The sequence below is a fragment of the Verminephrobacter eiseniae EF01-2 genome, assembly GCF_000015565.1.
In the GTDB taxonomy this organism is placed as follows: Bacteria; Pseudomonadota; Gammaproteobacteria; order Burkholderiales; family Burkholderiaceae_C; genus Acidovorax; species Acidovorax eiseniae.
In genome coordinates this window covers 1190193-1301523 of record NC_008786.1, presented here as the reverse complement: position 1 = coordinate 1301523, position 111331 = coordinate 1190193, and the positions used below count along the sequence as shown (strand labels likewise).

109 protein-coding genes and 5 pseudogenes (2 of these 114 only partly in view) are annotated in these 111331 nt (G+C 65.7%); 56 read left to right on the top strand and 58 right to left on the bottom strand.

Features of this window, described 5'->3' with window-relative positions; translation table 11 throughout:
• From drmD to VEIS_RS05755, 5 genes are all read right to left on the bottom strand, one after another.
• On the bottom strand, window positions 1-2707 hold the 5' portion of the coding sequence (gene drmD / locus VEIS_RS05775; RefSeq protein WP_011808960.1) for a DISARM system SNF2-like helicase DrmD. It extends 389 nt beyond the left edge of the window; the window shows 2707 of its 3096 coding nt (coding positions 1-2707); it begins with the start codon at window positions 2705-2707; the stop codon falls past the left edge of the window.
• A 19-nt stretch (window positions 2708-2726) separates the two neighbouring features.
• On the bottom strand, window positions 2727-3185 hold the full coding sequence (locus tag VEIS_RS05770; protein WP_011808959.1) for a very short patch repair endonuclease: 459 nt from the start codon (window positions 3183-3185) through the stop codon (window positions 2727-2729).
• A 21-nt stretch (window positions 3186-3206) separates the two neighbouring features.
• Window positions 3207-4256, bottom strand: a complete 1050-nt coding sequence (locus VEIS_RS05765) for a DNA cytosine methyltransferase (protein WP_011808958.1) — start codon at window positions 4254-4256, stop codon at window positions 3207-3209.
• Window positions 4257-4322: 66 nt separating this feature from the next.
• Window positions 4323-4520 carry a methylation-associated defense system helix-turn-helix domain-containing protein MAD1 gene (gene mads1 / locus VEIS_RS05760; protein WP_011808957.1) on the bottom strand — a complete coding sequence of 66 codons (198 nt, stop codon included), beginning with the start codon at window positions 4518-4520 and terminating at the stop codon, window positions 4323-4325.
• Between the two features lie 507 nt (window positions 4521-5027).
• Window positions 5028-5471, bottom strand: a complete 444-nt coding sequence (locus VEIS_RS05755; protein ID WP_011808956.1) for a universal stress protein — start codon at window positions 5469-5471, stop codon at window positions 5028-5030.
• A gap of 106 nt (window positions 5472-5577) precedes the next feature.
• Here VEIS_RS05755 and VEIS_RS05750 point away from each other — a divergent pair, with 106 nt between their 5' ends.
• The 9 genes from VEIS_RS05750 (at window position 5578) to VEIS_RS05710 (ending at window position 13660) form a co-directional block, all read left to right on the top strand.
• A complete protein-coding gene (locus tag VEIS_RS05750; protein ID WP_011808955.1) occupies window positions 5578-8031 on the top strand; it encodes a heavy metal translocating P-type ATPase in 2454 nt (817 codons plus the stop codon).
• A 20-nt stretch (window positions 8032-8051) separates the two neighbouring features.
• Window positions 8052-8189 (top strand): cbb3-type cytochrome oxidase assembly protein CcoS, encoded by a 138-nt coding sequence (gene ccoS, locus VEIS_RS05745; protein WP_011808954.1) that lies wholly within the window; start codon window positions 8052-8054, stop codon window positions 8187-8189.
• Window positions 8190-8253: 64 nt separating this feature from the next.
• Window positions 8254-9714: a cytochrome-c oxidase, cbb3-type subunit I gene (gene ccoN / locus VEIS_RS05740; RefSeq protein ID WP_011808953.1), complete on the top strand. Its 1461-nt coding sequence runs from the start codon at window positions 8254-8256 to the stop codon at window positions 9712-9714.
• Between the two features lie 22 nt (window positions 9715-9736).
• On the top strand, window positions 9737-10369 hold the full coding sequence (gene ccoO / locus VEIS_RS05735; protein ID WP_011808952.1) for a cytochrome-c oxidase, cbb3-type subunit II: 633 nt from the start codon (window positions 9737-9739) through the stop codon (window positions 10367-10369).
• 12 nt (window positions 10370-10381) lie between these two features.
• Window positions 10382-10519, top strand: coding sequence for a cbb3-type cytochrome oxidase subunit 3 (locus VEIS_RS05730; protein WP_011808951.1), 138 nt, complete (start codon window positions 10382-10384; stop codon window positions 10517-10519).
• 24 nt (window positions 10520-10543) lie between these two features.
• Complete coding sequence (ccoP, locus tag VEIS_RS05725; RefSeq protein ID WP_011808950.1) at window positions 10544-11458, top strand: cytochrome-c oxidase, cbb3-type subunit III; 915 nt, start codon at window positions 10544-10546, stop codon at window positions 11456-11458.
• A 53-nt stretch (window positions 11459-11511) separates the two neighbouring features.
• Window positions 11512-13002 (top strand): cytochrome c oxidase accessory protein CcoG, encoded by a 1491-nt coding sequence (gene ccoG, locus VEIS_RS05720; protein ID WP_011808949.1) that lies wholly within the window; start codon window positions 11512-11514, stop codon window positions 13000-13002.
• Window positions 13003-13040: 38 nt separating this feature from the next.
• Window positions 13041-13319, top strand: coding sequence for a FixH family protein (locus VEIS_RS05715; protein ID WP_011808948.1), 279 nt, complete (start codon window positions 13041-13043; stop codon window positions 13317-13319).
• A 50-nt stretch (window positions 13320-13369) separates the two neighbouring features.
• On the top strand, window positions 13370-13660 hold the full coding sequence (locus VEIS_RS05710; protein WP_011808947.1) for a hypothetical protein: 291 nt from the start codon (window positions 13370-13372) through the stop codon (window positions 13658-13660).
• 48 nt (window positions 13661-13708) lie between these two features.
• On the opposite strand, the gene fnr is transcribed toward VEIS_RS05710, so the two are convergent.
• A complete protein-coding gene (gene fnr / locus VEIS_RS05705) occupies window positions 13709-14431 on the bottom strand; it encodes a fumarate/nitrate reduction transcriptional regulator Fnr (protein ID WP_041950573.1) in 723 nt (240 codons plus the stop codon).
• A gap of 184 nt (window positions 14432-14615) precedes the next feature.
• Between fnr and hemN the strand changes: the two genes are divergently transcribed.
• Entirely contained in the window at window positions 14616-15998 is a 1383-nt protein-coding gene (gene hemN / locus VEIS_RS05700; RefSeq protein WP_011808945.1) for an oxygen-independent coproporphyrinogen III oxidase, read from the top strand.
• 66 nt (window positions 15999-16064) lie between these two features.
• Here the strand turns inward: hemN and VEIS_RS28315 are convergent, their stop codons facing one another.
• Window positions 16065-16217 (bottom strand): hypothetical protein, encoded by a 153-nt coding sequence (locus tag VEIS_RS28315; protein WP_157048412.1) that lies wholly within the window; start codon window positions 16215-16217, stop codon window positions 16065-16067.
• 7 nt (window positions 16218-16224) lie between these two features.
• On the opposite strand from VEIS_RS28315, the gene VEIS_RS05695 reads away from it, so the two are divergent.
• Window positions 16225-16983 (top strand): sulfite exporter TauE/SafE family protein, encoded by a 759-nt coding sequence (locus VEIS_RS05695; protein ID WP_041949833.1) that lies wholly within the window; start codon window positions 16225-16227, stop codon window positions 16981-16983.
• Between the two features lie 74 nt (window positions 16984-17057).
• On the opposite strand, the gene VEIS_RS05690 is transcribed toward VEIS_RS05695, so the two are convergent.
• Complete coding sequence (locus VEIS_RS05690; protein ID WP_041949832.1) at window positions 17058-17672, bottom strand: glutathione S-transferase N-terminal domain-containing protein; 615 nt, start codon at window positions 17670-17672, stop codon at window positions 17058-17060.
• Window positions 17673-17788: 116 nt separating this feature from the next.
• On the opposite strand from VEIS_RS05690, the gene purB reads away from it, so the two are divergent.
• Both purB and VEIS_RS05680 read left to right on the top strand, forming a co-directional pair.
• On the top strand, window positions 17789-19168 hold the full coding sequence (gene purB / locus VEIS_RS05685; protein WP_011808941.1) for an adenylosuccinate lyase: 1380 nt from the start codon (window positions 17789-17791) through the stop codon (window positions 19166-19168).
• A 146-nt stretch (window positions 19169-19314) separates the two neighbouring features.
• Window positions 19315-19875 (top strand): YaeQ family protein, encoded by a 561-nt coding sequence (locus tag VEIS_RS05680; protein WP_011808940.1) that lies wholly within the window; start codon window positions 19315-19317, stop codon window positions 19873-19875.
• 223 nt (window positions 19876-20098) lie between these two features.
• Here VEIS_RS05680 and dbpA read toward each other — a convergent pair whose 3' ends face one another.
• The gene (gene dbpA, locus VEIS_RS05675; protein ID WP_011808939.1) at window positions 20099-21502 is read right to left on the bottom strand and encodes an ATP-dependent RNA helicase DbpA; all 1404 of its coding nucleotides are present in this window, start codon (window positions 21500-21502) and stop codon (window positions 20099-20101) included.
• A gap of 58 nt (window positions 21503-21560) precedes the next feature.
• Here dbpA and VEIS_RS05670 point away from each other — a divergent pair, with 58 nt between their 5' ends.
• From VEIS_RS05670 to VEIS_RS31480, 14 genes are all read left to right on the top strand, one after another.
• The gene (locus VEIS_RS05670) at window positions 21561-23042 is read left to right on the top strand and encodes an AMP nucleosidase (RefSeq protein WP_011808938.1); all 1482 of its coding nucleotides are present in this window, start codon (window positions 21561-21563) and stop codon (window positions 23040-23042) included.
• A gap of 32 nt (window positions 23043-23074) precedes the next feature.
• Window positions 23075-23350, top strand: coding sequence for a hypothetical protein (locus VEIS_RS05665; RefSeq protein WP_011808937.1), 276 nt, complete (start codon window positions 23075-23077; stop codon window positions 23348-23350).
• Window positions 23351-23477: 127 nt separating this feature from the next.
• A complete protein-coding gene (locus VEIS_RS05660) occupies window positions 23478-24401 on the top strand; it encodes an alpha/beta fold hydrolase (RefSeq protein ID WP_011808936.1) in 924 nt (307 codons plus the stop codon).
• Between the two features lie 125 nt (window positions 24402-24526).
• Window positions 24527-25564, top strand: coding sequence for an alpha/beta fold hydrolase (locus VEIS_RS05655; protein WP_011808935.1), 1038 nt, complete (start codon window positions 24527-24529; stop codon window positions 25562-25564).
• Between the two features lie 191 nt (window positions 25565-25755).
• Window positions 25756-26860, top strand: a protein-coding gene (gene prfB, locus VEIS_RS05650; protein WP_157048411.1) for a peptide chain release factor 2 whose coding sequence is annotated in 2 segments (ribosomal slippage) — window positions 25756-25836 and window positions 25838-26860 — 1104 coding nt in all. Because the reading frame shifts where the segments join, the coding sequence is not laid out codon by codon here.
• 42 nt (window positions 26861-26902) lie between these two features.
• Complete coding sequence (gene pepN / locus VEIS_RS05645) at window positions 26903-29683, top strand: aminopeptidase N (RefSeq protein WP_011808933.1); 2781 nt, start codon at window positions 26903-26905, stop codon at window positions 29681-29683.
• A 75-nt stretch (window positions 29684-29758) separates the two neighbouring features.
• Window positions 29759-30766: a class 1 fructose-bisphosphatase gene (locus tag VEIS_RS05640; RefSeq protein ID WP_011808932.1), complete on the top strand. Its 1008-nt coding sequence runs from the start codon at window positions 29759-29761 to the stop codon at window positions 30764-30766.
• 168 nt (window positions 30767-30934) lie between these two features.
• On the top strand, window positions 30935-32098 hold the full coding sequence (gene carA / locus VEIS_RS05635; protein ID WP_011808931.1) for a glutamine-hydrolyzing carbamoyl-phosphate synthase small subunit: 1164 nt from the start codon (window positions 30935-30937) through the stop codon (window positions 32096-32098).
• Window positions 32098-35364, top strand: a complete 3267-nt coding sequence (carB, locus tag VEIS_RS05630) for a carbamoyl-phosphate synthase large subunit (protein WP_041950571.1) — start codon at window positions 32098-32100, stop codon at window positions 35362-35364. The genes carA and carB overlap by 1 nt, the downstream gene beginning before the upstream one ends.
• 117 nt (window positions 35365-35481) lie before the next feature.
• The gene (gene greA, locus VEIS_RS05625) at window positions 35482-35958 is read left to right on the top strand and encodes a transcription elongation factor GreA (protein WP_011808929.1); all 477 of its coding nucleotides are present in this window, start codon (window positions 35482-35484) and stop codon (window positions 35956-35958) included.
• Between the two features lie 28 nt (window positions 35959-35986).
• Window positions 35987-36421 carry a DUF4149 domain-containing protein gene (locus VEIS_RS05620; RefSeq protein WP_011808928.1) on the top strand — a complete coding sequence of 145 codons (435 nt, stop codon included), beginning with the start codon at window positions 35987-35989 and terminating at the stop codon, window positions 36419-36421.
• A gap of 178 nt (window positions 36422-36599) precedes the next feature.
• Entirely contained in the window at window positions 36600-37538 is a 939-nt protein-coding gene (locus VEIS_RS05615; RefSeq protein ID WP_011808927.1) for an ATP-binding cassette domain-containing protein, read from the top strand.
• Window positions 37539-37572: 34 nt separating this feature from the next.
• Window positions 37573-38415 (top strand): ABC transporter permease, encoded by an 843-nt coding sequence (locus VEIS_RS05610; protein WP_011808926.1) that lies wholly within the window; start codon window positions 37573-37575, stop codon window positions 38413-38415.
• 52 nt (window positions 38416-38467) lie between these two features.
• Window positions 38468-38686, top strand: coding sequence for a transposase (locus VEIS_RS31480; RefSeq protein WP_198137959.1), 219 nt, complete (start codon window positions 38468-38470; stop codon window positions 38684-38686).
• A gap of 26 nt (window positions 38687-38712) precedes the next feature.
• Here VEIS_RS31480 and VEIS_RS05600 read toward each other — a convergent pair whose 3' ends face one another.
• Together VEIS_RS05600 and VEIS_RS05595 are read right to left on the bottom strand one after the other, a co-directional pair.
• Complete coding sequence (locus VEIS_RS05600; RefSeq protein WP_157048699.1) at window positions 38713-39663, bottom strand: Bug family tripartite tricarboxylate transporter substrate binding protein; 951 nt, start codon at window positions 39661-39663, stop codon at window positions 38713-38715.
• Window positions 39664-39677: 14 nt separating this feature from the next.
• Window positions 39678-40490, bottom strand: coding sequence for an enoyl-CoA hydratase/isomerase family protein (locus VEIS_RS05595; protein ID WP_011808923.1), 813 nt, complete (start codon window positions 40488-40490; stop codon window positions 39678-39680).
• A gap of 448 nt (window positions 40491-40938) precedes the next feature.
• On the opposite strand from VEIS_RS05595, the gene garD reads away from it, so the two are divergent.
• The 4 genes and pseudogenes from garD (at window position 40939) to VEIS_RS30280 (ending at window position 43444) form a co-directional block, all read left to right on the top strand.
• Window positions 40939-42510 (top strand): galactarate dehydratase, encoded by a 1572-nt coding sequence (garD, locus tag VEIS_RS05590; RefSeq protein WP_011808921.1) that lies wholly within the window; start codon window positions 40939-40941, stop codon window positions 42508-42510.
• Window positions 42431-42706, top strand: a pseudogene (locus VEIS_RS31305) (hypothetical protein); the annotation flags it as partial. The gene garD and the pseudogene VEIS_RS31305, both read left to right, overlap by 80 nt.
• 10 nt (window positions 42707-42716) lie before the next feature.
• Window positions 42717-43010, top strand: coding sequence for a hypothetical protein (locus VEIS_RS30285; RefSeq protein WP_232287994.1), 294 nt, complete (start codon window positions 42717-42719; stop codon window positions 43008-43010).
• Window positions 43007-43444: a hypothetical protein gene (locus VEIS_RS30280; RefSeq protein ID WP_232287993.1), complete on the top strand. Its 438-nt coding sequence runs from the start codon at window positions 43007-43009 to the stop codon at window positions 43442-43444. Before VEIS_RS30285 ends, VEIS_RS30280 begins: the two co-directional genes overlap by 4 nt.
• Here VEIS_RS30280 and VEIS_RS05580 read toward each other — a convergent pair.
• The 8 genes and pseudogenes from VEIS_RS05580 to VEIS_RS28310 form a co-directional block, all read right to left on the bottom strand.
• A complete protein-coding gene (locus VEIS_RS05580; RefSeq protein ID WP_011808919.1) occupies window positions 43422-44420 on the bottom strand; it encodes a Bug family tripartite tricarboxylate transporter substrate binding protein in 999 nt (332 codons plus the stop codon). The two genes, VEIS_RS30280 and VEIS_RS05580, sit on opposite strands and share 23 nt — an antisense overlap.
• A gap of 29 nt (window positions 44421-44449) precedes the next feature.
• Window positions 44450-45688 carry a CaiB/BaiF CoA transferase family protein gene (locus tag VEIS_RS05575; RefSeq protein WP_408644598.1) on the bottom strand — a complete coding sequence of 413 codons (1239 nt, stop codon included), beginning with the start codon at window positions 45686-45688 and terminating at the stop codon, window positions 44450-44452.
• Window positions 45689-45779: 91 nt separating this feature from the next.
• Window positions 45780-46994, bottom strand: a complete 1215-nt coding sequence (locus VEIS_RS05570) for an acyl-CoA dehydrogenase family protein (protein WP_011808917.1) — start codon at window positions 46992-46994, stop codon at window positions 45780-45782.
• A 1-nt stretch (window position 46995) separates the two neighbouring features.
• Window positions 46996-48114, bottom strand: coding sequence for an acyl-CoA dehydrogenase family protein (locus VEIS_RS05565; RefSeq protein WP_011808916.1), 1119 nt, complete (start codon window positions 48112-48114; stop codon window positions 46996-46998).
• A 17-nt stretch (window positions 48115-48131) separates the two neighbouring features.
• Complete coding sequence (locus tag VEIS_RS05560; protein ID WP_011808915.1) at window positions 48132-48941, bottom strand: enoyl-CoA hydratase/isomerase family protein; 810 nt, start codon at window positions 48939-48941, stop codon at window positions 48132-48134.
• A gap of 176 nt (window positions 48942-49117) precedes the next feature.
• Window positions 49118-49243, bottom strand: a pseudogene (locus tag VEIS_RS30275) (helix-turn-helix domain-containing transcriptional regulator); the annotation flags it as partial.
• Between the two features lie 289 nt (window positions 49244-49532).
• Window positions 49533-51839, bottom strand: a complete 2307-nt coding sequence (locus VEIS_RS05555) for an Ig-like domain-containing protein (protein ID WP_011808913.1) — start codon at window positions 51837-51839, stop codon at window positions 49533-49535.
• Window positions 51840-51866: 27 nt separating this feature from the next.
• The gene (locus tag VEIS_RS28310) at window positions 51867-52154 is read right to left on the bottom strand and encodes an FAD-dependent oxidoreductase (protein ID WP_157048410.1); all 288 of its coding nucleotides are present in this window, start codon (window positions 52152-52154) and stop codon (window positions 51867-51869) included.
• A gap of 446 nt (window positions 52155-52600) precedes the next feature.
• Between VEIS_RS28310 and VEIS_RS05545 the strand changes: the two genes are divergently transcribed.
• The 3 genes from VEIS_RS05545 (at window position 52601) to VEIS_RS05535 (ending at window position 54464) form a co-directional block, all read left to right on the top strand.
• Entirely contained in the window at window positions 52601-53584 is a 984-nt protein-coding gene (locus VEIS_RS05545) for a Bug family tripartite tricarboxylate transporter substrate binding protein (protein WP_011808912.1), read from the top strand.
• A gap of 242 nt (window positions 53585-53826) precedes the next feature.
• Window positions 53827-54063: an antitoxin gene (locus VEIS_RS05540; RefSeq protein ID WP_041950565.1), complete on the top strand. Its 237-nt coding sequence runs from the start codon at window positions 53827-53829 to the stop codon at window positions 54061-54063.
• A complete protein-coding gene (locus VEIS_RS05535; RefSeq protein ID WP_011808910.1) occupies window positions 54063-54464 on the top strand; it encodes a type II toxin-antitoxin system VapC family toxin in 402 nt (133 codons plus the stop codon). Before VEIS_RS05540 ends, VEIS_RS05535 begins: the two co-directional genes overlap by 1 nt.
• A 212-nt stretch (window positions 54465-54676) precedes the next feature.
• On the opposite strand, the gene fliR is transcribed toward VEIS_RS05535, so the two are convergent.
• The 14 genes from fliR to fliF all read right to left on the bottom strand — a co-directional run bounded on the left by fliR (window position 54677) and on the right by fliF (window position 66189).
• A complete protein-coding gene (gene fliR / locus VEIS_RS05530; RefSeq protein ID WP_011808909.1) occupies window positions 54677-55447 on the bottom strand; it encodes a flagellar biosynthetic protein FliR in 771 nt (256 codons plus the stop codon).
• Window positions 55448-55521: 74 nt separating this feature from the next.
• Window positions 55522-55791, bottom strand: a complete 270-nt coding sequence (gene fliQ / locus VEIS_RS05525) for a flagellar biosynthesis protein FliQ (protein WP_011808908.1) — start codon at window positions 55789-55791, stop codon at window positions 55522-55524.
• Window positions 55792-55802: 11 nt separating this feature from the next.
• Window positions 55803-56504: a flagellar type III secretion system pore protein FliP gene (gene fliP / locus VEIS_RS05520; RefSeq protein WP_049773825.1), complete on the bottom strand. Its 702-nt coding sequence runs from the start codon at window positions 56502-56504 to the stop codon at window positions 55803-55805.
• A gap of 361 nt (window positions 56505-56865) precedes the next feature.
• Window positions 56866-57162 carry a FliO/MopB family protein gene (locus VEIS_RS05515; protein ID WP_011808907.1) on the bottom strand — a complete coding sequence of 99 codons (297 nt, stop codon included), beginning with the start codon at window positions 57160-57162 and terminating at the stop codon, window positions 56866-56868.
• The gene (locus tag VEIS_RS25555) at window positions 57159-57335 is read right to left on the bottom strand and encodes a hypothetical protein (RefSeq protein WP_232287855.1); all 177 of its coding nucleotides are present in this window, start codon (window positions 57333-57335) and stop codon (window positions 57159-57161) included. Before VEIS_RS25555 ends, VEIS_RS05515 begins: the two co-directional genes overlap by 4 nt.
• Entirely contained in the window at window positions 57335-57826 is a 492-nt protein-coding gene (gene fliN, locus VEIS_RS05510; RefSeq protein ID WP_011808906.1) for a flagellar motor switch protein FliN, read from the bottom strand. The genes VEIS_RS25555 and fliN overlap by 1 nt, the downstream gene beginning before the upstream one ends.
• Window positions 57816-58820 carry a flagellar motor switch protein FliM gene (gene fliM, locus VEIS_RS05505; RefSeq protein ID WP_011808905.1) on the bottom strand — a complete coding sequence of 335 codons (1005 nt, stop codon included), beginning with the start codon at window positions 58818-58820 and terminating at the stop codon, window positions 57816-57818. Before fliM ends, fliN begins: the two co-directional genes overlap by 11 nt.
• A gap of 21 nt (window positions 58821-58841) precedes the next feature.
• Window positions 58842-59417, bottom strand: a complete 576-nt coding sequence (locus VEIS_RS05500) for a flagellar basal body-associated FliL family protein (protein WP_041949828.1) — start codon at window positions 59415-59417, stop codon at window positions 58842-58844.
• Window positions 59418-59535: 118 nt separating this feature from the next.
• Window positions 59536-60903, bottom strand: coding sequence for a flagellar hook-length control protein FliK (gene fliK, locus VEIS_RS30270; RefSeq protein ID WP_011808903.1), 1368 nt, complete (start codon window positions 60901-60903; stop codon window positions 59536-59538).
• 2 nt (window positions 60904-60905) lie between these two features.
• On the bottom strand, window positions 60906-61364 hold the full coding sequence (gene fliJ / locus VEIS_RS05490; RefSeq protein WP_011808902.1) for a flagellar export protein FliJ: 459 nt from the start codon (window positions 61362-61364) through the stop codon (window positions 60906-60908).
• A complete protein-coding gene (gene fliI, locus VEIS_RS05485; RefSeq protein ID WP_011808901.1) occupies window positions 61357-62769 on the bottom strand; it encodes a flagellar protein export ATPase FliI in 1413 nt (470 codons plus the stop codon). Before fliI ends, fliJ begins: the two co-directional genes overlap by 8 nt.
• Window positions 62759-63496, bottom strand: a complete 738-nt coding sequence (locus VEIS_RS05480; protein ID WP_041949827.1) for a FliH/SctL family protein — start codon at window positions 63494-63496, stop codon at window positions 62759-62761. The genes fliI and VEIS_RS05480 overlap by 11 nt, the downstream gene beginning before the upstream one ends.
• On the bottom strand, window positions 63480-64475 hold the full coding sequence (fliG, locus tag VEIS_RS05475) for a flagellar motor switch protein FliG (RefSeq protein ID WP_011808899.1): 996 nt from the start codon (window positions 64473-64475) through the stop codon (window positions 63480-63482). The genes VEIS_RS05480 and fliG overlap by 17 nt, the downstream gene beginning before the upstream one ends.
• A 37-nt stretch (window positions 64476-64512) precedes the next feature.
• Complete coding sequence (fliF, locus tag VEIS_RS05470; RefSeq protein WP_041950561.1) at window positions 64513-66189, bottom strand: flagellar basal-body MS-ring/collar protein FliF; 1677 nt, start codon at window positions 66187-66189, stop codon at window positions 64513-64515.
• A 189-nt stretch (window positions 66190-66378) separates the two neighbouring features.
• On the opposite strand from fliF, the gene fliE reads away from it, so the two are divergent.
• Entirely contained in the window at window positions 66379-66702 is a 324-nt protein-coding gene (gene fliE / locus VEIS_RS05465; protein ID WP_011808897.1) for a flagellar hook-basal body complex protein FliE, read from the top strand.
• Between the two features lie 57 nt (window positions 66703-66759).
• Here the strand turns inward: fliE and VEIS_RS05460 are convergent, their stop codons facing one another.
• Both VEIS_RS05460 and fliS read right to left on the bottom strand, forming a co-directional pair.
• Window positions 66760-67056, bottom strand: coding sequence for a flagellar protein FliT (locus tag VEIS_RS05460; protein WP_011808896.1), 297 nt, complete (start codon window positions 67054-67056; stop codon window positions 66760-66762).
• A gap of 3 nt (window positions 67057-67059) precedes the next feature.
• Window positions 67060-67500 carry a flagellar export chaperone FliS gene (fliS, locus tag VEIS_RS05455; protein WP_011808895.1) on the bottom strand — a complete coding sequence of 147 codons (441 nt, stop codon included), beginning with the start codon at window positions 67498-67500 and terminating at the stop codon, window positions 67060-67062.
• Between the two features lie 341 nt (window positions 67501-67841).
• Here fliS and VEIS_RS05450 point away from each other — a divergent pair, with 341 nt between their 5' ends.
• The 4 genes from VEIS_RS05450 to VEIS_RS05435 are packed head-to-tail and all read left to right on the top strand — an operon-like array spanning window position 67842 to window position 71729.
• Entirely contained in the window at window positions 67842-68858 is a 1017-nt protein-coding gene (locus VEIS_RS05450; protein WP_011808894.1) for an ABC transporter substrate-binding protein, read from the top strand.
• On the top strand, window positions 68855-69622 hold the full coding sequence (locus VEIS_RS05445) for an ABC transporter permease (RefSeq protein ID WP_011808893.1): 768 nt from the start codon (window positions 68855-68857) through the stop codon (window positions 69620-69622). The genes VEIS_RS05450 and VEIS_RS05445 overlap by 4 nt, the downstream gene beginning before the upstream one ends.
• Before the next feature lie 5 nt (window positions 69623-69627).
• Window positions 69628-70395, top strand: a complete 768-nt coding sequence (locus tag VEIS_RS05440; RefSeq protein WP_011808892.1) for an ABC transporter ATP-binding protein — start codon at window positions 69628-69630, stop codon at window positions 70393-70395.
• 14 nt (window positions 70396-70409) lie between these two features.
• Window positions 70410-71729 (top strand): NAD(P)/FAD-dependent oxidoreductase, encoded by a 1320-nt coding sequence (locus VEIS_RS05435; RefSeq protein WP_011808891.1) that lies wholly within the window; start codon window positions 70410-70412, stop codon window positions 71727-71729.
• A gap of 118 nt (window positions 71730-71847) precedes the next feature.
• Here VEIS_RS05435 and VEIS_RS31475 read toward each other — a convergent pair whose 3' ends face one another.
• The 3 genes and pseudogenes from VEIS_RS31475 to VEIS_RS31300 all read right to left on the bottom strand — a co-directional run bounded on the left by VEIS_RS31475 (window position 71848) and on the right by VEIS_RS31300 (window position 72886).
• Window positions 71848-72066, bottom strand: a complete 219-nt coding sequence (locus VEIS_RS31475; RefSeq protein WP_049773823.1) for a LysE family transporter — start codon at window positions 72064-72066, stop codon at window positions 71848-71850.
• A gap of 301 nt (window positions 72067-72367) precedes the next feature.
• Window positions 72368-72436, bottom strand: a pseudogene (locus tag VEIS_RS31470) (DUF6685 family protein); the annotation flags it as partial.
• 192 nt (window positions 72437-72628) lie between these two features.
• Window positions 72629-72886, bottom strand: coding sequence for a hypothetical protein (locus VEIS_RS31300; RefSeq protein ID WP_321161078.1), 258 nt, complete (start codon window positions 72884-72886; stop codon window positions 72629-72631).
• A gap of 509 nt (window positions 72887-73395) precedes the next feature.
• Here VEIS_RS31300 and VEIS_RS05420 point away from each other — a divergent pair.
• Together VEIS_RS05420 and VEIS_RS05415 are read left to right on the top strand one after the other, a co-directional pair.
• On the top strand, window positions 73396-75030 hold the full coding sequence (locus VEIS_RS05420) for an OPT/YSL family transporter (RefSeq protein ID WP_232287854.1): 1635 nt from the start codon (window positions 73396-73398) through the stop codon (window positions 75028-75030).
• A gap of 43 nt (window positions 75031-75073) precedes the next feature.
• Window positions 75074-76015 carry a DUF1177 domain-containing protein gene (locus VEIS_RS05415; RefSeq protein WP_011808888.1) on the top strand — a complete coding sequence of 314 codons (942 nt, stop codon included), beginning with the start codon at window positions 75074-75076 and terminating at the stop codon, window positions 76013-76015.
• 206 nt (window positions 76016-76221) lie between these two features.
• Here the strand turns inward: VEIS_RS05415 and VEIS_RS05410 are convergent, their stop codons facing one another.
• Window positions 76222-76488: a hypothetical protein gene (locus VEIS_RS05410; protein WP_041949826.1), complete on the bottom strand. Its 267-nt coding sequence runs from the start codon at window positions 76486-76488 to the stop codon at window positions 76222-76224.
• Window positions 76489-76554: 66 nt separating this feature from the next.
• On the opposite strand from VEIS_RS05410, the pseudogene VEIS_RS31795 reads away from it, so the two are divergent.
• A pseudogene (locus VEIS_RS31795) lies at window positions 76555-76851 on the top strand (hypothetical protein); the annotation flags it as partial.
• Between the two features lie 60 nt (window positions 76852-76911).
• On the opposite strand, the gene VEIS_RS05405 reads toward VEIS_RS31795, so the two are convergent.
• From VEIS_RS05405 to phnA, 4 genes are read right to left on the bottom strand one after another with little or no spacing between them, the layout of a single operon-like run.
• Window positions 76912-77757: a DMT family transporter gene (locus VEIS_RS05405; RefSeq protein ID WP_011808886.1), complete on the bottom strand. Its 846-nt coding sequence runs from the start codon at window positions 77755-77757 to the stop codon at window positions 76912-76914.
• A gap of 19 nt (window positions 77758-77776) precedes the next feature.
• Window positions 77777-78325 (bottom strand): phosphonate degradation HD-domain oxygenase, encoded by a 549-nt coding sequence (locus VEIS_RS05400; protein ID WP_011808885.1) that lies wholly within the window; start codon window positions 78323-78325, stop codon window positions 77777-77779.
• 22 nt (window positions 78326-78347) lie between these two features.
• On the bottom strand, window positions 78348-79820 hold the full coding sequence (gene phnY / locus VEIS_RS05395) for a phosphonoacetaldehyde dehydrogenase (protein ID WP_011808884.1): 1473 nt from the start codon (window positions 79818-79820) through the stop codon (window positions 78348-78350).
• Window positions 79817-81064 (bottom strand): phosphonoacetate hydrolase, encoded by a 1248-nt coding sequence (gene phnA / locus VEIS_RS05390; protein WP_011808883.1) that lies wholly within the window; start codon window positions 81062-81064, stop codon window positions 79817-79819. The genes phnY and phnA overlap by 4 nt, the downstream gene beginning before the upstream one ends.
• 70 nt (window positions 81065-81134) lie before the next feature.
• Between phnA and VEIS_RS25545 the strand changes: the two genes are divergently transcribed.
• A complete protein-coding gene (locus VEIS_RS25545) occupies window positions 81135-81407 on the top strand; it encodes a hypothetical protein (protein WP_083758573.1) in 273 nt (90 codons plus the stop codon).
• Here VEIS_RS25545 and VEIS_RS05385 read toward each other — a convergent pair.
• From VEIS_RS05385 to VEIS_RS28300, 3 genes and pseudogenes are all read right to left on the bottom strand, one after another.
• On the bottom strand, window positions 81305-81973 hold the full coding sequence (locus VEIS_RS05385) for a phosphonate utilization associated transcriptional regulator (RefSeq protein ID WP_041950559.1): 669 nt from the start codon (window positions 81971-81973) through the stop codon (window positions 81305-81307). The two genes, VEIS_RS25545 and VEIS_RS05385, sit on opposite strands and share 103 nt — an antisense overlap.
• 93 nt (window positions 81974-82066) lie before the next feature.
• Window positions 82067-82343, bottom strand: a pseudogene (locus tag VEIS_RS28305) (integrase core domain-containing protein); the annotation flags it as partial.
• Window positions 82344-82354: 11 nt separating this feature from the next.
• Complete coding sequence (locus tag VEIS_RS28300) at window positions 82355-82630, bottom strand: hypothetical protein (protein ID WP_157048409.1); 276 nt, start codon at window positions 82628-82630, stop codon at window positions 82355-82357.
• 414 nt (window positions 82631-83044) lie between these two features.
• Here VEIS_RS28300 and ahpC point away from each other — a divergent pair, with 414 nt between their 5' ends.
• Both ahpC and ahpF read left to right on the top strand, forming a co-directional pair.
• Window positions 83045-83620: an alkyl hydroperoxide reductase subunit C gene (ahpC, locus tag VEIS_RS05375; RefSeq protein WP_011808879.1), complete on the top strand. Its 576-nt coding sequence runs from the start codon at window positions 83045-83047 to the stop codon at window positions 83618-83620.
• 98 nt (window positions 83621-83718) lie between these two features.
• The gene (ahpF, locus tag VEIS_RS05370; RefSeq protein WP_011808878.1) at window positions 83719-85326 is read left to right on the top strand and encodes an alkyl hydroperoxide reductase subunit F; all 1608 of its coding nucleotides are present in this window, start codon (window positions 83719-83721) and stop codon (window positions 85324-85326) included.
• Between the two features lie 132 nt (window positions 85327-85458).
• Here the strand turns inward: ahpF and VEIS_RS05365 are convergent, their stop codons facing one another.
• Window positions 85459-86220 carry an IclR family transcriptional regulator gene (locus VEIS_RS05365; protein WP_011808877.1) on the bottom strand — a complete coding sequence of 254 codons (762 nt, stop codon included), beginning with the start codon at window positions 86218-86220 and terminating at the stop codon, window positions 85459-85461.
• Window positions 86221-86401: 181 nt separating this feature from the next.
• Here VEIS_RS05365 and VEIS_RS05360 point away from each other — a divergent pair, with 181 nt between their 5' ends.
• The 9 genes from VEIS_RS05360 to VEIS_RS28295 all read left to right on the top strand — a co-directional run bounded on the left by VEIS_RS05360 (window position 86402) and on the right by VEIS_RS28295 (window position 94677).
• The gene (locus VEIS_RS05360) at window positions 86402-87154 is read left to right on the top strand and encodes an SDR family oxidoreductase (protein WP_011808876.1); all 753 of its coding nucleotides are present in this window, start codon (window positions 86402-86404) and stop codon (window positions 87152-87154) included.
• A gap of 14 nt (window positions 87155-87168) precedes the next feature.
• Window positions 87169-88692 (top strand): sugar ABC transporter ATP-binding protein, encoded by a 1524-nt coding sequence (locus VEIS_RS05355; RefSeq protein ID WP_011808875.1) that lies wholly within the window; start codon window positions 87169-87171, stop codon window positions 88690-88692.
• A 17-nt stretch (window positions 88693-88709) separates the two neighbouring features.
• Entirely contained in the window at window positions 88710-89729 is a 1020-nt protein-coding gene (locus VEIS_RS05350; RefSeq protein ID WP_011808874.1) for an ABC transporter permease, read from the top strand.
• 33 nt (window positions 89730-89762) lie between these two features.
• Entirely contained in the window at window positions 89763-90704 is a 942-nt protein-coding gene (locus VEIS_RS05345; RefSeq protein WP_011808873.1) for an ABC transporter substrate-binding protein, read from the top strand.
• A 43-nt stretch (window positions 90705-90747) separates the two neighbouring features.
• Window positions 90748-91605 (top strand): ureidoglycolate lyase, encoded by an 858-nt coding sequence (locus VEIS_RS05340; protein WP_011808872.1) that lies wholly within the window; start codon window positions 90748-90750, stop codon window positions 91603-91605.
• Window positions 91606-91644: 39 nt separating this feature from the next.
• Window positions 91645-92925: an L-fuconate dehydratase gene (locus tag VEIS_RS05335; protein ID WP_011808871.1), complete on the top strand. Its 1281-nt coding sequence runs from the start codon at window positions 91645-91647 to the stop codon at window positions 92923-92925.
• A 343-nt stretch (window positions 92926-93268) separates the two neighbouring features.
• Window positions 93269-94321 (top strand): adenosine deaminase, encoded by a 1053-nt coding sequence (locus tag VEIS_RS05330; RefSeq protein WP_011808870.1) that lies wholly within the window; start codon window positions 93269-93271, stop codon window positions 94319-94321.
• A gap of 64 nt (window positions 94322-94385) precedes the next feature.
• Window positions 94386-94538, top strand: a complete 153-nt coding sequence (locus VEIS_RS25530) for a hypothetical protein (protein WP_198137958.1) — start codon at window positions 94386-94388, stop codon at window positions 94536-94538.
• The gene (locus tag VEIS_RS28295; protein WP_157048408.1) at window positions 94504-94677 is read left to right on the top strand and encodes an RraA family protein; all 174 of its coding nucleotides are present in this window, start codon (window positions 94504-94506) and stop codon (window positions 94675-94677) included. The genes VEIS_RS25530 and VEIS_RS28295 overlap by 35 nt, the downstream gene beginning before the upstream one ends.
• A gap of 71 nt (window positions 94678-94748) precedes the next feature.
• On the opposite strand, the gene queE is transcribed toward VEIS_RS28295, so the two are convergent.
• From queE to VEIS_RS05310, 4 genes are all read right to left on the bottom strand, one after another.
• Window positions 94749-95387: a 7-carboxy-7-deazaguanine synthase gene (queE, locus tag VEIS_RS05325; RefSeq protein WP_041950557.1), complete on the bottom strand. Its 639-nt coding sequence runs from the start codon at window positions 95385-95387 to the stop codon at window positions 94749-94751.
• Between the two features lie 129 nt (window positions 95388-95516).
• The gene (gene nadB, locus VEIS_RS05320; protein WP_011808867.1) at window positions 95517-97103 is read right to left on the bottom strand and encodes an L-aspartate oxidase; all 1587 of its coding nucleotides are present in this window, start codon (window positions 97101-97103) and stop codon (window positions 95517-95519) included.
• A gap of 82 nt (window positions 97104-97185) precedes the next feature.
• On the bottom strand, window positions 97186-98016 hold the full coding sequence (locus VEIS_RS05315) for a segregation and condensation protein A (RefSeq protein ID WP_011808866.1): 831 nt from the start codon (window positions 98014-98016) through the stop codon (window positions 97186-97188).
• Window positions 98017-98084: 68 nt separating this feature from the next.
• Window positions 98085-98291, bottom strand: a complete 207-nt coding sequence (locus VEIS_RS05310) for a DUF3460 family protein (protein ID WP_011808865.1) — start codon at window positions 98289-98291, stop codon at window positions 98085-98087.
• Window positions 98292-98341: 50 nt separating this feature from the next.
• On the opposite strand from VEIS_RS05310, the gene VEIS_RS30260 reads away from it, so the two are divergent.
• Window positions 98342-98857, top strand: coding sequence for a hypothetical protein (locus VEIS_RS30260; protein WP_232287853.1), 516 nt, complete (start codon window positions 98342-98344; stop codon window positions 98855-98857).
• On the opposite strand, the gene VEIS_RS05305 is transcribed toward VEIS_RS30260, so the two are convergent.
• The 3 genes from VEIS_RS05305 to pyrF form a co-directional block, all read right to left on the bottom strand.
• Entirely contained in the window at window positions 98767-99759 is a 993-nt protein-coding gene (locus tag VEIS_RS05305) for a M14 family metallopeptidase (protein ID WP_011808864.1), read from the bottom strand. The genes VEIS_RS30260 and VEIS_RS05305 overlap by 91 nt on opposite strands.
• Window positions 99756-100748 (bottom strand): Bug family tripartite tricarboxylate transporter substrate binding protein, encoded by a 993-nt coding sequence (locus VEIS_RS05300; RefSeq protein WP_157048407.1) that lies wholly within the window; start codon window positions 100746-100748, stop codon window positions 99756-99758. The genes VEIS_RS05305 and VEIS_RS05300 overlap by 4 nt, the downstream gene beginning before the upstream one ends.
• A gap of 116 nt (window positions 100749-100864) precedes the next feature.
• Window positions 100865-101689 (bottom strand): orotidine-5'-phosphate decarboxylase, encoded by an 825-nt coding sequence (gene pyrF / locus VEIS_RS05295; protein ID WP_011808862.1) that lies wholly within the window; start codon window positions 101687-101689, stop codon window positions 100865-100867.
• A 780-nt stretch (window positions 101690-102469) separates the two neighbouring features.
• Here pyrF and VEIS_RS05290 point away from each other — a divergent pair.
• Entirely contained in the window at window positions 102470-106465 is a 3996-nt protein-coding gene (locus tag VEIS_RS05290) for a pilus assembly protein (protein ID WP_232287852.1), read from the top strand.
• A gap of 255 nt (window positions 106466-106720) precedes the next feature.
• On the opposite strand, the gene VEIS_RS05285 is transcribed toward VEIS_RS05290, so the two are convergent.
• From VEIS_RS05285 to bamE, 4 genes are all read right to left on the bottom strand, one after another.
• The gene (locus VEIS_RS05285; RefSeq protein ID WP_011808859.1) at window positions 106721-107224 is read right to left on the bottom strand and encodes an LPS-assembly lipoprotein LptE; all 504 of its coding nucleotides are present in this window, start codon (window positions 107222-107224) and stop codon (window positions 106721-106723) included.
• A gap of 3 nt (window positions 107225-107227) precedes the next feature.
• The gene (leuS, locus tag VEIS_RS05280) at window positions 107228-109951 is read right to left on the bottom strand and encodes a leucine--tRNA ligase (protein ID WP_011808858.1); all 2724 of its coding nucleotides are present in this window, start codon (window positions 109949-109951) and stop codon (window positions 107228-107230) included.
• 68 nt (window positions 109952-110019) lie between these two features.
• Window positions 110020-110862 (bottom strand): 4-hydroxy-tetrahydrodipicolinate reductase, encoded by an 843-nt coding sequence (dapB, locus tag VEIS_RS05275; protein ID WP_407830754.1) that lies wholly within the window; start codon window positions 110860-110862, stop codon window positions 110020-110022.
• A gap of 50 nt (window positions 110863-110912) precedes the next feature.
• Window positions 110913-111331 carry the 3' portion of an outer membrane protein assembly factor BamE gene (gene bamE / locus VEIS_RS05270; protein WP_011808856.1) on the bottom strand. It continues 181 nt past the right edge of the window, so the window shows 419 of its 600 coding nt (coding positions 182-600); the start codon falls outside the window, past its right edge — the gene reads right to left on this strand; the stop codon is at window positions 110913-110915.

Here is a 111331-nt window from a genome sequence, read left to right as displayed (position 1 = left end):
CATCGAACAGGGATGGGGCTGCCGTGATCGGCTTCGCTTCGTCCAACCACTGCTGGACGCGGGTGACGCCTTCTTCGCGGCGGAAGGACTGGTCGCGCAGGTAGCCGCCCGATACCGTCAGTTCCTCGTGCAGCCGATGGTGGTTGCCGCCGGTGACGAGCAGCCGTGAGACGGCGACCACGGCGGGGCCATCGACGAGTGCATCCGGCACGGTGCGGACGGTGACGCGGTGCAGTTTCTTCACGTCGTCCTGCGCCCAGATTTCGGCGCGCAGCAGGCGCAGGCACATCTGCACCAGGCGATGGTTCAGGTGGACGAGCACGACGTCGTCGCGGCCACTGGCAACGGCATGGTCGAAGGTGATGGGGCGCATCTTCTGCGTGTGCGGGTGGCGCAGCCCTTCCAGACAGCGCGCCCACGAGCCAGACAGCGCAGGCATCCGGAAGACGCTGCCCGAAGGCGCGCCCGCCAGTTCGACGGGTTCCAGCGGCGGACGGCCCGCCAGCGCGAGGCCGGTTTTCACGGCCATCAGGACGTGGTCGGGCGTGAGGTGGAAATCCTGCTTGGTGGCGAGCAGTCGCTCGTGCAGCTTGGCGACGCGCTCCTTCAACTCGCGCTCGGCGCGAACGTAGTTCTTGGCCCGCGCGATCCGCGCCTCGGCCATGCGGGTGTCCAAGTCCTTCAGCGAGCCTTCGATGAGGCCGGGCATTTGTGGCGCGATGACCGGGTTGACGCTGCCCATGTCGGCGCGCATCGAATCCAGTTTCCGCAGGGCGCGCAGGATGTCCTCGCCGTGGCCGCCATCGACCGGATGCCAGATCAGCACTTCCTTCTCGCGCTGGCCGTGGCGGTCGATGCGCCCGTTGCGCTGCTCCATCACGTTGGGGTTGTAGGGAATCTCCAGGTGGATGAGCAGATTGCAGTGGTTCTGCAAGTCGATGCCTTCGGAGGCTGCATCGGTGGCGAGCAGGATGCGGACGGGCGAATCCTGCGGAGAGGCTTGGAATGCCGCCTTGATCGGTTCGCGCTCTTCTTGGGGAAGCCCGCCGTGGAGCAGGCCGAGACGCTCGCTGCCGAAGCCGTGGCTGGCGAGGATTTGCTGCATCCACTGGTGCGTGGTGCGGTACTCGGTGAACAGGATCACCCGGCGGTCGTTCCACTCGCCGTTGGTTTTGAGATTGACCGTGAGCCAGTCGAGGATGGCTTGGGCCTTGGAGTCGGCCTGATTGCGGGCGCGCCAAGCCCACGCCCGAAGTTCAGACAGCATCGCCCGCTGCTCCGCCGTCAACGGCATCGAGCGGCGCGTGGCTTCCTCGATGGCTTCGGCTTGCGCGTTCTCGACTTCCCGATCGTCGGCGTAGTCCTCGTCGGCCTTCAGGATGGCCTTGTGCAGGATGCGCTCGGCCATCGCATCCGGCTTCGCGGGCCGTGCTTCGGACAGCGATGCGACGTGCTTTTCGAGTGTGGACGCGAATGCCGCCGGTGACGAGAGCAGACGCTTCTTGAGGAGGCGATTGACGAAGACCGTGCCGAAGCCGTTGCCCGCTTTCTCGGCGTCCTTTTCGCGGCTGGCGCAATAGTCATCCAGCTTGCGGTGTATTTCGCGTTCTTCCGCCGTGTAGGGGACTTCGAGCGCCTGCAAGGTGCGCCGGGCGTACAGGGGATTGCCGTCCGCATCGACCAGATCGCTCTTCAGGCGACGGATCATCACCTGACTCAGGCGCTTTTCGTCGGGAAGGATGTTGCGCGCAAAGCGCTGATCGTCCAGCAGTTCCAGCAGCGCAGTGAACGACTCGGTGTAGCCGTTGTGTGGCGTCGCGGTCAGGAACAGACGATGCTGGAAGTGCGGGCCGATGGCACGGACGAAGCGCGTGCGCTGGCTCTCCAGCGCGTAGTGCGCGCCTGCGGCGGGCGCGACGTTGTGCGCTTCGTCCACGACCAGCAGATCGAACTTGCGCGGATGGCCGACATGCGCAGGAATGACATCGCGCATGGCGCGCAAGCCTTCGCCGCCCTTGGCCCAATCCATCGACGTGATGAGGCGCGGATGCGAGGTCCAAGGATTGGCGTGGATGCCGCGTTCGCGCCGTAGCCGTTTGATGTAGTCGGTGTCGACCACGCGGAAGTCGAGGCCGAATTTCTCCAGCATCTCGACACGCCACTTCTCCTGAAGCGACGCGGGGCAGACGACCAGGACGGTGCGTGCGCGATGCCGCAGCAGCAGTTCCTGAACGACCAGACCGGCCTCGATGGTCTTGCCGAGGCCAACATCGTCAGCGATGAGCAGGTTGACGCGAGCCATGTCGATGGCGCGCACCAGCGGGTCGAGCTGGAAGTCTTCGATGCTGACGCCGCTGCGGAACGGCGCTTGGAGAAATCCCCGGTCGGCGTTGGTGGCTGCACCCCAGCGCACGGCATCGAGGAAGGCGTCGAGCATGTCCGAATCGTCCTGCCCCGTGACGGATGGCAAGCCCGCGCGCTCGATGACCTGAGCGCCCGGCTCGATCTCCCAGACGACTTCCAGTTCTTCGCCGAGGCCGTCCTCGTCGATCGACGAGAGCGTCACGCAGTGTTGGCGAGCGCCGGTTTCCAGTCCTGCGGCATCGACGTCGGCCACCACCCATTGACGACGGCGCACCTCGACGAGCTGCCCCGGCTCGGGGCGAGCGCGATATGTCTGAGGTTGCCGTTCGTTCTGGGTGCCCATGTGGTGGTCATCTTCCCTGTCAGTTCTGCTCTTGCGCGTCGGATGACGGGGCGCGGTGCTTCATGTCCGCCTTGGCAACCACGCGGGCGACCGTCTTGGCAGCTTCGATCGGCGACTCGTGCGACCAGAATCGCAGCACCGTCCAGCCGTTGGCTTGGAGCCGTGCGTTCGTATCCGCGTCACGCTGACGATTGGCCTCGATCTTCTGCCGCCAGAAGTCCGCGTTCCGCTTCGGCCACGTGGCGTGTTCCGGACAGCCATGCCAGAAGCAGCCATCGACGAAGACGGCGATCTTGCGGCCGGGGAAAGCGACATCGGCGACGCGGCGCGGCTTTCTCAGAACCTCGTAGCCGATCCTGTAGCGCAGACCGATGCGGTACATCTCCCGACGTAGCGCCAGCTCGGCGTCCGTGCCCGTCTGCCTCACCTTCACCATGCGGCGACTGGCATTGGATGATGAGGACACGAGTCCGGGCATCCAGTAGTCCTCGTCAGCCCATCACTTGGCCGGAACCGACGCGAGGTGCTGGTCGATGCTGCGGGCGATGGCGCGACCGAGATCGACGGGCACCGCATTGCCGATCAACCGACCGAGCACTTTGAAGCTGACCTCACCACGCTTTGGGATGAATTTGTAGTTGCGTGGAAAGCTCTGCAAGATCGCGGCTTCACGAAGAGAGATGGCCCGATCCTGCTCGGGGTGGCCGAAGCGGCCATTGCCGAACCCGTAGCATTGGGTCGTCATCGTCGGCGCAGGCTTGTCCCACTCCATCCGTCCGTACACGCCCGGATAGGTGCGACCGCTTTCGGCGCGGTGGCATTCGGCGACGAGGTTCTTCGGCCAATCGCGCCAAGTGCCGCCGGGCTTGGAGACCTTGATTCGCTCGAGGTTCGTGTCGGACAGCGTCGAGGTGACGTGCAGTTTGTCCTTGGGCGCGGATTCACCGGCGCTGAGAGGACGCAAGCGTCCGATGGCTTGCTTTACCGTCTTGGGTTTCTTGCGCGTCGGCTCGATCATCTCGATCTTGCCGTGCTTGGAGGCCAGCAACACCATCCGACGTCGCATCTGCGGGACGCCATAGAGAGAACTATCGACGACGTCGTGCCAAACCTCGTAGCCGAGTCGTTTCAGCGTATCGACGAAGTCGTGAAATACCTCGTGCTTGGCGACGGTCGGCACGTTCTCCATCGTGATGACGTCGGGCATCGTGCCTTCGGCGAGGCGCGCAAACTGGTAGAGCAGGCCCCACTTGCCATCCTTGCCATCGAGTTCGTAACGTTGGGCATAGGTCGAGAACGGCTGGCAAGGCGCGCAACCCGCCAAGATCGTCACATCGGCGGCACCGAACAGCGCCTTGAGCTCGGTGGTCGTGACTTTGCCGATGTCGCGCTCGACGAACTTGGCCTGAGCATTGTTCTTTTCGTAAGGAAAGCGGCAGGCGGGATCGAGATCGATGCCCGCAACGACGGGAAGGCCCTCCAGAATAAAGCCATGCGTCAATCCGCCAGCGCCGCAGAATAAATCGACACAAGCAATTTTTTTCTTCATGTCAATTCTCCTGTTTTCGTTTCGACCATTGCATGAGGCGATCGAAACCAGCAGAAGCCAAGTCCTTCATTCCTTTTCCCGCTCTTCGTTTTCTGCCGCGCCACCCGAGAGCACCCACGCGTCGACTTCTTCGGATTTGAATTTCCAGAGTCGACCGATGCGGTGGGCCGGCATGTTGCGTTTGTTGATCCACGCATACACGGTGTCCTTGCTCACGCCGAGGTATTCGGCGATTTCTTCGACCGACAACCAGCGATCAGTCATGACTTGGCTTTCATCAAAAGGACGAATTTGGACGAATTTCTGGCGGCATTTGCATCATCGCATGAAACGGCCTTCTGAAGCCTGATCTGGCGTGGTTCGATCTGCTTTGATCTGGTTCCACCTGATCCGGCCCTGGCTGGCGGCCCCACGCGACTGACGTTGAGGCCACACTTGCCAGTGGAGAAATCGACATCCTCCTGATCTCCCCCGAATGTCTGGCGAAACTGGCTGCCTGTCCGTCCTGCAAGGAGCCTGCGCCAAATCGCATCGCCGCATGAATGAAATCTGCGGCGGACGCGAAAGCGCCCGGCGCACGGCGAGCGTGGTCATCCAGAGCCGGGCGAGTTGGCGTGCCGTGCAGCGGGTGGCCAAGCCCGCATCTGCAACTGCGCCCGGAGGGACCGGGTTGTCCGTCGGTGGCCTTGCGTGCGATGCGCTGAATTCCAGGCCATCGGCCCGATCGTTCAAACGGGTTCGTCACCCTGCGCGCACTGCGCTGCGCTCGCCTCAGCGCAGCACCAGCACCGGGATATGCGAGTGCGTGAGCACATGCTGGGTTTCGCTGCCCAGCAGCAGGCGCTTGAGGCCCTTGCGGCCGTGCGATGCCATCACGATCAGGTCGCACTTGTGCTTCTTGGCGGCAGCAATCACGGCCTCGGCCACCAGGTCGGACTTGGCGATGACCGCTTTGACCGTCACCCCTTGGGCGTCGCCCCGGGCCTTCACGCCATCGACCATGGCTTGGGCTGCGTCGCCCCATTGGGCTTCGATGTGCTTGACGGCGTTCATGTCGGCCGGCACGCCGCCTTCAAAGTAGCTGCGGGGGTAGCGGGGCACGACTTTCAGGGCCACCACGGTGGCGCCGGTGAGTGCGGCCAATGCCAGGCCATGTTCGACGGCTTTGTCCGACAGGGCCGAGCCGTCGGTGGCTATCAGGATGCGCTTGTACATGAGAGGAGTTTCCTCGAAGTGAGGGCAACGAGCTTAGGGTGATTCATGTACCGGGGCTTGATGCAGGTCAATCTGTTTGCCGGGCCCCGGCGCTAGGCTTTGTCCCATGTCAATGTCACGATCGGCCGCGCAACTGCTGTTGCTCGACGACCCGCAGGAGTGGTCGGCGTTTGGTCGCCTCCACAGTCCGGCAGCCCCGGCGGGTCCGGCAGATCCGGCAACGGTCTGGGATTCCCAGGTGGTGCTCGAAGGCATGCACTGCGCCGCCTGCGCCCTCACGATCGAAGACGCGCTGCGCGCCGTGCCGGGGGTGCTGCAGGCCGATGTCAGCGCCGCCACGCGCCGCGCCCGCGTGCTGTGGCAGCCCGGGCTGGTGCGCCCGTCGCAGTGGTTGCAGGCCGTGCACCAAGCCGGTTACCGCGCCATGCCTGCGGTCGATGCCTTGGCGCGCGAGCAGCGCCTGCGCGCAAGCCGCCAGGCGCTCTGGCGTTGGCTGGTGGCGGGCTTTTGCATGATGCAGGTGATGATGTATGCGTGGCCGGCCTATGTCGCCGAGCCGGGTGATTTGACCGGCGAGATGGAGCAGTTGCTGCGCTGGGCGTGCTGGGTCATCAGCCTGGCCGTGGTGGTTTTCTGTTGCGGCCCGTTCTTTGCCGGCGCGCTGCGCGATATACGCCTGCGCCGGGTCAGCATGGACCTACCGGTGGCGCTGGGCATGGCGATCACCTTTGGGGTCAGTACTGCGGGCACGTTCGACCCGAGCGGGATTTTCGGCCGGGAGGTGTTCTACGACTCCTTGACCATGTTCGTTTTCTTCCTGCTGACCGGGCGTTGGCTGGAGTCGCGCCTGCGTGACCGCACGGCGGGCGCGCTGGAGGCGGTGCTCAACCGCCTGCCGGACAGCGTGGAGCGGCGCTGTGCCGATGGCAGTTTCAGCCGCGTGGCCACGCGCCGTCTGGCCGTGGGCGACACCATCCGCGTGCTGCCGGGTGAGGCGTTTGCGGCGGACGGGCGCATCACGCTGGGCAGCACTTGCGCCGATGAGGCCTTGCTGACCGGCGAGTCCACCCCGGTGGCCCGCCCTGTGGGCAGCAAGGTGCTGGCCGGCAGCTACAACCTGCAATCGCCCGTGGAGATGTTGGTCGAGGGCACGGACGGGCAGACCCGCTGGGCGCAGATCGTGGCCCTGATGGACAGCGCTGCGCTGCAAAAGCCTCGGCTTGCGCAGTTGGCAGACCGCATTGCGCGGCCGTTCCTGGTGCTGGTGCTGGCGGCTGCGGCGTTGGCTGCGCTGCATGGCTGGTCTGCCGATCCGGGGCATGCGCTGATGGTGGCGGTGGCGGTGCTGATCGTCACCTGCCCCTGCGCCTTGTCGCTGGCCACCCCGGTCGCCATGCTCACCGCTGCGGGCACGCTGGCGCGCCATGGCGTGCTGGTGCGCAATCTGCAAGGGCTGGAGGCGCTGGCCCGGGTCGATACCGTGGTCTTTGACAAAACCGGTACGCTGACCCGCGACGGCATGGCGCTGCGGGCCGTGCACACGGCGGCTGGCCGGGGGGCTGACGAGGCTTTGGCGCTGGCGGCAGCGCTGGCGCGCCACTCGATGCACCCCGCAGCGCGTGCCGTGGTGGCGGCGGCTGCGGCGGTGACGGTGGCAGACGGGCGGTGGCGGCTTGCCGATTGGCAGGAAGAGGCCGGCCTGGGTCTGCGGGCCACGGTGCAGGACGGCGCCGGCGCGGTGCGCATCGTTCGGCTGGGCTCGGCCCGGCATGCCGGTCTGGCCGCGCAGCAGGACAGCGGTGCGCCGCAAGTGCTGCTGTCCGAACAAGGGCCCGATGGCGCGGTGCTCGAACTGGCCCGTTTCGATCTGGTGGAAGACCTGCGCTGCGAAGCTGCTGCCGTGGTGCAGGCGTTGGAGCGGCAGGGCCTGTCGGTGCAATTGCTCTCGGGTGACCGCATCGGCGCGGTGCAGCGCGTGGCTGCGCTGGCCGGTATTGCCACGGACCGGGCGCAGGGCGATTGCACGCCCCAGGGCAAGTTGGCTGCATTGCAGGCGCTGCAAGCGGGCGGGCGCCATGTGGCGATGGTCGGCGATGGCCTGAACGATGGCCCGGTGCTGGCCGGCGCCGATGTCTCCTTTGCCTTTGGCCGCGCCGTGCCGCTGGCCCGCTCGCGGGCCGACTTCGTGGTGCTCGGCGACGATCTGGCGCTGGTCGTGCAGACGCTGCTGCTGGCGCGTCGCACGCTGCGGGTGGTGCGCCAGAACCTGTGCTGGGCTGCGCTGTACAACGCGCTGTGTGTGCCGCTGGCGCTGCTCGGTTGGATGCCGGCCTGGCTGGCCGGGCTGGGCATGGCGCTGAGTTCGCTGCTGGTGGTGCTCAATGCGGCGCGGCTCAGCAAGCCCCTGCGATTTGCCGACGGCCCGGCAAAGCCGGTTTCGCGGCGTCCGCTGGCTTGGGGCGCCGCTGCTGCGCCTGCCGCAGGTGACGCGGGCGACGCGCAGCGCGATGAAAGGCCCCAACCGCCGCCCCCGATGAGGGCCGTGCAGCGCACCTCTTGAATTTTCCGGGAACCCGTCTGATGGACATTCTTTACCTGCTGATTCCGCTGTCCGTGGTGCTGGTGCTGTTGATTCTGGGCGGGCTGTGGTGGGCTGTCTACCACGGCCAGTTCGAGAGTCTGGACCAAGAGGCGGAGCGAATTCTCCGGGACGGTTGACTTGCGTCAACGCACTATCGTCCCGGCTGCAACAGACTCGCATGGCAATACAAAGAGGTGCCCGATGGATTCATCAAGAACAAATGCTGTCGTCCGCAACGCCAGCGTTGCGCACTACAACGACACCGTGGTGCGGCAGTTTTCTGTCATGGCCGTGGTTTGGGGGGTGGTTGGCATGCTGGTGGGCGTCGTCATCGCCGCCCAGTTGGCCTGGCCTGACCTGAACTTCGGCATCCCCTGGCTCAGCTATGGGCGCCTGCGCCCCCTGCACACCAACGCGGTGATTTTTGCGTTTGGCGGCTGTGTGCTGTTTGCCAGCAGCTACTACGTGGTGCAGCGCACCAGTCAGGTCCGGCTGTTTGCCGCTCCGCTGGCCGCGTTCACCTTCTGGGGCTGGCAGTTGGTGATTCTGGCGGCGGCCATCAGCCTGCCGCTGGGCTACACCTCCGGCAAGGAATACGCGGAGCTCGAATGGCCCATCGACATCCTGATCACGCTGATCTGGGTGTCCTACGCCATCGTGTTCTTTGGCACCGTCGGCACGCGCAAGGTTCGGCATATCTATGTCGCCAACTGGTTCTTTGGCGCGTTCATCCTGGCGGTGGCCTTGCTGCATGTGGTCAACAGCGCGGCGATTCCGGCCGGCCTGATGAAGAGCTACTCGGCTTACGCCGGGGTGCAGGATGCGATGGTGCAGTGGTGGTACGGCCACAATGCGGTGGGCTTTTTCCTCACGGCAGGCTTTCTGGGCATGATGTATTACTTCGTCCCCAAGCAGGCGGGCCGTCCGGTGTACAGCTACCGCCTGTCCATCGTCCACTTCTGGGCGCTGATCTTTACCTACATGTGGGCCGGCCCGCACCACCTGCACTACACCGCGCTGCCGGACTGGACGCAATCGCTGGGCATGGTGTTTTCGCTGATCCTGCTGGCGCCGAGCTGGGGCGGGATGATCAACGGCGTGATGACCCTGTCGGGTGCCTGGCACAAGCTGCGCGACGATCCCGTTTTGCGCTTCCTGATCGTGTCGCTGTCGTTCTACGGCATGTCCACTTTCGAGGGGCCGATGATGTCGATCAAGACCGTCAACGCGCTGAGCCACTACACCGACTGGACCGTCGGCCATGTGCACTCGGGCGCCCTGGGCTGGGTCGGGCTGATTTCGATGGGTACGCTGTACTACCTGGTGCCGCGCCTGTTCGGCAAGGACAAGATGCACTCCATCAAGGCCATCGAGCTGCATTTCTGGCTGGCCACCATCGGCATCGTGCTGTATATCGCCGCGATGTGGATTGCCGGTGTGATGCAGGGCCTGATGTGGCGCGCCGTCAACCCGGACGGCACGCTCAGCTACACCTTTGTCGAAAGCGTCAAAGCCAGCTACCCGTTCTACGTGGTCCGCTTGGCCGGTGGCCTGCTGTATCTGGCCGGCATGCTGGTGATGGCCTGGAACGTCTGGCTGACCGCAAGCTCCGGCCGTCCGGTCCGGGTAGCCATTCCTGCCGTGAACGCGGCGCATGCCTGAGCGCGCCAAGGAGAGTCGAGCCATGTCCGATAACAAGCCCTCTGCTGCGAGCGGTTTCTCCCACGAGAAGGTGGAGACCAGCAACTTCCTGATGGTCGTGCTGATCCTGCTGGTGATCGCCATTGGCGGCCTGGTGGAGATCTTGCCGCTGTTTTTCCAGAAGTCCACGACCGAGGCGGTCAAGGGCGTGCTGCCCTACGACGCGATGCAGTTGGCCGGCCGCGACATCTATATCCGCGAGGGTTGCTACAACTGCCACTCGCAGATGATCCGGCCGTTGCGCGCAGAAACCCTGCGCTATGGCCACTACTCGGTGGCCGGCGAGTTTGTCTACGACCACCCGTTCCAGTGGGGCAGCAAGCGCACCGGGCCGGACCTGCACCGCGTGGGCGGGCGGTACAGCGATGAATGGCATCGCATCCACCTGAACAATCCGCGCGATGTGGTGCCCGAGTCGAACATGCCGGCCTATCCCTGGCTGGAGAAAACCCCGGTCGATCCGAGCGTGATGGCACCGCGCATGAGGGCCTTGCGCACCGTGGGCGTGCCGTACACCGACGCGCAGATCGATGCGGCAGCGGCCGAGGTCAAGGGCAAGTCCGAGCAGGAGGCGCTGATTGCCTACCTGCAAGTCTTGGGCCTGGCGCTCAAATGAAGGGGCCCGGCCATGGACATCACGACCATGCGCATCGGCGCCACATTGGCATCGATGGCCTGCTTCATCGGCATCTGGGTCTGGGCCTACAGGGGCCGCAACAAGGCCCGGTTCGATGAGGCGGCCCGGCTGCCCTTCGAGCAAGATTGACCTTCACTGCAACGAGAACACCCCATGAGTGACTTCACCAGCAATTTCTGGTCGGTCTTTGTGACCACGCTGACCCTGGTCGCCATCGTCGCCTGCGCGCTGCTGCTTTGGATGGCAGGCCGCAGAAAGGTGGTGGCCCATGCCGACAACACCACCGGCCATCTCTGGGATGTGGACCTGGCGGAAATGAACAACCCCCTGCCGCGGTGGTGGGTGTGGCTGTTCCTCATGACCCTGCTCTTCGGTCTGGCCTACCTGGCGGCATTCCCCGGTCTTGGCAGCTTTGCCGGCCGGCTCGGCTGGAGCATGCAGGGCGAGTACGAGGCTGAAATGGCCAAGGCCCGGGCCAATCTGGAACCGCTGTATGCGCGCTTTGCGTCGATGACGCCGGAACAAGTGGCCGCAGACCCGCAAGCCCATGCGATGGGTGAGCGCTTGTTCATGAACAACTGTGCGCAATGCCATGGCTCGGACGCGCGCGGCAGCAAGGGTTTTCCGGACCTGACCGATGCGGACTGGCTGCATGGCGGCACGCCCGAGAAAATCCGCGAAACGCTGACGCAGGGGCGCATCGGCAACATGGCGCCGCTGGCGGCTGCGGTCGGCACCCCGGAGGATGTGCGCAACCTGTCGCACTATGTGCTGAGCCTTTCGGGCAGTCCACACGACTCGCTGCGGGCCTCGCTGGGCAAGCCGAAGTTCGTCACCTGTGCCGCTTGCCACGGCATGGACGGCAAGGGCAACCAGGCTCTGGGCGCGCCCAACCTGACAGACGACATCTGGCTGCATGGCTGGGGTGAGGCGACCATTGCCGAGATGATCAACAACGGCAAGGTCAACCAGATGCCGGCGCAGGAGCACAAGCTGACCGAGGCGCAGATCGGCGTGCTGTCGGCCTATGTCTGGGGCCTGTCGAACAAGCCCGGTGCGGCACGCTGAAGGCCAGCCCGCCGCACCGGCCCGCGTTGGCGCACAGCCCCCGAAGCAGCACCATGCAGCCCTGCGGCGAGCCGCCTGACCGCAAGCCGGGCATACCGATCACGCCGGTCGCGTCCGATGCGTCTGGTGCATCTGGTGCGTCCGATACCTCGGCGCAGGGCGAGATCGTCGCGCTGTACGAGGCGCAAAAGAAAATCCACCCGCGCTCCATCAGCGGCCGGTTTGCCCACTGGCGCCAGGGCATGGTGTGGCTCACGCAACTGGTCTTTTACGGGCTGCCCTGGCTGGACTGGGGGCAGCGCCAGATGGTGCTGTTCGACCTGGGCGCGCGGCGTTTTTACATCTTCGGGTGGGTGCTGTATCCGCAGGACTTCATCTATCTCACCGGCTTGCTGATCATCGCGGCGCTGGCACTGTTCCTGTTCACGGCGGTGGCCGGGCGGCTCTGGTGCGGCTTTGCCTGCCCGCAAACGGTCTACACCGAGATGTTCATCTGGATCGAACACCGGATCGAGGGCGACCGCAGTGCGCGGCTGCGGCTGGACAGCGCGCCCTGGACGTTCGGAAAGCTGTGCAAAAAGCTCTGCAAACATCTGCTCTGGCTGGCCGTGGCCTTGTGGACCGGCTTGAGCTTCGTCGGCTACTTTGTGCCGATTCGCACGCTGGGCGGTGAACTGCTGGCATGGCAGGGCGGCTGGCAAATCTTCTGGGTTCTTTTCTACGGCTTTGCCACCTATGGCAACGCCGGCTTCATGCGCGAGCAGGTGTGCAAGTACATGTGCCCCTACGCACGCTTTCAGAGCGCCATGTTCGACAAGGACACGCTGATCGTCGGCTACGACATCGGGCGTGGCGAACCCCGTGGCCCGCGCAGCAAGCGCCTGGATCACCAGGCCCGGGGCCTGGGCGACTGCATCGACTGCACGCTGTGCGTGCAGGTCTGCCCCGTGGGCATCGATATCCGCAAGGGCTTGCAGTACGAATGCATTGGCTGCGGCCTGTGTGTGGACGCATGCAATACCGTGATGGACAAGATGCATTACCCCCCGGGGCTGATCCGCTACTCCACACACAATGCGGTGACCCGGCACTGGAGCCGGCCGCAGATTCTGCGCCGGGTGCTGCGGCCCCGGGTCTTGATCTACGGCGCGGTGCTGCTGGCGCTGTGTGCGGCCATGCTGGCCAGCCTGGCGCTGCGCATGCCGCTGAAGGTGGACGTGCTGCACGACCGCGCAGCGCTGGCGCGCATCGTGGCCGGCGGCCGGCTGGAAAACGTCTACCGGCTGCAAATCATGAACGCGACCGAAGCAGCGCAGCGCTACCGCATCAGCGCCAGCAGTCCGGATGGTTTGCCGGGGCTGGAACTGGCCTCGGAACCCGAGGTCGACATCGCTGCCGCCCAGGCGCGCTGGGTGGCCGTGCGCTTGCAGATAGCGTATGGCTCGGCGACACCGGGCGCGCATGCGGTGGAGTTTGCCGTGCAGGCCCTGGGCGGGGAGGCCGTCCGGGTGACGGAAAAATCGGTGTTCCTGGTGCCGCGCTGAGCGGCATCTTCGAGAAATTGTTCAGGAGTTCAAGCGCCATGTCGTCAAACCCCGTCGTTGCCAGCCCCGTTGCTGCGCCCTGGTGGAAATTCGGCCATGTCTGGCTGGTGCTTGCCGGGCCTGCGATCGTGGTCGTTGCCGGCTTTGTCACGCTGTGGCTGGCGCTTTCGCGGCCCGACCCGGTGGTGGAGCCGGACTATTACCGCCTGGGCATGGAGATCAACAAGACCTTGGCCCATCCGGACAAAAGCCTGGCGCCGGCGCTCAAGGCCCGCAACCACGCGGCCACGCCGGAGCAGTCATTGCCGCCGCGCTGAAGTCCAACCCCCGGTCTGCGGCAGGCCGAACCCAAAGACAGGATTCCCCTATGTGGACGCACCGCCTGATGTGGATTGCATGGCCCGCCTTTTTGATGGCCGGGCTGCTGGAAATGCTGGTTTTCGCGCTGGTCGATCCGCAGGATCTGCACTGGTTCGGCCAACCCCTGGCGCTATCGCGGCAAGGCGTCTATACGCTGGCATTCTTTGCGTTCTGGGCGATCACGATGGCCAGCAGCGCGTTGACCACCTTGCTGGCGCTGTCGCCTTTCGAGCTCGATCGCTGCCCGGTGCCGGCCGCCGGGCGCCCGGACGGTTGCCGCAAGCCCGGCTGTTCCTGAGACGGGCGGGCGCTCTGGCGCTCGGGGTCTGCTGCCTGGGTCTGCGGCTCAGTGACAGGCCTGCTGGCTGCTGATGATGCGCCTGAGCGCATCGGCGTCGAGGATGCGCACATGGCGCTGTTTGACCTGCACGATGCCTTCTTCGACAAACTTGGAGAAAGTCCGGCTCACGGTTTCGAGCTTGAGGCCGAGGTAGCTGCCGATTTCCTCGCGCGTCATGCGCAGCACCAGCTCGAATGACGAGAACCCGCGGGCATGCAGGCGCTGCACCATGTTCAACAGGAAGACCGCGAGCCGCTCTTCCGCGCGCATGCTGCCCAGCAGCAGCATCACGCCATGCTCGCGCACGATTTCGCGGCTCATGATCTTGTGCACATGGTGCTGCAAGGGCAGGATCGCGCGCGACAGCTCTTCGATGCGATCGAACGGCATCACGCAGACCTCGGCGTCTTCCAGCGCCACCGCGTCGCAACTGTGGCGCTCGTTGACGATGCCGTCCAGGCCAATGATCTCGCCGGCCATCTGAAAGCCGGTGACCTGGTCGCGGCCATCCTCGGTGGCCACACAGGTCTTGAAAAAACCGGTGCGGATGGCGTACAGCGAGGTGAAGGATTCGCCGTTGCGAAACAGCGCCCCGCCGCGTTTGACCTTGCGGCGCACGGCCACCATTTCATCGATGCGCTGCAACTGATGCTCGCTGAGCCCGACGGGCATGCACAACTCGCGCAGATTGCAGTTGGAGCAGGCGACTTTGATGGTGAGCGGGTTCATGAGCACATGGGCCGGAATGGGAATGCCGAGCATACCGCGCCCGCCACCGGCAAGCGACCAAAAGAACCGAAAGCGCCACGCCAGCGATTGTCGGCCTTGAACCGCAGCCTCGCTTGATGCAAGTCAAGGAGCAGTCCGACGGGCTGGGGCACAGTGCAGTCCGATCGTAAGGACAACTCCCCCCATGCCCGCTGTTTCGCCTGATCTTCTGCGCCGCTTCGACGTGCCAGGGCCCCGCTACACCTCCTATCCGACGGCCGACCGTTTTGTCGAAGCCTTCGGCCAGGAGGACTATGTGCTGGCGCTCGAGCAACGCCGCTCGTGCGCGATGGCCAAGGCGCAGCCGTTGTCCTTGTATGTGCACATCCCGTTTTGCGAGTCGCTGTGCTACTACTGTGCCTGCAACAAGATCATCACCCGGCACCCGGAGCGCGCCACCGTCTATCTGCGCTACCTGGCGCGCGAGATCGCATTGCAGACCACGCACTGCGGCGTCGGTCAGGTGGTCAGTCAATTGCATCTGGGCGGCGGCACGCCCACCTTCCTGGCCGATGCCGGCCTGCGCGAACTCATGGCCATGCTCCAGCGCAGCTTTGCCTTGGCGCCGGGCGGCGAGTATTCGATCGAAGTCGATCCCCGCACCGTCGACGCCGACCGGCTGGCATGCCTGGCCGAGTTGGGCTTCAACCGGCTGAGTCTGGGTGTGCAGGATTTCGACGCCGGGGTGCAAAAGGCGGTGCACCGCGCGCAACCTGCCGAGCAGGTTTTTGCGCTGCTCCAGGCTGCGCGCGCGCAGGGCTTCGACTCGGTGAATATCGATCTGATCTATGGCCTGCCGCGCCAGACGCCCGAGTCCTTCGAGCGCACATTGGCGCAGACGGTGCAGTTGCGGCCTGAGCGCATCGCGCTGTATGCCTATGCGCACCTGCCCGAGCGCTTCAAGCCCCAGCGCCGCATCGTGTCGGCCGAGTTGCCGGCAGCAGCGGCCAAGCTGGAGATGCTCGCGCGCGCGCTCGACGCATTCATCGCCGCAGGCTATGTCTATGTCGGCATGGACCACTTCGCGCTGCCTTCAGACGCGCTGGCCGTGGCCAAGCGGCAGGGGCGGCTGCATCGCAATTTCCAGGGCTACAGCACGCAGCCGGACTGCGACCTGATCGGCCTGGGGGTTTCGGCCATTGGCCGCGTGGGCGCCAGCTACAGCCAGAACGCCAAGACGCTGGACGAGTATTACGACTTTCTGGACCAAGGGCGTCTGCCGGTGGTGCGGGGCCTGGCGCTGACGCGCGACGACCTGGTGCGGCGTGCGGCGATCATGGCCATCATGTGCCAGGGCGAGTTGCTGTTCGAGCCGATGGAGCAGGCTTGGCTGATCGATTTTCGGCAGTATTTTGCGGTCGAACTCGCGCAGCTCGAAAACCTGGCCGAGCAGGGCCTGGTGCGGATCGGGCCGGAGAGTGTGACCGTGAGCGCCACGGGCTGGTTCTTCGTGCGCGGCATTGCGATGGTTTTCGACCGCTACCTGCAAGCCGATCGCAACCGCGCCCGGTTTTCGCGCATCATCTAAGCCCTTGGCCCCGTAAATCACGGTTTCATGTGTCGTCATTTTCCATACGGAACACTAAGTGTCGTGTCACCGATCAGATGTCGTAGGCTGCGCGCAGCCATCGGAGCGCAGCGCAAGGCGCATAGCGCGGCCCATACCGAGCTGTATTGGCAAGCGATGCAACGCCGCGATGCGCTTCGATGGCCAGCGCAGACCGACAGATGATCGGTGACACGACACTCGCCCCATGCTTGCAACACTGGCCTCGACCGCCTTGCTGATGGGACTGGCTGGCGGCTCCCATTGCCTGGTCATGTGCTCGGCGCCCTGCGCGGCGTTGGTGGGCGCAAAAGGCGCAAAGGGCGCGCAGGGCACAGACAGCGCCGCGCCAGCCAGCCAAGGAGCGCAGCCTGTGCGCTGGGCCCGGTGCAGCGGGGGCGGCGGGGCCATCCGGCGCTCTGCGGCATTTCATGCCGGCCGGTTGGCCGGCTATGCCGGCGCAGGTGCGCTGGCGGCGCTGGCGCTCGACAGCCTGGCGTGGCTGACCACGCAGACCACGGCGCTGCGCCCGGTGTGGACCTTGCTGCATGTCGCGGTCATGGCCTGGGGCTTGATGATGCTGTTGCAGTCGCGCCAGCCCGCATGGGTGGAGCAGGCCGGGCGGGCGGTATGGGGCCGCGTGCGGCCGTTGGTGGCGGCGCCTGGCGGCGTCGCGCTGGCAGGTGTGCTGTGGGCCTTGATGCCTTGTGGCCTGCTGTATTCGGCCCTGCTGGTGGCGGCCTTGAGTGGCGGCGCGCTGCAAGGGGCGCTGACCATGGCCATGTTCGGTCTGGGCAGCGGCGTCTGGCTGCTGGCCGGCCCCTGGGCTTGGGGCCGGCTGAGAAACCGCCTCGACCTGATGCGGGCGCAATGGGGCACCCGGGTGGCGGGGGGCCTGCTCTGCGCGGTGGCGGCCTGGGCACTCTGGATGGGCCTGACCAGCCAGCCAGCGCTCTGGTGCCGCTGAACCTGATCGAACCGATCGGGCCTGATGGTGAACCTGTAAACCTGTGAACCGGCGATCAGGGGCCGCCGGCCGATTCAGTCCGGCCGGGTGGCGGCAAAGCTCGGGCGCAGCATCAGTTTGTCGAGCAAGCGGCCCAGGTTGGGGTATTCACCGCGCCAGGCGATCTGTGGAAAACGAAACTCCAGCCAGCCCAGCGCACAGCCGACGGCAATGTCGGACAGGCTCAGCGCGTTGCCACTGCAAAACGGCTTGTCGCCCAGACCCTGGCCCATGGATTGAAGGCCGGCGTCGATCTTGCCCAATTGGCGCTCGATCCAGGCCTGGCTGCGTTCGCTGTCCTTGCGCTGCGCCCAGACGGCTTCCAGACGGGCCAGCACGGCGGCGTCCACCACCCCGTCGGCCAGCGCTTCCCAGGTCTTGACCGCAGCGCGTGCCCGCCCCTGGGCCGGAATCAGCTGGCCCACGGGCGACAGGGTATCGAGGTATTCCACGATCACGCGCGAGTCGAACACGGCCTCGCCGCCTTCCATCACCAGGCAAGGAACCTTGCCCAGCGGGTTCGAGTCCGCGACCCGGTTGTCGTCTGCCCAGACATTCTCCGGCACGAACTGGTAGTCGAGCTTTTTCTCGGCCAACACGACACGCACCTTGCGCACGTAGGGGCTGGCAGTGGCGCCGATCAATTTCATGGGCATGGCGGTCTTTCCTGAGGCGAAGGCTGGCTGAACGATGGGAGCGATTCGGCGCCGATTCTATCGACAGCGGCCCCGCGCAGCGCCCGGGCCTGCACCTACAATCGCCCGCCATGAGCCCGTCCACCATCACCGCCCTGTCGCCACTCGACGGCCGCTACGCCAACAAACTCGTCGCACTGCGCAACATCATGAGCGAGCATGGCTACATGCACCGCCGCGTGCAGGTCGAAGTGGTCTGGTTCATCGCGCTGTCCGACGCCGGTCTTGCCGAATTCAAACCCCTGACCACCGGCGCCAGGGCTTATTTGCTGGGCTTGGTCAAGAACTTCTCCGAGGCCGATGCCGTGGCCATCAAGGAGATCGAAAAGACCACCAACCACGACGTGAAGGCCGTCGAATACTGGATCAAGAGCAAGTTCGAGGCCCGTCCCGAACTGCAAAAGGCCGCAGAGTTCCTGCACTTTGCCTGCACCAGCGAAGACATCAACAACACCAGCCACGCGCTGCAATTGCGCAGCGGGCGCGACCAGGTGGTGCTGCCCGGCCTGGACCGCATCATGCTCAAGCTGCGCGAGATGGCCCATGCCTTTGCCGACCTGCCGATGCTCAGCCGCACCCATGGCCAGACGGCCAGCCCGACCACGGTGGGCAAGGAAATGGCCAATGTGCTGGTGCGCCTGCAAACCGCCTGCGAGCGCATTGCCGCCGTCCGGATCATGGGCAAGATGAACGGTGCCGTGGGCAACTACAACGCCCACCTGTCGGCCTGGCCCGAGTTCGACTGGGAGGCTTTCAGCAAGAAGATCGTCGAAACCCCCGAACCTCTGGGCCTGGGCCTGACGTTCCAGCCCTACAGCACACAAATCGAGCCGCACGACTACATGGCCGAACTGTTCGACGCCGTGGCGCGCGCCAACACCATCCTCATCGACCTGGCGCGCGACATCTGGGGCTATGTCAGCCTGGGCTACTTCAGGCAGCGCCTGAAGGCCGGCGAGGTCGGCTCATCGACCATGCCGCACAAGGTCAACCCCATCGACTTCGAGAACGCCGAAGGCAACCTGGGCCTGGCCAATGCGCTGCTCAGGCATCTGTCGGAAAAGCTGCCCATCAGCCGCTGGCAGCGGGACCTGAGCGATAGCACCGTGCTGCGCAACATGGGCGTCGCCCTGGGCCATGCCGCGCTGGCCCAGGGCGCGCTGCTCGCCGGCCTGAACAAGCTCGAAATCGACACGCAAGCCCTGGCCGCCGACCTGGACGCCTCCTGGGAAGTGCTGGCCGAGCCGATACAGACGGCGATGCGCCGCTTTGGCGTGCCGCACGCATACGAAAAGCTCAAGGCCATCACCCGCGGCCAGAGCGTGACGGCCCAGACCCTGCACGGCCTGATCGCGGCACTGGACATCCCCCAGGCCGAAAAAGACCGCCTGCTGGCGCTGACCCCGGCCAGCTATCTGGGCAAGGCCGCCGAACTGGCGCGCCGGGTCTGACAGCGCGTGCCCATGCCATGGCCACAAATAGCCTTCACAAATAACCCCCCCCCCCCCACACACACACACACACACAATGGCCCCGGGCCTGTAGCGCATCGCCCTGCTGCGCCGTCCGCCCCCCATTTCGTATGCAGTGAATCGGCATGGCCATCAAATCCACCATCTTCAAAGCCAGCCTGCAAATCGCCGACATAGACCACGGCTACTATGCCGACCACCCGTTCACGCTGGCGCGCCACCCGAGCGAGACCGACGAGCGGATGATGGTGCGGCTGGCGGCGCTGGCGCTACAGGCGCACCAACTCCAGCGGCTGTGCCACGGCGACGCCACCCTGGCCTTTGGCGCCGGCCTGTCTGACCCGGATGATCCGGACGTGTCACTGACCGACTTCACCGGGCGCAAGCGGCTGTGGATCGAGGTCGGCCAGCCCGAGGACAAACCCCTGACCCGGGCCTGCGGCAAGGCCGATGCCGTGCTGGTCTACTGCTACCACCACGCCGCCGACATCTGGTGGCAAGGCATCGCACCCCGGCTGTCCCGGCTCGACAAGTTGCAGGTGTGGCGCATCCCCAGCGCAGCCTCCCAGGCGCTGGCACGGCTGGCCGAGCGCAGCATGCAGTTGCAAGCCACGGTGCAGGAGGGCGCCATCACGCTGAGCAGCAGCCAGGGCAGCGTGGCTGTGGAACCCGTGCGTTGGAAGTAAGGGGCCGGTGTGCCGAGGGGACGGTGCGGCCCTAGTGTCGCGTCACGGATCAGATGTCGTAGGCTGCGCGCAGCCATCGGAGCGCAGCGCAAGGCGCATCGCGCAGCCAATACCGAGCGTATTGGCAAGCGATGCAACGCCGCGATGCACTTCGATGGCCAGCGCAGACCGACAGATGATCGGTGACGCGACACTAGCGCCCGCCGACTCGCCGCCCCCCCGCTCAACCCGCCACCAGCCGCGCCTTCACCGCCCGGCCCTTGACCCGGCCCTGGTTCAGGCGCTGCGCGGCCTGGGCGCCAATGGCGCGCTCGACGGCCACATAGGTCGAAAAATCGTTCACGTCGATCTTGCCGATCTGCTCGCGGCGAAAGCCGAGCTCGCCGGTCAGCGCACCGAGCAGGTCGCCGGCGCGAATCTTCTGCTTGCGCCCGCCGAGGATTTGTATCGTGACCATTGGCGGCAGCAGCGGGCCAGCGCCCGTGGGGGTCAGCCCGGTCAGCGGAAACCAGCGCGATGCGCAGCCCTGCAACTGCTCAATCTTGCCCACCGCGCCCATTTCGTCCAGGCTTGCCAGGTTCAGCGCCAAGCCTGTGGCATCGCCCCGGCCGGTGCGGCCGATACGGTGGACATGCACCTGCGGGTCCGGGCTGACGGCCACATTGATCACCGCCGCCAGGTGGGCAATGTCCAGCCCGCGCGCGGCCACGTCGGTGGCCACCAGCACCGAGCAACTGCGGCTGGCAAACTGCACCAGCACCTGGTCGCGCTCGCGCTGCTCGAGCTCGCCATACAGGGCCAGAGCGCCAAAGCCCTGCGCCTGCAGCACGGCCAGCAGGTCGCGGCATTGCTGCCTGGTGTTGCAAAACGCGATCGCCGACTCGGGGCGGAAATGCCCGAGCAACTGCGCCACCGCAGGCAGGCGCTGGCTCTGGCCGAGCTCATACCAGCGCTGCTCGATCTTGCCTTCGGCATGGCGCGCCTGCGCCGTGATCTGCACCGGCGCACGCATGAACTGCGCGCCTATCTTGGCAACGCCTTCGGGGTAGGTGGCCGAAAACAGCAGCGTTTGGCGCGCGCCAGGGCACTGGCGCGCCAGCGTGGCGATGGCGTCGAAAAACCCCATGTCGAGCATGCGGTCCGCCTCGTCGAGCACCAGCGTGTTCAGCGCCGCCAGGCTCAGTTGCTGGCGCTGCAAGTGGTCGAGCACGCGGCCGGGCGTGCCGACCACGATATGCGCGCCATGCGCGAGGCTGAGCATCTGGCCGCGCAGCGGCACGCCGCCGCACAGGGTCACGAGCCTGGTGTTTTCTTCGGCCCGGGCCAGGCGGCGGATTTCACTGCCCACCTGCTCGGCCAACTCGCGCGTGGGGCACAGCACCAGGGCCTGCAGCGCCAAACGCCGTGGGTCGAGCTTGGCCAGCAGGGCCAACGCAAAGGCCGCCGTCTTGCCGCTGCCGGTGCGCGCCTGGGCGATCAGGTCCTGGCCCGCCAAGGCCGCCGGCAGGCAGGCCGCCTGTATCGGCGTCATCTGCCGGTAGCCCAGCCGCTGCAGGTTCGACAGCATTGCCGGGCTGAGCGCCAGCGCGCTGAAATCGGTGCCGGCAGGGTTTTCTTGGGAACTCATGGCCCGATTATCGGGCCGCGCGCCACAGCCTCCCCCGCAGCTTGTGGACAATGGCGGCATGCCCCTCATTCCGGACTTCATCGCCCCCACGCGCCACACCGACCCGGCCGACGCGCTGGCCCAGGTGCAGCGCATCTACCAGCAACAGATCGACCACCTGCGTGCCGCCATGCAGCGTTTCGTCGCCGGCGCAACGCCCACCGGCGCGGTGCGCGCCTTCTACCCGTTCGTGCGCATGCACACCACCACCGTGGCCCGTGCCGACAGCAAGCTGGCCTATGGCTTCGTCGAAGGCCCGGGGCGCTATGAAACCACGCTGACCCGGCCCGACCTGTTCGCCCGCTACTACGCGGAACAGTTTCGCCTGCTGCGCGCCAACCACGGCGTGGAACTGGAGGTGGGCACCGGCAACCATCCGATTCCGATCCATTTCTCGTTTGCCGAGCACGACCACATCGACGGCACGCTGACGCCCGAGCGCCGGATGCTGATGCGTGACATCTTCGACCTGCCGGACCTGGCCGCGATGGACGACGGCATTGCCAACGGCACCTGGCAGGCCGCCCCCGGCGAGGCGCAGCCGCTGGCGCTGTTCACCGCGCCGCGCGTGGACTATTCGCTGCACCGCCTGCGCCACTACACCGGCACGGCCCCCGAATGGTTCCAGAACTTCGTGCTGTTCACCAACTACCAGTTCTACATCGACGAATTCATACGCCTGGGCCATGCCGAAATGGCGCGCGCCGACAGCCAATACCTGGCCTTCATCGAACCGGGCAACCTGGTCACGCGCCGCGCCGGCCTGCCCGCCGAAGCCGGCGCCGCACCGGGCATCGCGCCGCCGCGCCTGCCGCAAATGCCGGCCTACCACCTGGTGCGCGAAGATGCCAGCGGCATCACCATGGTCAACATCGGCGTAGGCCCGGCCAATGCCAAGACCATCACCGACCATATCGCCGTGCTGCGGCCACATGCCTGGATGATGCTCGGCCACTGCGCCGGCCTGCGCAACAGCCAGCAACTGGGCGACTATGTGCTCGCCCACGCCTATGTGCGTGAAGACCATGTGCTCGACGAAGAACTGCCGCTGTGGGTGCCCATTCCCGCCCTGGCCGAGATCCAACTGGCCCTGCAACAAGCCGTGGCCGACATCACGCAAATCGGTGGCGCCGACCTCAAGCGCGTGATGCGCACCGGCACCGTGGCCAGCACCGACAACCGCAACTGGGAACTGCTGCCCGACAACACCCCGCAGCGCCGCTTCAGCCAAAGCCGCGCCGTGGCGCTGGACATGGAAAGCGCCACCATCGCCGCCAACGGCTTTCGCTTTCGCGTGCCCTACGGCACCTTGCTGTGCGTGAGCGACAAGCCGCTGCACGGCGAAATCAAGCTGCCCGGCATGGCCAACCACTTCTACCGCGAGCGCGTGGACCAGCACCTGCGCATCGGCATGCGCGCCATCGACATCCTGCGCAGCGGCGGCGTAGACCGCCTGCACAGCCGCAAACTGCGCAGCTTCGCCGAGGTGGCGTTCCAGTAAACCGTCCGCCATCTTCTTGACGCGACACCAGCGTGCGCGGCTTTCTGCGCGAAATCTGGCGCGCCGCCCAAGGCCGCGAGGCCGCGTTGGCGCATGTGCACTTCGTCGGCAGCGGCAGCCTGCCGTCCGTGTTGGCCGTCACCGATCTGGCGGTGGCCTCGGTCGGCGCTGCCGGCCTGGCGCCAACGATGGAAACCACCTTCCGGGGCAAGGCGCAGCGCCTGCAAGGCCCGGTGACGGTCGGCCACGCGACGATGGCGTGGGGCAGACCGGCCGCGCCGCCGGGGTCGGCGCAACCGGTGTGGTGAAACCGGCGTGCTGAACCTTGGGGACTGTGTCTTGGGGTCCGTGACGGGTCGCCCGATCACCGGCGGCCGATCGGCAACCACCGCCTGCCGACATACCATTGGCGCAGTACCGAACACCGCCCCATCCATGTACCAAGCCCTCAAACCCTCGCGCAGCAGCACGCTGGTGCTGCGCCGCCTGAACTACCATGTCCGCCACTGGGGCCCCGAGGAAAGCGCCCTGCCCCCGCTGGTGCTGCTGCACGGCTGGATGGACGTGAGCGCCTCCTACCAGTTCACGGTCGACGCCCTGCAGCAGGAGCGGCGCATCATCGCGCCCGACTGGCGCGGCTTCGGGCTGAGCGGCTGTGCGCAGGCCGATCACTACTTCTTTGCCGATTACCTGGCCGACCTGGACCTGCTGCTCGACCACCATGCCCCAGGCCAGGCCGTCGACCTGGTGGGACACAGCATGGGCGGCAACGTGGCGATGATGTACGCCGGGGTGCGGCCCGAGCGCGTGCGCCGGCTGGTCAACCTGGAAGGCTTCGGCCTGCCGGCCACGCAGCCTGCGCAAGCCCCGGCGCGCTACGCCCAATGGATCGCCGAGATCAAGCAATTGCACCAGGGCGACAAGACACTCAAGCGCTACGCCAGCGCCGCCGACGTGGCGCGACGCCTGATGAAAACCAACCCCCGGCTGGCGCAGGACAAGGCGCAATGGCTGGCGCAGCACTGGGCGCGCCCGAATGCGCAGGGGCAGTGGGAGATTTTGGGCGACCCGGCCCACAAGGTGGCCAGCGCCCAGCTTTTCCGGGTGGATGAGGCCCTGGCCCTGTACGCGCAGATCACCGCCCCGGTGCTGGCCATCGAGGCCGGCTCCGACAGCCTGGGCCAGTGGTGGAACGGCCGGTACCGGCTCGACGAATACCACCAGCGCCTGACCCATGTGCGCGACTGCCGTACCGCCGTGGTGCAGGACGCCGGCCATATGCTGCACCACGACCAGCCCGCGCAAGTGGCGCAGTGCATCGAGCGGTTCCTGAACGAAGCGCACGCCGCCCGGCCATAGCCCGGCAGGTTCCGGTTTTCAAAACCGGAGCGCCCGGCCCCTGCGGCCCGTCTGCGCTCCATTTTTGCAATATACTGGCCGGCCGATTTATTTCCGTGCCGGTCTTTGACGATACATGGGGCACCATGAAGAATCACTTATTTACGACATGTTTTGTCGCGGCGGGTCTCGTTTCATTACTGACCGGCTGCGCCCAGGCACCATTGGCGTTGCAGGAGATGGGGTCGTTTCATATTGGCGGGCGTGAAGTCAGCATCAGTGGCAAACCGGTCGGCGAGATTGTTTTTACGGCAGGCGGAGTGCCGGCCAAGGTCGACCCGAATGGCATCCATCAGGTGGAACAAATGTATGTGCAGTATTTCGTTCCGGCACGGCGACGCGGACGATTGCCATTGCTGATGTGGCATGGCGGCGGTTTGACGGGGGTGACTTATGAAACCACGCCCGATGGCCGTGAAGGTTGGCTCAATTACTTCATCCGCCAGGGCTGGACGGTTTACAACTCCGATGCGGTGGAGCGGGGCCGGTCCGGCTGGGCCATGTATCCCGATATTTTTGCGGGCGAGCCCGTTTTTCCGACGAAGCCGGGGCCTTTCGAGCGTTTTCGCATTGGCGCCGGCGCCGGTTCCTATGACGAGGATGCAGGCAAAATGCGGCTGCTGCCCGGCAACCAGTTTCCGGTGGCGGCTTATGACAATTTCATCAAACAGAATGTGCCGCGCTGGACGAGCACCGATGGCGCCATCCTGCGCGCCTATGCCCAATTGGTCGACAAGCTGTGCCCGTGCATCGTGCTGGCCCATTCACAAGGCGGCCCCTTTGCGTTCAAGGCAGCGCAGGCGCAGCCTGAAAAAATCAAGGCCCTGGTTTTGATCGAACCCGCCGGCGGCGGGACGATGGCCGATGCCGCCAAACTCAGGGACACGGCCATTTTGACACTCTACGGTGATTACATCGGGCAAGATGCCCGCTGGCCAAAAATCAGGGCCAATGGCATCGGGTTTCTCGACCAGGTACGCGCTGCGGGCGGCAAGCCGGAAGTCATCGATTTACCCGACATCGGCATCAAAGGCAACTCACACATGATGATGATGGATAAAAACAACCTTCAGGTGGCGGATGTCATTCAGCAGTGGCTGGCAAATCAGGGCTTTTATCGCTGACCGGCTGATCATTGGCAAAACAGCGCACGGGCGCAGGTACTTCATGCCCTGGTTGCCGTCATTTTTGCTCTGCGGCAATGCCGGCCCGGGCCCGGGCCCGGGTTGCGGCCAGGCCGCACTGTGCGCCAGGGGGCGGGATCGGGCCATGCGATGATCACGGGTTATTTCACCGAACAGACAGGACAGGAATCATGGACGCAGAACATATCAACCTCATCGGCAACAGCCTCGCCGACCTGGCCGTGCGGACGCAAGAATTACGGAGGTATCTTTGACTACGATGCCAAATTCGAGCGTCTGAGAACCGTCGACGCAGCGCTGCAAGACCCGGCGGTCTGGAACGACCCGAAAAAGGCCCAGGCCCTGGGCAAGGAAAAAAAATCCCTCGACGACGTGGTGTCGATGCTCGACAAGCTCGGCCGCGAACTGGCCGACAACACCGAGTTGTTCGAGATGAGCAAGCAGGAAGGCGATGACGCCGGCCTGTTGGCGCTACAGGCCGAGGCCGCCCGGCTCAGGCCCGGGATCGAGCAGTTGGAATTTCGCCGCATGTTCAGCAAGGAGGCTGATGCGCTCAACTGCTTTGTCGACATCCAGGCCGGCGCTGGCGGCACCGAAGCCTGCGACTGGGCCGGCATGCTGCTGCGCCAGTACCTGCGGTACGCCGAGCGCAAGGGCTTCAAGGCCACGGTCGAAGAAGAAACACCGGGCGATGTGGCCGGCCTCAAGAGCGCCACGATCAAGGTCGAGGGCGAATACGCCTATGGCTTGCTGCGCACCGAAACCGGTGTGCACCGCCTGGTGCGCAAAAGCCCGTTCGACTCCTCGGGCGGGCGCCACACCAGCTTTGCCAGCCTGTTCGTCTACCCCGAGATCGACGACTCGATACAGATCGACATCAACCCGGCCGACGTGCGCACCGACACCTTCCGCTCCAGCGGCGCCGGCGGCCAGCACATCAACAAGACCGACTCGGCCGTGCGCCTGACGCATCTGCCCACGGGCATCGTGGTGCAGTGCCAGGACGGGCGCAGCCAGCATGGCAACCGCGACATCGCCTGGCAGCGCCTGCGCTCGCGCCTGTACGACCACGAGCGGCGCTTGCGCCAGCAAGAGCAGCAAAAGCTCGAAGACAGCAAGACCGATGTCGGCTGGGGCCACCAGATTCGCAGCTATGTGCTGGACAACAGCCGCATCAAGGACCTGCGCACCCATGTCGAAATATCGGCCACGCAGAAGGTGCTCGACGGCGACCTCGACGCCTTCATCGAAGCCGCGCTCAAGCAGGGCCTGTGATGCGCACCGAACCCATGAACACTGATTTTCCGGAGATCATCCATGTTGCAACGGCATAAGGCAGACGCCAACGGAGATGGCGCAGGCCCGGCCATCACCATCCGCCGCGAGGACTACAGCGCCCCGGCCTTCTGGATCGACAGCGTCGATCTGACCTTCGACCTGGACCCGAACAAGACCCGCGTGCTCAACCGCATGACGCTGCGCCGCAACCCCGGCGTGGCCGCGCAGCCGCTCAAGCTCGACGGCCAGGATCTGAACCTGGCGCGCGTGCTGCTCGACGGCCAGTGCACCTCGTTCAAGATGGAAGGCCAGCGCCTGGTGCTCAACCACCTGCCGAGCGTCGAAGAACATGGCACGGCGCCCTTCGCGCTGGAGATTTTCACCACCTGCTGCCCGGCCAGGAACACGCAGCTGATGGGCCTGTATCTGAGCCAGGGCAGTTTCTTTACCCAATGCGAGGCCGAGGGCTTCAGGCGCATCACCTACTTTCTCGATCGCCCCGACGTGATGGCCAGCTACAGCGTCACGCTGCGCGCCGACAAGGCGCTGTACCCGGTGCTGCTGTCCAACGGCAACCTGGTGGCCAGCGGCGCGCTGGAAGACGGCCGCCACTTCGCCAAGTGGGTCGATCCGCACAAAAAACCCTGCTATCTGTTCGCGCTGGTTGCCGGCAACCTGGTGGCGCGCGAGCAAAAAATCCGCAGTCGTTCGGGCCGCGAGCATCTGCTGCAGGTCTATGTGCGCCCGGGCGACCTGGACAAGACCGAGCACGCACTGCAGGCGCTGGTGCACAGCGTGGCCTGGGACGAGGCGCGCTTCGGCCTGCCGCTGGATCTGGAACGCTTCATGATCGTTGCCACCAGCGACTTCAACATGGGCGCGATGGAGAACAAGGGCCTGAACATCTTCAACACCAAATATGTTCTGGCCAGCGAGGCCACGGCCACCGACAGCGACTTTGCCAACATCGAGAGCGTGGTCGGCCACGAGTACTTCCACAACTGGACCGGCAACCGCGTCACCTGCCGCGACTGGTTCCAGTTGAGCCTGAAAGAGGGCCTGACGGTGTTTCGCGACCAGGAGTTCAGCCAAGACCTGGCGGACAGCCCCTCGGCCCGCGCCGTCAAACGCATCGAGGACGTGCGCGTGCTGCGCACCACGCAGTTCCCCGAAGACGCCGGCCCCATGGCCCACCCGGTGCGGCCCGACAGCTACATCGAGATCAACAACTTCTACACCGTCACCATTTACGAAAAAGGCGCCGAACTGGTGCGCATGATGCACACGCTGGTCGGGCGCGCAGGCTTTGCGCGCGGCATGAAGCTGTACTTCGAGCGCCACGACGGCCAGGCCGTGACCTGCGACGATTTCGCCCAGGCGATTGCCGACGCCAACCCGGCCAGCGACCTGGCACGGCTGCTGCCGCAGTTCAAGCGCTGGTACAGCCAGGCCGGCACGCCCTGCGTGCACGCCAGCGGCAGCTACGACGCGGCCAGCGGCAGCTACACGCTCACGCTCAGGCAAAGCTGCGCGCCCACGCCCGATCAGGCCGACAAGCAGCCTTTCGTGATCCCCGTGGAACTGGGCCTGCTCAGCGCCAGCGGCGCCGCCCTGCCCTTGCACCTGGCCGGCGCAGACAGCACAGACAGCGCACCGGCGAGCGCGCCGACCTCGCGCCTGGTGGTGCTCACCGAAGCCGAGCAGACGCTGACCTTCACCGGCCTGGGCAGCGCGCCCGTGCCATCGCTGCTGCGCAACTTCAGCGCGCCCGTGGTGCTGGACATCGAGACCACCGATGACCAGTTGCTGACGCTGCTGGAGCACGATACGGACGCCTTCAACCGCTGGGAGGCCGGCCAGCGCCTGATGCTCCGCTGCGCGATCGATGCGATAGCCGACGGCGCAAATGAGGCCGGCGCCAGCAGCCATATCGGCCATATCGGCCATAAAGTCTTGAGCGCGGATTTGATCCAGGCCATGCGCAGCGTGCTGCGCCACCCGACGCTGGCCCCGGCCTTCAAGGAGTTGGTGCTGACCCTGCCCTCGGAGAGCTACATCGCCGAGCAACTCGATGTGGTCGACCCGCAGCGCATCCACGCCGTGCGCCAAGCCATGCACGAACAGTTGGCGCTGTCGCTGCATTCGGACTGGGCCTGGGCCTGGGAGCAGCACCAGGACAGCGACCGCTACCGCCCGGACGCGCCATCTGCGGGCCGCCGCGCGCTGAGCGGCCTGGCGCTGCACATGCTGTGCTGCGCCGCCCGGCACCAGGGCGCTCCACTCTGGCCCGGCAAGGCTTACCAGCGCCTGAAGTCGGCCGCCAACATGACCGAGCGCCTGAACGCGCTGTCTGCGCTGGTGGCCAACGGCAGCGAACTGGCAGCGCCGGCCTTGGCACGCTTTCATGCGCTGTTCAAAGACGAGCCGCTGGTCATCGACAAGTGGTTTGCGCTACAGGCCGGCACGCCCGATCGCGCCGGCAACCGGCTGTCCGCCGTGCGCCAGCTGATGCAGCACCCGGACTTCAGCCTGAAGAACCCGAACCGCGCGCGCAGCGTGATCTTCAGCTACTGCTGCGCCAACCCCAGCGCCTTCCACCGCGCCGACGCGGCCGGCTATGTGTTCTGGAGCGAGCGCGTGATCGAGCTCGATGCGCTCAACCCCCAGGTGGCCGCGCGCCTGGCCCGGGCGCTGGAGCGCTGGAAGAAACTGGCGCAGCCTTGGCGCAGCGCCGCGCGCGAAGCCATCGCCCGCGTTGCCGCCAAGCCCGAACTGTCCAGCGACGTGCGCGAGGTGGTCAACCGGGCGCTGGCCGACTGATCGAGGCGCTGCGCGATCGACGCGGCGCCGCGCCGAACATTCGCCCATCGAGCGCCACCATAAAGAGGCATCACCATGGCAACCAGCATCAGCCTGACCCGCTACCTCGTCGAGCAACAACGGGCCGGCGGCCTGATACCGGCGCAGTTGCGCCTGCTGCTCGAAGTGGTGGCCCGCGCCTGCAAGAGCATCAGCCACGCAGTGAGCAAAGGCGCTCTGGGCGATGTGCTGGGCACGGCCGGCAGCGAGAACGTGCAGGGCGAGGTGCAGAAAAAGCTCGACATCATTGCCAACGGGGTGCTGATCGAGGCCAACGAATGGGGCGGCCACCTGGCGGCCATGGCGTCCGAAGAAATGGACGGCATCTACCTGGTGCCCCACCGCTACCCGCAAGGCGAATACCTGCTGCTGTTCGACCCCCTGGACGGCTCCAGCAACATCGACGTGAACGTCAGCATCGGCACCATCTTCAGCGTGCTCAGAAAGCCCGACGGCGAGCGCCGCGTCGAAGAGACCGACTTCCTGCAACCCGGCACCCGCCAGGTCGCCGCCGGCTACTGCATCTACGGCCCGCAGACCATGCTGGCATTGACCGTGGGCGCTGGCGTGGCGCTGTTCACGCTGGACCGCGAACAAGGCTCGTTCGTGCTGACGCAAGAGAACCTGCGCATCCCCGAAGAGACCCGGGAATTCGCCATCAACATGAGCAACATGCGCCACTGGGCTGCACCCGTCAAACGCTACATCGACGAATGCCTGCAAGGCCGCAGCGGCCCGCGCGGCAAGGACTTCAACATGCGCTGGGTCGCCAGCATGGTGGCCGACATGCACCGCATCCTCAGCCGCGGCGGCGTTTTCCTGTACCCCTGGGACCGGCGCGAACCCCACAAGCCCGGCAAGCTGCGCCTGCTGTACGAGGCCAACCCCATGGGCTGGCTGGTCGAGCAGGCCGGCGGCGCCGCCAGCAACGGCCGGCAACGCATCCTGGAGATACAGCCGACCCACTTGCACGAGCGCGTCAGCGTGATCCTGGGCTCGAAAAATGAAGTCGAGCGCGTGGCGCTCTACCACGGCGCGCGATGAACTACAATCGAGGGCTTTTTCGCCAATAGCGTCGCCCGATCGCAACCCCAGCGACACCCATTCGAGTAATAGTCAGTCACCACCGCACAGGCGCACGGGCGCGCAGGCCTGCGGATGTGCCAACATGGACTGCCAGCGCCGGGCGACCGTAACCATCCGGAGAACCCAGTGCTTTTGTCTCTACAGGGAAGTTTCCCGCCCGCCATCCTGGCGCTCGCAGACGGCACGGTCTTCGTCGGCCATTCGATTGGTGCCACCGGCACCACGGTCGCAGAAATGGTGTTCAACACCGCCATCACCGGCTACCAGGAAATCCTCACCGACCCGAGCTACTGCCAGCAGATCGTGACATTCACGTACCCGCACATCGGCAACTGCGGCGTCAATGAGGAGGACGTCGAATCCGACCAGATCCACGCCGCCGGCCTGGTCATCAAGAACCTGCCGCCGCTGGCCAGCAACTTTCGCGCGACGGCCACGCTGGCGCAATACCTGGTGCGCGGGCAGACCGTCGCCATTGCCAATGTCGACACCCGCCAACTGACCCGCCTGCTGCGCAGCCGGGGCGCGCAAAACGGCGCCATCATCGGCCTGGCCGCAGGCCAGCAGGTCACGCCAGCGCGCATCGACGAGGCCATCGCCTTGGCCCGGGCAGCGCCCGACATGGCCGGTCGCGACCTGGCCCGGGTGGTGAGCACCGCAACGCGCTACCCATGGACGCAGACCGGGTGGCGGCTCGGCAGCGGCCATGGCCAGCTCGCGCAAGCGCGGTTTCATGTGGTGGCCTATGACTTTGGCGTGAAGAAAACCCTTCTGCGCATGTTGGCCGAGCGCGGCTGCCGGCTCACCGTGGTGCCGGCACAAACGCCTGCCGACCAGGTGCTGGCGCTGCGGCCCGATGGGGTCTTCCTGTCCAACGGCCCGGGCGACCCGGCGCCTTGCGACTACGCCATCGCGGCCACGCAGCAACTCATCGCCAGCGGCCTGCCCATGTTCGGCGTCTGCCTGGGCCACCAGATCATGGCCCTGGCCTCGGGCGCCCGGACCTTCAAGATGGACCACGGCCACCATGGCGCCAACCACCCGGTGCAAGACCTGGACACCGGCCGCGTCAGCATCACCAGCCAAAACCACGGCTTTGCGGTGGCGCCGGACTCGCTGCCGGCCTGTCTGCGCGCCACGCATATCAGCCTGTTCGACGGCACGCTGCAAGGACTGGAACGCACCGACCGGCCCGCGTTCTGCTTTCAGGGCCACCCCGAGGCCTCGCCCGGCCCGCACGATATCGCCTACCTGTTCGACCGCTTCACCGCGCTGATGGAGAACGCATGATGCCCAAGCGCACCGACCTCGAATCGATCCTCATCATTGGCGCCGGCCCGATCATCATCGGCCAGGCCTGCGAATTCGACTACTCCGGCGTACAAGCCTGCAAGGCCCTGCGCGAAGAGGGCTACCGCGTCATCCTGATCAACAGCAACCCGGCCACGATCATGACCGACCCGGCCACGGCCGATGTGACCTATATCGAGCCCATCACCTGGCAGACGATCGAAAAGATCATCGCCAAAGAGCGCCCCGACGCCATCTTGCCCACCATGGGCGGTCAGACCGCGCTCAATTGCGCGTTGGACCTGTGGCACAACGGCGTGCTCGACAAGTACCGGGTCGAGTTGATCGGCGCCACGCCCGAGGCCATCGACAAGGCCGAAGACCGCCTGAAGTTCAAGGACGCGATGACCCGGATCGGCCTGGGCTCTGCGCGCTCGGGCATAGCCCACAGCATGGAGCAGGCCTGGGCGGTGCAAAAAGACCTGGGCTTTCCCGCCGTGATCCGCCCGAGCTTCACGCTCGGCGGCACCGGCGGCGGCATCGCCTACAACCCGGAAGAGTTCGAGACCATCTGCAAGCGCGGCCTGCAAGCCTCGCCGACCAACGAGCTGCTGATCGAAGAATCGCTGCTCGGCTGGAAGGAATACGAGATGGAAGTGGTGCGCGACAAGGCCGACAACTGCATCATCATCTGCTCCATCGAGAACCTGGACCCGATGGGCGTGCACACCGGCGACTCGATCACCGTCGCGCCTGCGCAGACGCTGACCGACAAGGAATACCAGATCATGCGCAACGCCTCGCTGGCGGTGCTGCGCGAGATCGGCGTCGACACCGGGGGCGCGAACGTGCAGTTCGCGGTGAACCCCGAGGACGGCCGCATGATCGTCATCGAGATGAACCCGCGGGTCTCGCGCTCGTCCGCGCTGGCCTCCAAGGCCACGGGCTTTCCGATTGCCAAGGTGGCGGCCAAACTGGCCGTCGGCTACACGCTGGCCGAACTGCGCAACGACATCACCGGTGGCGCGACGCCGGCATCGTTCGAGCCCTCGATCGACTACGTGGTCACCAAGATCCCGCGTTTCGCGTTCGAGAAATTCCCCACCGCCGACAGCCGCCTGACCACGCAGATGAAGTCCGTGGGCGAGGTGATGGCCATGGGCCGCAGTTTCCAGGAATCGTTCCAGAAAGCCCTGCGCGGCCTGGAAGTGGGCGTGGACGGCATGAACGAAAAAACCCAGGACCGCGAAGTGCTCGAAAAGGAATTGGGCGAGCCTGGCCCCGAGCGCATCTGGTATGTCGGCGATGCGTTCGCGATGGGCCTGTCGGTCGATGAGGTGCATGGCCTGACCCGCATCGACAAGTGGTTCCTGGCGCAGATCGAAGAGATCGTGAAAATCGAGCTCGAACTCGACCAACTGACCATCGAACAGGGCGACGCCGCGCTGGCGGCGCTGACTGCCGGCACGCTGCGCGCGCTCAAGCAAAAGGGCTTTTCCGACCGCCGCCTGGCCAAGTTGCTCAAGACCGGCGAAAAAGCCGTGCGCCAAGCGCGCCACGCACTCAACGTGCGCCCGGTGTACAAGCGCGTGGACACCTGCGCCGCAGAATTTGCCACCAACACCGCCTACCTGTACTCGACCTATGAGAACGAGTGCGAGGCCGAACCGAGCCAGAAGAAAAAGATCATGGTGCTCGGCGGCGGCCCGAACCGCATCGGCCAGGGCATAGAGTTCGACTACTGCTGCGTGCACGCCGCGCTGGCGCTGCGCGAGGATGGGTTTGAGACCATCATGGTCAATTGCAACCCGGAAACCGTCTCCACCGACTACGACATCTCCGACCGCCTGTACTTCGAGCCGCTGACGCTCGAAGACATGCTCGAAATCGTGGACAAGGAAAAACCCGACGGCGTGATCGTGCAATACGGCGGCCAGACGCCGCTGAAACTGGCCTTGGGCCTGGCCGCCGAAGGCGTGCCCATCATCGGCACCAGCCCCGACATGATCGACGCGGCCGAAGACCGCGAACGCTTCCAGAAACTGCTGGGCGACCTGGGTCTGCGCCAGCCGCCCAACGCCACGGCCCGCACCGAAGCCCAGGCGCTGGAAAAAGCCGCCAGCCTGGGCTACCCGCTGGTGGTGCGCCCCAGCTATGTGCTCGGTGGCCGGGCGATGGAGATCGTGCACGAGCAGCGCGACCTCGAGCGCTACATGCGCGAAGCCGTCAAGGTGAGCAACGACTCGCCGGTGCTGCTCGACCGCTTCCTGAACGACGCCATCGAATGCGATGTCGATTGCCTGCGCGACCTCCAGGGCCAGACCTTCATCGGCGGCGTGATGGAGCATATCGAGCAAGCCGGCGTGCACTCGGGCGACTCGGCCTGCTCGCTGCCCCCGTACTACCTGTCCGGGGCGACGGTGGACGAACTCAAGCGCCAGAGCGCCGCCATGGCCAAGGGCCTGAACGTGGTCGGATTGATGAACGTGCAATTCGCCATCCAGGAAGTGAACGGCCAGGACGTGATCTACGTGCTGGAGGTCAACCCCCGCGCCTCGCGCACCGTGCCCTTCGTCTCCAAGGCCACGGGCATCCCGCTGGCCAAGGTGGCCGCGCGCTGCATGGCCGGCCAGTCGCTGGCCGCGCAGGGCATCACCCGGGAGGTCACGCCGCCCTACTTCAGCGTCAAGGAGGCCGTGTTCCCGTTCGTCAAATTCCCCGGCGTAGACACCATCCTCGGCCCCGAGATGAAGTCCACCGGGGAGGTGATGGGCGTGGGCAAGACCTTTGGCGCAGCCTTCGTCAAGAGCCAGCTCGGCGCAGGCACCAAGCTGCCCACTGCGGGCAAGGTGTTCCTCACCGTGAAGAACAGCGACAAGCCGCGCGCGGTGGACATCGCCGGCCAACTGGTCGCGCTCGGCTTCGAACTGCTGGCCACCAAGGGCACGGCAGCGGCCATCGAAGCAGCGGGCGTGCCGGTCAAGGTGGTCCACAAGGTCACCGAAGGCCGCCCGCATATCGTGGACATGATCAAGGACAACCAGATCGTGCTGGTAATCAACACGGTGGAAGAGCGCCGCAATGCCATCGCCGATTCACGCGCCATCCGCACCTCCTCGCTGCTGGCCCGCGTGACCACATTTACCACCATCTTCGGCGCCGAAGCCGCCGTCGAAGGCATGCAGCACCTGGACCAGCTCGACGTGTATTCGGTGCAGCAATTGCACGCACAGTTGCTGGTCTGCGCCCCGGCAAAAGCGGCATAATCTGCGCCTGACCCCGAATACCGCCGCGCGGCAACCGTGCGGCGGTTTGCTTTTTGCATCCCGCGGATGCAAACGTCTTGGCACTGCTGTTGTCTTGACCCATGGAGATTGACAAGAATGACCACCATCCCGATTACCAAGCGCGGCGCCGAGAAACTCAAGCAAGAGCTGCACCACCTCAAGACCGTGGAGCGCCCGTCCGTGATCACGGCGATCGCCGAAGCGCGCGCACAAGGCGACCTGAGTGAAAACGCCGACTACGACGCGGCCAAAGACCGCCAAGGCTTCGTCGAAGGGCGCATCCAGGAGATCGAGGGAAAACTCTCCGTGGCGCAAGTGATCGATCCGGGCGAAGTCGACGGCGGCGGCAAGGTGGTCTTTGGCGCCACGGTGCAACTCGAAGACGAAGAATCCGGCGACACGGTGACCTACCAGATCGTGGGCGAGGACGAGGCCGACCTCAAGCAGGGCCTGATCAACATCTCCAGCCCCATCGCGCGCGCACTGATCGGCAAGGAAGAAGGCGACACCGCCGAAGTGCAAGCGCCCAGCGGCATCCGGCGCTACGAAGTGGTGGCGGTCAGCTACCGGTGAGCAGCAGGCAACGCGACGGCCCGGAGACATGCTCGAACGCCTTCCCGCCCTGGTGGCAGCCCTGTGGTGGGGCAGCCTGAGCACCATCGGCCCTGTGGTGGTGCCGCTGCTGTTTGCCCAGTTGCCGTCGCCAGCGCTGGCCGGCCAAATGGCGGCCCGGCTGTTTGCTGCGCAGACTTGGGTGGCGCTGGCCTGCGGCCTGGTGCTGCTGCTGGCATCCAGACCCCGACATGCGCCGCAACAGCCCCCGTGGGCCAACGCAGCCATGGTGTTCATCCTGAGCGGCATGCTGCTGGCATTGCTGAGCCAGTTCGGCGTAGCGCCACGCATCATGGCCCGGCAAGACCTGCGCCTGTGGCACAGCCTGGGCACGGCGATGTACGCGCTGCAATGGTGCTGCGCGCTGGCCGTGCTGTGGCAAACGCTGCGCCATGATCCGCAGCCCGGGGCGCTTGGCCGATGAGCCAGCCATCCGGGGCAAGTGCTGCAAGGCAATGCCGGCGCGCTGCGCCGGTACCGGCGTGCGGGTTTTGTCGACGACCAGTTCCACCCGGCCTTGTGGGCCGCGCGCAGTCTTTGCAGCAATACCTGTGGCGGCGACGCCCCGTTTTCCGATGCCCGCCACTGCGCGACAATGCAACATGCCTGTGACGCCCTCTCTTTCCCCCCTGTTGCAGGTCCGGGACCTGTCCAAGCGTTACGCCAATGCCGATGTCGTCAAGGACTTGTCTTTTGACATCGCGCCGGGCGAATGCCTGGGTGTCATAGGCCCCAACGGCGCCGGCAAAACCACCACCATCCGCATGTGCCTGGGGCTTGCCGCGCCGGACGGCGGCAGCATCCACGCCATGGACCTGCAGATGCCGCGCGATGCCTTGGCCATCAAGGCCCGGTGGGGCGTGGTGAGCCAGATGGACACGCTGGACCCGGACTTCAGTTGCGCCGAGAACCTGCTGGTGTATGGCCGCTACTTTGGCATGCGGGACGCGCAGATCGAGGCGCGCATTCCATCGCTGCTGGAGTTTGCCTCGCTGTCGCACAAAGCCGATGTCCGCCCGGGCGAATTGTCGGGCGGCATGAAGCGGCGGCTCTCGCTGGCACGCGCATTGGTCAACGATCCCCAACTGTTGCTGCTGGACGAACCCACCACCGGTCTGGACCCGCAGGCCCGCCACCTGATGTGGGAGCGTTTGCAATTGCTGTTGCAGCAGGGCAAATCGATTTTGCTGACCACCCACTTCATGGACGAGGCCGAGCGCCTGTGTACGCGCCTGCTGGTGCTGGACCACGGCAAGAAAATCGCCGAAGGCAAGCCGCGCGACCTGATCGCCCGGCATCTGGAGCCTGAAGTGGTGGAGGTGTATGGCATAGGCGCGCTGGCGCTGCCGGATGGCCCCTTGCGCGCCCTGGCCTCGCGCGTGGAGGTAAGCGGCGAGACGGTGTTTTTCTACACCGACCATGCCGCCGCGCTGCTGCACGCGCTGGGTGAGCAGCCCCACCTGCACACCCTGCATCGGCCCGCCAATCTGGAGGACCTTTTCCTCAAACTGACAGGACGCCAAATCCGGGAGGACGCATGAACCATCGTTTTCCCCCATTTCCCGGGATGACGCCATGACCACCCTGAGCACCCCTGCAAAACCCACGCTGCAACCAGGCATCTGGCGCGCACCCATCCTGTCGCTGCGCTTTTGGCCAGTGTTTCAGCGCAACCTGCTGGTCTGGCGCAAACTGGCCATTCCCAGTCTGGTGGGCAACATCGCCGAGCCGCTGATGTGGTTGGTGGCCTTTGGCTACGGCATGGGGGCATTGGTCGGGCACGTCAATGTGGTCGGTGCGCAAGGCGCGCAGCAGGTGCCCTACATCCTGTTCCTGGCCAGCGGCGCCATCTGCATGAGCGCGATGCAGGCGGCGTCGTTCGAGGCGCTGTACTCCGCGTTCTCGCGCATGCATGTGCAAAAGACCTGGGACAGCATCCTGAACGCCCCCGTGGGGCTGGACGACATCGTGCTGGCCGAGATGTTGTGGGCCGCCTTCAAGTCGCTGTTTACCGTCACCGCCATTCTTGGCGTGATGCTGGCGTTGCAGATCAGCCATTCACCGAAGCTGTTGCTGGCATGGCCCATCCTGTTGGGCGTGGGCATCACCTTCAGTTGCATCGCACTGGTGTTCAACGCGCTGGCCAAGGGCTACGATTTTTTCACCTACTACTTCACGCTGTTTCTCACCCCGATGATGTTCCTGAGCGGCGTGTTTTTCCCGCTGGAACAACTGCCCCGGATGCTGCAAGCGGCCGCCAGTTGGCTGCCGCTGTCCAATGCCGTGGCGCTGGTGCGCCCCTTGTTCATGGACCAATGGCCGCAGGACGCGGCGCGCCATGCGCTGGTGCTGCTGGTCTACACCGTGGCGGCGTTCTGGCTGGCGTTGGCACTGACGCGCAAGCGCTTTCAGCGGTAGTTGCCCGCAGCGTTGCGCAGGCGTGCTGCTTGTGCGGCTGTGCGGCGTAGCCTTGCACCACGCAGTTTGCATCACGCAGCGGCTGTCGTTCCTGCCACCGCATTCACCTGAACTCAATCCGCTGGAGCACCTCTGGGATGGGCTGCGAAAAAAGCATTTCCGCAAGCGCGTCTTCGACAGCATCGATGCCCTCGAAGACCATCCTGTCGTAGCGTTGCGCGATCTCGAAACGCCCCCGAGCGCGGCAAAATCATTCGACATCGCCACCTGACATGCTGCCCCTTGAGAAAAGAAACGTCAGAGTTTTTCAAAACCGATGTCCTCGATGATTTTTCTCCAGCGCTCGTTCTGGCTGGCGACGAGTTTGCCGAAGTCGGTTCGGGACATCGGAGCAGGAATCGCCCCCAGTTTCTCGATGGCGGCGATCACTTCGGGATCGGTGAGCGCCTGGCGCACTGTGGCATTGAGCCGATCGAGAATCCTGGGCGCCGTGCCTGCGGGCGCCCCCAGGCCGAACCACGAGGGGTTGTTCATTGCCGGCAGTCCGGCTTGCGCATAGGTCGGCACCTGCGCCAGCAGTTTGAGCCGCTGCCTGGCCGCTACCGCCAAGGGTCGGATCTGCCCCGACTGTATGAGACCGGCGGACGATGGAATGTTGTCGAACACCAGGCTGACCTGCCCCGCGATCAAATCTGCCAGCGCCGGCCCCAGTCCTTTGTAAGGCACATGCAGCATTTGCGTGCCCGTCAGATGCTCGAACAGCTCGCCATTGATGTGGCTAAGCCCGCCGTTGCCGGAGGATCCGAAGGCATACCTGCCGGGATGGGCTTTGAGTGCTTGCACCAGTCCCTGCAGATCCGTGGCTGGAAAACCCGGGTTGATGACGAGCACGTTGGGCACATCGGCAATATTGCTGATCGGCGCGAAGTCCTCGACGGGGTCGTAAGCCATCTTGGCGTAGACGTTCGGGTTCACCGCATGAGAGCTTTCCACCACCATCACCAGTGTGTAGCCATCAGCCGGCTGCCTGGCTGCGTATGCAGAGCCCACCGCCCCACCGGCGCCGGGCCGATTCTCCACGACGAACGGCTGTTTCGAAATGGCCCCCAGCCGGGTGGCGACGATGCGGGCCAGCAGGTCTGTCGTGCCGCCTGGCGCGTAGGGGACGATGAGCTTCACGGGCCGGTCCGGGTAGCCCCGTGCGTAGGCTGGCAGCACAGTTGCGCCGCAGGTCAGGCCCAGCGCCATGAGGGTTCTTCTGTTCATGCGTCGGCCCTGGTTTCTGGTGGATCCGATATCGACTGCGGTTGCGGCCAGACTGGCTGGCGCTTTTCGCAGAACGCAGCGACCCCTTCGCGCCCGTCCCCGGAGGTGGCGATCGCGCAGAAAGTTTCCACGGCTGCGGCGACACCGCGACGGGTGTCGTTGTCGATGGCGCGCAGGAATGCCATGCGCCCGATCCTCATGGCACTCGGCGCCTTGCCGGCCAGCCGTTGCGCAATGGAGCGGGCCTCCTGCAGCACCAGATCGTCATCGACCACGCGGCTGACGATTCCAAGGCCCATGGCCTCGGCGGCGCCGAAGCTCCGGCCAGTGAACAAAAGATCGAAAGCCCGGTGGCGACCAACGATGCGCGGCAGGTGGGTGAAGTGGATTGCGGGGAGCAAGCCGACATCGATCTCCGGATAGCCGAACGTGGCCGAGCGACCGGCAACGAGCATGTCGCAGGAGATGGCCAGCGTCATCCCGCCGCCGCGGGCCGCTCCGGCCACTGCGGCAATGCTGGGCTTTCCAAGCCTGAACTGCGCATCGCACAGCGCGGTGTAGAGTTTGTCCAGCAGCGCATGGATTTTTTCCGGCGGCGCTGCGTTCAGCGCCTGAAGATCGAGCCCGGCACAAAAGCGGCGCGGCACGGCACTGGCAAGGACCACGGCACGCACGCCGGCGTCGGCTGCGGCGCGCTGCAAGGCATCGAGCAATTGGCCCACCATCTCTTCGGTCAATGCGTTCACCGGCGGGTGTTCCAGCGTGATCTCGGCCACTGCTGCGTGGACTTGGTACCTGACTGCGGACATGGACGATTCCTTCTGAAATGACGTTCGCGCGCCCTCGGGCAGCCAGTCTGCACGACCCGGGCGCGCTTGCAGATCGCGATCGCGGCAGCGCTGCAACCCTGCCCGCGCAGGGTCTGAGCGGTGTGCCGGCCCGGCAACGGTGCAGCGCGGGTAGCTTGCCACGCCGCTCGCTGAAAGTGAAAGCGCGCCGGCGCGTCCATGTTCTGCCCCTTGCCGAGTATCGGGCGACTGGTTTCTGCGACCCATTTGCGCGCTGCCGTCTGCGGGTGACGGCCAGCGACCTCGCCCGAGCCACCCGGCCCGAAGGGTACGATGGTCTGGATTCATCGGTCGTGGACGACGCGCGGCGTCATGAGAAACTGCGCCCACCGCGCCGCGCCCACCGTAGCCGAAGGCAAAGGCAACTCCAGTGAGCGACCAGCCCGACCCACGCGAAAGACCTGCACCGATGCCCGCCCTGACCATCCGCATGCATGCCAACGACAACGTCGCCATCGTGGCCAACGATGGCGGTCTGCCCGCAGGCACGGTGCTGCCCGAAGGTGTTGCGGGTGCCGGCATCACCTTGCGCGAGCCATTGCCCCAGGGGCACAAACTGGCGCTGCAAGACATTGCCGAAGGGGCCGCAGTGCGCCGCTACGGCGTCACCATCGGCTACGCACTCGCGCCCATTGCCGCCGGCAGTTGGGTGCACGAGCGCCGGCTGCGAATGCCCTTGGCCCGCGCGCTGCAAGACCTGCCGCTGGCCACGGGGCACGCGCCGCCGCCCGAGCCCCTGACCGGCTACACCTTCGAGGGCTACCGCAACGCCGACGGCTCGGTCGGCACGCGCAACATCCTGGCCATCACCACCACCGTGCAATGCGTGGCCGGTGTGGTGGCCCTGGCGGTGCGCCGCATACAGACCGAACTGCTGCCCCTGTACCCCCATGTGGACGATGTGATCGGCCTGGAGCACAGCCATGGCTGCGGGGTGGCCATCGACGCGCCCGAGGCCATCATCCCCATCCGCACGCTGCGCAACATCAGCCTGAACCCGAACTTTGGCGGCGAGGTGATGGTGGTCAGCCTGGGGTGCGAGAAGTTGCAGCCCGAGCGTTTGCTGCCCCCAGGCAGTTTTCCGATCACCGATGGGCGTGACCCGGCCCTGGGCCCCGAGACCATCTGCCTGCAATCCGATGCCCATCCGGGCCTGGTGGCCATGATCGAGCACATCGTGCACAGCGCCCGCCCGCATCTGGAACGCCTGAACGCCCGCCGCCGCCAGACCCTGCCCGCCAGCGAACTGGTGCTGGGGGTGCAGTGCGGCGGCAGCGACGCATTCTCGGGCGTCACCGCCAACCCCGCCGTGGGCTTTTGCAGCGACCTGCTGGTGCGTGCCGGGGCCACGGTGATGTTCAGCGAAAACACCGAGGTGCGCGATGCCGTCGAGCAACTCACCCGCCGCGCCGCCACGCCGGCGGTGGCCGAGGCCATCGTGCGCGAGCTCGGCTGGTACGACCGCTATCTGGAGCGCGGCCATGTCGACCGCGCGGCCAACACCACGCCGGGCAACCAGGCCGGCGGCCTGTCCAACATTGTCGAAAAGGCCATGGGCTCGATCATCAAGAGCGGCACCGCCCCGATCTCGCATGTGCTGGCCCCAGGCGAAAAGTTGCGCCCGAACCAGCGCGGCCTGGTCTATGCGGCCACGCCCGCCAGCGACTTCATCTGCGGCACGCTGCAACTGGCTGCGGGCATGAACCTGCATGTCTTTACCACCGGCCGGGGCACCCCCTATGGCCTGGCCGAATGCCCGGTGGTCAAAGTGGCCACGCGCTCCGACCTGGCCCGCCGTTGGCATGATCTGATGGACCTGAACGCCGGCAAGATCGCTGACGGCCAGGCCAGCATCGAGACCCTGGGCTGGGAGTTGTTCCACCTGCTGCTCGACGTGGCCAGTGGCCGCAAGAAGACCTGGGCCGAGCGGTGGAAGCTGCACAACGCGCTGGTGCTGTTCAACCCGGCGCCGGTCACCTGATGCCATCTCCCAATCGTTCGCGAACGGCCACCGCTTTCGCACCGAAGACGACGGCGTTCCCGGCCAGGTGCATCTGCAACTGCACCTGCAACTGAGCGCCGACAACGCCCTGCACATGGCCTGGAGCGCCCACGCCTTGGACGCGCCCACCGTGGTCAACATCACCGGTCATGCGTTTTGCAATCTGGCCGGCGCGGGCAGCAACCATGGCCATTTCCTGCAACTGCCTGCCAGCCGCTATCTGCCGCTGGCAGCCGACATCTGCCGCCAGCGGCGTGCTGGCCAATGTGCAAGGCACGCCGTTGGACTGGCGGCAACCCCGCCGGGTGGGCGACGCAGTGGCCCAGCCCTTCGATCGATGGCGCATGGCAGGCGGGCTGGACCATTACCTGGTGCTCGACGAAACCGCACCGTCGGCGCCCTCATCTGCCGCTCCGCCGGCCCTGCCCGGCTTGCCCGCTCCGCCCGTCCACCCGGCTTGCGCCTGGCAGCGCTGTTGATCAAGCCGATCAGCGGCCGCTCGATGCAGTTGTGGAGCACCGCGCCCGGCGTGCAAGTGTATGCAGGCCATGGCCTGAAGGCCGATCCGGCGCGAGATCGGGGGCGTGGCGCAGAGGCCGAAGGCTGGCTCTGGCAGCCGGGCGATGGCATCTGCCTGGAGCCGATGGAGTCCCCCGATAAGTCTGCGCTTGGCAAAACCGCCATCGATCAAAATAGCGAAACTGACGGTCATGCAGACAAAAAAATTGGCCGCCGAACAGGTCGAAGGTCAAGCCTTCTGTTACATGTCACCCGTGGGGCAGCCGTTTCTCTATGCGAGGCGTGCAGTGTAAGCCGTCAACGCCGACAATGGTGTGCCTCAGCCCAAAAAAATCTTTCCATGCATCTGCTGCACGGCACCAGCCAATCTCCTACTGCAAGCCGATGCCGGTGATGTCCATCAGCCGCTTCCAGCGCGCGATCTCGTCGGTCTGGTAGCGGCGCAGTCCGGCCGCTGAGGACATGATCAGTTCGGTGCCCTGCTTGCGGTAGTAAGCCTGCACCTGCCGGGTCTGCCCGGCCTGCGCGAACAGCGCGCCCAGTTGCTCGACCACCGCCGCCGGCGTCTTGGCCGACACGGCCGCCGCGACCCAATTGAACGCCAGGTACTCCGGCCAGCCGGCTTCGCCGATGGCCGGCACCTCGGGCAGCACGATGGAGCGCTCGGACGCCGTGAAGGCCAGCGCGCGCACACGGCCCGAGCGCGCCAGTTCGTAGCTGCCGGAGGCGTCGACCACCGCGAAGTCGACCTCGCCCGTCAGCACTGCATTCACCGCCTCGCCAGCGCCCTTGTAGTGGATGGCGGTCGTCTTCATCTGCGCCAGTTCGTTGAACCACTCCGAGTAGAGCAGGTACGACATCGAGCCGCTGGCGTAGTTGAGCTGGCCCGGGCGCTTGCGCGCGTCGGCCACCAGTTGGCCGAGCGTGCGGTAGGCCGACCGGGCCGGCACGATGATCAGGCAGGCGCCGCGCGAGAACAGCGTGATCGGCGCGAAGTCGGCCATCGGGTCGTAGGGCAGTTTGCGGAAGATGGCGGCGTTGGTGCTGAGCGTCGAATTGCTCCCGATGAACACCGTGTGGCCATCGTGCGGCGCGCTCAGCGCTGTCTGCACGCCGATGAAACCATTGCCGCCGGGCTTGTTTTCCACCGTCACCGGCTGGCCGGCCAGTTCGCCGATGCTCTTGGCGAAAAGTCGTGCCGTGATGTCGGTGCCGCTGCCCGGCGGGAACGGCACGATGAAGCGCATCGGGCGCGACGGAAAAGCCGGGGTCTGCGCGAACGACGGCATGCCGGCAAGGCCCGCCAGTTGCAACCAGCGGCGCCGTTGGATGTTCACGCTGCCCGAGCGCGAGTGCCGGTTGGCTTGCATGGCGCGCGCTCCTGCCGGTTCTTCGGTCGTCATTGGCCGGTGACGACGCGGCACGCTTTGAGCCGGGCGATGTCTGCCTCGCCCAGCCCCGCCTCGCGCAGGACTTCGCTGCTGTGCTGCCCGACCGTGGGCGCCTGGCGATAGACCGTGGTGGGCGTGGCCGAAAAGCGCGCCGTCGGCCGCAGTTGGCAGATGGCCCCTGCGCTCGGATGCCGGGCCTGCTCGAACAGGCCGACCGCCTTCAGGTGCGGGTGCGAGGGCAGGTCGTCGAGCGCATAGATCGGCGTTGCCGGAATATCCAGTTGCTCGCACAGCGCCATCCATTCGGCCGTGCTCTTGCTCGGCGACAGCGCGCGCAGATGGCCGTACAGCGCTTTCACATGCGTGTTGCGCTGGTGCCGGTCGGCGATGCAGTAGCGCTCGGCCAGCTCGGGCTGCCCCACTTCGGCGAAGAACGCCTGCCAGTGGCGCGTGGTGTAGGGCAGCATGCTGATCCAGCCGTCGCGCGTGCGCGCCGGCTTGCGCCCGCCTTCGAGCAGGCGCGGGTAGCCGGCCTTCACCTGCGAGCCCGGGAAGGTCATTCCGCCCATGTGCTCGGCCAGCACGAAGGCGGCCATGGTTTCGAGCATGGGCACCTCGACATACTGCCCCTGGCCGCTGCGCTCGCGGTGCAGCAGCGCCGCCAGCACTGCGTTGCAGACCGCCAGACCGGTGGTCTTGTCGGCAATCAGGCTGGGCGTGTAGTCCGGCGCATCGCGCCCGGCCGCCGCGCCCAGGCCGACCAGACCGCAGGCGGCCTGGATGATGTCGTCGAACGCCGGCTTGTCGCGGTGCGGGCCGTCCTGGCCGAAGCCGGTGGCCGCGCAGTACACCACCCTCGGGTTCCACTGCGCCACCTGCGCGTAGCCCAGGCCCAGGCGTTCGACGGCGGCCACACGCATGTTGTGCACCAGCACGTCAACGCCCGGGATCAGCGCGCGCAGCGCGGCCACGCCCTCGGGCGACTTCAGGTCGAGCGCCAGCGAGCGCTTGTTGCGATTGATGGCCAGAAAGATCGAGCTCATGCCCGGCGTTTGCGAGATGCCGTTGGCGCGCATCATGTCGCCCTCGGGCGGCTCGACCTTGATCACATCGGCGCCGTAGTCGGCCAGCACCTGGGTGGCCAGCGGGCCGAGCACCACGGCGGTCAGGTCGAGCACGCGGATGCCCCTGAGCGGCCCGCAGGGCGCGGTAGAGGACATCGGCCCGCAGGGCGCGGTAGAAGACATCGGCCCGCAGGCCGCGTCGGAAGTTGAATCAGTCATGAAAAAACGAAGGGAATGAACGGTTCGATGGTGCGGGATCGGGGCTTTGGCGGCCTCAGTTCGGCAACCCGACGAGGTGGCGCGCCATCACCACGCGCTGGATCTGGCCCGTGCCCTCGACGATATCCAGCGCCTTCACGTCGCGAAACAGTTTTTCGATCAGATGGTCGCCACGCCCGCCGGCGGCGCCCAGCACCTCCATCGCGAAGCTCGCGGCCTCGAACGCGGCCGGTGGCGCCAGGGCCTTGGCGGCGGATGCCTCCAGCATGTTGGGTTGGCGCTGGTCGGCCAGCCAGGCGGCGCGCAGCGCCAGCAGCAGCGCAGCCTTGAGCTTGCGGCGCGAGCGTTCGAGCCGGTCGCGCAACCGCTGCTCGGACGCCAGGCCGGCCTCGCACATGCAGGCCATGGCCTCGTCGAGTGCGGCGCGGCCCATGCCGACGGCCATGCCGGCAATCGCCGGCCGCCCGGCGTTGAAGGTGTTCATCGCGCCTTTGAAGCCGCCCGTGGGCTGACCGTGGCCGGCCTCGCCGCCGAGCAGGTTGGCCATCGGCACGCGGCAATCGGACAGCAGGAACGAGGTCGACTCGTAAGCCCGCAGGCCCATCTTCTTTTCCACGCGAAAGTCGCCCAGGCCCGGCGTGCCGCGCTCGACGACAAAGGCGCGGTGACCCGCCCGGCCAAGCGCCGGATCGATGGTGGCGAACACCACGATCCACTCGGCGCGGCCCGAATTGCCCGAGAAGGATTTGGCGCCGTTCAGCACCCAGTGATCGCCATCGCGCCGCGCGCGGGTCTTGATGTTGGCCACGTCGGAGCCGCCCGAAGGCTCGGTCATCGCGAAAGCGCCCCAGATCGGCCGCTGCGGGGCGACGAAGGGCGCGAGAAAGCGCTCCTGCTGCCCGGGCGTGCCCAGCGCGAGCAGCGGCGGCTCGCCCAGGCCGGGGCCGGGCAGCGCGACGCCAATGCCACGGTCCCAGTAAGCGCCCTCTTCGGCCAGCAGCACCTGCGCGACGGCCGACGCGGCCTTGTTCGGCGCCGCCGCATCGGCGCTGTCCGCGCTGTCCGCGCTGTCCGCGCCGGCCGCGCCGGCCGGGCGCCAGCGCGTGCGCCCGAACCCCTGGGCCAACATGCGCGCAAAGAACGGGTCGTCCGCCGGCAACGGCGCCGCCGCGCGGTCGGCGCGCCAGCCCGCCGGCCGCATTTCTTCGCGGCCCAGACGGCGCAAGGTCTGCAACCGCTGCCGGTCGGTGGCGCTGATCGAAAAGTCCATCTCAGGCTCCCTGCGCAGCGTCGGCGAGAAAGGCGATCGGCGCCCATGGCGCCGCATCGGAGGCCGTGCCGCCCACGCCCAGGGCATCCTCGCGTGCCGCATCCGCGCCGCCGAGCAACAGCCCCAGCGCGCGCAGTTCGCGCAGTTGCTTTTCCACCGGGTGGTCGCGCATGAAGCCCGCAGCGCCGAGTATCTGCACCGCGTTCGCGCCGATGAAGACGGCGTTCTCCACCGCCTCGATCAGCGCCGTGGCTGCGGCCGCGCCCGCAGGCTGCCCGGCATCGAGCCGCCAGGCGGCCTCGTGCAGCAGCAGCCGGGCGGCATCGACCGCGCTGCGCATGTCGACGATCAGAAAGGCCAGCGCCTGGTGGTGCGCAATGGGGCGGCCAAAAGCCACCCGCTCCAGCGCGTACCGGCGCGCATACTCGGCTGCCGCGTGCATCTGCCCCACGAGCAGCGCCGCCAGTTGCACCCGCGCATGCGCCAGCGCCAGCGCGGCGGCCCCGGGGTCGTGCCAGGCTGCGTCCACCGGCGCGCACTGCAAGCGCACCTGGCTTGCGCCCGCAGCCTGCAGGCCCGCGCCGGGCACGGGCACCAGGTCGATGCCCCGCGTCACCAGTTGCAGCCCGGTGCGTCCGAGCAGCGCCAGCAGGTCCACCCGGTCGGTGGGCAGCCAAGGCAGGGTGCCGCTCAACGCAACGCCGGCGCCTTGCGCCTGGCTGTGCCATGGCTGGCGCGGGTCGAACACCAGCAGCGCGCGCGCACCCGGCCGCTCCAGCAGCGGCAGCGCATGGGCGCGCAGCGCGGCCGCGCCACCGAAGGCCAGCAGCGCTTGCGCCACGCTGCCCAGCGGCTGCAACGCCAGCGCCGCGCCGGGGCAGCCGGCGGCCAACTGCTCGCCGACCAGCACCCGCGCCAGCGCGCCCATGCCGGCGCCGCCGCTGGCCTCGGGCCAGTCGATGCGGTCAAAGCCTATCGCGCGCGCCAGTCGCTGCACCGGCTCGGGCACGGCGCGCTGCTGTTCGAAGTCGCGCTGCGCAGGCCACAGCCGCTCTTGGGCAAAGCGCGTTGCGGTGTCGAGCATCGACTGCAGGTCTTGGCCGCAGCAGAAATCGATCATGCCGGCTCCGGGTACGGTCAGTGGCGCCCGAACACCGGCTCGCGCCGTTGCGCCGTGGCGGCGATGCCTTCGCGGAAATCGCGGGTCTGGAAATGCTGCCGCTGCTCGCCCGCTTCATGCTCGACGGCGGCACGCACCGCATCGACCAGCCCGGCGCGCAGGCTGGCTCGGGTGGACTCCACCGCAATCGGCGCCGAGGCCGCGATTTCCCCGGCCAGCGCCTGCGCGCGGGCGCGCACCTGATCTTGCGCGACCAGTTCGTCCGCCAGACCGATGCGCACCGCTTCTTCACCCGTGATGCGGCGCCCGGTGTAGAGCATCCATGCCGCTTTTTGCGGGCCGATCAAGCGCGGCAGCGTCCAACTCAGCGCGAACCCGGGGTGAAAGCCCAGCCGCGTAAAGTTGGCGCTCCAGCGCGCCTCGGCGCAGGTGATGCGAAAGTCGGCCACCAGCGCCAGCCCCAGGCCGCCGCCCACGGCCGGCCCTTGCACGGCGGCAACCACCGGCTTGGTGACGGCGAACAACCGCACCGCCTGCCGGTACAGCGCCGACGGATCGCGGCGCTCGCCGGCAACGGGCTCGGGCGCCGAGAAGTCGGCCCCCGCGCAAAACGACCGGCCCTGCGCGGCCAGCACGATGGCGCGGCATTGCGGGTCTGCCTGTAGCGCCTCGAACGCTTCGACCAGTCCGCTGATCAGCGCCAAGTCGAAGAAGTTGTGCGGTGGCCGGCATAGCTGCACCGTGGCGGTGTGGCCGCTGCGCTCGATCGCAATGTCCGGTGTCTGCGGCTGTGCGGGGGAGGTGGATGTCGGGCTTGCGGCGGTCATGGGATGTCTGTCGTCCTGTCGTTGGGTTCTGCGACAAGATATAACAGATATCTGCTTCTTGAAAGAATGGGTAAGCACTCAGCCATCGACCGGCCCATGTCCGAGGCAAGCGCTGGCCCCTGCCATCACGGCCGCCTTGCCGGCCATTTTCTTTTGCGCCTTCCGATCCCATTCCTTCATGCCGTCGTATGGCGTGGGTCAACGGGCTGCACCGCCAAGCGCAAGCCCAGCGCCTCGAGTATTGCCGACAGGCTGTGCAGCCCGGGGTTGCCCTGGGGCGATAGCGTGCGGTAGAGCTGGTCCGTCGCTGCGCTGGCTGCGCACGCAGGTCATCGGGGAACTGGTCTGGGTGGCGCATCGCGCACCCTGTGCGAGAACTTGGCTTGCGGGCAGATCGGCCACGAGGCGCCCGGGCACCTGCCGGCCGTGCGCGCTCTGCGCAGTGTGCTGGCGGCCCGACGGTTCGATGCCATCGTGGAGCACGGCGAACGGGGCCATCCGCGCGCCCGGCCTGATGGCCGGCGCGGTGCGCAGCACCGCCACACCAAGCCGCCCACCCGATCTGGCGGTGCGCGCAAAGCCGCGCAAAGCCTAATACCAAAAGCCATGCGAATCGACCTGGGCCGACTGCCCGACGATGGACAGCGGCATCTTCGCCACGGCGCCGGGGGCGCTGATGCTGCCGTTGACCAGTCCGTCGGCATCGTACTGGCCGCCGTCCTGGATCTGAAAGTCCAGCCGCATGCGCCCGCCTTCGCTGGCCACCTTGCCGCCATAGGGTTCGCTGGCCAGGTTCACCCAGGTGCCGGCGCCGTTCTTGAGCCAGTAGCCGTTGGCGCCGAGCGCCTGGTCTACGTACAGGCTGAAGCTCTCGGTGCTGCGGCCCTCGGCCAGCGATACCTTGAATGAGGTCAGGCCGATCGGCATCTCCATGCCCTTGGGCAGCTTGGCCGGGGCATCGCTGCGCACCAGTTCGGTGATGCGCGCGTTGCTGTCCGGGATCAGTTTGCCGTTCTGGCTGCCGGCCACCAGGGTCTGGTCGCGGGTCGAAGCGACGGCGGCCTGCTGGCTGTCTTTGACGCCGTCGCCGTTGCCGTCGCCAGACAAGCCGGCCGAGCCGTCGGGGCGCAGCAGGCCGGGGGCCAGGTCCTCCTGGTTGTTCGGCACACCGTCGCGGTCGGAGTCCGGCGCATCCGGCGCGTCCGGTGTGGCGGGTGCGACCGGGGGCCGGGTGAGGTTGGTCACCGGCCTGGCCGCAAAGCTGGCCGCGTCGTCGCCGGTGCCGGCTTCCTGTAGCGCCTTGCCGTCGCTGGTGTCGGTGTCCTGGTAAGCGACGCTCACCTGCTGGCCGGCAGCCACGGCACTGGCCAAGGTCAGCGTGACCGTCTTGGCCGCTGCATCCACCGTCACCCGGCTGACGTCGACGCGCGTGCCATCGACCAGCACGGTAAAGGACTCGTTGGTCGGGGCACGGTCCGCGTTCCCGTCGAGCATCGTTTCGTCGCTGTAGCTCAGCACCAACTGGTCGCGATTCACCGTGGCGTTGCTGAGCACAAAGACCATGGTGTCTACGGTGTACTGGTTGAACGCGTAGGTGTTCGCCGCCGGGGCGTTGCCTGCGGCATCGCGCACATTGGCCAGGTTCAGGGTGAGCCGGTGGTTGGTGGTGCGCGCCAGTCTGGCCGTGGGGGTGAAGGTGGCTGACCAGGCTTTGCCGTCGGTGCCGACCGGCGTCAGGTCGCCGAGCGTGCCGTTGGCCTGGGACAGGTCGATGGCCTCTTTCGCGAAGCCGGTGACGCGCTCGTTGAAGGTGAAGGTGATGGTGGCGCTTTCGCCAGCGGTGAGGCGGGCGTCGCTGATCGTCACCGCGACCTCGGGGGGCTTGGTGTCGATGCTGAAGTTGCCGCTGCTGCTGGTGCCCACGCCGGCGTTGTCCCGCGCGTCCCGGACGCCGCTGAGGTTCACGCGGATGGTGTTGTCGGCGCTCTCGATGCCAGACCGGGGCGTGTAGCTGGCGCTCCAGACCTTGCCGTCGGTGCCGACCGCCGTCAGAGCGCCCAGCGTGCCTTTGCTGGTGTCGTACTGGATGTCCTCGGTACCAAAGCCGGTGACGCGCTCGCTGAAGGTGAAGGTGACGGTGAAGGACTCGCCGCTCTTGAGGGTGGTGGCGGGCTGCCCCGTGATGGCGACCGTGGGCGGCGCGTCGATGTTGTAGCTGACAGTCGGGAGGTATGTCGGGTTGTACGTCTGGGTCTCCCAATTCCAACGGCCGCGCGGGCCTGCGTTGCCCACGCGATCGGTGATGCCGTCGAGGTTGATCCGTATCTGGTTGCCATCGAGGCCCGTCGCGGGCAGGGTGGCCGGGGCCTCCAGGTCGACCAGCCAAGTGGTGGCGGCGGCGGTGGTGGCCGTGGTGTCGGTGGGGGCGACGCGCAGGTTGCTCAAAGTGCCCTTGCCGGCGCCCACCTGCAGGTCATCGAGCGTGAAGGTGTTGCGCAGCACCAGCTCGCTGAAGGTGATGGTGATGGTGGTTTTTTCCCCGGAGCGCAGGTCGCTTTGGGCGATCGAGGCGCTGGCTACGGTGGGCCGCAGGGTGTCGACAGAGAAGGCGGCGCTTTGTCCGTCAGCGGCTGGACTGTTGGGATTGCGGTAGGTGATGCGGCAGTCGGATTGCTCCAGGTCCCGGGTAGGAATGAATCTGATGGTGTAGACATAGTAGCCGTCTACAAGTCCAAGAGGCTGGGTGACGGTCTCCAGGGCGCCGCCAGTGACGGTGATGTGAGGATACCCACGCGTGCCCAGGAGGGTTATGGACTCGTTAGTGGTGAAAGAGAACCTGACGGTGGCCATCTCGTCGGCTTTGACGACTGACCTGTCGATCGTGATGATGGAGGGCATGGCGCTTTCCTTTCAATGTGGCAAGGATTACGCTGATGCGCTGATGCGCTGATGCGCTGATGCGCTGATGCGCTGATGCGCTGATGCGCTGATGCGCTGATGCGCTGATGCGCTGATGCGCTGATGCGCTGATGCGCTGATGCGCTGATGCGCTGATGCGCTGATGCGCTGATGCGCTGATGCGCTGATGCGCTGATGCGCTGATGCGCTGATGCGCTGATGCGCTGATGCGCTGATGCGCTGATGCGCTGATGCGCTGATGCGCTGATGCGCTGATGCGCTGATTGAATGTGTAGGCAGGAGGGTGGCGGTCACGGTGCTTTCCTTTTGACGGAAGGGATGGATGCAAGGGCTTGATCTGGTCTCGCTCATCCGTTGCGGCCAGGGCCGCAAAAGGCGAGGGTGTCAGCGATGCCCGTTACCCGTTGCCCGCCCGGCGGGGGCGTAACAACGATTTGCACTGCTGACAACCGTGGAACAAATTCCACTGCGCCAGAATATAGCGCACCGGCAGCCCATCACCCCCAGCGCCTGCTGCCTGGGGGTTTTGTCGCGGGTCGGGGCCTGCGCAAAATTCGGCACCACGGGCCGGGTGCTGAAAATCATGGCCAGCAAATGACCAACACATGACCGGCAAGCGTTTCTGCGCAAGCCCTGAGACCGCAAGTCCCGGGATTTTTTAACAGGATGGATGCCTGCATTACCATGATTGGGACCATGCCGGCCCGGCAGGCGCCTCATCACGGAATCAGGAGCAAAGGATGGAGACCACGAAACGCCGGCTATTGCTGGCACTGGCGGGCATGGCCGTTGCGCGCCCCGGCTTGGCGCAGGGCCAGGCCGGGGCGGCGCTGCCCGCTTTTCCGACGCGGCCGATCAGGATCGTGGTGCCGTTCACGCCCGGCAGCGGCGCCGACAACTCGGCGCGCTACTTTGGCGAGCGGCTCGCCACGCAATGGGGCCAGGCGGTGGTCGTCGAAAACCGGCCCGGCGCCAATGGAATCATTGCGCTGCAGGCGGTCAAGCATGCGCCGGCCGACGGCTACACGCTGCTGCTGGCCAGCAACTCGCCGATGGCGGTGAACCCCCTGGTCATCAAAGACCTGGGCTACGACCCGGTCAAGGACTACAAGCCGCTGTCGGGCCTGGCCCGCAGCATGAACGCGATCGTGGTGGCCAACGACTCGCCGCTGGCCACGCTGGAGGCTTTGCTGGCCGCCGCCAAGGCCGGGCCGCTCACCGTCGGCACCTACTCGGCCGGCTACCACCTGGCCGCAGCATGGCTGGCCCAGTTGGCCGGCTGCACGTTCAGCAATGTGCCGTACAAGGGTCAGGCGCCGATCATGACCGACGTGATCGGCCGGCAAATCGACTTTGCGCAGGTCGACCTCGGCGGCGCGATGCCGCTGCTCAAGGCCGGCAAGCTGCGGGCGCTGGCGGTCTCGGGCGAGACGCGCAACCCGGACCTGCCCGGCGTGCCGACGGTGCGCGAGAAGGGTTTCGACGAGTACGTGCAGTACAGCTGGACCTCGTTTTACGTGCACGCGCAGACGCCGGCCGAGGTGGCGGGCAAACTCGCCGCCGCGCTGCAAAAGACGCTGGCCACCGAGGAGTCCCGCGCTTTCGTGCGCAAGACCGGCGGCGAACTGATGCCCTACCCGCCCGAGCAGATGCAGCGCTTTCTCCTCGAGGAGATCGCGCGCTTTCGCAAGATTGCCGCCATTGCCAACATCCGGCCCGAGTGATCGGGCGGCACGCCGGAACCGCCGGAAATTTTGGCAGGGGTGGGGCTTGGGCAGCGCCAGCTTCACGGCCTTCGTCGTGGCGTGGGCCTGCGACTTCATGCTGAGGGCGATCCCGCCCCGGGACATGAGGGTGACGCTTTGGATTTCTTGTTCGCCGCCCGGACGGCCATTGCCGACGCATAGACAAACCTTGTGGATTCGGGGATGGTACATCCATGTACACACATGGTATGGTGATCTCCATGCACACGACAAAAGTCTTTCGCAATGGCAATTCGCAGGCCGTGAGAATCCCGGCCGAGCTGTCCTATGAGCGCACGGACATGGTGCTGTGCATCGAGCGCGTGGGGGACGAGTTGCGGATTCGACCGGCTCGGCCGTCTCTTGCGGGCCTCATGGAGCGTTTCGCCCGGTTCGCCCCGGATTTCATGGCCAATGGCCGGGGCGGGCATGGGCAACGCGACCGGGATGCGCTCTGATGCCGCGCTACATGCTCGACACCAATATGTGCATTTACCTGATGAAGCATCAGCCCGAGGAAGTCTCTCGCCGCTTCGCCCAGTGCTACGTTGGGGATGTGCTCATGTCTGCCATCACTTTTGCCGAGCTTGAATTCGGGGTTTCGGTTTGCCCTGATCCTGACCGGGAGCGCCGAAATCTCGATGCGCTCATCGAACTGATGGAAGTCGAGCCATTCGATACCGCAGCCGCTCGCTCCTACGGCCCGGTTCGCAGCGCAACGAGGCAGAGGAAGTCAGACCACCTGGACAAACTCATCGCCGCCCACGCGATTGCGCTGGGAGCGACCTTGGTCACGAACAATGAGCGCGACTTCGCGCCTTACCCAGGCTTGATCGTCGAAAACTGGCTGAAGCATTGACGCTCGCATTGACGCTCGGACGGTTTGGCGGCTTGGCTGGGGGCTTGGCGCACAGATTCTTCCGTTGCGCATCGAGGGCGCCGCTGGCCGACCGCGTGACGATCTGTCGGCGCGGCGCCGAAGCGATCCATTCCAACGAGCTTCAGGGCGGACCGTCGGGGGGGCAAAATTTCCCGGGGTTCCGGCGCACAACCCCGGTGATCGGCCTGCGCCTAGCGCTGCTGCGTGACAAACAGTTCCACCGCTTGCTGCATCAGCGCCAGCACGGGTGATTCCAGCATCGGCAATGTGGCCGTGATGCCCAACAGGCCCACCGTGAGCGTGACCGGAAAGCCCACGGCGTAGATGTTCATCTGGGGCGCAACCCGCGAGATGATGCCCAGCGTCAGATTGACGAACAGCAGCAGCGCGATCATCGGCAAGGCGATCCACAGGGCGCTGGAAAATATGGCCGACCCCAGCGTGTGCAGCCGCATCTGCCCGAGCGCTTGCAGGAAATTGCCGTCGACCGGAAAGCGGTCAAAGCTATCGACCACCGCCATCAGCACCAGCAAATGGCCGTTGCCGACGATGAACAGCAGCAGCACCAGGTTGTCGAAAAAGCGGGTCACGGCGCTGATCTGCGCATGGGCTACGGGGTCGAAAAACGACGCGAAGTTCAGCCCCATCTGCAAACCGATGATTTCACCGGCCAACTCCACGGCGGTAAATACCAGGCGCAGCGCAAAGCCGATGGCCAGCCCCACGGCGACCTGCTGCGCCACCGCGCCCAATGCCTCGCGGCCATTGACGCTGATGACGGGCTGATCGGTCAGCACCCCCTGGGCGCATAGCGCCACCAGGAAGGCCAGGCCGATCTTGGCGCGCAGCGGCAGTTGCCGCGCCGAGAACACCGGCGCCACCGAGAACAGGGCCAGCACCCGCAGGAAGGGCCACAGCACAGGCGACAGCCAGGCCATGATCTGGGCTTCAGAGAAGGTCATCGTGCTGTTTTCCGGTCTCCGGCGGCCCGCGCTGTGCGCACCGTGCGCGCAGTGCCATTGGCGCCTGCGGCAGGTCAGCCGATCATCGAAGGGATGGATTCGATGGTCCGGCGGATGAAATCGACCAGCAGGCCGAGCATCCAGGGGCCGGCCAGCGCAAGCACCGCCATCGCGGCGATCAGTTTCGGAACGAAGGCCAGGGTGGCTTCATGGATCTGCGTGACGGCCTGAAAGATGCTGACGATCAACCCGACGGCCAGCACCGCCGCCAGCACCGGCATGGAGATCATCAGCAGCAAGCTCAGGGCGTCGCGCCCGATGGTCAGCACCATTTGCGCTGTCATCGCATCTCCCTTCAGATCACGAAACTGGCTGCCAGCGAGCCGAGCAGCAAATTCCAGCCATCGGCGAGCACGAACAGCATCAGTTTGAACGGCAGCGCCACCAAGACCGGCGACAGCATCATCATGCCCAGGGACATCAGGATGCTGGAGACCAGCATGTCGATCACCAGGAACGGGATGAAGATCATGAAGCCGATCTGAAACGCCGACTTGAGCTCGCTGGTCACGAAAGCCGGCACCAGCACGCGCAGCGGCGCCGTTTGCGCGCTCACCTGCGGGTCGAGCCGGGCCAGCCGGGCAAACAGGCCGAAGTCCGATTGCCGGGTCTGCTTGAGCATGAAGCTGCGCATCGGCGCTTCGGCCTTGTCCAATGCCTGTTCGAAGCTAATGCTGTCGTTGGTGTAGGGCAGGTACGCTTCCTGGTACACGCGCTCGAACGTGGGGCCCATCACGAAGAAAGTCAGCAACAGCGACAGGCCGATGATGATCTGGTTCGGCGGCACGGACTGCGTGCCCAGCGCCTGGCGCAGCAGCGACAGCACGATCACGATGCGCGTAAAGCCGGTCATCATCAGCAGCACCGCCGGCAGGAACGTCAGCGCGGTGAAGAACAGCAGGGTCTGTATCGGCACCGAGTAGCTGCTGCCCGCCGGGCCATTGCCAACGATCAACGGCAAAGCGCCCGCCGTTTGCGCCCACACCGGGACCGACATGACAGCGGCCCCGGCCAGCGCGGCGAGCAGCCATGAGCGCCGCCCGGCCGCCCGAAGGTGCTCATACCGTAGCCGAAGGCGCAGGTACTCCAGTGCGCGCCGCCCGGCCGCCCGAAGGCGCTCATACCGTAGCCGAAGGCGCAGGTACCCCAGTGCGCGCCGCCCGGCCGCCCGAAGGCGCTCATACCGTAGCCGAAGGCGCAGGTACCCCAGTGCGCGCCGCCCGGCCGCCCGAAGGTGCTCATACCGCAGCCGAAGGCGCAGGTACCCCAGTGCGCGCCGCCCGGCCGCCCGAAGACGCAGGTGTTCCCGTGAGCTTCTGGAAACCCGCGCCCGGCCCGGCGCCGGAACCGCCGATGCTTCAGTCGTTGGCATTTTCATTGGCATTTCCCTGCGGCGGCACGGGCAGCACATGCAGGCAACTGACCTGCCGGGCCGTCACACCGAGCACCAACCATATGCGCGCATGCTCGGGCCCGACCTCCACCGTCACCACGCGCTGCTGCGGCCCGACCGCCACCGCAGACAGCACACGCGCGGCAGCGCCGGAAGCCGGGCCGCCAGCGCCATGGCGCTGGCGCCGAACGAGCCAGGCCAGCCAGGCCATCGCGCCGACAAACAGCAGCACCGCGACCGAGGGGAGCAGGTTCGAGGTCATGCCGCTAGTGCCGCGTCATCGGTCAGATGGCGCAGGCAGCGCGCCGCCATCGGAGCGCAGCGCAAGGCGCATCGCGCGGCCAATACCGAGCGCGAGCGTATTGGCAAGCGCTGCAACGCCGCGCTGCGCTTCGATGGCCAGCGCAGACCGACAGATGGTCGGTGACGCGACACTAGCCACGGCTGACGCGCCGCAGGCGCTCGGAGGGCGTCACCACATCGGTCAGGCGGATGCCGAACTTGTCGTTGACCACCACCACCTCGCCTTGGGCGATCAGATAGCCGTTGACCAGCACGTCCATAGGCTCGCCGGCCAGTGCATCGAGCTCCACCACCGAGCCTTGCGCCAGTTGCAGTATGTATTTGATCGGCACCTTGGTGCGCCCGAGCTCCACCGACAGTTGCACCGGGATGTCCAGCACCCGGTTGATGTCGTTGATGACCTGCTCGCCGCCGTTGACAGCGCTGGCGCCACTGGCGGCGCCGGCAAGAGGGGGACGCACCGGCTCGCCGCTCAAGGGCCCCCCCTGCTGCCCCTCGGCGGGCGGCTCGTCGCTGCGTTTTTGCTCTTTCAGCGCCTCGGCCCAGCCATTGAACGGGTCGTCCGCCGCGTTGTCTGCGGGGGCGCCCTGGCCAGCGCCGGGCGGGCCATCTTCAGTTGACATCTTTTTCTCCCAACCAGCTTGGGTCTGCATTGCGCAGGCATTTCTCGATGCGGATGGCGTATCTGCAATTGTGGGTTCCGTATTGGCATTCAAAAATCGGCACCCCGCCGATCGCCGCCCGAATGCGCGGCTGGCGCTCGAGTTCGATGAAGTCACCGGGCTTGAGCGCCAGCAACTGCTCGACCGTGGCATCGGCACGGGCCAGTTCCGCCACCAAGACCACTTCTGCGGCCTGAATCTCGCGCGTCAGCACGCGCACCCAGCGGCGGTCGACCTCGATCGAGTCGCCCTGCGTCGACGAGTACAGCACGTCGCGGATCGGCTCCAGCGTCGCGTAAGGCATGCACATATGGATGGCGCCCGGCAGGTCGCCGATCTCCAGTTGGAACGCCGTGGAGACCACGATTTCGCTGGGGGTGGCGATGTTCGCGAACTGTGGCTGCATCTCCGAGCGCTGGTATTCGAGCTCGAGCGGATAAATGCCCTGCCAGGCTTTTTTGTATTCGGCGCAGATCACGTCGACCAGCCGGTTGATGACCCGCTGCTCGGTCGGCGAAAAATCCCGCCCTTCGATCCGGGTCTGGAACTTGCCGGCGCCGCCGTACAAGGTGTCGATGATGCCGAACACCAGCGAAGGCTCGCAAACGACCAGGCCGCTGCCGCGCAACGGACGGATGGCCACGATGTTGAAGTTGGTCGGCACCACCAGCTCGCGCAAAAAGGCGCTGTAGCGCTGCACCGACACCATGCCGACGGAGATTTCAGGGCTGCGCCGGATGAAGTTGAAAAGCCCGATGCGCAGGTTGCGCGCGAACCGCTCATTGACGATTTCCATCGTCGGCATCCGGCCACGGACGATGCGCTCCTGGCTGGAGAGGTCGTAGTTGCGCACGCTGCCGGACTCGACCACATCCTGGACCGACTTCTGGCTCTCGCCAGTGACCCCTTCGAGCAGCGCATCGACCTCTTCTTGCGAAAGAAATGATTCACTCATCGCACATCCTCGGGGCCCGGGTCACTGGATGATGAAGCTGGAAAAAAGCACGCGGCGCACCGGGTTGCGCTCCATGCTTGCGCTGCTGGCGCGGCCTGGCGCGGCCTCCTGCTGCGACGGCTGCGACGGCGGCCCGGCCGCCGCGCGTTCGCGCTGCGCAAGCACCGGGTAGCCCAACGGGCGCGACACTTCGCGCAAGATGTCGGCGGCCAGTTTTTCCTTGCCATTGCGCTGCAGCAGTTCGGCCGAACTGCGCTGGGACGCCAGCATCAGGATGGCGTTGCGTATGACCGGCAGGTGCTGCCTGATCCGATCCTCCGCCCGGGCATCTTCGAGTTCCAGCGTGATGCCGATCTGGGCAAACCGGTCCCCGCCGGGGTCGGCCAGATTGACCACCATGTTTTCCAGCGGCAAGAAGATGGAGGCAGCGGGCGCATTCCTGCGCGGGCATATGCCGCCCTCTTCGTCGTCGGCATGCATACAACGGTTGACGAACCATGCAACAGCGCCACAGGTCACCAGCACCAGCGCCACCGTGCCGATGATGATGCCGATGAACAGCTTTTTCTTGCCTGCCGCAGGGGGTTTGACGGGCACGGTGGGGTTCCTTGCGGTAGGGCCTGATGAGCGATTATTGAACCAGCGCACAGGCCGTGGTCACCAGAATAAAACCCGAACCATGCCATTGACCAATTGGTTGCCACTGGCTGCCAATTCAGACAAAGATGTCCACCGCATGGTCCGTGGCCCCGCCGCCACGCGCCAGGGGCGCCGTGCCGACCGGCGCCAGAGCCAGCACCTGCGCCTGGCGCGCGCCGGCGCGCTGGCGCTCCGGCGCGCCCGCACCCTGGCCGGCGGCACCCTCGCCTGCCGTCATGCCGACCGACATGCCCGACAGCACCAGCCCTTCGCTGCGCAGCAGATCGCTCAGTTGCGCCTGGCCCTGATCGAGCAGTTCGCGGGTGTGCGGCTGGTCGCTGCCAAAGGAGACATGGGCCTGGTTGCCGGACAAGGACACGCGCACCTCGACGGCCTGGCCCTCGCGCTGGAGCGTCAACTGCGCGCTCTGGATTTTCGGCTGGACCCAGTAAGCCACCTGATGGGCCACCTGGTCTTGGGCGCCGATCCCGCCGGGATTGGCGCCGGGGCTTGCGCCAGCCACCGGCGCCGGGGCGCCATCGCCCGGCATCCGCAGGGACGCCCCCTCGGGCCACGCGCCGCCGGCGTTGGCCGGGGCTGCGTCGGCACGCGCGGCAACGACAGGCCCCGGGCCAGGCGCCGAGGCCGGCATGGCCGGCGCCGCTTCGGCCAGCCGGGCCGCCGGCGCGGCCCCTGTGGCCAGCGCTGCGGCGCCATGCCCGGCCGTGGCGCCTGCGGACTGCGGCTGCTGTGCCAGGCCCGCGCCCGCTGCGGGCGCCAGGGCCGCGCCCGCGCCATGGGCCGCCGTCAGACGCTGCAGGGCATCCCCGACGCTCCACGGGGCGGATGGGCCTGATGGGCCTGATGGGGCCGATGGGTCTGATTGGCCTGGCGCGCCTGCGACCGCATCGAACGCGCCGATGCCGGCGGCGCGCCGGATCTGCGCGTTTTGCAGGCGCGCCAAGACATGGCCCCATCCGGCCCCCAGGCCCGGGGGCTGCGCGTCTTTCAGATCGGCCCAGCCATCGAGCCTGGCGGTCTCGGCCACCAGGCCCTGGGGACGCCCGCCTTGCGTCAATGCCGTCAAGGCCGTCAGCGCGGTCAGCGCAGCCCATGCCGTCAGCCCGTCATCCGCGCCGGGCGGCCCGTCCGGCATGTCCGGCCCGTCCGCTGCGCCGGCAGCGCCGCCATGCCGGGCCGCCAGCGCCAACGCATGGCCCCCGTCGTCGGCCGCGTCGGACGCTGCCAGGCCCGACGGGCTGCCGTCCGCGCCGGCCCCCGGCTCTGGCGCCTTGCCATCCGCCACGGCAGCCAGCGCCGCCAGCCATGCCGCAAAGCCCGTTGCCGGCGTGCCGGCGTCGACATCGGCCACCACCGGCGCCGGGGCGCGCGTCGGCTGTGCTGCCGGCGTGCCCTGGGCAGAGGAAATCTTTGCCTGTTCCATGGTCAATGCTCCTGCTCCTGAAAACCCCGGCGGGCGTCGCGATAGCGCAGCGCGCTCCATTCATCGGTCTGTTGCTGGTCTCTGCGCCGCTGCTGCTGCGCCATGGCATCGCTGCGCCGTTGCATCAGTTGGCGCAGGCTGGCCAGGCGCAGTTGCGCGGCCCGCAACGCGCCCCGGGCGCTTGCCACATGCTCGCTCTGGGCACTGAGCAGGCCGGCCTGGATGCGGGCTGCCTCATCCAGGCGCTCGATGAACCGGTCATGGTGGTACAGCACCTCGGGTGGCAGCCTGGCGCCGGCCTGCATGCCCCAGCGGGACTCGGTGTCGCGGGCGTAGTCTTGCAGTTGTCCGAGCCGGGCGCGCGCTGCCCGCTGCGCCGCCAGCAGGGCCTGCAAGACCTTGCTGGCTGCATCGCGCTGGCGCGTTGCCAGTTCCAGCGCGACCGACAGGGTGTCAGACATCGCCGGGCCTGCAAGGGTCCAGCGCTGCCGCCAGCGCGGCCACGCTCTGCTCCAGCGTGGCGGCCTGGTGCAGGTCTTGTTGCAGAAATTGCGCCATCTGCGGCTGCAAGCGGATGGCTTCGTCCAGCGCCGGGTCCGAGCCGCTGGCGTATGCGCCGACCTGCAACAGATCGCGCCCCTTCTGGTAGCGCGAGTACAGCGCGCGAAAGCGCCGGGCCAGTTCCAAATGCCGATCCGGCACCAGGCGGTGCATCACGCGCGAGCTCGACTGCTCGATATCGATGGCCGGGAAATGCCCGGCCTCGGCCAGCGCCCGCGACAGCACGATATGCCCGTCGAGAATGGCCCGCGCCGCATCGGCCACCGGGTCATGCGGGTCGTCCCCTTCGGTCAGCACGGTATGGAAGGCGGTGATCGAGCCTTGCCCCTGCAGGCCGTTGCCGCTGCGCTCGACCAGTTGCGGCAGCCGGGCAAAGCACGATGGCGGATAGCCCTTGGTCGCCGGCGGCTCGCCAATGGCCAGCGCAATTTCGCGCTGGGCCATCGCGTAGCGGGTCAGCGAGTCCAGCAGCAGCAGCACATGCCGGCCCTGGTCCCGAAAATGCTCGGCCACCGCCGTGGCATACGAGGCCCCCTGCATGCGCAACAGCGGCGGCGCATCGGCGGGCGCGGCCACCACCACCGAGCGCGCGCGGCCGTCTGCGCCCAGAATGTCTTCGACGAATTCCTTGACCTCGCGGCCGCGCTCGCCAATCAGCCCGACCACGATCACGTCGGCGCCCGTGTAGCGGGCCATCATGCCCAGCAGCACGCTCTTGCCCACCCCCGAGCCAGCCAGCAACCCCAGGCGCTGCCCGCGCCCGACCGTGAGCAAGGCGTTGATCGCGCGCACGCCCGTGTCCAGCGGCTGGCGCACCGGATCGCGCTCCATCGCGTTGATCCGGTCGCGCGCCATCGGCGCCAAGACCGTGTCCTGCACCGGCCCGCGATGGTCCAGCGGCAGGCCCTGGGCATCGACCACGCGCCCGAGCAGGCCATTGCCCATGGGCAGCCGGAGCACGCCGGTGCGCCGTATCGGCCGGGACGGTTCGCCCCAGACGGGTCCGGGCATATCCGGCGCGCAAGGCAGCACGCGGGCGCCGCTGCACAGCCCGTGGGTATCGCCCGCCGGCATCAAGAATGTGCGCTCGCCGGAAAAGCCCACCACCTCGGCCAAAACCGGCGCCTGCCCGGGCATGCCGACCATGCATTGCGCGCCCACCGGCACGCGCAGGCCCACCGCTTCCAGCACCAGGCCCGTCAGCCGCGTGAGCGTGCCGCTGCTCTCCAGCGGCACGCCCTCGGCCATGCGCGCGCGCGCTTCGGCCATGAAGCGCGTCCAGGCGCCGGGCCGTTCAACGCTCATCGCCATCACCTGCCGCGCCTTCCTGCCACGGCGACTGCAAACCCAGCGCCGCGATGGCCCGCTGCCAGCGCTTGTCGATGCGGCCATCGACCATGGCGCCGGCGGCCTCCACCAGGCAGCCGCCGGCAGGCACGGCGGCGTCGGCGAGCCAGTGCACGCCCGGGGCATCGCCGGCCTCCCGCAAGGGCTGCGCCAGCGCCTCGAGGTCGGCCGGGTTCAGGCGCACGGTGGCGGGCCGGCCCTCGGTCACCAGCATGGTCAGCGCCTGCCGCACCACGGGCAGCAAGGAGCGGGGGTTGACCGATAGCTCCTGGCGCAGCACCTGGCGCGCGATGTCGCAGGCCAGCTCCAGCAGTTGCTGCGCCATCTGCTGCTGCAGCGCCGACAGGCTCGCATCCAGCGTTTGCAGCAGCGCTTGCAAACGGGTCGCCGCCGTGCGCCCCTGCCCGGCAAGGTATTCATCCATGCGGCGCTGCCATGCCGCCGCAGTCTGCTCCTGGCCCTGGGCAAAGCCCTCGGCATGGGCCTCGGCGCGGGCCTGCTCGATCAGCGCCTGCTGCGCAGCGGTGTCGATCCCGACCGGGATTTGCGCCACCGGCTCGGGCGCAGGCGCGGGCGCGATCAGGTCGGAGCCATCGACCGCGCCAAACTTCCACGGCGTGACAGCGCCCAGCGCCTCGCGGGGAATGAAGCGCAGGCCAGGATGCGGGCTAGACGAAGGTGTCATCCCCACTGCCTCCGATCACGATTTGACCTTCTTCGGACAGGCGCCGCACGGTCTTGAGGATTTCCTTTTGCTGGGTCTCGACCTCCGACAGCCGGATCGGGCCAAGAGATTCCAGGTCTTCGCGCAACGCCTCGGCAGCGCGGTTGCCCATGTTCGAGAGGAACTTCTCGCGCAGTTCCGGCGCCGCGCCCTTGAGGGCCACGATCAAGGTCTCGGAGGGCACCTCGGTGAGCGCAATCTGTATCGCCCTGTCGTCGAGCTTGAGCAGGTCCTCGAAGACGAACATCTTGTCCATGATCTTTTGCGCCAGGTCCGGGTCGTGGCTGCGGATGGACTCCAGCACCATGGTGTCCATGTTGCCGCCCAGCAGGTTGATGATTTCGGCGGCCGCCTTGATCCCGCCGAGCGAGCTCTTGCGCACCTTGTCGCCGCCGGCCAGCACCTTGAACAGCACCTCGTTGAGATCCTTGAGGGCCGTGGGCTGAATCCCCTCCAGCGTCGCCACGCGCAGCATGACCTCGCTGCGCTGGCGCTCGCCCAGGTGCGTCAGGATGCCCGAGGCATGGTCGCTGTCCAGATGCACCAGGATCGCCGCCACGATCTGCGGGTGCTCATTGCGCAGCAACTCGGCCACCGACAGCGGGTCCATCCACTTGAGGCTCTCGATGCCGGACACATCCCCGCCTTGCAGGATGCGATCGATCAGCATCCCGGCCTTGTCGTCGCCGAGCGCGCGCCTGAGCACGGAGCGAACGTAGTTGCCGGTATCGGTCACCAACAGGCTTTGCGCCGCCGCCGCGCTGGCGAAGCGGTTGATCACTTCGTCGACCTTCTCGCGCGAGACCGAGCGCATGCGGGCGATGGTTTCGCCGAGCTTTTGCACCTCCTTGGGCGAGAAATGCTTGAACACCTCGGCCGCATCCTCCTCGCCCAGCGACATCAGCAAGATGGCGGCATCGTGCAGACCTTGGTCGTCCATGGGCGTGTCCGTGCAAGCGCTGCTCTGGGCCGGGGGGTCAGGCTGGCTCGCCGCTGAGCCAGGTCTTCAGGATATTGGCCACGGCCGCCGGATTCTCCCGGGCCAGCGCGCGCGCCTCTTGCAGACGCAGCTGCTCGGGGGTCGGCAGCAGTGGCTCATTCCTGATGATCGGTGCCGGCAACGCCGGGCGCTCCGGGGTCTCGGCCTCCAGCGCATCGAGTTGGCGCCCCGCCACGGCGCGGGGGGGCCTGAGCACCGGCCACACCAGACCCAGCAGCACCAGCGCAGCGAACAGCAGCGCACCCACGGGCCAGGCCAGGGTCTTGGCCAGATCGATCAGCGCGGGCCGCTGCCACCAGGCCAGTGCCTCGGGCGGCGTCACCGTCAGTTGGAACGGGGTGTTCATCAGGTTCACCGAATCGCCGCGCGCGCTGTCGAAGCCAATGCTTTCGCGCACCAGCGCCGTCATCTGCCCGATCTGCTCGGGCGTCAGCGCGCGGCTCACGGCCCGGCCCTTGTCCAGCACCGACTGGTAGTTGACCACCACCGCAGCGCTGAGCCGCTTGACGGTCCCGGTGCTGCCGCGCACCACGCGCACCGTCCGGTCGAGCTCGTAGTTGGTGGTCGATTCACGCTTGTTGGTCTGCTCGTCCGGGCCTTGCTGGCCGCCTGCGTTGGGCGCCGGGTTGGGGCCATTGATGGGGGCCGTGGACGGCACCGGCGGCTGATTGCTCACCGCGCCCGGAATGCCGGTGGGCAGCTTGTTGGCGCCGCTCCTGCTTTCCAGCAGTTGCTGGCTGCGCACCGCGCCCGATTCCGGCTGCTGGTTCGGGCGAAACTGCTCGGAGCTCGACTCGGTCTGCGTGAAATCGACATCGGCCGTCACCTGCGCCTTGACGTTGTCGCGGCCGACCACCGGCTCCAGAATGTCCAGGATGCGGCGGGTGTACTGCTGCTCGATGCGCTGCACATGCAGCAGTTGCTGCGCATTCACCTCGGCGTCCGCTGCGCCGTCGGGCGAACGCGAGAGCAGCTTGCCGGTGTCGTCGAGCACGCTGACCGCCGAGGGCGCCATCTCGGGCACGCTGGCCGCCACCAGATGCACGATGCCGGCCAACTGGGCGCGCTCCAGAAAACGGCCCGGATACAGACTCACCAGCACCGAGGCCGAAGGCTTTTGCTGCTCGCGGAAAAACCCGTTCTGCTCGGGCAGCGCCAGATGCACGCGCGCGCTTTGCACCGGCGACAGCGCCTGTATCGAGCGCGTCAGCTCACCCTCGAGGCCGCGCCGAAAGTTCAGCCGCTCCTGAAACTGCGTCACCCCGAATTTGCTCGACTCCATCAGCTCGAAACCGACCACCGACCCCTTGGGCAGACCCTGGCTTGCCAGGCGCAGCCGCACCTCGTGCACCCGATCGGCAGGGACCAAAATGGCGCCGCCGCCCTCGGCCAGCCGGTAGGGCACATTCATTTGCGACAGTTGGGCCACGATGGTGCCGCCATCCTTGTCGCTCAGGTTGCCAAACAGCACCCGATAGTCCGGCTGGTGCCCCAGAACCAGGGCCGCGACAGCCGCCAGCACCAGCAGCGCCACGCCCGCACCCAGCCGCATGCGCTGCGCCCGGTTCAGCGCCGACAGGCGCTGCCACCACAGCGGCCCCGTCGTCGGCGGCGGCGGGAGCGGATCGGGGGGGAGCTCTGCAACAGCCGACATCTTGCTTTCCAATGCAACAGTCCCGGCAGCAGACCGGGCGTAGAGGCCATTGTTTGGCTACGCCGCCGCCCTGCTCGCCGGATAAACCGCCCGTATGGCCATCAATTCCCGACACCCGGCGCCGTGGCGCGCGCCAGGATATGCCGTCATATCGCCATTGATATCGCCACTGCCCACGGGGATACCGCCATGGACCTTCGCCCCCCGAGCCTTGCCACCCCGCTGACGAGCGCCGGCCTGGCGCGCCGCGCCGCCGCGCCACAAGATGCAAGCCAGGCCGTGGGCCAGGAAGCGGGATTTCCCGGCGCCTTCAAAACCGCACTGCAATCGGTCAGCGCGGCGCAAAGCCGCTCGGCCGATCTGCAAAAACAAGTGCAGTTGGAAGACCCCGCCGTCAGTCTGGAAGAAACCATGGTCGCCATCCAGAAAGCCCAGATCGGCTTTCAGGCCGCCTTGAATGTGCGCAACCGGATGGTGCAGGCCTACACCGACATCATGAACATGCAGGTCTGACGATGTGGTTTGCGGCCCGGCGCGCGCCTGAATCCGGGCGCCAGCCGCCCGTCGCTTTCAGTGCAGCGTCGGCAACCGGTCGGCCAGCAACTGCTCGCACCGGGCCAGCCAAGGCTCGGCCAGGCAACGGATCCGGGCGTCGTTGCGCAAGATGCGCTGCATGATGCGCGACTTCTCCCGGCGCTGCTCGGGCCGCAATGGCTGCAGTTGCGCTTGAAAGCGCAACTGCCCGATCAGCACGGCGCAGGCACTTTCGTAGCGCAGCACCGCATCCCAATCCTCGCGCCTGGCCGCATCGAGCATGCCGGCGCTGCTGTCTTCGATCGCCTTGTAATAGTCCATCAACTGCGACATGGCTCAAACTCCTGCCAACATGGATTGGGCTGCGGCCGGGGCGTCGGCGCGCGTGTTCCTGATGCCATCCCAGCCCTGGGCCACCGGCCTGATCAGCAGCATGACCTCCTGCAGCATCGCATCGTCATTGCGGGCATTGGCCAGCGTCAGGCGGCGCACGCAGTAGTCGTACAGCGCCCCCAGGTTGTTGGCCAGTTCGCCGCCGCCGGCCCGGTCCAGCGAAATGCCCAGGCCCTCTTGCAAAATCCGGATCGCCTTGGCAATGCCATTGACCTTGCCCAACACATCGCCGCGCGCCAAGGCGCCGCGCGCCGTGGCAATCGAATGCAAGACCCCGCCATACAGCAGACTGACCAGTTGGTGCTGGTCCAGCGCGTACATGCTGGTCTCCACATCGATGCGCTGATAAGCGTTGGCGGCACGGGGGCTGTAGGCGCTGAACATGCTGGCGATCCTTGCGATGGTTGCCTCAGGTTATCGGCCCGCGCCGGACAAACTTGAAGCCCCTGATTGCAGCCCTCGACGGGGTCTGTTCCGCCGAAAGTGATTTTCTTGATGATGAGCATCGATTTCCCTTACGTTGATTTCCGAAGACCGGCGGCCAACAGAGAATCCGAAGAACCCCAGACAAGAAGGGTTAGAAGGGTTGCAGGCCAGCCGTGGCGCATTGGAAAACGAGGTCTTCGACGAGTTTCGAAACGCTGATCCGATGGCTTGGCGCTCGCATTGCGTTGCGTTGAATGCGCTGCGGGTCGTTACGCCGCGCCCACCACCCGGAGGTTCCCATGCACCACTTGCATCGTCATCGCTCGCGCCGTCATTTCCTGCGCGCCTGCGCCGCCACTGCGGCCATCGCCCATCCCGTCATCGGCATGGCCCAGGGGCTGGCCGCGCAAACCACCATCCACTATGGCGGCTCGGCCTGGCTGGGCCACTATCCGGCTTATCTGGCGCTGAAAAGCGGCACGCTCCCGGCGGCGTCGATCGATCTGCGATGGCAATCCTTCGGCACCTCCTCGGCGCGCATGAGCGCCGTCCTGTCCGGTGGGATCGACATCGCCTGCACCGGCATCGTCTCGGCACTGGCGCTGATGGCGCGCGGTTCCAGGCACTTTGCCATCATCGCCGTGCCGGAGGACTTCGGCCGCGTCGAGGGCTTGTTTGTCCGCTCCGATGTCAGCGCCATCGAGCACCTGAGGGGCAAGAAAATCGGCGTGACCTTCGCCTCCAGCGCGCACCTGCTGGTGCTCGACCTGCTGGCTGGCGCGGGCCTGGGGCCTGCCGATGTGACGGTGCTGAATGTGCCGGCCCCGGAGTTGCCTGCGGCGATGGCGGCCGGCCAGATCGATGCGGCGGCGGCATGGACGCCGCAATTTCACCGGATTCGCGCGCTGCCGGGCATCAAGCTGCTCGCCGATGACACGGCGTTCTCGCTGTTCAAGAGCCACAAGGTCACCCCGGGCCCGGATGTTCTGGTGGTGCGCCAGGCGTTTGCCGACAAGAATCCGCTGGCCGTGCGCGGCTTTCTCAAGGGCTATTTCAGTGCCATCGCGATGCTGCGCGACCGCCCGCAGGAAGCCGCCCGGCAGTTGCTCGCGCTGACCGGCCTGTCGCTGGCAGACCAGGTGGAGGCCATCTTGGGGGCGCAGTGGTACGGCAGCGAACAGCAGCGGAACCTGCTCAAGGTGCCAGGCACCTATGTCGATGGACTGCAGGGTTTGGCCGACATGCTGGTGGCGCACAAACAGATCGACAAGGCCCCGGTCGTTGGCCAATGGATCGATGCCTCGCACTTGGCATGAACCCCGATCCAACACCCCGGCATGCGCTGCTGGCCACGGCCTGCGTCGCCGTGCTGGCCTTCCTGGCGCTGTGGGAGGGCACATGCCGCAGCGGCCTGGTCGATCCGGTCTTTTTGCCGCCGCCGAGCGCCGTATGGGCGCGCGGCCTGGCCATGGCAAGCGATGGCGCGTTGCCCGGGCATGTGCTTGCCTCGGCCCGGCGCGTGATGACCGGATTCCTGGCCGCCACGGTGGTCGCGATTCCGCTGGGCATCTTTCTGGGCATGTCGCGCTATGCGCGCGCAGCCTTCGATCCCATTCTTTCCTTGCTCCGGCCCCTGCCTTCGATGAGCTGGATCCCGCTGTCGCTGCTGTGGTTCGGCATCACCGAAACGCAAAAGTACAGCATCGTCTTCATGGGCTGCTTTGCGCCGGCATTGGTCTACGTCATCGAAGCCACGCGCAATGTCGACCCTGTGCTCATTCGCGCAGCACAAAACCTGGGCGCCAGCCGCTGGCAGGTGATGCGCGAAGTGGTTCTGCCGGGCAGCCTGCCGCAGATTCTGAGCGGGCTGAAGATCATTTTGGGCCTGGCCTGGACCTGCGTCATCTCCGCAGAACTGGTCGCGGCGCGCGAAGGGCTTGGCTTTCTGATCATGAACGGCAAAGAGTTCTTTCAGACCGAGGTCGTGGTCCTGGGCATGGTCATGATCAGCCTGACCGTGCTGCTCACCGATGTGGTGTTTCGCGCCATCGGGCGCAAGCTGCTGAGGTGGCAGCCATGAACGCAATGATCGCGCTCGAAGCGGTCGCCAAGCGCTATGGCCTGTTCCAGGCCCTCGATCGCATCGACATGCAGGTTGCGCCGGGCGAATTCGTGGTGCTGCTGGGCGCATCGGGCTGTGGCAAATCCACCTTGCTCAACCTCATCGCGGGTTTCGATGCGCCTTCGTCCGGCCGCGTGCTCGTCAATGGCCGGCAAGTCCAGGGCGTCACCGCGCATTGCGGCATGGTCTTTCAGCAATACGCGCTGTTTCCGTGGCTGAGCGTGCTGGACAACGTCTGCTTCGGGCTGAAGATGAAGGGCGTCGCGCGCGCCGAGCGGCGCCAGACGGCGCAGCACTTCATCGCAATGGTCGGGCTGGAGGGCTTTGAGCACCACTATCCGAAGGCGCTGTCCGGCGGCATGCGCCAGCGGGTCTCGATCGCGCGCGTGCTGGCCAACGACCCCGACGTGATCTTGCTCGACGAGCCGTTCGCTGCGCTGGATGCGATGACGCGCCAAGTGCTGCAACAAGAGCTGCTGCAAATCTACGCCCACAGCGGCAAGACCATCGTCTTCATCACGCATTCGATCGACGAGGCCCTGTTGCTGTCCACCAGAATGCTGATCATGAGCGCCCGCCCCGGCCGCGTGGCTTGCGACATCCGCAACGACCTGCCACAGCCGCGCACGGCGGACATTCAGCTCTCGGCGCGCTACAACGCGCTGAAGTCGCAGATCTGGAACCAGGTGCAGGCCGAAGTCATGCGCAGCCTGGAGAGCCGGGCCGCCTGAGCGCCGGTGCCGCGATGAACGATCAACCCGACAAAATCAGGCGCAGCCACCCCGGCTATCGGGCCGGCTCAGGGTGGAACCTGATGCTGGCGCCACGCTTGGCACACACCACCGCCCCGAGCGCGCGGGATTTCGACGCGATCGTGATCGGCGCCGGCTTCACCGGCTTGGCGGCAGCCCGCAGAATCGCACAACTGCAACCCCAGGCCAGCGTGCTGGTGGTCGACGCGACAACCATCGGCGACGGCGCATCGGGCCGCAATTCCGGCTTTCTGATCAGCTTGCCGCACAACACCGGCATGGCAGGCCACGGCAGCCCCGCCGCAGTGGCGCGCAAGCAGATCCGGCTGTATGACATGGGCTTGCAGTGGCTGCACGGCATCGTCACGCAACAGGCCATCGAATGCGACTGGAGCCCGGCCGGAAAATTCCATGCGGCGGCCACCAAGGATGGCGAGCGCAGCCTGCGCACCACGCTGGCACAGTATCGGCAGTGGGGCGTCGGCTACCGCGAACTGGATGCCGACGCATTGCACGACGCCTTCGGAACGGCTTACTACCGCTACGGTTACCACTCGGCCCACAGCGTGTTCGTGCAACCGGCCGCATTGAGCCGCGGGCTGGCGGACAGCCTTCCGGCCAACGTGCACCTCTGGGAAGGCGAGCCGGTGACGGGACTTCGAGGGTCAGGCCCCTTTCAGGTGCAAACCGCCAGCACCACGCTGCGGGCGGGCCGCGTCATCGTGGCCAACAACGGCTTTGCCACCCGGCTGGGCTTGGCGCGCGACCGCATCTTCACGATCTACACCTACGCGGCGCTGACGCCGGTGCTTGCCGAGCGCGAGCGCGCCAAGCAAGGCCCGGACAGCGAGTGGGGGCTGATCCCCGCCAACCGGCTCGGGACCACGCTGCGCAAAACCCGGGACGGGCGACTGATGGTCCGCAGCGCATATTCCTACCAGGCAGAGCTACCCCTGGCCAGAGTGCGGGACATGCTGCAAGACTGCTACCGGCGCCGCTATCCGGGCATGGCCGCGCATGCGTTCGAGTATGTTTGGGGCGGGGCCACCGCATTGACACGCAACGGCGCCCTTTATTTCGGCGAGGTCAGAAACGGCCTTTACGTCTCGCTCGGCTGCAACGGCGCAGGCGTGCTCAAAGGCACGATGTTCGGCAAACTGCTCGGAGAAATGGCGGCCGGCCACCACTCCCCCGAACTGAGCGATGCACTCGGCTTGCAGCGGCCCAATTGGCTGCCTCCTGATCCGATTCGCCGTATCGCCGTGGTTTCGGCGCTGAAGTGGCACAAGCATCGCGCCGGGCTGGAGCGATAGTTTGCTGAAATACTATTTTTCCGCAGGGCAGGCATATTCCGATATCCGAAAAACCAGTGCAGGCAGTTTCCGATCCACCAATACCTGCACTGATTACCCACCACATCAAAAGCGCCGACTATGCGGCTGCCGGGAAAACTGACCGGATGGTCGTAGCTGCCATCACGAACATGATCGCAGCGATAACGGCATCCAGAGCACGCCACATGCTTGCCCGCTGAAACAATGGCGCGACCATTCGGCATCCACCGATCAGGGCGGCGAACCATATCAACGAAGCCGATGCGGCACCGAGTGCAAACGAAATGCGCTCGGCCAGCAGTTTCGTGCCACCCACAGCGCCAATCAGGAATTCCCGCCATGATCAAGATCACGTCCGACACGACGCAAATCGCCAGCACGACGCCAGGGTGCTGCCCGACCAGACTTTGCCGAATGACGAATGCGTCCTTTGGAGCGACGGCGATAATCAACCCGATCTCCAGCGTCAGACCTTGCATATAAGGAAGCAGAGACAGCATGTATCGTCCTTGGGTCATGCCACGAAATGACCGGCATCTTGAACTGCCGGAAATATCGATTCGGCCACACGGCAACTGTTTCAAGCGGCTTTGGACATCGTTTACAACATATGCAAGCCCGAAGTGATGCGAGCCGCCGCTGTTCATCAGGAACGGGCGTCCGTCCCATCGGTAGCTGGATATCACGACTACCAGCAAACGCGGGCGATTTGTCGCTCAATCGATGGCGCCATCCAGCCGTGATAGCTGTATAGTCCAAACAACACGATCAGGGCGCTTGAGAATAGGGCAGCTTACGCGCAAATTCACCAAAACCTGACCAGCGCCTGAAAGCATGGCGAACGCTGATGGCAACGACAACACCAGACAATACCATCGTCAGCGCCAGACCGATGCTGAAGCAAGCACCAATGTTCCCCCTGGCGCGACTTGCTTGAGTTGCAGGTACGGTAGCAACACAGTGATCACTACGGGGCAGGGAATCAATCCACTGGTGATGCCAAAGAGCACGATCTGGCGATTGCTTGCCTTGCCGTCGCCAAAACACCGCCGGATGTCCTTGGCATGTGCCAATTCATGCTCAAGCATCGCAATGATGCCCTTGAGGTGACCTTCGGCACGCTTGAGACGCTCGATGATGTCGGGATTCGATGTGTGTGTTCATCTATCCATATCCCATGCTGGCGGGGATGATATTATGATGTGTGATTTGAATCTGAAATTTGGTGTTGCGGGCATTGCTTTAATTTGAGGTAATCTGCATTCATGAATCATACCTGCATATAAAGAAATGATAATTTATTATCGTGAGACGAAACCACAGAATCCGCCATTTTCATTGGGAAAACTGTAAAAAGCGTGCAACGAAATGTTCGCACTGCCGTAGACGATGGCAGTTGCCCAGGCTCTCTGCGAGAAGCATGAACTGATCTTTGCATTTGTGGCACAAAATTTGCTCAACTGCCCATATTATCAAGACAACGCCCCATTTTCTGGCACACATTACTCCCTCGCACCATGCCTATGCACTCAACGAAGCCATCGCGGTCGAGGCTGATACCACCAGACTCCAGGCGCGGATAGTTCATGGCCGAGGCAACGCGCAACTCTCGCCACACCGCAGATGGGCCCACCAGAGATTGCCGATGCGCTTTCAACCAACCATTCAAGAGGCTCCCATGCCAGCATCGTCCCAACCCGGCGCCCCTGAGGGTTCCGTCAGCACTGCAGCACACTTCACACCGCAGTTCCACCCGCATGCGCTGTCCGGCGCCAATTTGCTGTTTTTGGCGCTGCTGAGTGTCTTTGGCGCGGTGATCGGTCTTCAATTGCTGGTGACACTGGGCATCACACCCAACACGTCCATCATCGGTGCGTTGGTGGCGATGATTCTGGCGCGGATTCCGCTTCAGATCCTGGCGGGTTACCGCTCCATCCATTTCCAGAATCTTGCGCAGAGCGCAACCTCATCAGCAACTTTCGGCGCTGCCAACAGCCTGCTGCTGCCGATTGCGATTCCCTTTCTCATGGGCCGGCCTGATCTGGTGATGCCGATGTTCATCGGCGTCTCCTTGGCCATGCTTCTGGATGGCTATTTGCTGTACCGACTGTTCGACACCAAAATTTTTCCGGCCTCGGGCGCATGGCCTCCGGGCGTGGCAGCGGCGCAAGCCATCGCGGCTGGCGACAAGGGAGGAAAGCAGGCAGCACTGCTCGGGGCTGGCATGCTGGTGGGGGCCATCGGCTCATGGTGCAAGATTCCGATGGCTGCGTTTGGCACCGCATTCATCGGCAACATTTGGGCATTGGGCATGTTCGGTATCGGTCTGCTGCTGCGCGGCTACATCCCGTTCGATATCAACAAAGCCTACATACCTCACGGCGTAATGATCGGCGCCGGTTTGGTTGCGTTGGTGCAGATCAGCGTGGTACTGATCAAAAAATCGCCGAAAGCTGAAGCCACAGCCGAGCGCCACGCTGGCACCACCTTGTGCCTGGGGACAGCGGCCTACATCCTGCTGGCTGCCGGTGTCTCCCTGTTGGCTGGACTGTATGTCGAGATGTCGATGGGCATGCTCATCGCTTTCATCCTGTATGCCGCATTCGCTGCCTTCATGCATGAACTGATCGTTGGCATCGCCGCAATGCACGCGGGCTGGTTTCCCGCCTTTGCGGTGGCGCTGATCACCTTGCTGCTGGGTCTGCTGTTGGGTTTTCCGGTGACGGCATTGGTCGTGTTGTGCGGCTTTTCGGTCGCCACCGGTCCAGCCTTTGCCGATATGGGTTATGACCTCAAGGCTGGCTTCATACTGCGCGGCCATGGTTCTGATTCGGCGTTCGAGCTTGCAGGCCGCAAGCAGCAATTGATCGCCGCGATGCTGGCCTTCGTCATCGCCATTCCCGTGGTCTACATCGCGCACGGCATCTATTTTTCGCAAGGCATGGTGCCGCCGGTGGCCAAGGTGTACGCGACCACCATCAGTGCGGGCGCGGTGCCTGGTATCGCGCAGCAGCTTTTTATCTGGGCCATTCCTGGCGCACTCATTCAATGGATTGGCGGGCCTAAGCGCCAACTCGGCGTGCTGCTGGCCACTGGCTTGCTGATCCTTAACCCGATGGCCGGCTGGGCTGTGGCAGTTGGCATCGCTCTGCGCGTGTTGCTCGAAAGGCTCGGCGGTGACAAAGTGCGCAACGGCATGGAAGTTTTCGCCGGCGGCGTCATTGCGGGCGATGCGCTGTTCAGTTTTTTCAACGCGGTGGTCAAGTTCGGCAAGAAATAAATCCATTGAGTCATCACGTCCACCTGCCAAAAGGAACACTCCCATGAGTCTTATCCAGACCTTGCAAGTTTTTGAAGCGCTCGACACGGTATATGCCAGCGGCCAAACCGTCGTGGAGCTGCTTTCAGCGTACAGCCGTCCAACAGTCACTGTCACCCGGATCGGCGGACCAAAAGGCGCAACCGATTTCGTGCGCATCGTGATTCCGGGGACAGCGGGCAAACTCGTCGATGGCACCGCGCCTACACTGGGCATCGTCGGGCGGCTCGGCGGCATCGGGGCGCGCCCCGCTCGCATCGGACTGGTGTCGGATGCCGATGGCGCAGTGGCGGCCATTGCCGCCGCGCTCAAACTGGCGCACATGCAAACGCAGGGTGACAGCTTGCCGGGAGACGTTGTGATTGCCACACATATCTGCCCGGACGCGCCCACCCGCCCGCACGAACCGGTGGACTTCATGGATTCGCCGGTCGACACCGAAGACATGAACGAGCAGGAAGTCAGCGCCGAGATGGATGCGGTGCTGTCGATTGATACGACCAAGGGCAACCGCATCATCAACCACAAGGGGTATGCGATTTCTCCGACGGTCAAGGAGGGCTACATCCTGCGCGTTTCCGACGACCTGCTGCGCATCATGGAGATGTCCTCCGGCAAGCCTGCAGTGACGTTTCCCATTACCACGCAGGACATTACACCCTACGGCAATGGTGTCTATCACCTCAACAGCATCCTGCAGCCGTCGATTGCCACTGCTGCGCCGGTGGTGGGCGTGGCCATCACAGCGGAGAGCGTGGTGCCGGGCTGTGGCACAGGGGCCAGCCATGAAACCGACATTGCCCTGGCCAGCAAATTCGCCGTCGAGGTGGCCAAGGAATTTTCACGTGGCACCTGCCATTTCTTCGATACTGCGGAGTACGCCTTGCTGCAGAAGTTATATGGCTCCCTGGCGCATCTCCAGCGGCGCCAATCGGTTCAAGATTGAATCGGTCCGACGCGATTCAAAAGAGTTGGTGCGGCAAGCCGACATCATCGCGATCAGTCATGCACTGAAGTACATTCCGGTGCTCTGTCCGGGCTGATGGCCTCTCGCTACAGATCGTGGACATGTTCTAACACAATGCCTGTGCGCATTCCGTGGATCATCGGGGCGCCATCGGCAATGAACCGAAATTTTCCATTGGAAAACCCTCAAGGCGAAGAAACGGGAGAAAACCGAGCGGGCAAATCGAAGGTTTGAGCGGCATCCCACAAGCCTTGCATCCATGCGCACCGTTGCATCGCCATCGCCAAATGCAAGGTGGATTTTCGGCTTTCCGTGGTGATGTAAGCAGGCTTTGCGGATGATTTGTGGCGCAGTGTTTGCACGATGTGCCGGACCGTGTTCGATGTGTGCTTGACCGTGCTGGTTGTGAGTAGTACCTGGCGCAGCAAACTCATCAGGTCGTAGGCCAGCATCACCGTATTTCGCCTGGATTCAGTGAGAAATGCCCTAAACCTCAATGTTATCAACAACTTGCGCTAATGACTTCCATTAGAAATTGGGGCCAATGGGAAATCTCGGATTATTGCCAATTTCTCATCTCGACGCAGGCAAATTACACGCAAACCTGCCTCGCTGGTCATCATCAGCATTTCTCGCATGACGCCATCAATCGCTATTTGCAGAATGACGACGTAACGCCGGCGATTGCCTGGGAGCAGATCAAGGATGCGATGAAAACCGATCCCAATGGCTACATCGTGTTAGACGACACCGACTTGGACAAGAACCATTCGCACAAGATTGATTTGGTCCGCTTGCAGTACAGCGGTAATGCGCTGCATGAGCCAGTCCGAAATCAAACCGTAAAGATACAAGGCGAGGGATGGTGCGCCAGTTTATTGCCGCAAGGCGACGATGCCGCCGAGGATCATTGCGGCGCCCAGCCAGCGCGTGGCGGTCAGCTTTTCCTTGAGCAGGAAGGCGCTGATGAAGGCGGCAAAGATGACCGAGGTTTCACGCAGCGAGGCAACGGCAGCCGTTGGCGCCTTGGTCATGGCCCACAATGCGATGCCGTAGGCGAGCATGGAGAAGGTGCCGCCTATCATGCCGCGTTGCCAGTGCAGGCGCGCATGCGCAATGAAGGCGTGGCGGCGCATCCAGAGCACCAGCAGCGCAAACGGCATACCTTCCAGAAAGGACATCCACAGCACGTAGTTGACCGCATTGCCAGCCTGACGCACGCCGGCGGCATCGACCATGGTGTAAATCGCAATCAGGCAGGCGTTGGCGAGGGCGAACATCATCACTTTGCCGACGCCGCGATGCAGATTGCCGGCCAGCAGGCTTAGGCTGATGATGCCGCCGGAGATGCTGGCGATGCCTAGCCACATCGCCGGGCTTAAGGATTCCTGTAGCACGATGGCGCCAAACAGGGCGACCAGCAACGGGGCGAGGCCGCGCATGAGCGGGTAGCCGAGGTTCATGTCGCCAGCGCGATAGGTGCCGACCAGGGTCAGGTAATAGCCAATGTGCAGCAGATTGGAGCTTAGCAGATAGGGCCAGCTTGCCAGCGCCGGCGGCGGGAAGATGAGCAGCAGGGGGGCTGCCACCACGGTTGCTCCCGCAGCCACCAGCGCGGTGTCCATCAACACGTCACGGCCGCTCTTGATCAAGGCATTCCAACTGGCATGCAGCAAGGCGGCGAACAGGATGATGAGGGTGATGCCGGGCGTGAGTGTCATGGCTGGCGTGCGGCGGGCATCATGCGCGCACGCAACGCCCGATGTAACGCGCGAAGTAGTCGTAGTCCGGCGTCTGGTAGTCGGCCCGCTTGGCAAGGTCGTCCCAGCGCCGCAGGCGCACGGCATCGTCGGCGTAGGGCAGGGCGATGAAGGCGGCGGCCTGCCCGGCATCGAAGATGCCGCCTTGCAGTTTCAGGCTGCGCACCGAGTCTTCCGACAGCGAGGAAAAATAGGCCGGTTCCCGTGCGCACAGATAGCGCTTGGCGTCGACATGCAGGCGGATAGGCTCCAGCACGTCGGCATCGAACAGGTGGCGCAGAAAGGGCAGGATGCGGTATTGATGCAGATCGTCTATGCCTGCCAGGGTGGGCGTGTCGCCGTTGTCTTCGAGCATGTGGCCGAGATCGTGCAGCAGGCTGGCGGTAATCAGGCTGGGCGGCGCTTCTTCCTGCTCTGCCAGTGCGGCGGTTTGCAAGGCGTGTTCCAGTTGTGTGACTGGTTCGCCGGTGTATTGTGTTGCGCCATGTTGCCGGAATAGCGCCTGGATGTCTTGCAGGCTCAGTGACATGAAAAACCTCTACGGTGGTGGTTTACCAAGGCAGCGAATATGTCTTGGTGTTGGTGAAACTTTTCATCGCTTCCAGCACGCCTTCCTTGTATCCCAAACCGGAATCCTTGATGCCGCCGAAAGGCGTCAATTCGAGGCGATAGCCGGGGACTTCGCGCACATTGACGGAACCGACGTTGAGTTCGGTGATGAAGCGCGTGATGTAGTCGAGCCGGTTGGTGCAGACTGACGACGACAGGCCGTAGGCGGTGCCATTGGCAATGCGGATCGCTTCGTCGATGCCGGAGATGCGGATGACCGGCGACACCGGGCCGAAGGTTTCTTCGCGCACCACGGTCATTTCCGGCGTGACGCGATCGAGCACGGTCGGTGAATAGGAGGCGCCTTGCCGTCGATTGCCAACCAGGAGTCTTGCGCCTGCTGCGATGGCCTGGTCGACGACGCTTTCAAAGCGGCTGGCCGCGGCTTCGTCGATCACGGTGCCCATGTCGACATCGGCATCGAAGGGGTCGCCGTAGCGCAGCGCCTTGGTCTTTTTCACCAGCAGTTCGACGAATCGATCGGCGACATGCTCATGCACCAGCATGCGCTTGATCGCGGTGCAGCGTTGACCGGAGTTTTTGTAGGAGCCGCTGGCCGCCAGCGTGGCTGCTTCTTCGACATCGGCATCTTCCATCACGATGAGGGGGTCGTTGCCGCCAAGTTCCAGAATCTGGCGTTTGTAGACGGCTTTGGCGGCGATGTATTTGCCGATGGCGACGCCGCCAGTGAAGGTGACCAGATCGATGTGCTGGTTGGTCAGCAATTCGTCGGCAATCTCGCTCGGGTCGCCGGTCACGACCGATAGCATTTGCGGCGGCAAGCCGGCTTCGTACAACACATCGGCCAGGGCAAATGCGCACAGCGGCGTTTTTTCGCTGGGCTTGAGCACGATGCGGTTGTTGGTGGCGATGGCCGGCGCGACTTTGTGGATGACCTGGTTGAGCGGGTGATTGAAGGGGGTGATGGCCGAGATCACGCCGAGCAAAGGCTCTTTCAGCGTGTAGACCTTGCGGCTCTTGCCGTGCGCGGTCAGGTCGCAGGAGAAAATCTGTCCATCGTCGATGAGTGCCTGATTCGCGGCGAACAGCAGGACATCGGAAGCGCGACCGGTTTCATACATCGAATCCTTGAGGCAGAGGCCGGACTCCAGCGTGATCAGCCGCGCGAACGACTCGCGGCGCGCAGCGATCAACTCTCCGGCGCGCATCAGTATGCGGTAGCGATCGTGGCGCGTCAGTCTGGAGCGATAGGCCGCAGCGGTGGAGAAAGCCTGGCGGACTTGCTCGACGCTGGCCTTGGGAATGGTCGCAACGACCTTGCCCGTGTAAGGGTGCCGGACTTCGATGCGGCGCTCGCAGGCGATTTCATTGCCGTCGATGCGCAGGCTTTCGTGCAGGATGGCGCTGGCTTCGCCTGGGGCGGCGGGAGTGGTGGGGGTGGCGGCGGCGTTCATGCGGCACTCTTGGCGCGGAGGGCGACGGCATGATTGAGTGCCAGATCGAAGGCGTCGAAATTGCGCAGGCGGCGCTCGCTGGCCACGCCTTCGACACGGCGATTCAGAATCAGCGGCACTTGCTGCTCGGACAGGCCGCCGTGCGAACGCAGCGGCGCGTCGAGTCCCGACAGATCGTGGCGCGCAGCCGCCGTGCCGAGCACGGTGTCGCGCTGCGACACGATCACGATGTCGCCAATGCGGTCTGGCGGCAATTCAAAGCGCGCAGCCGCGGCAGCGCGGTCCAACACCACTTCAACGCCGGCAAGCGCGCTGAGACGGGCGATCAATTCCCGGACATCGAGATCGGCTGGCAAGTGGATGGTGGCGTAAGAGCCGAGCGCGCCGTGGTGCACCACATAGGGGTCGGTGATCGGCAGGACGACGCGTGTCGTGCCGGCGGCGAACCAGTGGTCGAGCATGTCTTGCAGATAGATCACGTTCGGCGCGCCATCCTTGCCATGCTTGGCATTCATACCGTGATCGGCGGTCAAGGCGATGACGGCGCCCATGGCATCGAGTTGGCGCAGATAGCCATCCATCATCTGGTAGAAAGCGTTGGCGTCCGGTGTGCCGGGCGCGGCCTTGTGCTGCACGTAGTCCGTGGTGGACAGGTACATGAGGTCGGGGCGGTGGCGCTGCATCAACTTCACGCCCGACGCGAAGACGAATTCGGACAAGCCGGCGCTATACACCGACGGCACGGGCAGGCCGACCATGCCGAGCACGTCGTCGATGCCATTTTCTGCCATGCTGACCTGATCGGATTTTTCCGAGGAATAGCAAATGCCCTTCAGCTTGTGGCCAAGCAGCTTGCGCAGTTTGTCTTTGGCTGTCACCACGGCGACCTTGGCGCCGGCATCGGCGAAAGCGGCCAGCAGGGTATCGGCGCGCAGGTATTTGGGGTCGTTCATCATCACTTCTTCACCGCTGGCCGGATCGAAGAAATAGTTGCCGCAAATGCCGTGCACGGCTGGCGGCACGCCGGTGACGATGGACAGGTTGTTGGGATTGGTGAAGGTCGGCACCACGCTGTCAGCGATGAAGCGGCTGCCGTCCTCGAGCATGCTGCCGATGAAGGGGGCAACACCGGCGGCAACGGCCGCTGTCAGATAGTCGAATTCACAGCCATCGACGCATACCACGACCACCGGCACATCGGGCCAGCGGTAGCGGCGTTGGTTCACATTCACGGTTTTGCTCATATTGCTTCCTTTGTCCTTTGTCCGGTGGGTGGGTGCGGCCATGGCATGACCGCCTGCTTGCATTTTGCTAGTGTCGCGTCACCGATCATCTGTCGGTCTGCGCTGGCCATCGAAGCGCATCGCGGCGTTGCATCGCTTGCCAATACGCTCGGTATTGGCTGCGCGATGCGCCTTGCGCTGCGCTCCGATGGCTGCGCGCAGCCTACGACATCTGATCGGTGACACGACACTAGCTGGAATTCATGCAGACATTGCGCGGTGCATGCGCGCGCGGCTGAGTTCCGAATGGCGGCGCAACACGGCGCCGGCTTTTTCTGCATCGCGCTTGGCGATGGCCTGGTAAATCTCGCGGTGCTCCTCGATGGAGACATCCATGCCGCCGACAGCCGACAGGCTGCGCAAGCGGAACAGCAATAACTCCTTGGTCAGTTTGCGATAGACCGCAGTCAGCTTGCCATTGCCGATGAAGCTCACCAGCGTGTCATGGAATTGCAGATTGAGCGGGTGATAGAGCGTGGCGTCCTTGCTGGCAGCGACTTTTTCCATATGCCCGATCTGGCGTTCGAGTTCGGCCAGTTGTTCGGCGGAGATACGTTGCGCCAGCTTGCGCCCGATCAATTCTTCCAGCGCTTCGCGCAGGTCGTAGATTTCATCGGCTTCGGCGATGGAGATTTCGCGGACGAAGGCGCCGCGGTTTTTTTCCTGGCGCACCAGGCCGGACTCCTCCAGGCCGCGGAAGGCCTCGCGGATGGGGCCGCGACTGATGCCGAAACGCTGCGCCATTTCGCTCTCGTTGAGCCGCCCGCCGACGCTGATTTCACCGCGCAAAATCATTTTTTCCACCTCTTCCTGAATGATCGTCGTCAGTGAATGTGACTGAATCAGTTGCAAGGTACTGGGCTTTTCCATGGGGTCCTGATGCACTGATTTGATGCGGCGCACTGTTTTGGTTTGAATGCAGCCATTCTTGCGAACGAATCGTAGATTGTCAACAGTTTGCACTTAAAGTCCCGGACGATTACATGGCCTCTCGTGGAACCGTTGCGGAGGCTCTCTACCACTCCTTCATGGCCTGCACAGGCGTCTTGCGGCCCAGCGCTGACTGCGGCAACTGGTGGTTGTACAGGGCCACGTAGCGCGGCAAGGTTGCTCCATGTCCTCGCGGCTGTTGAGCCTGTGGGGCTTGAGCACATCGGCTATGCGGCCATCGAACCTCTCGACCATGCCGCTGGTTCTCGGCGTCCTGGGCTTGGGTCAGCCGCTGCTCTATGCCCAGCGCCTAGTGTCGCGTCACGGATCAGATGTCGTAGGCTGCGCGCAGCCATCGGAGCGCAGCGCAAGGCGCATCGCGCAGCCCATACCGAGCTGTATTGGCAAGCGATGCAACGCCGCGATGCGCTTCGATGGCCAGCGCAGACCGACAGATGATCGGTGACGCGACACTAAGCACAATTTGAACAGCTTCTCGCCGGCGCGCCGGTGCTGGCGCATCGAATCGGGTTTCTTGGCGAACGCCTTGTAGTACCCGCAGAACCGGGTGTGGGCCAGAGGTGCGGCAGCCCTCATGGGCCGCGCGGTACTCACCCCACAACGGCATCGACGTCACGCCCTTGCGGCGCAACCCGATGGCACGAGGGCGTGGTGGGGCTCGACCACGCGCGCCTCGCTCGTGCTGCGTCCGGGCAGCCTGCGTTCCAGCGAGGCCTCGTCCAACTCGGCCGCCGCCTTCCAATCGATTCCGGCGGCACTGGCCAAGCCGAGGTACTTGGCCACAGCCCCCTTGGAGATGTTCAGGCTGCGCGCGATGCGCTCGTGCGCGAGGCCGCCCTGGGACTTGGGTCAAGGCGATTGCCCTATGACACGGCAATGTCATCATAGTCATAAACAATTGATTGAATGCAATCAATTCATTGGATGGATGATCTGCAAAGGTCTAGACTCCAGCTTCGCTCCGTCCATCAACCCTTCGAGGAAACAACCATGTCCCTGATCAATACCCCCATCCAACCCTTCAAGACCACTGCTTTCATCCACCGTGGCGGCAAGGGTGAATTCATCGAAGTCACCGACGACAGCCTCAAGGGCAAGTGGTCGGTGCTGATTTTCATGCCCGCCGCCTTCACCTTCAACTGCCCCACCGAAATCGAAGACGCGGCCGAGCATTACGCCGAGTTCCAGAAGGCCGGCGCCGAGGTCTACATCGTCACCACCGACACGCATTTCTCGCACAAGGTGTGGCACGAAACCTCGCCAGCCGTCGGCAAGGCCCGGTTCCCCTTGGTCGGCGACCCGACCCACCAACTGACCCATGCTTTCGGCGTGCATATTCCGCAAGAGGGCTTGGCGCTGCGCGGCACCTTCATCATCAACCCCGATGGCCTGATCAAGACCGCCGAGATCCACTCCAACGAGATCGCCCGCGATGTCAAGGAAACCGTGCGCAAGCTCAAGGCCGCCCAGTACACCGCCGCCAACCCCGGCCAGGTCTGCCCCGCCAAATGGAACGAAGGCGCCAAGACCCTGACGCCTTCGCTGGACTTGGTCGGCAAGATCTGACGCCTGATCGATTCGGCACCCGGCCGGACTGCGTCATGGCGCCCTCGGCGCCATGCCGTCCGGTTTTTTTTCGCCCTGACCATGCAAAGGAGCGTCCCATGCTCGACGAAACACTCAAGACCCAACTGTCCACCTATCTGGAGCGCGTGACGCAGCCGTTGGAACTGCAGGCCTGCCTGGACGACAGCCAAACCGCGCGCGAGATGCGGGAACTGCTGCAAACCATCGCTGCGCTGCGCAGCGACATGATTCATCTGCGCACCGACGGCAGCGATGCGCGCCAGCCCTCATTCAGCCTGCGCCGTGCCGGCAGCCAGATGCAACTGCGCTTTGCCGGCTTGCCGCTGGGCCATGAGTTCAATTCCCTGGTGCTGGCCCTGCTGTGGGCCGGCGGCCATCCGCCCAAGGTCGGGCAGGAACTGATCGAGCAGGTGCAGGCGCTCGATGGCGACCTGCGCTTTGAGGTCTACATGGGCCTGGATTGCCACAACTGCCCGGATGTGGTGCAGGCCCTGACGCTGATGGCCGTGCTCAACCCCAGGATCAGCACCACCGTCATCGAAGGCGGCGCCTTCCGGCAGGAGGTGAGCGAGCGCGAGGTCATGGCCGTGCCCACGGTGTTCATGAACGGCCGGTTCTTTGCCTCGGGCCGCATGATGCTGGAAGAAATCCTGGCCCGGCTCGACACCGGCGCCGCCGCCCGTGACGCGGCCCGGCTATCGGCCAAGGCCCCTTATGACATGCTCATCGTCGGAGCCGGCCCTGCCGGCGTTGCCGCTGCGGTGTATGCGGCCCGCAAGGGCCTGCGCACCGGCCTGGTCACCGAGCGCTTTGGCGGCCAGGTGAACGACACGCTGGCCATAGAGAACTACATCGGGGTGCCGCAGACCGACGGCCCCCGGTATGCGAGCGCGCTGCAAGCCCATCTGCGCGCCTATGACGTGGACCTGATGAACCTGCAGCGCGCCGGCCAGTTGGTTGCGCCCGCGCAGCCCGGCGGCCTGACCACCGTGCAACTGGCCAATGGCGGCGCGCTCAAGGCCCGGACGGTGATCCTGTCTACCGGCGCCCGCTGGCGCAATGTGAATGTGCCCGGCGAGGCCGAGTACCGGAACAAGGGCGTGACCTATTGCCCGCATTGCGATGGCCCGCTGTTCAAGGGCAAACGCACGGCGGTGATCGGCGGTGGCAATTCCGGCGTCGAGGCCGCGATCGATCTGGCCGGCATCGTGGCCCATGTCACGCTGATCGAATTTGCCGAGCAGCTCAAGGCCGACGCAGTGCTGGTCGACCGGCTCAAGAGCCTGCCCAACGTGAGCATCCACACCAACGCGCAGACCACCTGCATCACGGGCGCCGGCGGCAAGGTCGATGGCATCCGGTTCCGGGACCGCGCCACCGGCCTGGAGCATGGCGTGGAGCTCGATGGCGTGTTCGTGCAGATCGGCCTGGTGCCCAATACCGACTGGCTCAAGGGCCAGGTCGCGCTGAGCCCGTCCGGCGAGGTCGTGATCGATGCCCGGGGCCAGACCAGCCTGCCCGGCGTGTTTGCCGCAGGCGACTGCACCACGGTGCCGTACAAGCAGATCGTCATCGCCGCAGGCGACGGGGCCAAGGCGGCGCTCAGTGCGTTCGAGCATCTGATCCGTATGCCGGTGGCTGCTGCTGCGGCGGTGCCGGCGGCGGCTGATCCGGTGCTGGCGTAGCGGGGTGCGATGACAATGGATATGCCTTGCCAGGCGCGGGGCAGATGGCGGTTTTCGGCCAGCGCGGTGCGGGGACGGTGCACCGCGTTGCGCGCCACACTTGCCGGATGCCCGGTCGGGACGCCCGGGCGATCAGGCAATCGATAGCTCGCTGGCGGCGCTGGCGAGCAATTGCCGCGCTGCATCCAGGCCGGGGCCTTGCGGGCGGTCGATGCGCCGCACGAAGGGGCAGGTCAATACCGCCAGCGCATTGCCTTGCAACCCCAGCACCGGCATCGAGATGTCGACCACACCAAAAGCCTGCTGACTGTCGCCCTGCCAGTAGCCGAGCGCGCGGACGCGCTGCAAAAGAGGCTGCAACTGCGGCTCGGGCATGGGCCGCTCGCCATCGAGGGCGTCATGCTCTGCCAGCATCTGGGCGCGCCGCTGCTCGGATTGGAAGGCCAGCAGCACATGGCCCGAGCCGGTGTCCACCAGGCCCACCCGCACACCCAGGCGCAGGGTCAGCCCCCAATTGCCCGGGCCGTTGACCTGCGCCACCACGGTCACGTTGCCGCGGCTGTAAATGCCGAGATGGCAGGACTGCTCGGACGCCTTGGCGAAAGCCTCCATCGCCGGCAGGGCCTGCGCCACCAGGCGCTCGATGGGGGGATGGCGGTGGCCCAGCTCGAACAGCTTGAGACTGAGCGCATGGCGGTCGCCCTGCTGCGAGCGCGTCACGTAGTGCCGCGCGACCAGGCGCTCGAGCATCCGGTAAATCTCGCTCGGGCTGCGGCCCATGGCTTTGACGATCTCGGCGCGCGTCAGGCCATGCGGCTGCTCGGCGAGCAGTTCCAGAATGTCCAGTCCCTTGTCCAGGGCGGGGGCGCGATAGCGGTCGTTGGGATGGGCCATGGGGGGATGGGCGGGCCGTAGCCGGGCCAAACCTTAACAGAGCTTGCATCAGGGTAATCACGGATTGGCGAGCCGATTCCTGCCTCTTACATTAATTCTCCAATGAATAAATAATTCATATTTGAAGCAATCTGTAAGACTTGCTTGGCACCTGTTTGGCGTTCGTGAAGGACTTGTTCGTATGAGACTGCAAGGCAAAAGCATTTTGATCACTGCGGCCGGTCAGGGCATAGGCCGCGCCAGTGCGCTGGCCTGCGTGCGCGAGGGTGCGCAGGTGATCGCCACCGATATCGATGCGGCGCTGCTGGAGCGACTGGCCGCCGAGGCCAGCGGCTTGACGACGCAGTTGCTGGATGTGCGCGACAGCGCTGCCGTGACGGCGCTGGCGGCCCGGCTGCCGGCCCTGGATGGCCTGTTCAACTGCGCCGGTTTCGTGCACAACGGCAGCATCCTGGACTGCGATGAGGCGGCCTGGGACTTCAGCATGGATCTGAACGTCAAGGGCGCTTACCGCATGACGCGCGCTTTTCTTGCGGGCATGCTGGACAAGATGGCGCGCACGGGCAGCAGCGGCTCGATCCTGAACATGGCCTCGATGGCGTCGTCGATGAAGGGTTTCCCGAGGCGCTTCGTCTATGGCACCACCAAGGCGGCGGTCATTGGCATGACCAAGGCCATCGCCGCCGACTTCGTGCGCCAGGGTTTGCGCTGCAACGCTTTGTGCCCCGGCACCGTCGATACGCCTTCATTGCGCCAGCGCATCGCCAGCGCCGCCGATCCGGTGCAGGCGGAAAAAGATTTCATCGCGCGCCAGCCCATGGGGCGCTTGGCGACGGTCGATGACATCACGCCGCAGGTGGTGTATTTGCTCAGCGACGAATCGCGCTACGTCACGGGCCAGGCGGTTTCGGTCGATGGCGGCACGAGCATCTGACGCGCGACGACGCCATGGCCGCGCCACTGATCTCGATCTGCGGTTTGTCCAAAGCCTTTGCCGGTGTGCCGGCGTTGGACAAGGTGCAGTTCGAGTTGCAGCGCGGCGAAGTCCACGCGCTGATGGGCGAGAACGGGGCCGGCAAGTCCACCTTGATGAAGGTGCTGGCCGGGATCCATGCCCCCGACGAGGGCGAGATACTGGTCGCGGGCCGGGCCGTGGACATTCCGAGCCCGCGCGCCGCGCAAAGCCTGGGCATAGGCATCGTGCACCAGGAACTGAACCTGATGAACCATTTGACGGCGGCGCAGAACATCTTCATTGGCCGTGAGCCGCGCCATGCCCTGGGCCTGCTGCTCGACGAGCGCTCGCTCGATGCGCAGGCCGCAGCCATTTTCGAGCGCATGCGCCTGAAGCTGGACCCGCGCACCACCGTCGGCGACCTGACGGTGGCCAAGCAGCAGATGGTCGAAATCGCCAAGGCGCTGTCGTTTCAGTCCCGGGTGCTGATCATGGACGAGCCCACGGCCGCGCTGAACGACGAGGAGGTGGCCGATCTGTTTCGCATCATCGGCCAGCTCAAGGCCGAAGGCGTGGGCATCGTCTACATCTCGCACAAGATGGACGAGTTGCGGCAGATCGCCGACCGGGTGACGGTGCTGCGCGATGGCCGCTACATCGCCACCATGCCGATGGCCAGCACCAGCGTAGACACCATCGTCGGCATGATGGTCGGGCGCCCGCTGGAGGAGGTCGCAAGGCAGATTCCCGACAGCAGCGGCAACGAGGTCATGCTGGAGGTGCGCGGCCTGACGCGGGGCGCCGCCATCCAGGACGTGGGTTTCACGCTGCGCCGTGGCGAGATCCTCGGCTTTGCCGGGCTGATGGGGGCCGGCCGGACCGAGGTCGCGCGCGCCATCTTCGGGGCCGACCCGATAGACGCCGGCGAGATCCGGGTTCGGGGTCAGCGCGTGACCATCCGATCGCCCGAGCAGGCCGTTGCCCACGGTATCGGCTACCTGTCTGAAGACCGCAAGCATTTTGGTCTTGCGACGGGTATGGACGTGCAGAGCAACATCGCCATGTCGGCCATGCGCTCCTTTGTCAAACCGGGTTTCTTCCTGGACCGGGCGGCGCTGCGCAAGACGGCGCAGGACTATGTGCGCCAGCTCGGCATCAAGACCCCGTCGGTGGCGCAGCCGGTGCGGCTGCTGTCGGGTGGCAACCAGCAAAAGATCGTGATCGCCAAGTGGTTGCTGTGCGACTGCGACATCCTGTTCTTCGATGAGCCGACACGCGGCATCGACGTGGGGGCCAAAGCCGAAATCCACAAGCTGTTGCACGAACTGGCCGGACAGGGCAAGGCGATCGTGGTGATCTCGTCCGAACTGCCCGAGGTCCTGCGCCTGGCGCATCGGATCTTGGTGATGTGCGAAGGCCGGGTGACCGGCGAACTGACGCGGGCCCAAGCCTCCCAGCAAGCCATCATGGCGCTGGCCACCCGGCGCCAGGCCGCGCCGCGCCACGTCGTCCACTGATTTCCCGCAGACGATCCATGCAAAAGACTCTCAGCCCGCTGCCGACCGAAGGATGGACCAAAGCCCGGCTCTTTCGGCCCGAGATGCGCCAGAAACTGCTGGCCTTTGCCAGCCTGCTGGCACTGATGGCGTTCTTCAGCATGGCCTCGCGCAACTTCCTGCAAACCGACAATCTGGTGGCCATTTTGCAGGCGACTGCGGTCAACGGGGTGCTGGCGATTGCCTGCACCTTCGTGATCATCACCTCGGGCATCGATTTGTCGGTGGGCACGCTGATGACCTTTTGCGCCGTGATGACGGGCGTGGTGCTCACCCATCTGGGCTGGCCACTGCCGCTGGGCATTGCTGCGGCCATCCTCACCGGAGCGCTGTGCGGTCTCACCTCGGGGACCTTGATCGCGAAGCTGAAAATTCCGCCCTTCATTGCCACCCTGGGCATGATGATGCTGCTCAAGGGCTTGTCGCTGGTGATCTCCGGCACCAGGCCGATTTACTTCAACGACACCGAGGGCTTCAGCGCGATTTCGCAAGATTCGCTGATCGCCGCGCTGATTCCGGCGCTGCCGATCCCGAACGCGGTGCTGATCCTCTTCGTCGTTGCCGTGGCGGCGAGCCTGGTGCTGAACCGGACGATCCTGGGGCGCTACACCTTTGCGCTGGGCAGCAACGAGGAAGCCGTGCGTCTGTCGGGCGTGAATGTCGACTTCTGGAAGATCGTCGTGTACACGGTCAGTGGCGCCATCTGCGGCATCGCCGGTTTGCTGATTGCATCGCGCCTGAACTCGGCGCAACCGGCATTGGGCCAGGGCTACGAACTCGATGCGATTGCCGCCGTGGTCATCGGCGGCACCTCGCTGGCGGGCGGGACGGGCACCATCTTGGGCACCATCATCGGCGCCTTCATCATGAGCGTGCTGACCAATGGGCTGCGCATCCTGTCCGTGGCGCAGGAGTGGCAGACGGTGGTGACCGGCGTGATCATCATCCTGGCCGTCTACACCGACATCCTGCGGCGCCGAAGCCGCGCTGCGCGCTGACCCCGTTTTTCCACACCACCCAAAGGAGCGAGCATGTCCGGCAAACAACTATGGCGCATCACCCTGGGCATTGGCATTGCGCTGGGCGCGAGCCTGGCCGCCAGCGCCCAGCAGGTCTACATACCGCTGGTGTCCAAGGGCTTTCAGCACCAGTTCTGGCAATCCGTGAAGGCCGGGGCGGAGCAGGCGGGCAAGGACTTCGATGTCAAAGTCACGTTCGAGGGGCCAGAGTCGGAAGCGATGATCGACAAGCAGATCGACATGCTGGCCGCCGTTCTGGCCAAGAACCCGAAAGCGATCGGTCTGGCAGCGCTCGACAAAAAGGCCGTGGTCCCGTTGCTCAAAAAGGCCCAGGCCGCCAAGGTGCTGGTCGTGGCCTTCGACGCCAGTGTGGACAGCGACATCCCGGTGACCACGGCGAGCACCGACAACAGGGCTGCGGCCGCATTGGCGGCAGACAAAATGGCCGAGTTGATCGGCAAGAGCGGCGAGATCGCGTTGGTCGTGCATGACCAGACCAATAGCACCGGCATAGACCGCCGTGACGGCTTCGTCGAGCGCATCAAGACCAGCTACCCGGGCATCAAGATCGTCAGCATCCAGTACGGCGGCGGCGACCACCTCAAGTCCACCGAAATCACCAAGTCCATCCTGCAAGCCAACCCGAATCTGAAGGGCATCTTCGGCACCAATGAAGGCTCGGCCGTGGGCGTGATCAACGGCGTCAAAGAGATGAAGCGCAAGCTGGTGGTCATCGGCTACGACGCGGGCAAGCAGCAAAAGGATGCGATCAGGGCCGGCCTGATGGCCGGCGCCATCACGCAAAATCCGGTGGGCATCGGCTACAAGACCGTGGAGGCCGCCGTCAAGGCGCTCAAGGGCGAGAAGTTGCCCAAGGTGATCGACACCGGCTTTTACTGGTACGACAAGAACAATATCGACGACCCCAAGATCGCCGCCGTTTTGTACGATTGATCCTCATACGATCGATCCAGACCACCCCACCAGGAACCCTGCTGTGAAACTTCTCCGCTATGGCCCCAAGGGCATGGAAAAACCGGGCTTGCTCGACGCGCAAGGCCGGGTGCGCGACCTGTCGGCCGTGGTGCCCGACATCGCAGGCCAGACGCTGACGCCCGCCGGTCTGGCGCGCATCGCCCGGCTGGACGCGGCCTCATTGCCGCTGGTGCCCGGCGTCGCGCAGCAGGACCTGCGCCTGGGCGCCTGCGTGGGCCAGGTCGGCAAGTTCGTCTGCATCGGTCTGAACTACGCCGACCATGCCGCCGAATCGGGCCAACCCGTGCCGACCGAGCCGGTGGTCTTTGCCAAGTGGACCAGCGCCATCGTCGGGCCCGACGATGCGGTCGAGATTCCGCGCGGCAGCCAGCGCACCGACTGGGAGGTCGAACTCGGCGTGGTCATCGGCAAAGGCGGGCGCTATATCCCCGAGGCCGAGGCCATGGAGCATGTGGCCGGCTACTGCGTGGTCAACGATGTGTCCGAGCGCGAACTACAGCTCGAGCGCGGCGGCGGCCAGTGGGCCAAGGGCAAGGGCTGCGACACCTTCGGCCCCATCGGCCCCTGGCTCGTCACCGCCGACGAAGTGCCCGACCCGCAGGCGCTGGACCTGTGGCTGGAGGTCGATGGCCGGCGCTTTCAAAACGGGAACACGCGCACCATGGTCTTCGGTGTCGCGCAACTGATCAGCCATCTGAGCCAATGCATGAGCCTGCAACCCGGCGACCTGATTTCCACAGGCACCCCGCCCGGTGTGGGGCTGGGACAAAAACCGCCGCTGTACCTGGTCGCCGGCCAGACCATGCGGCTGGGCATCAGCGGGCTGGGCGAGCAGCGGCAACGCACGGTGCAAGCCTGATTCGCCGGAGCCCTCTTCCGCCCGCAACGCATCCGACCCATGACCACCATCCGATCCCTGCGCGTGCTGGACCTGCGCTTTCCCACCTCCGCGCAGCGGGACGGCTCCGACGCGATGAACCCGGACCCGGACTACAGCGCCGCCTACCTGGTGCTGGAGACCGACCAGCCCGCCCTGCAAGGGCATGGCCTGACATTCACCATTGGCCGTGGCAACGAGATTTGCTGCGCTGCGATCCGCGCGCTGGAGCATCTGGTGATCGGGCTGGACTTGGCCTGGATCACCCGGGACATGGGGCGCTTTTGGCGCCACATCACCTCCGACAGCCAGTTGCGCTGGATCGGCCCGGACAAGGGCGCGATCCACTTGGCGACCGGCGCGCTGGTCAACGCCGTCTGGGATCTGTGGGCCAAGGCCGAAGGCCAGCCCCTGTGGCGGCTGGTGGCGCAGATGAGCCCCGAAGAACTGGTCCGAACCATCGACTTTCGCTACCTCAGCGACTGCATCACGCCCGAGCAGGCACTGGCGCTGCTGCGCGAGCGTGCCGTCGGGAAACAGGAGCGCATCGCCGACCTGCTGGCCAACGGCTACCCCTGCTACACCACCTCGGCGGGCTGGCTCGGCTATGACGACGACAAACTGCGCCGCCTGGCACAGCAAGCGGTGGATGCCGGCTTCAGGCACCTCAAGCTCAAAGTGGGCCGCGACCTGCAAGACGACATCCGCCGCCTGCGCATTGCGCGCCAAGTGCTGGGGCCCGAGCGCCAGTTGATGCTGGACGCCAACCAGGTCTGGGAGGTCGATCAGGCCATCGCCTGGCTGCAGCAACTGGCCTTTGCCAAGCCCTGGTTCATCGAAGAACCCACCAGCCCCGATGATGTCGAAGGCCACCGGCGGATTCGCCAGGCGCTCAGCGGGGTCATGCAGGTGGCCACCGGGGAGATGTGCCAAAACCGCATCCTGTTCAAGCAGTTCATCATGCGTGAGGCCATCGACGTGGTGCAAATCGACGCCTGCCGCCTGGGCGGTGTCAACGAGGTGCTGGCCGTGCTGCTGATGGCCGCCAAGCACGGCCTGAAGGTCTGCCCGCACGCCGGCGGCGTGGGCCTGTGCGAGTACGTGCAGCATCTGGCCATGATCGACTACCTGTGCATCGCCGGCAGCAAGCAGGGCCGCGTGATCGAGTATGTCGATCACCTGCACGAGCATTTCGTCGATCCCTGCGTGATCCGCAACGCCGCCTACATGCCGCCGCAGCGCCCGGGCTACTCGATAGAGATGAAGCCGCACACACTGGCCACGCACCAGCACCACGGCTGAGGCGCCGATCTTGCACAGCGGCGCCGGGCGGGTACCCCCGAACCGGGCCCCGGACCGCAGGCGAATCGGCATGCAGCGCTTGCGGCCAGACCAGTGTCGCGTCACGGATCAGATGTCGTAGGCTGCGCGCAGCCATCGGAGCGCAGCGCAAGGCGCATCGCTTGCCCATACCGAGCTGTATTGGCAAGCGATGCAACGCCGCGATGCGCTTCGATGGCCAGCGCAGACCGACAGATGATCCGTGACGCGACACTAGTGCCGGCCGACGAGGCATCATCCGCCTACCGCCTACCGCCTGCCGTCGCCTGCTGCGTGCGAGCGGCATCACCGCTGGAGTCTGCCGATGTTCAAAATCCCCCCCGTCAGTGCCGCTCGCCTGCCCGAGCTGCTGCGTGCCATGCCCAAGGCCGAACTGCATATCCACATCGAGGGCTCGCTGGAGCCCGAACTGATCTTTGCGCTGGCGCAGCGCAATGGCCTGCAACTGCCCTACGCCAGCGTGGCCGAACTGCGCAGCGCCTATGCGTTTTGCAATCTGCAGAGCTTTCTCGACATCTACTACGCCGGCGCCAGTGTCCTGCGGCACGAGCAGGACTTTTATGACCTGGCGCACGCCTACCTGGCCCGAGCGGCCCGGGACCGGGTGCTGCATGCCGAAATCTTCTTCGACCCGCAGACCCACACCGCACGCGGCGTGGCCATCGAGACCGTGATCGATGGCCTGCACCGCGCCTGCGCAGAGGCGCGCACCGGGTTGGGCATCAGCGCCACGCTGATCCTTTGCTTTCTGCGCCACTTGAGCGAAAAGGCGGCCTTCGAGACGCTGGAGCAGGCCGAGCCGCTGCTCGACAAGATCGTGGGCGTGGGGCTGGACTCCAGCGAGCAGGGCCATCCTCCGGAAAAGTTCGCCCGGGTGTTCGCGCGCTGCCGCGAGCGCGGCCTGCACCTGGTGGCCCATGCCGGCGAAGAGGGGCCGCCAGCCTATATCTGGAGCGCGCTCGATGTGCTGCGGGTCGAGCGCATAGACCACGGCGTGCAGGCCGTGCATGACGCAGCGCTGATGCAGCGCCTGGCGCATCAGCGCATTGCGCTGACCGTGTGCCCCCTGTCCAACCAAAAGCTGTGCGTGTTCCCCAGCCTGGCGCAGCACAACCTGGGCCGGCTGCTCGATGCCGGCCTGGCAGCCACGGTCAATTCGGACGACCCGGCCTACTTTGGCGGCTACATCAACGAAAACTTCACCCAGGTGTTCGCCGCGACAGGACTGACGGCCCGGCAGGCCTACCAGTTGGCGTTCAACAGCTTCGAGGCGAGTTTCGCGGGCAACGCCGACAAACGCCTGTGGCAGCACCAACTCAAGGAGAGCTTCGAGCGCTTTGTCGAGCATGACTATTGAGCGTTGCACCGAGCAGTTCGCAGGCGCTCCATTGCACTTCCCTCCAAACCTGGGGTTCCCCGTAGTGTCGCGTCACCGATCATCTGTCGGTCTGCGCTGGCCATCGAAGCGCATCGCGGCGTTGCATCGCTTGCCAATACAGCTCGGTATGGGCTGCGCGATGCGCCTTGCGCTGCGCGCCGATGGCTGCGCGCAGCCTACGACATCTGATCGGTGACGCGACACTAGCAGGACTTGCGCACAACGGATTTGCAATCGTGATCATCAACGGGTGCGTCCACGCGCCGGACACCGACGCCAAGCCCAGGCCCAGGCCCGCCCACATGCGGGCGGTGTCCGACGACGCACTGACCTGATCGCGGAGCGTGTTGTTCGCGGTGCTTGCCCGAGGACCCAAGATGTGTGCAGCCATTGGCGGGACGGCACGTCAGCGGATGCCGCTGATCTTGTGCGTCTGCAAGCTCAGGCGCCAGAGCGGTTGTTGCAGGCAGGCGGCGATGCAGATGGCGATGTGGGCGGCCTGATCGGGCCCGTCCATGGGTTGCAGGAAGCGGTGGGTGAACTGCCCGGTGCGGGCAATGGCCGCCAGATCCATCCCGGCCTGGGGCCACACCAGCTTGAGCTCTTGCCCCTGCGTCTGAACCCAGGGCGCGCCGGCCTTGGGGCTGACGCACAGCCAGTCGATGCCGGGCGGTGCGGCCAGGCTGCCATTGGTTTCCACCGCGATGCGAAACTGCTGCGCATGCAGGGCTGCCAGCAGGGCGGCATCGACTTGCAGCAGTGGTTCGCCGCCGGTCAACACCACCAGGCGGTGCGCGCTGTCGGCGGCGGGCCACTGTGCGGCGATCCGCTCGGCCAGCGCATCGGCCTGTGCAAACTTGCCGCCCAGGGTGCCGTCGGTGCCCACGAAGTCGGTGTCGCAAAAGCGGCAGAGCGCATCGGCACGGTCGGCTTCGCGGCCGCTCCAGAGGTTGCAGCCGGCAAAGCGGCAGAACACGGCGGGCATGCCGGTCTGGCCGCCTTCGCCTTGCAGGGTGTAGAAGATTTCCTTGACGCTGTAGGTCATCGGTCGGGGCGCCGGGGCGCGGTAGTTCATTCCATTTCCCAATCATCCGTGCACTTTGTCGGCTTCGCTGGCCGCACATTGGTACTGTCTGCGCTGCGCCTCGCGTTCACGAACGATTCAGAAATGGAATCAGGCCGCCGGCGGCACCAGGATGGTGGGGGCGGCGGGGGCGGCCAGCGCGGGGTAGTCGCGGCTGTAGTGCAGGCCGCGGCTTTCGCGGCGCAGTTGGGCGCTGCGCACGATCAGGTCGGCCACCTGTACCAGGTTGCGCAGTTCCAGCAGGTCGCGTGTGACGTGAAAGTGCGCGTAGAACTCGTCGATCTCGCCTTGCAGCAGCGCAATGCGGTGGGCGGCGCGCTCCAGGCGCTTGTTGGTGCGCACGATGCCCACGTAGTCCCACATGAAGCGGCGCAGTTCGTCCCAGTTGTGCGAGATGACCACCGCCTCGTCGGCGTCGGTCACGCGGCTGTCATCCCAGACGGGCAAGGCGGGGCGCCCGGTGGCCGGCGCGGCGGCAATGGCCTGCGCGGTGGCGCGGGCAAATACCAGGCATTCGAGCAGCGAGTTGCTGGCCAGCCGGTTGGCCCCGTGCAGGCCGGTGCAGGCCACCTCGCCCACGGCATGCAGGCCGGGCAGGTCGGTGCGGCCCGCCAGGTCGGTGAGCACACCGCCGCAGGTGAAATGCGCCGTGGGCACCACCGGGATGGGCGCGCGCGTGATGTCGATGCCCAGTGCTGCGCAGTGCGCCAGGATGTTCGGAAAATGCGCCTGCAAAAACGCCGGGCTTTGGTGCGAGATATCCAGGTGCACGCAGTCGAGCCCATGGCGCTTCATCTCGAAGTCGATGGCGCGGGCCACCACGTCGCGCGGGGCCAGTTCGGCGCGCGGGTCATGCTCGGGCATGAAGCGCGTGCCCCCGGCCGCAGGCGGCAGCAGCAGCAGCCCGCCCTCGCCGCGCACCGCCTCGCTGATCAGGAAGGACTTGGCGTGCGGGTGGTACAGCCCGGTGGGGTGAAACTGTATGAACTCCATGTTTGCCACGCGGCAGCCCGCGCGCCAGGCGGCGGCAATGCCGTCGCCGGTGGCGGTGTCGGGGTTGGTGGTGTACAGGTAGACCTTGCCCGCGCCGCCGGTGGCCAAAATGGTCTGGCTCGCGCGCAAGGTGATGACGGTGTCGGTCCGGCTGTCGAGCGCGTACAGGCCCAGGCAGCGGTGGCCGGGCAGGCCCAGCTTGCTGGTGCTGATCAGGTCGACCAGCGTATGGTGCTCGAACAGCGTGATGTTTGGCGTGCCGCGCACCGCGTCGATCAGCGTGCGCTGCACCGCCGCGCCGGTGGCGTCGGTGACATGGGCGATGCGGCGGGCGCTGTGGCCGCCCTCGCGGGTCAGGTGCAGCAGTTCGCCTTCGAGCGTGAAAGGCACGCCCAACTGGCGCAGCCAGGCAATCGATGCGGGCGCGTTCTCCACCACGAAGCGGGTGGTGGCCAGGTCGCACAGGCCGGCACCGGCCACCAGGGTGTCTTCGATATGCGCGGCAAAGCTGTCGTCATCGGCCAGCACGGCGGCGATGCCGCCCTGGGCCCGGCCGCTGGAGCCGTCTTGCAACTGGCGCTTGGTGATCACGGCCACGCGGTGCGTGGGCGCCAGGTGCAGCGCGGCGGACAGACCGGCCAGGCCGCTGCCGGCGATGAGAACGTCGAAATCGTGGGCTGCCATGGCTTGCGGTGGTGGTGGCTGCCATGGCCAGCGGCCAAGGCGGTGAAGAGCGAACGACGTGAAGGATGTGCCGGACGGCAGGCTACACCGGTGTGTACGCCAGCCGCAGGTAGATGGGCGCGAACGCCTCGGCCTGGGTGATCTCGATCAGCGCCTCTTTGGCCAGTTCCAGCAGCGCGATGAAGATCACCACCAGCACGCTGCGGCCTTGGCCGGGTTCAAAGAGATCTTCGAACGCGACGAAGCGGCGGCCTTGCAGCGTCTTGAGCACCCGACTCATGTACTCGCGCACCGAAAGCTCGGCGCGCGTGATCTTGTGGTGCTGCACGAGTTGGGCGCGTTGGAGGATGTCGCGCCAGGCCTGTTGCAACTGCCGCACCTGCACTGCGGGAAAACGCGGCTGCAGGCTTTGCTCGATGAACACCTGGGCCTTCAAAAAATCGCGCCCATGCTGCGGCATCTGCGACAGCCGCTGCGCGGCCAGCTTCATCTGCTCGTATTCGAGCAGGCGGCGCACCAGTTCGGCGCGCGGATCTTCGGGCTCTGCGCCGCCCTCTTGCTTTCTGGGGGGCAGCAGCATGCGCGACTTGATCTCGATCAGCATCGCGGCCATCAGCAGGTATTCGGCGGCCAGTTCCAGATTGCGGCTGCGGATCTCCTCGACATACGCCAGATACTGGCGCGTGACGCCCGCCATGGGGATGTCCAGGATGTTGAAGTTCTGCTTGCGGATCAGGTACAGCAGCAGATCCAGCGGGCCTTCAAAGGCTTCGAGAAAGACCTCCAGCGCATCGGGCGGGATGTACAGATCGGTGGGCAGCGCAAACAGCGGCTCGCCATACAGCCGCGCCAGCGCCACTTGGTCGACCACCACCGGCATGCCGGGCGCATCGACGGGGCTTGCCGTGGTCATCGATGGCCCCAACCAGGTGGCCGCAGGGGCATGGAGAGCATGCGCTACCGGTCGTTTTGCTGCGCGATTCAGTGGCTGTCCGTCTGGTAGACATAGGGCTTTTGCGGCACCCGGGCGGCGCGCAATTCGGCCCAGAGCTGGCGGTCTACGTTCTTGTCCCACAGCAGGGCACGGCCGGCCAGTTGCTGCTTTTCCAACCCGGGCAGGCGGGCCTTGAGCTGGTTGATGAATTGCGTGGTGTCGGACTGGTAGTCGGGGCGGCGGAAAATGGACATGGGCGGGTTACCTCTGTGCAGGGCCGGATTTTACCGCCGCCTGTCTGCTAGTGTCGCGTCACCGATCATCTGTCGGTCTGCGCTGGCCATCGAAGCGCATCGCGGCGTTGCATCGCTTGCCAATACGCTCGGTATGGGCTGCGCGATGCGCCTTGCGTTGCGCTCCGATGGCTGCGCGCAGCCTACGACATCTGATCCGTGACGCGACACCAGGTGATGGCGCGCGCACCGGGGCACACCGGGGACGTGACAAGCGCCGCCGTGCCGCATGGCGTGATGGGCAACGCAGCGGATCCATGGCCCGCCCCCGCTGGAGTTCGCGACCATACCCTCGGCCACCGCAGGGACAGGCGCTGCGCCCCTTGCGGGTGATCCGCCTGCGCGCCGGTGTCGTGATGGCGCTGGACCCATTGGTCATTGGTATCGGTCATGCAGATCGCCCGCGCAGGCATCAGCGCCTCGGGGGCAGGGTGTTTCAGATCGACCGGCAGCGCGCAAAACGCACCACGGTGACACCGGCACACGCCTGCCGGGTGGAGGGCATGACCAGCACGCAGTCGTCATAGGGCGTTGTCACGGCAACGCCGTCGTTATCGCCGATCACGGTGCCGGCCTTTGCGACCCGCTCCAGCCCGGTGTAGGGCGCGGCAAAGCGAAAGGCGCTGCTGCTGGCGACCACGGGGGCGGTCACCTCCAGCACCCATTGGCGTGGTGCATCGGGCAGGCGCCAGCCGGGCAATCGTTGCGCCAGGGCCGCAGCGCTCAGCAGGCCGGATTGGGCGAGCACGCGCAGGCACAGGTCTTGCGCCACGGCGCGGCTGGCCGGGTCGCCATGGAAGCCGCATTCGATGAGCAACGAACGGGTGTCGCCGCCCTCGGCGTCCGGGCGGCCAAAGCGGCCATAGTCGCGCATGCGCACGCCTTGGGGGTGGCCGGCATCGACGACGATGTATTCGGGCGTGCGCAGGGCCTGCGCCAGTTGCAGGTTGCGCGCCCGGGTGCCGGTGAGCAGCAGCGGCGCCGAGGGCTCGTGCATCGAGTGGATGTCCAGCAGCCAGTCCGCGCGCGCCACGAAAGGCCGCAACGCCGCGGCGCGGCGTCTTTCGCGGGTGTCGGCTGCGGCGATGCGCTCGTCGAGCCACTGGCGGTTCAGGTCTTCGTCGATGTAGCGCGCCGCGTCGTGCCGGGCGGCATCGAAACGGTCGAAGGCTTCGAGGTTGCACAAGGCCAGTGTGAGCCGGCCCTGCTGCGGACGCAGACCGGCCTCCAGCAGACCCTTGACGGCCCAGGCGCCACACAGTTCGTTGCCGTGCACCAGGGCGCTGATCATCAGGTGGCGCCCGGGTTGGCCCGAGTCGAAGTGCCATACGCCTTCGGTGCCGGTGTTGCCTGCGCGCCAAGCCGCCAAGTCCGGCACCGGCAGGGCGAAAGTCGGGGTCGTTCGGGCCGTCGGGTGCGGTAGGTTCATTCTTCGATCCTGGCAGAGGCAATGATCTTGCGGTACTTGGCCACCTCGGCCGCCAGGAACTGGTCTATGTCCAGCTTGGTGGCGGCGACGGTGGCGCCATTGTCTTGCATCTTTTGGCGGAATTCGCCGGACTGCAAGCTGTCGTGCAGCGCCTTCCTGAGCCTGTCGAGCGTCGGCCGGGGCAGGCCGGCAGGGGCCATCAGGGCGAACCAGCCGCCTATATCCACGTTCTTGTACTGCGGCGACTCGGCCAGCGCCGGGATGTCGGGCGTGATGGCCGAGCGGCTGGCCTCGGTCGTGCCCAGCGCGATCAGCTTGCCGCTTTTGATGTACGGCAGGCCGCTGGAGAGCGCGAACATGCCGAACTCCAGGTTGTTGCCCAACAGGTCACTGGCCAGCGGCGCCACGCCGCGGTACGGGATATGCGTCATGAACAACCGACCCTGCTCCTTGATCATTTCACCGGCCAAGTGCAGCGAGGTACCCACGCCCGAACTGCCATAGCTGAACTTGCCCGGGTTGCGCGCGACCTTTTGCGTGAATTCGGCCAAATTCTGCACCCCCACCCCGGGCGAAGCCACCAGCACCAGCGGCTGCGAGACGATGTGGCCGATGGCGCTGAAATCCTTCAGATCGTATTTGACCGCCCTGGTCACCAGTTTGTTGATCACCAATTCATTGATCGAGCCTACGAGCAGCGTGTAGCCATCGGGTGCAGCGCTGGCCACTCTCTGGGCGCCGATGGCGCCACCGGCACCGCCGATGTTCTCAATCACCATGGGCACGCCGAGCCTGTGGCCCAACTCGACGGCCAAGGTGCGCGCGACCAGGTCGACGCTGCCACCCGGCGGGTAACCTACGACGATGCTGACGGGCCGGGAGGGATAGACCTCTTGCGCCAGCGCAGGGGTTGCAGGGACGGCCAAGCCGCATAGCAGGGCATACAGGGCCAGCAGGGCAGTGCGGCGCAGGGACGGGGAGCAGGGCATGGGATTCCTTGACGAGGGGATGGAGGGTGCGGGATGGGCGGCCATGGCAGTTTCTCATCCCGCCCGGCTGCACCCGCAGTGCCCGCAGGGTGGCCGCCGTGCCGACCATGGCCGGGTCAGCGCCGGGCGGCTTGCAGCAGCGCACGCATGCGCAGCGCCTGGGCGCGTGCTGCGCCAGCAAAGTCCGCGCCAGCGCCAGCGTAGAGGATGGTGCGGGACGAGTTCACGATGATCGGCGCATCGCTGCGCAGCCCTGCGCGCACGGCAGCGGCTGCATCGCCCCCCTGGGCGCCCACGCCGGGGATCAGCAGCGGCAGCGTCGGGGCAAGGCTGCGCACGCGCTCGATCTCTTGCGGATAGGTGGCGCCCACCACCAGACCCAACTGGCCATTGCGGTTCCAGGGGCCTTGCGCGAGGCTGGCCAGATGCTCGTACAGCAACGGTTGGCCGGCGACGCTGGCCAAGCGCTGGTTTTGCAGATCATCACCGCCCGGGTTCGAGGTGCGGCACAGCAGGAAAGCGCCTTTGCCACGGTAGGCCAGATAAGGCGCTATCGAGTCAAAGCCCATGAACGGCGACAGAGTGACCGCGTCGGCACCGTAGCGCTCGAAGGCTTCCTTGGCGTACTGCTCGGCGGTGGCGCCGATATCGCCGCGCTTGGCGTCCAGGATCACCGGCACCTGGGGCGCGTTGCTGCGCATGTGCTGCATCAGGCGTTCGAGCTGCGCTTCCGCGCCATGGGCGGCAAAGTAGGCAATCTGGGGCTTGAACGCACAGACCAGATCGGCCGTGGCATCGACGACAGCCGCGCAAAAGTCATAGATCTTGCGCGCATCGCCCTGCATCCCCGCAGGGAACCGCGCGGGCTCGGGGTCCAGGCCCACGCACAGCAAAGAGCCGTGCCGCGCCGTGGCCGCACGCAGCATGTCGGTGAAATTCATGGAACGCGATTGTAAGGGCCGTCTCAGGAAGCGTTCTCATGCTCATCCGGGATGCGACGCATAAGGGAATGTCTCGCATAAACACATTGAATTTTTGTGTAGAAATTCTGCAAATTGCGTCAAAACCTGGGCTGGCAATCCTGTGTTGCGATTTTTGCCTTGAAAGGCCGATCATGTCGATGAAACCTGACCAAATTCCAGCCATTGCCATACTGTCGAGATAGTTGTCGCTGCATTCAAGCAGCCGCTGACTGAATATCTTGTGCGCTGGTGTGCATTTCGACGACCGGGTCGCGTTCTGAATTCAGCGCCACGGCCTCGATGGGCAAGCCGTTGCGCGTGGCCCCTGACCAGCGTGTCGAGTGGAGCGCTCGGGTTCTCGTGTACGACGCATGTCGCGCCGCGAAGATCGCTTTGTCCTGCCCTGTGTGGTCTTGAGCGTGGCGCCGTTGTCGCCGTGCAGCACCGCCTGTTCTTCTGCGTGGCATTGCCGTCAGCCAGCGCCGTGCGTTGGGCTCCAAGCGCGCAGCATGCTTGGCTGTGGTGGCTGGCCAAGATCCAAGACTGCGGGCCAAGCGCAGAGTGACCGACTGCTTACGGGATTTCATCTATTGGTCCCGGATACAGGCCGGAGTACGCTTGCCGGCACGAAGTTGCAGTTTGTCACCCATGGACCGCCGCATGATGAGCAAACCGTGCCGGGCAGGCGCACCCGGACAAAGCGGGCCAAGGCAGCGCAAACGCCCACCCCCAAGCCGCGCCACTTATCTGACCTCGATCTTGCTGCCCATCGCCCTGGGCAGCCACTGCATGGCCCTGGGCACCGAAGCCCTGCCCGCACCCAAAACAGTCGCTCTGGCCAACACCCCCTTGCATGCAGCGCCGCCGGCAGACAAACCCGCCTTGCTGCTTGCGCTATCGGTGGAGTTTCCGACAGTCGGAGCGCAATACACCTCGCAAAACGCCACCGACGACACATACAGCCCGGACAAAGAGTACCTGGGTTACTACGATGCACAAAGCTGCTACGCATACAACGACGCCCGCGCAAAAGCCGACAAACGATTCGAACGCACCGGGCCGGCAACCAAGCGCCGCTGCGCCAACGCATTCAGCGGCAACTTCCTGAACTGGGCCTCCGGCTCTGCCATCGACATGCTTCGCCTGGCACTCTCGGGCGGAGACCGCCATATCGACACCCCAGCACTGACCGTCTTGCAGCGCGCGATGCTGCCCGGCGACGGCAACCCCCAGTGCATGTGGAACCACCCAGACTACTTTCCGGCAAAACACCTGCGGGCGCATGGTGGCAGCTACCATGGCGCACTGCCCCTGCCCATGATCCATGCTGCCGGCTTGCGGGACATTCATGTGGCCAACATGCTCGATCGCATCTACTTCAGGGCCGCGCCAACCACCGCAGCCGGGCCCACCGGCTCCTGCGATGACACCTCGGCCTATGACCTGGTGGGCACTCCGGCGCTCAATTCCGACGGCTACTTCTACGCGCGCGTGCGCGTCTGCGATGCCGACGCCTCGGGCAAACTCCAGGACCACCGCGACTACCCACTGTGCCAGCAGTATCCCGGCGGCAACTACAAACCCACCGGCGTGATCCAGAAATACAGCGACCAACTGCGCCTGGCAGCATTTGGCTACCTGCTGGACAACGACGACGAGCATCGTCGCTATGGCGGCGTCATGCGCGCCCCGATGAAATACGTGGGCACGAAAACCTACGACATCAACGGCCAGATCTCCGGCAGCAACGCGCATGCCGAGTGGGACAAGGACACCGGCGTGTTCATCGCCAACCCGGGGCCTATACCGGGGTCTACACCGGGGTCCATGCCCGGCACGCCCGCCATCAGCGGGGTCATCAACTATCTGAACAAGTTTGGCCGCACCGGCGCTGTGCCTGGCCTGTACAAGGAATTGGACCCCGTCGGCGAACTGCATTACGAGGCGCTGCGGTATTTGCAGGGACTTGCGCCAGACCCCCGTGCCATCGCAGGCGTTCCTGCCAATGGCGCCCTGGCCGATGGCTATCCGGTCTACACGCAGTGGGACGACCCGTATGGCGCCGGGCGCACGAATGCCAGTGATTACTCGTGCGTCAAAAGCCACATCCTGCTGGTCGGGGACATACACACGCATGAACACCATGCCCTGCCCGGCCCCGACGCAGCGCGCAACATTCCCGACATCGATCACTGGCGCGAGGCCATCAAGCGCTTCGAGAGCGCCAGCGGCAACCCCCATACCGGGCACTGGACATTCACCAAACCGATCATCGGCCTGGCGTATTGGGCCAGAACGAACGACATTCGCGGCGCCGGCTGGAGCGCGCAACCGGACAAACAGCGCCCGGGCCTGCGGGTCAAGACCTGGGCTTTCGATGTCAATGAGGCAGGGCTGCAAAGCGATGCGGCCACCCGCCGCACCCGCAACCAGTTCTTCATGGCCGCCAAATATGGCGGCTTCGAGACCGCTCTGGCGCGTCCCGGCCCGCATGATGCCAACGTCCATCCGTTCAGGGACCGGCACGGCCAGTTCATCGATGATGTCTGGCAAAAACCCGAGCAGCCCGGCGAAGCCAGCGCCTACCATTTCCTCGACCCGGCAGGCCCGGCGCCCGCGCGCGGCCTGCTCAGCGCTTTCGACCGGATTTTCTACCGCGCATCGATGGGCATGCGCAGTGCGGCCGGTGCGCGCCTGAACACGGGCAGCCAGCTCAGCCAGGGCTCGGTCATGTATTCGGCCCGGTTCGACACCGGCGATTGGAGTGGCGATGTCGTGGCCGAGCCGATCGGCCACAATGCCAGCCAGGCGCTGGAGATTCTGCCGCCCCTTTGGCGGGCGGCGCAGCAACTCGACCGGATGCCGCCCGCGCGCCGCAATATCCATGTGGGCAGGCCAGGGCGCCACCCGGTCCCGGTGGCGAGCAGGTTCACCCGGGATGACATCGACCTCCGATCGCTGGCGCTGCACTTTGGCGGCGCGGCCGGCGCCGACCGGATCGCTTACCTGCGTGGCGATCGCAGCAAGGAGGGGGCGCCGTTTCGGCTGCGCAGTTCCCTGCTGGGGGATATCGTGAACTCCAATATTTCGTATTCCGGCCCGCCGTCGAACGTATTCCCCGGCGCCGGGTATGCGGACTTTCGCAGACAGTACGGCGCGCGCACGCCGGCCGTGTTCGTCGGCGCCAATGACGGCATGCTCCATGCGTTCAATGCGAACACGGGCGATGAGCTGTTTGCCTATATTCCCAGTTGGCTCGTGCCCAGACTGTCCGCGCTGACGGAGCCGGGCTTTCGCAACCATCACCAGAGCTATGTGGATGCCCCCTCGGTGGTGGCCCAGGCCTGGGTGGGCCCTGGCAATTCCAGTGCCCGCGATTGGAAAACGGTGCTGGTCTCGGGCACCGGCGCCGGTGGCGCCGGTGTGTTTGCGCTGGATGTGTCGGACCCGGCGCGTTTCGATTCCAGCCACGTGATGTGGGAATTCACGCGCGCCGATGACCCGGACATGGGTCAGGTGCTCGGTTCACCCCGGATCATGAAGATCAGGACCAACGCGCCGATGCGCAATGGCCGCCGCCAGGCTGCCGTGTATCGCTGGTTTGCCGTGGTGGGCAGCGGTGTGAACAACCATGTGCCCGATGACAACCAGCCGCAGCCCGGCTCGGGCCGCCCGGCGCTGTTTTTGTTGGCGCTGGACAAGCCTGCCGGTCAGGCCTGGCTCCCGGGGCACAATTACTTCAAGGTGTCCCTGCCCACCGATCCCGGTTTGGCGCGCACCGTTGCCCCGGGTTTGGCCAATTTCAGCGCCCTGTACGGTATCCAGGGCGAGGTGACGGATATCTATGTGGGCGACCTGCATGGCAAGCTCTGGCGGCTGCAGTTCGCGGGCAAGGGGACGGACAAGTGGAGCATGAATGGGTTGTCGTTTTTCGACCAGGGTACGGCGGCCAGTCCTGCGCCCTATCCGCTGTATAGCGCGCGCTCCGATGACGGGCAGGTGCAGCCGCTCTTTGCGGCGCCTGCCGTTTTTGTCGGCCCGGTCGTCGGGGGGGTGGAGACGTTCTACGTGGTGGTGGGCACCGGCAAGTATCTGGAGGTGCCCGACGGTGCGTCAACGATCGGGCAGTCGGTGTATGTCATTTATGACAATGGCTCGACGCGCGCCGATGCGAGTCCGGCGGTCAGCGCCATTGCGGGCCGCGGGCGTCTTCAGCAGGGGGTTGTCGATACGGGCAACCAGACTGTGTCGGTGCGCGCTTTCCGCTGGGGGCGTCCCCGTTCCGACGCGGATGTCGCCACGCGCGCCGGTTGGTTCTTTGATTTGCCCGTCTCCGGCGAGCGCATCGACCAGGCGGCGCTGGATTTGGGCGATCTGTCGGCGCTCGTGCAGTCGAAGATTCCTCCGGCCAGGGGCTCCGGCGCTTGCTCGAATGCCTTGGGCGGTGGCCATCGGTACTATCTGATCATTGGCAATGCCAAGGCAGGTTATGTCTCTTCCTCCCAGGGTTTCCTCGGGCCGGCGGTTGTGGTGTCCAGCGACCAGGCCCGGGTGACGGCGGCCGATAGCACGGGCCGGCGCCAGCGTGAAGTCCTCAGGTTTGCGGTTCCACCAACGCACGGTGGTGCAGGTGCCGGCAGCGGCTCGGCCCTTGCGCCCGCTCGCGATACCGTTGGCCGGTTGAGCTGGCAGCGTATCTTCAACTATCAGGAGTTGAAGGGTAAGGTGGACAAGTCTTCCGCTGCTTCGCCGTAACTTCGCCGTAGAGCGATGGCCCCTTGCTCGCTGCTCGCTGCACGGGTTGCTTGGCCTTGGGCCACCATATTCTCCAAGGGGTGGGGTGGTTTGGGCGTTGGGGGTGACGGTGCGGGTGCTTGCACGGGTGAATGCTCATCTGCGGGAGGGTCGATGCATTCCAATCCCGGCTTGAGGGCCTTGGCCTGACTTCGGCCGCGCAGCGGGAGTGCATTGGCGGCCGCGCAGCGCCCGAGCGTGCCCCGAGGTCTTGCTTCAGGAGCGCTTGGCGGCCGCCAGGCGGCGCATCAACTGCTGCACCAGGTCGGTCCGCATGTCGCGGTACAGCAGGGCTTCTTCGGTCTCTTTGGCCAGCGCGATGGTTTCGTTGTAGCTGATGTCGCGCTGCAGCAGTAGTTCGGTCTCGGGGATCAGCGCCACGCCCTGGGGGTTGCGCAGCCGGAACCGGACGCGCAAGCGCAGTTGCATCTCGCGCACTTGGCCCGCTGCGGACAGGCCCACCACCACGCGCTCTTGCTGCTCTTGCAGCAGGTCGAGGATGGCTTGCGCGCTTGCCAACGCGGCCGGCTCGCGCAGCACCAGGAGTTTGGTGCCCGCGCCTTCCAGTGCCCGCTGCAATTGCTGCGCCAGCAGCGAACCCGAGGGCGCCTCGATGTACAGCGAGGCAAAGCCGAATTCGGGCAGGCCGCGCAGGTGGAAACCACAGGCGGGCAGCAGTGCCACCGGTGCCAGGGCGAGCAATGCGCGCCGGTTCCTCATCGGTCAGAACACCAGGTTCACCAGCCGGCCCGGCACCACGATCACGCGCTTGGGCACCGCCCCTGCGGCCAAGGCGGCCGGGCTGGCCCGTGCGATGCGCTCGATGGCGGCCTGGCTGGCCTGCGCGGGCACCAGGATCGAGCCGCGCAGCTTGCCGTTGATCTGCAGCATCAGTTCGATCTCGTCCTGCACCAGTGCCTGCCCATCGACCTGCGGCCAGGGCGCGTCGAGCAGTTCGCCCACAGCGGCTGCATAGCCCAGATCACGCCACAGGCTGTGCGCGATATGCGGCGTGACCGGGTACAGGCAGCGCAGCAGGATGCCAAAGCCTTCGGTCAGCGCCAGTGGGTCGCTCGCCTGGCTGGCCGGGTCGCTGGCCTTGAAGTTTTCCAGCGCGTTGAGCATCTTCATCGCGCCCGAGACCACGGTGTTGTACTGCATGCGCTGGTAGTCATAGTCCACCTGGCGCAGCAGTTGGTGGATCTCCCGCCGCAGGGCCTTGGCCGGTTTGCCAAACGCCGGGGGGTTGCGGGTTTGCGGTGCGCCGGCGCCGGCAAGGCTTGCGCTGGCTGCCGTCATACCGGCGGCATGCAACTGGAGGCCGAAGTTCCACACCCGGCGCAGAAAGCGGTGGCTGCCTTCGACGGCGGCGTCGTTCCACTCCAGCGCGGCCTCGGGCGGGGCGGTGAACATGGTGTGCAGGCGGGCGGTGTCGGCGCCGTATTTGCCGATCAGTTCCTGCGGGTCGACGCCGTTGTTTCTGGACTTGGACATGGTGCCCATGCCTTCGTAATCGATGGCGCTGCCTGCCGGCCAATCCCCCACGGCGCGGATCAGCCTGGCGCCGATGATCTTGCCCGCCGCGTCGTGCACTTGCTCCACATCCTGTGGCCAGAAGTATTCCCGGCCGCCGTTGTCGTTGCGGCGGCTGTAGATGTGGTTGAGCACCATGCCCTGCGTGAGCAGCCGGTTGAAAGGCTCATCGACCTTGACCAGGCCCAGGTCGCGCATCACCTTGGTCCAAAAGCGCGCATACAGCAGGTGCAAGATGGCGTGTTCTATGCCGCCGATGTATTGGTCCATGCCGCTGCCGCCAGTGGCTTGCTGCGGGTCCCGCATCCAGTAGTCGGTGCCCTCGGCCACCATGGCCTGATCGTTCTTCGGGTCGCAATAGCGCATGAAGTACCACGCGCTGTCGACGAAGGTGTCCATGGTGTCCGTCTCGCGGCGCGCGCTCTTGCCGCACACCGGGCAGGTGACGCCGGCGTGAAAGCCCTGATGGCTGTGCAGCGGGTTGCCCGTGCCGTCGGGGATGCAGTCTTGCGGCAGCACCACGGGCAGGTCCTTTTCCGGCACCGGCACGGCGCCATGCTGGTCGCAGTGGATGATGGGAATCGGCGTGCCCCAGTAGCGCTGGCGGCTCACGCCCCAGTCGCGCAAACGCCAAGTGGTTTTCTTCTCGCCCAGGCCCTTTTGCTCCAGCACATGGGCCACGGCCTGCACGGCTTCCTTGTGGTGCAGGCCGCTGAAGCTGTCGGAGTTGATGGTCACGCCGCGCTGCTTGTCGCCGTACCAGTCCTGCCACCGGCGGTAGTCGAAATGCTCGCCATCGACCAGCACCACCTGCCGGATCTCGATGCCGTACTTGAGCGCGAACGCAAAGTCGCGCTCGTCGTGCGCCGGCACGCCCATCACGGCGCCGTCGCCATAGCCCATCAGCACATAGTTGCCGACCCAGACTTCCAACGGCTCGTCGGTCAGCGGGTGCGTGACGTACAGGCCCGTGCGCAGGCCCTTTTTCTCTTGCGTGGCCAGCGCGGCCTCGGTGGTGCCGCCGCTGCGGCATTCGTCGATGAAGGCGGCCAGCGCCGGGTTGCTCTTGGCGGCATGGCTGGCCAGCGGATGCTCGGGCGCCACGGCGCAGAAGGTCACGCCCATGATGGTGTCGGCGCGCGTGGTGAACACGTACAGCCGGCCGCCGCCGATCAGCGCGCCATCGTCGCCCCGGACATCGTGCGGGAAGGCAAAGCGCAGGCCCTCGGATTTGCCGATCCAGTTCTCCTGCATCAGCTTGACGCGCTCCGGCCAGCCGGGCAGTCGATCGTCGGTCACGAAGGCCAGCAGTTCCTCGGCGTAGTCGGTGATCTTCAGGTAGTAGCCGGGAATCTCGCGCTTTTCGACCACGGCGCCGGTACGCCAGCCCTTGCCCTCGTTCACCTGCTCGTTGGCCAGCACGGTCTGGTCGACCGGATCCCAGTTGACGACCTGGGTCTTGCGGTAGGCAATGCCCTTGTCCAGCATCTTCAGGAACAGCCACTGGTTCCACTTGTAATAGCCGGGGTCGCAGGTGGCCAGCTCACGGCTCCAGTCGATGGCCAGGCCCAGGGCCTGCATCTGCTGCTTCATGTAGGCGATGTTTTCGCGCGTCCACCGGGCCGGGGGCATGCCGTTCTTGATCGCCGCGTTTTCCGCCGGCAGGCCGAAGGCGTCCCAGCCCATCGGCATCAGCACGTTGTAGCCGTTCATGCGCAGGTAGCGCGTGAGCATGTCGTTGATGGTGTAGTTGCGCACATGGCCCATGTGCAGCTTGCCGCTGGGGTATGGCAGCATCGAGCAGGCGTAGAACTTCTTCTTGCCGGCGTCTTGCGTCACGCGGTAGGCGTCGCGGGCGCGCCAGTCGTCTTGCGCTGCGCGCTCGATATCTTGGGGGGAGTATTTGTCTTGCATGGGGGCTGCGTCGGTGCTCAAGGGGTGGGGCCGTGCCGCCAGGCCGGCGCGCGGCAGGGCGGCCCGCCTCAGTGCAGGCCGAGCACGTCGAACATGTCGAACATGCCCGTGCCCTGCCCCGCCAGAAAGCGCACCGCGCGCAAGCTGCCCTGCGCGTAGGTGGAGCGGCTGGAAGATTTGTGCGTGATCTCGATGCGCTCGCCGATGCCGGCAAACAGCACCATATGCTCGCCCACGAGGTCGCCGCCGCGAATGGAGGAAAAACCGATGCTCGACGGATCGCGCTCGGCCCTGACGCCTTCGCGGGCGTAGACGGCGCAGTCCTTCAGGTCGCGCCCCAGCGCCTGCGCTATCACCTCGCCCATCTTCAGCGCCGTGCCGGAGGGGGCATCCACCTTGTGGCGGTGGTGCGCTTCGACGATCTCGATGTCGTAGCCCGTGGCCAAGGCCCGCGCGGCCATTTGCAGCAGCCCGAGCGTGACATTCACCCCCACGCTCATGTTGGGCGCCAGCACGATCGCCGTGCGCTCGGCCAACGCCGCCAGTTCGGCCTTTTGCGCGGCGCTGAAACCGGTGGTGCCGATCACCGCCTTCACGCCCAGCCGGCTGCACACCGCCAAGTGGGCCATGCTGCCTTCGGGGCGCGTGAAGTCGATCAGCACCTGCGCATTTTTCAGCCCCGCAGCGATGTCGGCCGTGATGCCCACGCCGCAGGTCCGGCCCAGAAAGGCCGTGGCGTCCGCGCCGATGGCCGGGCTGCCCGCGATATCCAGCGCGCCCACCAGCACGCAATCGGCGCTGGCCTCGATGGCCTCGATCAGCATCCGGCCCATGCGGCCCGAAGCCCCGGCGACAGCGACGCGGCAGGTGGTGGTGGTCGGGGTGGCGGCAGGTGGAGAGGGCACGGTCATGGGCATCCTGTACGGTTGAACGAACCAGCGCGCTGCGCGGCCGGGGCCGGTCAGCGCGCAGGCGCTTCGAGCGGCGGGTAACTGGGGGTGGGGGTGGCGGCGGGGGTCATGCTGTCGGCGGCGGGTGGCGGCGACGCGGGCGTCTTGGCGGGCCGGGGGGATGCCGGGTACCTGGCCAGTTGTTCGGGCGTGGCCTCGAGCACCGGCGCCGGGTCTTGGCCCGCGCGCTCTTGGCCCGCGCGCGCGCTCAGCGTGGCGACAAACTCGGTCTCGCCGGGCATCGCGTCACCCTCGGAGCGATCGAGCACATCGCCCTTGAAGAACACGGTCAGCTTGCGGGCCTGCAACTCCTCGCCCGGGCGCTTGAGCGTGAACACATATTCCCAGCGGTCGGCATGGAACAGGCTGGTGAGCAGCGGCGAGCCGAGGATTTCACGCACCTGCTGGCGGCTCATCCCGGGCTGCAGGG

Excerpts from the sequence above, each read along its gene's own strand:
- VEIS_RS05770 (WP_011808959.1), bottom strand. The coding sequence starts at position 3,185 with ATGCCCGGACTCGTGTCCTCATCATCCAATGCCAGTCGCCGCATGGTG.
- VEIS_RS05765 (WP_011808958.1), bottom strand. The coding sequence starts at position 4,256 with ATGAAGAAAAAAATTGCTTGTGTCGATTTATTCTGCGGCGCTGGCGGA.
- mads1 (WP_011808957.1), bottom strand. The coding sequence starts at position 4,520 with ATGACTGATCGCTGGTTGTCGGTCGAAGAAATCGCCGAATACCTCGGC.
- VEIS_RS05755 (WP_011808956.1), bottom strand. The coding sequence starts at position 5,471 with ATGTACAAGCGCATCCTGATAGCCACCGACGGCTCGGCCCTGTCGGAC.
- VEIS_RS05750 (WP_011808955.1), top strand. The coding sequence starts at position 5,578 with ATGTCAATGTCACGATCGGCCGCGCAACTGCTGTTGCTCGACGACCCG.
- ccoS (WP_011808954.1), top strand. The coding sequence starts at position 8,052 with ATGGACATTCTTTACCTGCTGATTCCGCTGTCCGTGGTGCTGGTGCTG.
- ccoN (WP_011808953.1), top strand. The coding sequence starts at position 8,254 with ATGGATTCATCAAGAACAAATGCTGTCGTCCGCAACGCCAGCGTTGCG.
- ccoO (WP_011808952.1), top strand. The coding sequence starts at position 9,737 with ATGTCCGATAACAAGCCCTCTGCTGCGAGCGGTTTCTCCCACGAGAAG.
- VEIS_RS05730 (WP_011808951.1), top strand. The coding sequence starts at position 10,382 with ATGGACATCACGACCATGCGCATCGGCGCCACATTGGCATCGATGGCC.
- ccoP (WP_011808950.1), top strand. The coding sequence starts at position 10,544 with ATGAGTGACTTCACCAGCAATTTCTGGTCGGTCTTTGTGACCACGCTG.
- ccoG (WP_011808949.1), top strand. The coding sequence starts at position 11,512 with ATGCAGCCCTGCGGCGAGCCGCCTGACCGCAAGCCGGGCATACCGATC.
- VEIS_RS05715 (WP_011808948.1), top strand. The coding sequence starts at position 13,041 with ATGTCGTCAAACCCCGTCGTTGCCAGCCCCGTTGCTGCGCCCTGGTGG.
- VEIS_RS05710 (WP_011808947.1), top strand. The coding sequence starts at position 13,370 with ATGTGGACGCACCGCCTGATGTGGATTGCATGGCCCGCCTTTTTGATG.
- fnr (WP_041950573.1), bottom strand. The coding sequence starts at position 14,431 with ATGAACCCGCTCACCATCAAAGTCGCCTGCTCCAACTGCAATCTGCGC.
- hemN (WP_011808945.1), top strand. The coding sequence starts at position 14,616 with ATGCCCGCTGTTTCGCCTGATCTTCTGCGCCGCTTCGACGTGCCAGGG.
- VEIS_RS05695 (WP_041949833.1), top strand. The coding sequence starts at position 16,225 with ATGCTTGCAACACTGGCCTCGACCGCCTTGCTGATGGGACTGGCTGGC.
- VEIS_RS05690 (WP_041949832.1), bottom strand. The coding sequence starts at position 17,672 with ATGAAATTGATCGGCGCCACTGCCAGCCCCTACGTGCGCAAGGTGCGT.
- purB (WP_011808941.1), top strand. The coding sequence starts at position 17,789 with ATGAGCCCGTCCACCATCACCGCCCTGTCGCCACTCGACGGCCGCTAC.
- VEIS_RS05680 (WP_011808940.1), top strand. The coding sequence starts at position 19,315 with ATGGCCATCAAATCCACCATCTTCAAAGCCAGCCTGCAAATCGCCGAC.
- dbpA (WP_011808939.1), bottom strand. The coding sequence starts at position 21,502 with ATGAGTTCCCAAGAAAACCCTGCCGGCACCGATTTCAGCGCGCTGGCG.
- VEIS_RS05670 (WP_011808938.1), top strand. The coding sequence starts at position 21,561 with ATGCCCCTCATTCCGGACTTCATCGCCCCCACGCGCCACACCGACCCG.
- VEIS_RS05660 (WP_011808936.1), top strand. The coding sequence starts at position 23,478 with ATGTACCAAGCCCTCAAACCCTCGCGCAGCAGCACGCTGGTGCTGCGC.
- VEIS_RS05655 (WP_011808935.1), top strand. The coding sequence starts at position 24,527 with ATGAAGAATCACTTATTTACGACATGTTTTGTCGCGGCGGGTCTCGTT.
- pepN (WP_011808933.1), top strand. The coding sequence starts at position 26,903 with ATGTTGCAACGGCATAAGGCAGACGCCAACGGAGATGGCGCAGGCCCG.
- VEIS_RS05640 (WP_011808932.1), top strand. The coding sequence starts at position 29,759 with ATGGCAACCAGCATCAGCCTGACCCGCTACCTCGTCGAGCAACAACGG.
- carB (WP_041950571.1), top strand. The coding sequence starts at position 32,098 with ATGCCCAAGCGCACCGACCTCGAATCGATCCTCATCATTGGCGCCGGC.
- greA (WP_011808929.1), top strand. The coding sequence starts at position 35,482 with ATGACCACCATCCCGATTACCAAGCGCGGCGCCGAGAAACTCAAGCAA.
- VEIS_RS05620 (WP_011808928.1), top strand. The coding sequence starts at position 35,987 with ATGCTCGAACGCCTTCCCGCCCTGGTGGCAGCCCTGTGGTGGGGCAGC.
- VEIS_RS05615 (WP_011808927.1), top strand. The coding sequence starts at position 36,600 with ATGCCTGTGACGCCCTCTCTTTCCCCCCTGTTGCAGGTCCGGGACCTG.
- VEIS_RS05610 (WP_011808926.1), top strand. The coding sequence starts at position 37,573 with ATGACCACCCTGAGCACCCCTGCAAAACCCACGCTGCAACCAGGCATC.
- VEIS_RS05600 (WP_157048699.1), bottom strand. The coding sequence starts at position 39,663 with ATGGCGCTGGGCCTGACCTGCGGCGCAACTGTGCTGCCAGCCTACGCA.
- VEIS_RS05595 (WP_011808923.1), bottom strand. The coding sequence starts at position 40,490 with ATGTCCGCAGTCAGGTACCAAGTCCACGCAGCAGTGGCCGAGATCACG.
- garD (WP_011808921.1), top strand. The coding sequence starts at position 40,939 with ATGCCCGCCCTGACCATCCGCATGCATGCCAACGACAACGTCGCCATC.
- VEIS_RS30285 (WP_232287994.1), top strand. The coding sequence starts at position 42,717 with ATGGCCATTTCCTGCAACTGCCTGCCAGCCGCTATCTGCCGCTGGCAG.
- VEIS_RS05580 (WP_011808919.1), bottom strand. The coding sequence starts at position 44,420 with ATGCAAGCCAACCGGCACTCGCGCTCGGGCAGCGTGAACATCCAACGG.
- VEIS_RS05575 (WP_408644598.1), bottom strand. The coding sequence starts at position 45,688 with ATGTCTTCTACCGCGCCCTGCGGGCCGATGTCCTCTACCGCGCCCTGC.
- VEIS_RS05570 (WP_011808917.1), bottom strand. The coding sequence starts at position 46,994 with ATGGACTTTTCGATCAGCGCCACCGACCGGCAGCGGTTGCAGACCTTG.
- VEIS_RS05565 (WP_011808916.1), bottom strand. The coding sequence starts at position 48,114 with ATGATCGATTTCTGCTGCGGCCAAGACCTGCAGTCGATGCTCGACACC.
- VEIS_RS05560 (WP_011808915.1), bottom strand. The coding sequence starts at position 48,941 with ATGACCGCCGCAAGCCCGACATCCACCTCCCCCGCACAGCCGCAGACA.
- VEIS_RS05555 (WP_011808913.1), bottom strand. The coding sequence starts at position 51,839 with ATGCCCTCCATCATCACGATCGACAGGTCAGTCGTCAAAGCCGACGAG.
- VEIS_RS05545 (WP_011808912.1), top strand. The coding sequence starts at position 52,601 with ATGGAGACCACGAAACGCCGGCTATTGCTGGCACTGGCGGGCATGGCC.
- VEIS_RS05540 (WP_041950565.1), top strand. The coding sequence starts at position 53,827 with ATGCACACGACAAAAGTCTTTCGCAATGGCAATTCGCAGGCCGTGAGA.
- VEIS_RS05535 (WP_011808910.1), top strand. The coding sequence starts at position 54,063 with ATGCCGCGCTACATGCTCGACACCAATATGTGCATTTACCTGATGAAG.
- fliR (WP_011808909.1), bottom strand. The coding sequence starts at position 55,447 with ATGACCTTCTCTGAAGCCCAGATCATGGCCTGGCTGTCGCCTGTGCTG.
- fliQ (WP_011808908.1), bottom strand. The coding sequence starts at position 55,791 with ATGACAGCGCAAATGGTGCTGACCATCGGGCGCGACGCCCTGAGCTTG.
- fliP (WP_049773825.1), bottom strand. The coding sequence starts at position 56,504 with ATGTCGGTCCCGGTGTGGGCGCAAACGGCGGGCGCTTTGCCGTTGATC.
- VEIS_RS05515 (WP_011808907.1), bottom strand. The coding sequence starts at position 57,162 with ATGACCTCGAACCTGCTCCCCTCGGTCGCGGTGCTGCTGTTTGTCGGC.
- fliN (WP_011808906.1), bottom strand. The coding sequence starts at position 57,826 with ATGTCAACTGAAGATGGCCCGCCCGGCGCTGGCCAGGGCGCCCCCGCA.
- fliM (WP_011808905.1), bottom strand. The coding sequence starts at position 58,820 with ATGAGTGAATCATTTCTTTCGCAAGAAGAGGTCGATGCGCTGCTCGAA.
- fliK (WP_011808903.1), bottom strand. The coding sequence starts at position 60,903 with ATGGAACAGGCAAAGATTTCCTCTGCCCAGGGCACGCCGGCAGCACAG.
- fliJ (WP_011808902.1), bottom strand. The coding sequence starts at position 61,364 with ATGTCTGACACCCTGTCGGTCGCGCTGGAACTGGCAACGCGCCAGCGC.
- fliI (WP_011808901.1), bottom strand. The coding sequence starts at position 62,769 with ATGAGCGTTGAACGGCCCGGCGCCTGGACGCGCTTCATGGCCGAAGCG.
- VEIS_RS05480 (WP_041949827.1), bottom strand. The coding sequence starts at position 63,496 with ATGACACCTTCGTCTAGCCCGCATCCTGGCCTGCGCTTCATTCCCCGC.
- fliG (WP_011808899.1), bottom strand. The coding sequence starts at position 64,475 with ATGGACGACCAAGGTCTGCACGATGCCGCCATCTTGCTGATGTCGCTG.
- fliF (WP_041950561.1), bottom strand. The coding sequence starts at position 66,189 with ATGTCGGCTGTTGCAGAGCTCCCCCCCGATCCGCTCCCGCCGCCGCCG.
- fliE (WP_011808897.1), top strand. The coding sequence starts at position 66,379 with ATGGACCTTCGCCCCCCGAGCCTTGCCACCCCGCTGACGAGCGCCGGC.
- VEIS_RS05460 (WP_011808896.1), bottom strand. The coding sequence starts at position 67,056 with ATGTCGCAGTTGATGGACTATTACAAGGCGATCGAAGACAGCAGCGCC.
- fliS (WP_011808895.1), bottom strand. The coding sequence starts at position 67,500 with ATGTTCAGCGCCTACAGCCCCCGTGCCGCCAACGCTTATCAGCGCATC.
- VEIS_RS05450 (WP_011808894.1), top strand. The coding sequence starts at position 67,842 with ATGCACCACTTGCATCGTCATCGCTCGCGCCGTCATTTCCTGCGCGCC.
- VEIS_RS05445 (WP_011808893.1), top strand. The coding sequence starts at position 68,855 with ATGAACCCCGATCCAACACCCCGGCATGCGCTGCTGGCCACGGCCTGC.
- VEIS_RS05440 (WP_011808892.1), top strand. The coding sequence starts at position 69,628 with ATGATCGCGCTCGAAGCGGTCGCCAAGCGCTATGGCCTGTTCCAGGCC.
- VEIS_RS05435 (WP_011808891.1), top strand. The coding sequence starts at position 70,410 with ATGAACGATCAACCCGACAAAATCAGGCGCAGCCACCCCGGCTATCGG.
- VEIS_RS05420 (WP_232287854.1), top strand. The coding sequence starts at position 73,396 with ATGCGCTTTCAACCAACCATTCAAGAGGCTCCCATGCCAGCATCGTCC.
- VEIS_RS05415 (WP_011808888.1), top strand. The coding sequence starts at position 75,074 with ATGAGTCTTATCCAGACCTTGCAAGTTTTTGAAGCGCTCGACACGGTA.
- VEIS_RS05410 (WP_041949826.1), bottom strand. The coding sequence starts at position 76,488 with ATGCTGGCCTACGACCTGATGAGTTTGCTGCGCCAGGTACTACTCACA.
- VEIS_RS05405 (WP_011808886.1), bottom strand. The coding sequence starts at position 77,757 with ATGACACTCACGCCCGGCATCACCCTCATCATCCTGTTCGCCGCCTTG.
- VEIS_RS05400 (WP_011808885.1), bottom strand. The coding sequence starts at position 78,325 with ATGTCACTGAGCCTGCAAGACATCCAGGCGCTATTCCGGCAACATGGC.
- phnY (WP_011808884.1), bottom strand. The coding sequence starts at position 79,820 with ATGAACGCCGCCGCCACCCCCACCACTCCCGCCGCCCCAGGCGAAGCC.
- phnA (WP_011808883.1), bottom strand. The coding sequence starts at position 81,064 with ATGAGCAAAACCGTGAATGTGAACCAACGCCGCTACCGCTGGCCCGAT.
- VEIS_RS05385 (WP_041950559.1), bottom strand. The coding sequence starts at position 81,973 with ATGGAAAAGCCCAGTACCTTGCAACTGATTCAGTCACATTCACTGACG.
- VEIS_RS28300 (WP_157048409.1), bottom strand. The coding sequence starts at position 82,630 with ATGAGGGCTGCCGCACCTCTGGCCCACACCCGGTTCTGCGGGTACTAC.
- ahpC (WP_011808879.1), top strand. The coding sequence starts at position 83,045 with ATGTCCCTGATCAATACCCCCATCCAACCCTTCAAGACCACTGCTTTC.
- ahpF (WP_011808878.1), top strand. The coding sequence starts at position 83,719 with ATGCTCGACGAAACACTCAAGACCCAACTGTCCACCTATCTGGAGCGC.
- VEIS_RS05365 (WP_011808877.1), bottom strand. The coding sequence starts at position 86,220 with ATGGCCCATCCCAACGACCGCTATCGCGCCCCCGCCCTGGACAAGGGA.
- VEIS_RS05360 (WP_011808876.1), top strand. The coding sequence starts at position 86,402 with ATGAGACTGCAAGGCAAAAGCATTTTGATCACTGCGGCCGGTCAGGGC.
- VEIS_RS05355 (WP_011808875.1), top strand. The coding sequence starts at position 87,169 with ATGGCCGCGCCACTGATCTCGATCTGCGGTTTGTCCAAAGCCTTTGCC.
- VEIS_RS05350 (WP_011808874.1), top strand. The coding sequence starts at position 88,710 with ATGCAAAAGACTCTCAGCCCGCTGCCGACCGAAGGATGGACCAAAGCC.
- VEIS_RS05345 (WP_011808873.1), top strand. The coding sequence starts at position 89,763 with ATGTCCGGCAAACAACTATGGCGCATCACCCTGGGCATTGGCATTGCG.
- VEIS_RS05335 (WP_011808871.1), top strand. The coding sequence starts at position 91,645 with ATGACCACCATCCGATCCCTGCGCGTGCTGGACCTGCGCTTTCCCACC.
- VEIS_RS05330 (WP_011808870.1), top strand. The coding sequence starts at position 93,269 with ATGTTCAAAATCCCCCCCGTCAGTGCCGCTCGCCTGCCCGAGCTGCTG.
- VEIS_RS28295 (WP_157048408.1), top strand. The coding sequence starts at position 94,504 with ATGGCTGCGCGCAGCCTACGACATCTGATCGGTGACGCGACACTAGCA.
- queE (WP_041950557.1), bottom strand. The coding sequence starts at position 95,387 with ATGACCTACAGCGTCAAGGAAATCTTCTACACCCTGCAAGGCGAAGGC.
- nadB (WP_011808867.1), bottom strand. The coding sequence starts at position 97,103 with ATGGCAGCCCACGATTTCGACGTTCTCATCGCCGGCAGCGGCCTGGCC.
- VEIS_RS05315 (WP_011808866.1), bottom strand. The coding sequence starts at position 98,016 with ATGACCACGGCAAGCCCCGTCGATGCGCCCGGCATGCCGGTGGTGGTC.
- VEIS_RS05310 (WP_011808865.1), bottom strand. The coding sequence starts at position 98,291 with ATGTCCATTTTCCGCCGCCCCGACTACCAGTCCGACACCACGCAATTC.
- VEIS_RS05305 (WP_011808864.1), bottom strand. The coding sequence starts at position 99,759 with ATGAACCTACCGCACCCGACGGCCCGAACGACCCCGACTTTCGCCCTG.
- VEIS_RS05300 (WP_157048407.1), bottom strand. The coding sequence starts at position 100,748 with ATGCCCTGCTCCCCGTCCCTGCGCCGCACTGCCCTGCTGGCCCTGTAT.
- pyrF (WP_011808862.1), bottom strand. The coding sequence starts at position 101,689 with ATGAATTTCACCGACATGCTGCGTGCGGCCACGGCGCGGCACGGCTCT.
- VEIS_RS05285 (WP_011808859.1), bottom strand. The coding sequence starts at position 107,224 with ATGAGGAACCGGCGCGCATTGCTCGCCCTGGCACCGGTGGCACTGCTG.
- leuS (WP_011808858.1), bottom strand. The coding sequence starts at position 109,951 with ATGCAAGACAAATACTCCCCCCAAGATATCGAGCGCGCAGCGCAAGAC.
- dapB (WP_407830754.1), bottom strand. The coding sequence starts at position 110,862 with ATGACCGTGCCCTCTCCACCTGCCGCCACCCCGACCACCACCACCTGC.